Annotated in this window: 73 protein-coding genes; 47 read left to right on the top strand and 26 right to left on the bottom strand. The window is 46.4% G+C overall.

The genetic code is table 11. The features are described from left to right. Window positions 1–205 precede the first annotated feature (205 nt). The gene (gnd, locus tag ACKTSF_RS09960; RefSeq protein ID WP_407889024.1) at window positions 206–1,645 is read right to left on the bottom strand and encodes an NADP-dependent phosphogluconate dehydrogenase; all 1,440 of its coding nucleotides are present in this window, start codon (window positions 1,643–1,645) and stop codon (window positions 206–208) included. 148 nt (window positions 1,646–1,793) lie between these two features. Then, window positions 1,794–2,225: a MarR family winged helix-turn-helix transcriptional regulator gene (locus tag ACKTSF_RS09955; RefSeq protein ID WP_407889022.1), complete on the bottom strand. Its 432-nt coding sequence runs from the start codon at window positions 2,223–2,225 to the stop codon at window positions 1,794–1,796. 81 nt (window positions 2,226–2,306) lie between these two features. On the opposite strand from ACKTSF_RS09955, the gene ACKTSF_RS09950 reads away from it, so the two are divergent. After that, entirely contained in the window at window positions 2,307–2,759 is a 453-nt protein-coding gene (locus ACKTSF_RS09950; protein WP_407889020.1) for a GNAT family N-acetyltransferase, read from the top strand. A gap of 122 nt (window positions 2,760–2,881) precedes the next feature. Here the strand turns inward: ACKTSF_RS09950 and zwf are convergent, their stop codons facing one another. Beyond that, window positions 2,882–4,369: a glucose-6-phosphate dehydrogenase gene (zwf, locus tag ACKTSF_RS09945; protein WP_407889018.1), complete on the bottom strand. Its 1,488-nt coding sequence runs from the start codon at window positions 4,367–4,369 to the stop codon at window positions 2,882–2,884. Window positions 4,370–4,891: 522 nt separating this feature from the next. Between zwf and ACKTSF_RS09940 the strand changes: the two genes are divergently transcribed. From ACKTSF_RS09940 to ACKTSF_RS09920, 5 genes are all read left to right on the top strand, one after another. Continuing rightward, window positions 4,892–5,095, top strand: coding sequence for a hypothetical protein (locus ACKTSF_RS09940; protein ID WP_407889016.1), 204 nt, complete (start codon window positions 4,892–4,894; stop codon window positions 5,093–5,095). Between the two features lie 272 nt (window positions 5,096–5,367). Further along, entirely contained in the window at window positions 5,368–6,879 is a 1,512-nt protein-coding gene (locus ACKTSF_RS09935) for an MFS transporter (RefSeq protein ID WP_407889014.1), read from the top strand. Window positions 6,880–6,911: 32 nt separating this feature from the next. Further along, window positions 6,912–9,566 (top strand): family 78 glycoside hydrolase catalytic domain, encoded by a 2,655-nt coding sequence (locus tag ACKTSF_RS09930; protein ID WP_407889028.1) that lies wholly within the window; start codon window positions 6,912–6,914, stop codon window positions 9,564–9,566. 31 nt (window positions 9,567–9,597) lie between these two features. Then, window positions 9,598–10,923, top strand: coding sequence for an MFS transporter (locus ACKTSF_RS09925; protein WP_407889026.1), 1,326 nt, complete (start codon window positions 9,598–9,600; stop codon window positions 10,921–10,923). Between the two features lie 91 nt (window positions 10,924–11,014). After that, entirely contained in the window at window positions 11,015–11,980 is a 966-nt protein-coding gene (locus ACKTSF_RS09920) for an AraC family transcriptional regulator (RefSeq protein WP_407889012.1), read from the top strand. Between the two features lie 22 nt (window positions 11,981–12,002). On the opposite strand, the gene ACKTSF_RS09915 is transcribed toward ACKTSF_RS09920, so the two are convergent. After that, window positions 12,003–13,250 carry a glycoside hydrolase family 28 protein gene (locus tag ACKTSF_RS09915; RefSeq protein WP_407889010.1) on the bottom strand — a complete coding sequence of 416 codons (1,248 nt, stop codon included), beginning with the start codon at window positions 13,248–13,250 and terminating at the stop codon, window positions 12,003–12,005. Between the two features lie 338 nt (window positions 13,251–13,588). Here ACKTSF_RS09915 and ACKTSF_RS09910 point away from each other — a divergent pair, with 338 nt between their 5' ends. Both ACKTSF_RS09910 and ACKTSF_RS09905 read left to right on the top strand, forming a co-directional pair. Further along, on the top strand, window positions 13,589–14,383 hold the full coding sequence (locus ACKTSF_RS09910) for an Ig-like domain-containing protein (RefSeq protein WP_407889008.1): 795 nt from the start codon (window positions 13,589–13,591) through the stop codon (window positions 14,381–14,383). Between the two features lie 185 nt (window positions 14,384–14,568). Further along, complete coding sequence (locus ACKTSF_RS09905; RefSeq protein WP_407889006.1) at window positions 14,569–15,384, top strand: hypothetical protein; 816 nt, start codon at window positions 14,569–14,571, stop codon at window positions 15,382–15,384. 102 nt (window positions 15,385–15,486) lie between these two features. Here ACKTSF_RS09905 and ACKTSF_RS09900 read toward each other — a convergent pair whose 3' ends face one another. The 3 genes from ACKTSF_RS09900 to ACKTSF_RS09890 form a co-directional block, all read right to left on the bottom strand. Continuing rightward, the gene (locus ACKTSF_RS09900; protein WP_407889004.1) at window positions 15,487–17,388 is read right to left on the bottom strand and encodes a heavy metal translocating P-type ATPase; all 1,902 of its coding nucleotides are present in this window, start codon (window positions 17,386–17,388) and stop codon (window positions 15,487–15,489) included. Between the two features lie 378 nt (window positions 17,389–17,766). Next, window positions 17,767–20,076, bottom strand: coding sequence for a glycoside hydrolase family 31 protein (locus ACKTSF_RS09895; protein WP_407889002.1), 2,310 nt, complete (start codon window positions 20,074–20,076; stop codon window positions 17,767–17,769). Between the two features lie 30 nt (window positions 20,077–20,106). Beyond that, window positions 20,107–21,531 (bottom strand): SLC45 family MFS transporter, encoded by a 1,425-nt coding sequence (locus ACKTSF_RS09890; protein ID WP_407889000.1) that lies wholly within the window; start codon window positions 21,529–21,531, stop codon window positions 20,107–20,109. Window positions 21,532–21,715: 184 nt separating this feature from the next. On the opposite strand from ACKTSF_RS09890, the gene ACKTSF_RS09885 reads away from it, so the two are divergent. Then, entirely contained in the window at window positions 21,716–22,690 is a 975-nt protein-coding gene (locus ACKTSF_RS09885; protein WP_407888998.1) for a LacI family DNA-binding transcriptional regulator, read from the top strand. 298 nt (window positions 22,691–22,988) lie between these two features. Here the strand turns inward: ACKTSF_RS09885 and ACKTSF_RS09880 are convergent, their stop codons facing one another. The 3 genes from ACKTSF_RS09880 to ACKTSF_RS09870 are packed head-to-tail and all read right to left on the bottom strand — an operon-like array spanning window position 22,989 to window position 24,069. Then, window positions 22,989–23,549, bottom strand: a complete 561-nt coding sequence (locus ACKTSF_RS09880) for a Dps family protein (RefSeq protein WP_407888996.1) — start codon at window positions 23,547–23,549, stop codon at window positions 22,989–22,991. 35 nt (window positions 23,550–23,584) lie between these two features. Continuing rightward, on the bottom strand, window positions 23,585–23,812 hold the full coding sequence (locus ACKTSF_RS09875; protein ID WP_020089589.1) for a heavy-metal-associated domain-containing protein: 228 nt from the start codon (window positions 23,810–23,812) through the stop codon (window positions 23,585–23,587). 29 nt (window positions 23,813–23,841) lie between these two features. Further along, entirely contained in the window at window positions 23,842–24,069 is a 228-nt protein-coding gene (locus ACKTSF_RS09870) for a heavy-metal-associated domain-containing protein (RefSeq protein WP_407888994.1), read from the bottom strand. Window positions 24,070–24,305: 236 nt separating this feature from the next. Between ACKTSF_RS09870 and ACKTSF_RS09865 the strand changes: the two genes are divergently transcribed. Together ACKTSF_RS09865 and ACKTSF_RS09860 are read left to right on the top strand one after the other, a co-directional pair. Then, window positions 24,306–25,469 (top strand): MDR family MFS transporter, encoded by a 1,164-nt coding sequence (locus tag ACKTSF_RS09865; RefSeq protein ID WP_407888992.1) that lies wholly within the window; start codon window positions 24,306–24,308, stop codon window positions 25,467–25,469. Window positions 25,470–25,707: 238 nt separating this feature from the next. Beyond that, complete coding sequence (locus ACKTSF_RS09860; RefSeq protein ID WP_407888990.1) at window positions 25,708–26,907, top strand: AAA family ATPase; 1,200 nt, start codon at window positions 25,708–25,710, stop codon at window positions 26,905–26,907. Window positions 26,908–26,955: 48 nt separating this feature from the next. Here ACKTSF_RS09860 and ACKTSF_RS09855 read toward each other — a convergent pair whose 3' ends face one another. Together ACKTSF_RS09855 and nrdI are read right to left on the bottom strand one after the other, a co-directional pair. Next, window positions 26,956–27,708 (bottom strand): nitroreductase family protein, encoded by a 753-nt coding sequence (locus ACKTSF_RS09855; RefSeq protein ID WP_407888988.1) that lies wholly within the window; start codon window positions 27,706–27,708, stop codon window positions 26,956–26,958. After that, window positions 27,701–28,174, bottom strand: coding sequence for a class Ib ribonucleoside-diphosphate reductase assembly flavoprotein NrdI (gene nrdI, locus ACKTSF_RS09850; RefSeq protein ID WP_407888986.1), 474 nt, complete (start codon window positions 28,172–28,174; stop codon window positions 27,701–27,703). The genes ACKTSF_RS09855 and nrdI overlap by 8 nt, the downstream gene beginning before the upstream one ends. 367 nt (window positions 28,175–28,541) lie before the next feature. Between nrdI and ACKTSF_RS09845 the strand changes: the two genes are divergently transcribed. After that, the gene (locus ACKTSF_RS09845; protein WP_407888984.1) at window positions 28,542–30,059 is read left to right on the top strand and encodes an ABC-F family ATP-binding cassette domain-containing protein; all 1,518 of its coding nucleotides are present in this window, start codon (window positions 28,542–28,544) and stop codon (window positions 30,057–30,059) included. A 128-nt stretch (window positions 30,060–30,187) separates the two neighbouring features. Further along, window positions 30,188–31,621 (top strand): DHA2 family efflux MFS transporter permease subunit, encoded by a 1,434-nt coding sequence (locus ACKTSF_RS09840; protein ID WP_407888982.1) that lies wholly within the window; start codon window positions 30,188–30,190, stop codon window positions 31,619–31,621. Between the two features lie 218 nt (window positions 31,622–31,839). On the opposite strand, the gene ACKTSF_RS09835 is transcribed toward ACKTSF_RS09840, so the two are convergent. Beyond that, window positions 31,840–33,174 (bottom strand): MATE family efflux transporter, encoded by a 1,335-nt coding sequence (locus ACKTSF_RS09835; RefSeq protein WP_407888980.1) that lies wholly within the window; start codon window positions 33,172–33,174, stop codon window positions 31,840–31,842. Window positions 33,175–33,321: 147 nt separating this feature from the next. After that, a complete protein-coding gene (locus ACKTSF_RS09830) occupies window positions 33,322–34,245 on the bottom strand; it encodes an AEC family transporter (protein WP_407888978.1) in 924 nt (307 codons plus the stop codon). A 161-nt stretch (window positions 34,246–34,406) separates the two neighbouring features. Between ACKTSF_RS09830 and ACKTSF_RS09825 the strand changes: the two genes are divergently transcribed. Further along, window positions 34,407–34,556 (top strand): hypothetical protein, encoded by a 150-nt coding sequence (locus ACKTSF_RS09825; RefSeq protein WP_407888976.1) that lies wholly within the window; start codon window positions 34,407–34,409, stop codon window positions 34,554–34,556. A gap of 76 nt (window positions 34,557–34,632) precedes the next feature. Here the strand turns inward: ACKTSF_RS09825 and ACKTSF_RS09820 are convergent, their stop codons facing one another. After that, a complete protein-coding gene (locus tag ACKTSF_RS09820; protein WP_407888974.1) occupies window positions 34,633–36,000 on the bottom strand; it encodes a hemolysin family protein in 1,368 nt (455 codons plus the stop codon). A 215-nt stretch (window positions 36,001–36,215) separates the two neighbouring features. On the opposite strand from ACKTSF_RS09820, the gene ACKTSF_RS09815 reads away from it, so the two are divergent. Together ACKTSF_RS09815 and ACKTSF_RS09810 are read left to right on the top strand one after the other, a co-directional pair. Beyond that, window positions 36,216–36,581, top strand: coding sequence for a hypothetical protein (locus tag ACKTSF_RS09815; RefSeq protein WP_395321946.1), 366 nt, complete (start codon window positions 36,216–36,218; stop codon window positions 36,579–36,581). A gap of 404 nt (window positions 36,582–36,985) precedes the next feature. After that, window positions 36,986–37,411 carry an Hsp20/alpha crystallin family protein gene (locus ACKTSF_RS09810; RefSeq protein ID WP_407888972.1) on the top strand — a complete coding sequence of 142 codons (426 nt, stop codon included), beginning with the start codon at window positions 36,986–36,988 and terminating at the stop codon, window positions 37,409–37,411. Between the two features lie 380 nt (window positions 37,412–37,791). Here the strand turns inward: ACKTSF_RS09810 and ACKTSF_RS09805 are convergent, their stop codons facing one another. Further along, window positions 37,792–38,478, bottom strand: coding sequence for a hypothetical protein (locus tag ACKTSF_RS09805; protein WP_407888970.1), 687 nt, complete (start codon window positions 38,476–38,478; stop codon window positions 37,792–37,794). Between the two features lie 259 nt (window positions 38,479–38,737). Here ACKTSF_RS09805 and ACKTSF_RS09800 point away from each other — a divergent pair, with 259 nt between their 5' ends. Next, window positions 38,738–39,046, top strand: a complete 309-nt coding sequence (locus ACKTSF_RS09800; protein ID WP_407888968.1) for a helix-turn-helix domain-containing protein — start codon at window positions 38,738–38,740, stop codon at window positions 39,044–39,046. 306 nt (window positions 39,047–39,352) lie between these two features. On the opposite strand, the gene ACKTSF_RS09795 is transcribed toward ACKTSF_RS09800, so the two are convergent. Continuing rightward, entirely contained in the window at window positions 39,353–40,201 is an 849-nt protein-coding gene (locus ACKTSF_RS09795) for an aldo/keto reductase (protein WP_407888966.1), read from the bottom strand. Between the two features lie 134 nt (window positions 40,202–40,335). Then, entirely contained in the window at window positions 40,336–40,497 is a 162-nt protein-coding gene (locus ACKTSF_RS09790; RefSeq protein WP_407888964.1) for a hypothetical protein, read from the bottom strand. A gap of 171 nt (window positions 40,498–40,668) precedes the next feature. Between ACKTSF_RS09790 and ACKTSF_RS09785 the strand changes: the two genes are divergently transcribed. Together ACKTSF_RS09785 and ACKTSF_RS09780 are read left to right on the top strand one after the other, a co-directional pair. Beyond that, the gene (locus ACKTSF_RS09785; protein ID WP_407888962.1) at window positions 40,669–43,008 is read left to right on the top strand and encodes a cation-translocating P-type ATPase; all 2,340 of its coding nucleotides are present in this window, start codon (window positions 40,669–40,671) and stop codon (window positions 43,006–43,008) included. 215 nt (window positions 43,009–43,223) lie between these two features. Then, window positions 43,224–43,751, top strand: coding sequence for a DUF1836 domain-containing protein (locus ACKTSF_RS09780; RefSeq protein WP_020089570.1), 528 nt, complete (start codon window positions 43,224–43,226; stop codon window positions 43,749–43,751). A gap of 131 nt (window positions 43,752–43,882) precedes the next feature. On the opposite strand, the gene ACKTSF_RS09775 is transcribed toward ACKTSF_RS09780, so the two are convergent. Further along, a complete protein-coding gene (locus ACKTSF_RS09775; RefSeq protein ID WP_407888960.1) occupies window positions 43,883–45,676 on the bottom strand; it encodes a glycerophosphoryl diester phosphodiesterase membrane domain-containing protein in 1,794 nt (597 codons plus the stop codon). A 433-nt stretch (window positions 45,677–46,109) separates the two neighbouring features. On the opposite strand from ACKTSF_RS09775, the gene adhE reads away from it, so the two are divergent. The 6 genes from adhE to ACKTSF_RS09745 all read left to right on the top strand — a co-directional run bounded on the left by adhE (window position 46,110) and on the right by ACKTSF_RS09745 (window position 53,805). Continuing rightward, window positions 46,110–48,728: a bifunctional acetaldehyde-CoA/alcohol dehydrogenase gene (gene adhE, locus ACKTSF_RS09770; RefSeq protein ID WP_407888958.1), complete on the top strand. Its 2,619-nt coding sequence runs from the start codon at window positions 46,110–46,112 to the stop codon at window positions 48,726–48,728. Between the two features lie 192 nt (window positions 48,729–48,920). After that, window positions 48,921–49,391 carry a flavodoxin gene (locus ACKTSF_RS09765; RefSeq protein WP_407888956.1) on the top strand — a complete coding sequence of 157 codons (471 nt, stop codon included), beginning with the start codon at window positions 48,921–48,923 and terminating at the stop codon, window positions 49,389–49,391. Between the two features lie 389 nt (window positions 49,392–49,780). Continuing rightward, window positions 49,781–50,395, top strand: a complete 615-nt coding sequence (apf, locus tag ACKTSF_RS09760) for an aggregation-promoting factor (RefSeq protein ID WP_407888954.1) — start codon at window positions 49,781–49,783, stop codon at window positions 50,393–50,395. A gap of 806 nt (window positions 50,396–51,201) precedes the next feature. After that, entirely contained in the window at window positions 51,202–51,822 is a 621-nt protein-coding gene (apf, locus tag ACKTSF_RS09755) for an aggregation-promoting factor (protein ID WP_407888952.1), read from the top strand. Window positions 51,823–52,051: 229 nt separating this feature from the next. Next, entirely contained in the window at window positions 52,052–52,402 is a 351-nt protein-coding gene (locus ACKTSF_RS09750) for an aggregation-promoting factor C-terminal-like domain-containing protein (protein WP_407888950.1), read from the top strand. Window positions 52,403–52,617: 215 nt separating this feature from the next. Continuing rightward, on the top strand, window positions 52,618–53,805 hold the full coding sequence (locus ACKTSF_RS09745; RefSeq protein ID WP_407888948.1) for an acetate/propionate family kinase: 1,188 nt from the start codon (window positions 52,618–52,620) through the stop codon (window positions 53,803–53,805). Window positions 53,806–54,220: 415 nt separating this feature from the next. Here the strand turns inward: ACKTSF_RS09745 and ACKTSF_RS09740 are convergent, their stop codons facing one another. Further along, complete coding sequence (locus tag ACKTSF_RS09740; protein WP_407888946.1) at window positions 54,221–55,846, bottom strand: ABC transporter permease; 1,626 nt, start codon at window positions 55,844–55,846, stop codon at window positions 54,221–54,223. Window positions 55,847–55,851: 5 nt separating this feature from the next. Beyond that, complete coding sequence (locus tag ACKTSF_RS09735; protein WP_407888945.1) at window positions 55,852–56,751, bottom strand: ABC transporter ATP-binding protein; 900 nt, start codon at window positions 56,749–56,751, stop codon at window positions 55,852–55,854. A gap of 172 nt (window positions 56,752–56,923) precedes the next feature. Between ACKTSF_RS09735 and ACKTSF_RS09730 the strand changes: the two genes are divergently transcribed. The 4 genes from ACKTSF_RS09730 to ACKTSF_RS09715 all read left to right on the top strand — a co-directional run bounded on the left by ACKTSF_RS09730 (window position 56,924) and on the right by ACKTSF_RS09715 (window position 61,188). Beyond that, on the top strand, window positions 56,924–57,562 hold the full coding sequence (locus ACKTSF_RS09730; protein ID WP_407888943.1) for a TetR/AcrR family transcriptional regulator: 639 nt from the start codon (window positions 56,924–56,926) through the stop codon (window positions 57,560–57,562). A gap of 9 nt (window positions 57,563–57,571) precedes the next feature. Continuing rightward, window positions 57,572–58,231: an HD domain-containing protein gene (locus ACKTSF_RS09725; protein ID WP_407888941.1), complete on the top strand. Its 660-nt coding sequence runs from the start codon at window positions 57,572–57,574 to the stop codon at window positions 58,229–58,231. 397 nt (window positions 58,232–58,628) lie between these two features. Beyond that, window positions 58,629–60,257 carry a mannitol dehydrogenase family protein gene (locus ACKTSF_RS09720; protein WP_407888939.1) on the top strand — a complete coding sequence of 543 codons (1,629 nt, stop codon included), beginning with the start codon at window positions 58,629–58,631 and terminating at the stop codon, window positions 60,255–60,257. Window positions 60,258–60,306: 49 nt separating this feature from the next. After that, entirely contained in the window at window positions 60,307–61,188 is an 882-nt protein-coding gene (locus ACKTSF_RS09715; RefSeq protein ID WP_407888937.1) for an aldose 1-epimerase family protein, read from the top strand. On the opposite strand, the gene ACKTSF_RS09710 is transcribed toward ACKTSF_RS09715, so the two are convergent. Next, window positions 61,185–61,856 carry a histidine phosphatase family protein gene (locus tag ACKTSF_RS09710; RefSeq protein ID WP_407888935.1) on the bottom strand — a complete coding sequence of 224 codons (672 nt, stop codon included), beginning with the start codon at window positions 61,854–61,856 and terminating at the stop codon, window positions 61,185–61,187. The genes ACKTSF_RS09715 and ACKTSF_RS09710 overlap by 4 nt on opposite strands. A 106-nt stretch (window positions 61,857–61,962) precedes the next feature. Between ACKTSF_RS09710 and ACKTSF_RS09705 the strand changes: the two genes are divergently transcribed. The 16 genes from ACKTSF_RS09705 (at window position 61,963) to ACKTSF_RS09630 (ending at window position 84,603) form a co-directional block, all read left to right on the top strand. Next, window positions 61,963–62,955 carry a D-isomer specific 2-hydroxyacid dehydrogenase family protein gene (locus tag ACKTSF_RS09705; RefSeq protein ID WP_125700531.1) on the top strand — a complete coding sequence of 331 codons (993 nt, stop codon included), beginning with the start codon at window positions 61,963–61,965 and terminating at the stop codon, window positions 62,953–62,955. A gap of 177 nt (window positions 62,956–63,132) precedes the next feature. After that, entirely contained in the window at window positions 63,133–64,671 is a 1,539-nt protein-coding gene (gene gntK, locus ACKTSF_RS09700; protein WP_407888933.1) for a gluconokinase, read from the top strand. 116 nt (window positions 64,672–64,787) lie between these two features. Next, a complete protein-coding gene (gene gnd / locus ACKTSF_RS09695) occupies window positions 64,788–65,690 on the top strand; it encodes a phosphogluconate dehydrogenase (NAD(+)-dependent, decarboxylating) (RefSeq protein WP_407888931.1) in 903 nt (300 codons plus the stop codon). 532 nt (window positions 65,691–66,222) lie between these two features. Then, window positions 66,223–68,718: a glycoside hydrolase family 31 protein gene (locus ACKTSF_RS09690; protein WP_407888929.1), complete on the top strand. Its 2,496-nt coding sequence runs from the start codon at window positions 66,223–66,225 to the stop codon at window positions 68,716–68,718. Window positions 68,719–68,784: 66 nt separating this feature from the next. Continuing rightward, window positions 68,785–70,182, top strand: a complete 1,398-nt coding sequence (locus tag ACKTSF_RS09685; protein ID WP_407888928.1) for an MFS transporter — start codon at window positions 68,785–68,787, stop codon at window positions 70,180–70,182. 97 nt (window positions 70,183–70,279) lie between these two features. Continuing rightward, complete coding sequence (gene uxaC / locus ACKTSF_RS09680) at window positions 70,280–71,710, top strand: glucuronate isomerase (protein ID WP_407888926.1); 1,431 nt, start codon at window positions 70,280–70,282, stop codon at window positions 71,708–71,710. A 349-nt stretch (window positions 71,711–72,059) separates the two neighbouring features. Further along, complete coding sequence (locus ACKTSF_RS09675; RefSeq protein ID WP_407888924.1) at window positions 72,060–72,779, top strand: MIP/aquaporin family protein; 720 nt, start codon at window positions 72,060–72,062, stop codon at window positions 72,777–72,779. 337 nt (window positions 72,780–73,116) lie between these two features. Further along, window positions 73,117–73,821, top strand: coding sequence for a GntR family transcriptional regulator (locus tag ACKTSF_RS09670; protein ID WP_407888922.1), 705 nt, complete (start codon window positions 73,117–73,119; stop codon window positions 73,819–73,821). A 399-nt stretch (window positions 73,822–74,220) separates the two neighbouring features. Continuing rightward, a complete protein-coding gene (gene kduI, locus ACKTSF_RS09665; RefSeq protein WP_407888920.1) occupies window positions 74,221–75,066 on the top strand; it encodes a 5-dehydro-4-deoxy-D-glucuronate isomerase in 846 nt (281 codons plus the stop codon). Between the two features lie 29 nt (window positions 75,067–75,095). After that, window positions 75,096–76,163 (top strand): mannonate dehydratase, encoded by a 1,068-nt coding sequence (gene uxuA, locus ACKTSF_RS09660; RefSeq protein ID WP_407888918.1) that lies wholly within the window; start codon window positions 75,096–75,098, stop codon window positions 76,161–76,163. A gap of 15 nt (window positions 76,164–76,178) precedes the next feature. Next, window positions 76,179–77,138: a sugar kinase gene (locus ACKTSF_RS09655; protein WP_407888916.1), complete on the top strand. Its 960-nt coding sequence runs from the start codon at window positions 76,179–76,181 to the stop codon at window positions 77,136–77,138. 184 nt (window positions 77,139–77,322) lie between these two features. Then, entirely contained in the window at window positions 77,323–78,330 is a 1,008-nt protein-coding gene (locus ACKTSF_RS09650) for a LacI family DNA-binding transcriptional regulator (protein WP_407888914.1), read from the top strand. Between the two features lie 227 nt (window positions 78,331–78,557). Beyond that, complete coding sequence (locus ACKTSF_RS09645; protein WP_407888912.1) at window positions 78,558–80,042, top strand: glycoside-pentoside-hexuronide (GPH):cation symporter; 1,485 nt, start codon at window positions 78,558–78,560, stop codon at window positions 80,040–80,042. 73 nt (window positions 80,043–80,115) lie between these two features. Then, window positions 80,116–81,699, top strand: coding sequence for a tagaturonate epimerase family protein (locus ACKTSF_RS09640; protein ID WP_407888910.1), 1,584 nt, complete (start codon window positions 80,116–80,118; stop codon window positions 81,697–81,699). A gap of 52 nt (window positions 81,700–81,751) precedes the next feature. Next, a complete protein-coding gene (gene uxaC / locus ACKTSF_RS09635; protein WP_407888908.1) occupies window positions 81,752–83,209 on the top strand; it encodes a glucuronate isomerase in 1,458 nt (485 codons plus the stop codon). Window positions 83,210–83,352: 143 nt separating this feature from the next. Next, window positions 83,353–84,603, top strand: coding sequence for a hypothetical protein (locus ACKTSF_RS09630; RefSeq protein ID WP_407888906.1), 1,251 nt, complete (start codon window positions 83,353–83,355; stop codon window positions 84,601–84,603). A gap of 69 nt (window positions 84,604–84,672) precedes the next feature. Here ACKTSF_RS09630 and ACKTSF_RS09625 read toward each other — a convergent pair whose 3' ends face one another. Next, window positions 84,673–84,852 carry a hypothetical protein gene (locus ACKTSF_RS09625; RefSeq protein ID WP_407888904.1) on the bottom strand — a complete coding sequence of 60 codons (180 nt, stop codon included), beginning with the start codon at window positions 84,850–84,852 and terminating at the stop codon, window positions 84,673–84,675. A gap of 244 nt (window positions 84,853–85,096) precedes the next feature. Here ACKTSF_RS09625 and ACKTSF_RS09620 point away from each other — a divergent pair, with 244 nt between their 5' ends. Continuing rightward, window positions 85,097–86,503 (top strand): MFS transporter, encoded by a 1,407-nt coding sequence (locus tag ACKTSF_RS09620; RefSeq protein ID WP_407888902.1) that lies wholly within the window; start codon window positions 85,097–85,099, stop codon window positions 86,501–86,503. A gap of 29 nt (window positions 86,504–86,532) precedes the next feature. On the opposite strand, the gene ACKTSF_RS09615 is transcribed toward ACKTSF_RS09620, so the two are convergent. From ACKTSF_RS09615 to ybaK, 3 genes are all read right to left on the bottom strand, one after another. After that, window positions 86,533–86,748: a hypothetical protein gene (locus ACKTSF_RS09615; protein ID WP_407888900.1), complete on the bottom strand. Its 216-nt coding sequence runs from the start codon at window positions 86,746–86,748 to the stop codon at window positions 86,533–86,535. 207 nt (window positions 86,749–86,955) lie between these two features. Then, the gene (locus ACKTSF_RS09610; protein WP_407888898.1) at window positions 86,956–87,759 is read right to left on the bottom strand and encodes a hypothetical protein; all 804 of its coding nucleotides are present in this window, start codon (window positions 87,757–87,759) and stop codon (window positions 86,956–86,958) included. A 3-nt stretch (window positions 87,760–87,762) separates the two neighbouring features. After that, complete coding sequence (gene ybaK / locus ACKTSF_RS09605; RefSeq protein WP_407888896.1) at window positions 87,763–88,266, bottom strand: Cys-tRNA(Pro) deacylase; 504 nt, start codon at window positions 88,264–88,266, stop codon at window positions 87,763–87,765. Window positions 88,267–88,417: 151 nt separating this feature from the next. Between ybaK and ACKTSF_RS09600 the strand changes: the two genes are divergently transcribed. Then, on the top strand, window positions 88,418–89,143 hold the full coding sequence (locus ACKTSF_RS09600) for a GntR family transcriptional regulator (RefSeq protein ID WP_407888894.1): 726 nt from the start codon (window positions 88,418–88,420) through the stop codon (window positions 89,141–89,143). Window positions 89,144–89,438: the final 295 nt, after the last annotated feature.

The following is an 89,438-nucleotide window of genomic DNA, read 5'->3' as shown; positions in this document are numbered from 1 at the left end:
GTGGATGGATATAGGTCTGCGACTATATCCCTTTTTTGTACATTTTTTTACATTCTTTGATTATACAAAAATATCCGTTGCCAGTAATCAAATTCATTTGATTACCAACAACAGATATTTTAGAACCCTTTTTCTATGGTGTGAGCGTCCAAGACAAGACAAAAAAGACGCCATAACGGCGTCTTTTTCAATCGGTTTTAATGATTTATTGTTCTTCGTACCATGAGTAATGGAAGTCACCAGGACGGTCACGACGTTCGTAAGTGTGAGCACCGAAGTAGTCCCGTTGTGCTTGTAGCAAGTTAGCTGGCAAGACTTCAGCACGGTAGCTGTCGTAGTAAGTGATAGCAGCTGACAAGCTAGGTACAGGAATACCAGCTTGAACGGCCATAGCGACAACGTCACGCGTTGATTGTTGGTACTTAGCAGCAACTTCTTTGAAGTAGTCATCAAAGAGTAAGTTGGTTAAGTCAGGTTCCTTGTCAAAGGCATCGGTAATCTTTTGCAGGAATTGGGCCCGGATAATGCAACCGGCACGCCAGATTTGTGCTAATTCACCGAACTTCAAGTCCCAGTTGTTCTTTTCAGAAGCAAACCGGAGTTGTTCGAAGCCTTGAGCATAACTCATTAACTTACCAAAGAAGAGGGCTTGGCGAACCTTTTCAACGAATTCAGTTTCGTCGCCGGTGTCAACCTTACCTTGCTTTTCAGCAGGTGCCAAGACTTTAGATGCCTTAACACGTTCGTCTTTAAGCATAGAGATGTAACGTGCGTAAACAGCTTCAGTGATAACTGATTGTGGTACTTGAACGTCTAAGGCGTCTTCAGAACTCCACTTACCAGTACCCTTGTTGTTACCACGGTCCAAGATAGCATCCAAAATGGATAAGTTCTTGTCATCGCCTAAGTCATCCTTACGAGTCAGGATGTCAGCAGTGATTTCAACCAAGTAACTGTCAAGTTCACCCTTGTTCCATTCTTTGAAGATGTCAGCCATCTTGTCAATGGAGATGCCAGCAACGTTACGCATGATGTTGTAGCTTTCATCGATCAGCTCTTCATCACCGTATTCGATACCATTGTGGACCATCTTAACGTAGTGACCAGCACCGTTAGGGCCGATGTAAGATACACATGGCTTGCCGTCTTGGTCAGCTTTAGCGGCAATTTTTTCCAAGATTGGGGCAACTAAGTCGTAAGCTTCCTTTTGGCCACCTGGCATTAAGGAAGGACCTTGTAAGGCACCCAGTTCACCACCGGAAACACCCATACCAATGAAGTTGATACCGGACTTGTCCAGTTCAGCGTTACGAGCCATCGTGTCATGGAAGTTCGTGTTCCCACCATCGATGAGGACATCATGCTTGTCCAACAGAGGAAGCAGTTCGTGAATAACGGCATCAGTTGGCTTACCAGCCTTAACCATCAAAAGAATCCGCCGTGGCGTTTCCAAAGACTTAACGAAGTCTTCCACCGTGTAACTTGGAACTAACTTCTTTTCGCTGTGGTCTTTCATAACTTGTTCCGTCTTGCTGGAGGAACGGTTGTAGATCCCAACCGTGTACCCGCGACTTTCAATGTTCAGGGCTAAGTTCTTGCCCATGACAGCCATACCAACAACACCAATATTAGCTTTTTCTGCCATTAGAAACCTTCCTTTACTTTGTTAAGATTGATTTCGGTTTTACCAACTCCTAGTGTAGCATTGAACAAATTAAAAGGGAACTCATTTGACTGCTTTTTTTCAAAATAATTTACGCTTTTGTAAAAAAATTTCGTTAAGCCGTACGCAACTAGTCTTGAGTCAGCTGATAGTCTCTAACATTAGCCGCAACTTTCCCCAATAATTCCTCGAGAATAAGCTGTTCACCTGCGGAGAGACCGTGAGTCCCAATAGCTAAGATGTGTTGCTCGTAGGCTTCCAGCTCGGGGTAGATGGCGCGGCCCTTGTCTGTGGCAATCAGAGGCCGTAGCTTCTTGTTAGCGGCATCGGATTGTCGGGCCACGTATTGATGCTCAATCAGTTTGCGAACGGTTCTCAGGCAGGTTGAACGGTCTACGTGGAGCTGATCGGCCAGTTCAGTCTGGGTGATACCGGGATTCTCAAAAATCCGCATTAAATAGATGAATTGATTGTTTTGAAGGTCGTCACGCTGAAAAAGTTGGTTCCCAATAATTGAGGTCGACCGGGCGATCAGACCGATACTCCGAAAAGAATTTGCCATATTTTCTCCTTTTTAGTTGCATTTGAAATTAAAATGCGCGATACTGATAGACATATTATAACACGAAGAAAGAATGATTTGATGATTAAATGGCATGTTGGCGTACTTAATGATTTATCCAGCGAAGAACTATATAAAGTTGCATATGAACGTATTAGAACATTTGTGATCGCCCAGGACCGGATTTACCAGGAAATTGATGAAATCGATCCCATTGCCCGCCATGTGTTGGGTTTTCGGGGTGATCGGTTAGTGGCGTACGCGCGAATCTTCAGAGAGAATGGACATGTTACGTTTGGTCGCGTTCTGACGATTCCGGAAGTCAGGGGACAAGGCGTTGGTCGGCAGCTAATCGGTCAGATCGAAGCCGAGATTCAGCGGCACTATGCGGGGGAACTGATTAGCATTGAAGCTCAGATCGACAAGCGCGGTTTCTATGAAAAGTTTGGCTATCACGCGTTAGGTACTGTCTTTAATTTCAACGGCTCTCCTCACATTCGAATGGATAAAACAGCCTTACGAATGGCGGAGTAAAATGTAATTGGCTGTAGGTAGTCCGATGATTGGTGAAATCCTGATAGTCGTGGCCAACAACCGACATAACAACTAAAAACGTCGATCACCCAGTAGTGGGTGGTCGACGTTTTCGTCTAAATTTAGTTGTTTAATCGGTAGACCCATTCACGGTGGTCGCGTTGAATCAATTCTTCAGCGGCGGCAGGTCCCATGGAATGTGGCGTGTAGTTAGGGAATTGTGGTTCTTGTAAGTCCCAAACACGACGGATTTGGTCCACAAACTTCCAAGCGTAGGAAACTTCTGGCCAGCTGGAGAAGTTGGTACCATCACCCTTTAAGACGTCGTGTAACAGACGTTCATAAGGTTCTGGCGTATCCTTAGACTTCTGAGCGTCGACCAAGTAGTCCAATTTGATGGGTTCCGTTGAGAAGCCGGTGTCGTTGGTCTTGGCATTCAGTTGCAGAGAGAAACCAGCGTGTGGTTCAACGAAGATCGTTAAGACGTTGGCAGCCAGTGGGGTATTTTGACTTTGTGGAAAGGCAAAGATATCCACTAATGGCCGCTTGAAGACAACGTCAACCCGGGTGAACTTGTCGGCCAGCATCTTCCCAGTCCGAATGTAGAATGGGGTGCCAGACCAACGGTAGTTGTCGAATAACAACTTTCCGGCAACGAACGTTTCAGTCGTTGAATCGTGAGGAACATTGTCTTCATGACGATAGTCTGCTTGTTCGTTGATTGAACCGTATTGACCACGAACAAAGTTGGTTGCGGCATCGGCGACGTTGTAAACACGCAGGCTCCGTAAGGCCTTAACTTTTTCAGCTCGGATATCAGTATCGGTGAAGGCTACAGGTTGTTCCATAGCTAACAGGGAAACGATTTGCATGATGTGGTTTTGGACCATATCCCGCAGAGCCCCACTGTTGTCATAGTAGGAAGCCCGTTCTTCAACGCCAAGCTTTTCGGATAACGTGACTTGGATGTTGTCGATGTAACGGTTGTTCCACAGAGATTCAACCAAAGTGTTCCCGAAACGCAGCGCTTCGATGTTTTGAATCATTTCCTTACCTAAGTAATGGTCGATTCGGAAGATTTGGTCTTCGTCGAAGGACTTGCTTAAGGCGTCGTTTAATAATTTAGCGGAATCGTAATCCCGACCGAATGGCTTTTCGATGACGAGGCGGTTGAATGCATCGCCGGCATCAGACAGCAAGCCTTGGGTCTTTAAATCTTGGGCAATCGTGCCGAAGAATTGAGGCGCCATGGACAGGTAGAAGATGCGGTTACCCTCTGCCTTGTATTTCTTATCTAACTTGTCCATCAGTTCCTTCAGAACAGCATAGTGAGCCGTGTCAGTAACATCATGGTCTTGGTAGTAGAAATGGGAAACGAAGTCATTTGCTTCCTTAGAGTCCGTCCGGTTACCGCTATCTGCCAAAGACTTCTTGATAGCAGTACGGAACTTATCGTCGTCCATCTTTGCACGGGAAGTCCCGATTACGGCGAAATGGGACCGCAAGTTACCTTTACTATAAAGATTGAAAAGACTTGGATAGAGCTTCCGGTAAGCTAAGTCACCAGTACCACCAAAGAATAAGAATACAGCTTTACGTTCAGTTGCCACGAGATCGTCACTCCTTAAATTTAAAATCGTTATATGAGCAGTGTCTACAAATCAAAAACATTGAAGGTCGCTATCGGTTAGCCACGGGTGGGGGCAACCATCCGGGAATCCGCGAGTTGCCTAGCAAAAAGCATGTCTAGACCACTTCAAAAGTTATTATACGCTTCTTTTTAATGAAACGCGACCTTTTTAAACCAAGAATTTAAAATTTAGACAACCGGTTGCAATGCTATGAAAACAGCGATTACACGATTTCTAGTTTTCATGAAAGCAAAGTAGTTCTTCTTGGAAACTAGTGGAAACGGCGTGAGACATAGAAAACTATGAAATCGCTATCACCCGTAGTTTAACAAAAAAACTCGGTGAAGTAACGTTAGACGAGTTGGATTGTTGAAACTATTTTCATGGAAAATAATTAATTGGCACGGTGACCAAGGAGGACAAGCGCTGGCCAGTATGTTTAGTGACCGACCAATGACTTCTATCTTAGTCGGCTAAGTCCTTCGAGGGCTCAAAGTCAGCTTGGCTAAGGTCGAGGGTCTGGGCGTAAATGTTTTACAGTTTGTGGCCCTAGACTTGATGCCGGGGCCGGGGGATGGGAGAAGTCTATGGGAACGTTTAAATAACCAAGCCAAAACAATCCGGATAGATGAAGTGGCGGACTTCTTAGCAATGATCAGTGGAGGGTTCGTGAGCAGTTGGTCACCAGCACCACGACTGAGTTAGGCTTTTGTGGGTGGAGAGACAGACATTTTGAGCAGGTTAACTGAAACTAGTTAGACGGATATACATATTGGCTGTATCAAATATACAGGTTTATCAAGTGCTTGAAAAAATAAATAAAAGCCCAGTTACCTTGCAGGGCTTCACTTACATTGTGATTGAAGGCTTGAACGTGTAAGCGCTTCATTGACGGCGTTTTTATCGGATTTTATGCTTAACGAGAACTTATGAGTTGGCAGACTTAAGTCGAAAATCTAGAGATAGGAGCTGAAAGAATGGGCAGGAACAAAGTTTATACGCCACGTAAAATTACGGTATGGCGTGGCATAGGTTACGGTATTGTTGATTTTGTCGGCGGTGGCTCGATGACGATCATCGGTGCTTGGATGCTTTTCTTCTACACCTCATATTGTAATTTAACTGCAGTTCAGGGTGCTTCAATTATTGGGGCTGCTCGAGTGGCCGATGCAATCTGCAGTTTATTGATGGGAAGCCTAACGGATAATTTCTACAAGACAAAGTTAGGCAAGCGGTTCGGACGTCGGCACTTCTTCTTGCTGATGGGGTCGCCACTAATGCTGTTGTACATAACGCTTTGGATTGCGGGGATGAATTACTGGTACTACTTTGCAACGTACATGATTTTTGAGGTCATCTCAAGTGCCATGATGATTCCGTACGAAACTTTACCAAACGAAATGACCGATGACTATAACGAGAGAACAAAATTATCTTCTGCTCGGATGTTTATCTCAGCAGGGGCAACATTTTTAGCTACCTTTATTCCGGGCCAGCTGTTTGCCATTCTTGGCCAGAATAGTCCGGTACCGTTCTTAGTAAATGGAACTATGTTTGCGATTATCTTTGTTATCGGTGTTTATGTTTGTTACGCAGTTACTTGGGAAAAACCAGTGACACCTGAAATGGCGGCAGAGCTTGAGAAAGATGCCGTTAACAGAGGGAGTATGGGTCAAAGAATTTGGGGCCTGCTGAAAGACTATGGTTCCACTCTGAAAATTAAGAGTTTCCGGAAGCACTTACTGATTTACTTATTTTCCTTTACGGGAAAGGATACATTCAATACGGTATTTGCCTACTTCTGCATTTATTGTTTAGGATTGTCAGCGACAGTGGCCGCTAACATGTTGTCCCTTTCTCTGATTGGATTGCTCGTAACCATTGTTGCTGGATTTGCCATGGTCAAGTATGGGCCAAAGTTCCTTTATATAACTGGCTACGGATTGATGTTACTGATGCTAATTGCTTATTATGTTTGTTTCCAGCTCCATATCAGCCATCATATTATCCTGATTCTCTTCTTTGTCTCATTGATTTACCAAATCGGGCGCGCCACTCTTGAATTTACGCCATGGAATGTTTTTCCCTTTATTCCAGATTTGGATGAAATTGTGACAAAGCGCCGGCGGGCCGGGATCTTTGCTGCCGTCATGAGCTTCACGCGTAAGTCGACGGTGGCGGTTGCGACGATTGCCGTCGGTTTCATCTTGGATGGGAGTCATTTTGTCAAAAATGCAACATCTGAACCAATAGTTGCTCAGCATGCGATCGCCAACATCCTACTATTTGGTACTGGCGGTTTGATTATTTTGGCATTATTAGTTGCTTTGACCTTCAAGCTAAATAAACAGAGTCACGCCATTGTGTTAGGTGAAATAGATCGTCTACGTAACGGTGGTCGTAAAAAGGATGTGGATCCTAAGGTTGCCGAGACGGTTAAGGATTTGACTGGTGTTGATTACGACAAGGTTTGGCCAGACAATCAATAATTTTAGTGAATAAGTTATGGGAGGAATTGAATTTGACAGTAGCTGTAGATCGGTTACTACAACCGACACATTTAAATGTAAACTTACTTGGTTTTGCGTATAACGTCCGAAAGCATCCGCGATTTAGTTGGTGGGATCATAGCAATCGGCCAGGCAGTATTCAAACGGATTTTGAGGTCGTCGTTTCTAGGAGATTGCATGAACTAGCCGATAAGGATTATTTGTTTGATAGTAAATGGGTGACATCAAGCCAAAACTCAGCAGTGCTAATTCCGGAACTGTCACAGTTTTTAGAGCCAGGCAGATTGTATTATTGGCAGGTACGTATTAAGGACAATTTTGGTCGGACAAGTGACTTCTCTCAGCCAAACAAGTTTATCTGCGTATCGGATAATTTACTTGCGAAGAATCATGGCATCTGGAGTCATAGCCTTAAACAGGATGACCATGAGTTGCCACACATTGGTAACGTGGTATTCATGAGAAGTCCGCAGTTTACCCTCTCCAAATTGGATATCGATACGGCAATCTTAACAGCATTTTCTCGTGGAAATGAACCGGTTTTGACACAGGGATTTGATTTGTATGTCAATGGAACTTCTGTAGGGGTTGGTTCTGCCAGACCGCAAGCAAATTATGAGGGGTCAGATAAAACGGCTGTTTACTACAATAGCTACGACGTCACTGAGTCTTTGAATGATGAAAATGTTATTGCTGTTCTGGCAACCGAGCAAGCAGCACGACGCGCATTTTGGGGACAATTGGAAGTTTATTTAAACAATGGTGAAAAAAAGGTTGCCATGGTATCCGATGAGAACTGGAAAGCTTTAGATGGTAGTAATGCCTTTGGTGATTATGGCGTTCGGATGCGGAGCCTATACTTTGGCATGGTTACCGAAAATGTCGATATGAATTACTATCCACAGAACTGGTCAGTGCTAGATTATAACGATCATGCTTGGTCTAATGCACGGTACAATTCAGAAAAGCTAATTGAAGAGACTGAGACACTGCGCCCTTATCGAAGTGAAAATTCATGTCGAATCATCAAAAATGAGCCAACAAAATCGATGACAAAATTAGGGCCGCAACATTATGTGATTGACTTAGGGAAAGAAATCATTGGCAGTCTGCGTGTGCGGATACACAGTGAGCAGGCGCAACGAATTGATGTGGCAATGGGGGAGCAGTTAGCGGATAACGGTCAGGTTCGGCATCATTTAGCTTGCGGACCGGATTACCTAGAAAGCTGGACTTTAATTGCTGGAAACAATGACTTCGAAACACTTCAAATGAAGAACTTTCGTTATATTGAAATAACCGGATTCGTTGGTGAATTAAAACAAGATGATCTCAAAGGCTGGGCAATTGCACAGCCATTCGATGAAGATGAAGGGTCATTCCATAGCGATAACGTCTTACTTAATCGAGAATATGCGCTTTCAAAGTATACAATCGAGGCCACTAACCAAGATGTTTATGTCGATTCACAGGCCAGGGAAAGAAAGCCTTATGAAGGCGATCTCCTAGTTAATGGAAATACGAGTTACGTTTTGTCCTCACATTATTCTTTGGCCCGACACTCCATTGATTACTTGTTAGATGATCCAACTTGGCCCGAGGATTATAAATTATTTAACGTCGAGATGGCCTGGCAGGACTATCTCTACACTAATGATAAAGAACTTTTGGAGAAGCGGTATGACGTTTTGAAGGAAAAGTTTAAGCGGGGGCAAAATGGCCTGGATAATTTTGATGAAACGGTGGGGCTAGTTACTAATGATGGTCTAATTGATTGGCCGATCCGTGAACGTGATGGATTTGTTGAAGGTAAATATAACACCCCATTTAATGCAATCTATTATGGTGTCTATCAGATTATGAGCCATATTGCCGCTGTTACTGAGCATACAGATGATCGTAAGTTCTACGCAGACCGTGCAGCAATGATTAAGAAGCAAATGATTCATTATCTCTATGATAGTGAGCGGGGCGTTTACTATGATTCGTTAGATGAAAATCTACAAGTTAATCAGCACGCTGCCCATCATTCTTCAGCATACGCACTTTGCTACGGCATGTATGAAGACCAAAAGATGGCAGATGAACTGAGCCAGTTTGTGGCGAATGATGGTAAATTCATTGGCAGCGTTTACTTTATCTACTTTATGCTCAAGGGGTTAATCGATACGGGACACTCAGAAGATGCCCTGAAACTATTGACCAATCCAGATAATCGTAAGGATCAAAAGACCTTTGCGGCAATTCTAGATAATCTTAAAGCGACGATTGCACCAGAAGCCTGGAGTAATTACTACAAGCCCAACTTAACGCTGTCCCACCCTTGGGGAGCTACGCCAGGTTTAACGATTGTTCAAGGCATTATGGGCATTGTGCCTTTGAAGCCAGGTTTCGATTTGTTCCGCTTACGAATTCAGCCAGGACAGTTAAAGCAAATTGCGGTGACAACGCCAAGTTCTAAAGGCATTATCCAAGCTAAATTTAGTGCCGAACAGCAGCAAAGTAAAATTAGTGTAAACGTCCCAATGAACTCAAAAATTCAGATTGAACTGCCTAAGGGTAGCCAATTAATTGCGGTCAATGATGGGGAAGAAGACATTCAGTTAGGACTAGAGAATAGTCATGTTGTCCTACCATCGGGCAATTATGTCATTACTTATAAATAGCTAGTTTAAATCATGGAGGGCTTTAATGATGATGAGAAAATATGGAAGCTACTGGGGACTAACTGCAGCAGCTGGTTTAGGATCAATGCTTGGCTCCGGGATTATTGTGGGACTAGCAAGTACGATTACGGTGTGGCAAGCAGGGCTAAATTTGACGAATAGTCAGGTCGGCATTATCTCCGGGGCTCTGACCTTTGCAATTGCGTTTGGGTCTATCTTCGGAAGTCGATTTGCTGATAAAGTTGGGTTAGTTGGCGTCTTCAACTGGGTTAACTTAGCTTATGCGGTTGGGGCCTTGGTGTGTGTATTCGCTTCAAACTTTATGACTTTGTTATTAGGGACTGTCATCGCAGGGGTAGCTTCAGGAACTGATTTACCCGTCTCCTTAACCATCATTTCACGGGATGCGCCGGATCAAAAGATGGCGTCCCAAATGGTTGCTTCGACTCAGATATTCTGGCAAGTTGGGCAATTCGTTTCAACTGGGGCGGCATTTATTGTTTCTACGATGAGCGTTACTGGTGGTCGGATCGTCTTCGCCATCTTTGCGGCAGTGGCCGGAATTGTATGGTTATGGCGGACGTTATCGGGTACAATTAAAAAGCTCCATACAGCTGCTGCCGAACGTTTAGCAGCTGTGAAGAACGCGGGTGAAGAGAGTAATGCTAACGGTGCTTCAATTATTCGAACCTTGTTCAAGGATCCTAATCACAAGAAGTATCTGTATCTTTTCTCAAGTATTTTAATCTACTATGTATTTTGGAACTTTATTGCCAATACTTGGGGACAGTTTACGACCTTCGTGTTGGTTAAAGCTGGGGCATCTCAGACATTATCGACGGGTATCGGTTTAGGACTTCATATTGCGGCGTTGTTTATCTTGGGGATTTACGTGACGATTGCTGGTTCGGCTAAACGGAATACTTGGTTTGGCATTGGGGTTGTTTGCGCGTTGATTGCTATGGGGGGCTTAGCTATCTTTGGTAGTGATTCGATTGCGATGATTGTTGCCTTCATGTTAATCTGGGGTGTTGGTAGTATGCTTTCAGGTGAGGCTATTTACAAGGTATGGACGCAAGAATCTTTCCCAGCTGAAATTCGAGCAAGCATTCAAGGGTTTATCAATGGTTTCTCCCGGTTCCTTTGTGGGTTGTTAGCCATTGTGACGCCATTACTTGTTTTACCAGGAACCATCAAAACGACAATGTGGGGATTCGTCGGCGTCGTTATTATCTTTGGTTTAGCTGGATTTAGCATGATTCGTGCTGAAAAGAAGTACGGGATGTTAAAAGACGGCGACCAGCAGGATGATAGTAAGCAGACACCTGCTAAGCATTCAGCTCAATCTAACTCATAAAAATGAATAGACGACAAATAACGTCCTATAGGCATAAATTTAATTTATGATTATGGGACGTTTTTGCTAATTCAAAGAGAGGGTTGAGTTTATGCTCGATAATATCTTAAATAGTTTGATGAAGTCAACGAAGATTGAGAAGGAACAACTGAAGAGTTATGAATTTCATAACGACATACCCTTGGCCGCTTACGACAGCCAGTTAACTAAGCGAAAAAACACGTTGGTTTTAAACAATTACTTTTTTAAAAATAAGAACATTTATGTCAGCAAGCATAATCGGTATGCGCCGTATCCTATGCACACGCATACTTTCTTAGAGGTCAACTATATGTTGCGGGGAGAAGCCGATGAGGTCGTTGGCAATAAAGAGATTCATTTAAATCAGGGAGATTTATTACTATTGGATGTCGGGTGCGAACATTCTATCGGATATTTGGGGACTAATGACTTGCTGATCAACATCTTATTCCAAGATAGGACCATTAATATTGATCTGTTGAACAGCCTTCGTAGTAGTCGAAGCGTGCTTTATGAGTTTCTGGTTAATCGAAAGGTTGGTGTTGGAAACCGTGCGTCATACTTATTGTTTCGACAGGAAGACGGCCGCGAAATTCAGGAAACATTGGATAGAATCATTGAGGAATACTACTTACAGCGAGACTATGCCGACACCATTATTAAGGCATATTTGTCGATCCTAATCGCGCAGTTGGTGCGTAATTATGCCGTTGACGTAGATAAGGATTTAACGAAACCGCAGCTTTTAATTACGAAGATCTTGCAGGACATCAACGATAACGATGACACTATCAGTCTCTCTTATGTTGCACAAAAGTATGGCTATAATCGAAATTATTTGAGTAATCTTTTCCGTTCGACGGTGGGCGAAACTTTCTCGGAAGTTTTAACGAAACAAAGAATTATGCACGCGCATACATTGCTATCATCGACGCAAATGCCAGTGAACGAGGTTATTAAGAAAGTTGGCATATCAAATCGGACCTTCTTCTATAAAAAGTATCGAGATTACTATCATAAGGCGCCACGCGAATGAAAAAAAGTAGCGGATTTATAAATTATAAACTCACCAGTAAACTGTTGGGGAAGTGGCCCTGAACATTTCTAAAGGTTAAATCGTTCCCGGCAAGGTTGGTGACCAGTTGTAAAGGTCGTTGGACTTTAGCGGTTCCCTTCCAAGGACGCAAGTCGAAAGTTACCGGTGTTTTGCTGTTCTGGCGTAGCGTGATGTCGACATCTTCAAAGGTAATATCGCGAATGGCTTCTGCGGATTCGGCCGCTACGAGAATCCCGTTCTGTGCGTTGCTGGTAATCCGCTTAAATGACACATTGCGGATGGTCTGACCAGTAAGATCTGTTGCAGCATCACGGGGGAGCAGACTGATGAGGATGGGTTCACCCGAGCCCCACCAGTCCGCGCTATAGGTTTTGGTGTCGATGGTAATGTCTTCAAAGCTAATATTATTTACGCTACCAGGGTCGCGCAACTGAAAGGCTAATCCGCGGTTGGTATCTTTGATGGCCAGGTGGCGAAACTTACAATTTTCAAAATTACCAAAGCTACTACTACCGAATTTCACAGCGGAACTCTGCGTCTTTAAGTCACAATTCTCCACGAGAAGATTGGTACAGTCTCCGTACTGGGCAGTCTCTTCGGTACACTTGGGACAGATAGCATCGTCACCGGTAATGATTTCGCAGTCATGAATGTGCGTATTCTTACTCCGGTCGATGTCAATGCCATCGGTGTTGGGCATCCGGACCTCGTTATGAATGGCAATATGGCTGATCTCCGCGTTGTGGCAGCCAACCAGATGAATTGTCCAGAAGGGGGCGTTTTCCACAGTGATGTGGTCCAACGTGATATTCGTGCAATCTTCCAGGTAAATCGTCATGGGTCGTGGATACTTATAGGATTTCAAATGAACCTCAGTGTGCTGATCGGGGTAAATGAAGGCGTCGTAGTTACCGTCGATGTGACCCTCACCAGTAATAGCAATGTTGCGTTGACCCTTGGCGTAAATCAGCGCCGAGATGGGTGTGTGGTTACGGTTCAGCTCGAAGGAACCGGGACGGTGGGTGTACTTGGTCTCATCGCCGCTAGCCTTGAGAAGGGCATCGGCTTCTAAGTGTAGGGTGACATTGTTCTTTAATTGAAGGCCGTCGATGATGTAGGTACCATTGGGGATGGTTACCGTGCCACCATTATTGGCGGCACAACGGTCGATGGCGGCTTGAATCGTTGCCGTCGCATTGGTGGTGATATCGTCATCATTGGCAATATCGAGAATGTTGATTGTCATCATAAAATTACGCTCCATTTCTGCCGTAGTGCGCAGGCGAAAATAACTGTGATCTGGTGGACCGTATCTGTCGTTTCGTACTCAGCTTAACACAATTTGAAAGCGGTGCCACGTTCGCGGATCAATCTATGCTTAGAGTTGCTATCGCGGGAATTGGTGCCCAATCTGCGGGTAAAGAATGGATAACGGGTTAATTTGTTTTAAGTGTTGTTAAAGAAGGCCTCACCTGATTATAAATTTATCACTAATTGGTAAAAAATCTGTTATACTACTAGGCGGTTAGAAAAATACTTTGTCGACAAAATTTGTCGGTCAATTCAATATAAGGGGTCAGGAAAACAATGAAGAAATTTATGGTTGCGATGACTGGTTTGGTCACTTTATTTACGATTGGTGCCACGGTACCAGCTGTGACGGGTACTGCCACGACGACCGCACATGCCGCAACGCATGTTGGTCCTAGCTTAAGCGTTAAGGCAATTTACAACAATTCCAAGACGATTACGGGGACCGCTACGAAGGGCTCTAAGATCACGGTTAAGAGCACGAAGAATGCCAAGAAGAACTTGGGGAGCGCAACGGCTTCTAAGACGACTGGTAAGTACACGGTGAAGTTGGCCAAGACCTTGAAGAAGAATGCTAACGTCTACGTTTACGCAACTAATCCGAAGACGAAGACGGCTTTCTATCGGATCATCCGGGTTCAAGCCGCTGCAACTAAGACGGCAACGACGACTAAGAAGACAACCACTAAGAAGACGGCTGCCAAGAAGACTACGTCAACCAAGAAGGCTGCTAGCTTCTCAGTTAAGACGCCTACTGGTACTTGGAAGTCCAATACGGCTAACAAGTACTCTCAAAAGATTGTCTTCAGTCAAAAGACTGGTTTCAACCAATACCTTTACAAGAATGGTAAAAAGGTTAAGACTTTAGTTTCTTACGCTAAGTACAGCGTTAAGGCCACGACACCTACGTTCTGGAAGATCACTTACACCCCTAAGGGTTCTAAGACATCTAAGACCTTCTACTTACGTTTCACTTCTGCCAAGACGTTCAAGCTCGTTAACAGCAAGAACCAAGTTGTTGCCGTTAAGGCCGGCGTTGCGCCAGCTGCTAAGTGGACTTTCACGAAGTAAGCCTGTTTCTATAAATTAGTTAATTAAAATCGCCATTTCGTAAATTTTCGAAATGGCGATTTTTGTTCGGTATTTGTGAAGATGGGTGGGCACCTATCGGGAAAATATTTAAAGGTGGCTGCAACCACGACCCTGATTCCGCAGTATAATGATTGTGTACCATATATATCTAGGGGGTAATTAGATTGTTAAATTTTAAAGGGAAACTGACAGCTGGCTTGTTACTGGCCGGTGCTGTCGTCGGCATGGGGATGTTTACAGCATCAACGACGGCTCAAGCGTCAAGTAAGTATTTGACGGGCCAGTATGGGAGCTACGTGCGGGCTAAACGCGACGTGTACGTTGGTATTTCACAGCGGCATGGCAATACATACAAGCCACTTCTTAAGAAGAAGGGGTCCTTGCTATTCGTGACTAGCTCAAGTCAAAAATTTGGGAGCTCGGTGGTGAAGTCATCCTTCACTTCCGGAGCGGTACACTATGATCGGCTCAAGAACCTGGCCTTTACGATGACGGATTCGGTTCCACTGACGAAGGCGAACTTCAAGAAGGTTAGCCTCAAGGCACCGATCCGCGGAACGGTTCTGCGCCAAGGGAATGGATTCAAGGATACCAAGAAGAATGGGTTTGCCTCGCCCATGTTTTACCTGACACTCGATAACTACATTCAGTATTACAATCAGGCCGCAATGAATAAATATGATAATGGTGGTGTCATGTCAGTCAACTATGGCAATAGCATGGAAGTTTACAAACCAACGGCGTCTGCCAAGATGACCAAGACTACGGTTAAAGGCAACACGACGACGGTGCAATATAACAAATACATCAAAGGCTTACCTGGTAAGAAGATCAGTGCGCACACCTACCAGATTAAGATTACCGACCTTAAGACTAAGGGAAGTCAATCCTTCGAGGATGACTATTATGGTGGTACGTGGGATAACTACGCGGTCAATGGAAAGTCCTACTTCTCTGGGATTATTAATGACTTCGGTTAATCTACGTTAGTCGCTGATCGTGATGGTAAACAGCTAATTTTAAAAATCCGATTACCCCAAATTTCTGGGTAATCGGATTTTTGTCGCTTCTATTCAACTGGTTTAATTCGTGACTAATTGCTGAACCGGTTGTTTCGTTGGCTTGCTGACGTGGGGATGGTAACCAATCAACCGCATCGCGTTGAAGATGACAACGAGGATTGAGGCTTCGTGGACGAACATCCCACTGGCCATGTAGATGTAACCGTAGACTAGACCAATCAGTAAGAACAAGACCGTGGCAATGGCAATCGTGATGTTTTCCTTGGTGTTGGCAGAGGTCTTCTTGGCCAAACCAACCGCGTGGTTCAGGGCGGTAAAGCTAGATTGCATCAGGACCACATCCGCCGTTTCGATGGCGACATCGGTCCCACCGCCCATAGCGATACCCACACTAGCGGTAGCTAAGGAAGGACTGTCGTTGATACCATCCCCAACGAAGGCCACCTTGCGACCCATGTCTTGGAATTTCTTGACGAAGGTAACCTTGTCGGCTGGTAACAGGTCGGCGTGAACCTCATCGATACCTAAAGATTCGGCAACGGCTTGGGCGGTGGCTTGGTTGTCACCTGTCAACATAACCAGACGCTTGATGCCTTGGCGTTTCAGCGCAGCGAGTGCGGCGGGAACCTCCGGGCGAACCGTGTCAGCCACACCGAGGATGAAGGCTAAGTGTCCTTGGTAGCCAACCAATACTGTAGATTGGCCGTCATCTTGCATCTCGTGTAAATCAGTTAATTGTGTCTCTGTTAACGTAATTCCGTTGGCTTTCAACAGTGCAGCATTGCCGACGTAGAGGGGAGCGTCATGCCACTGCCCAATCATGCCGCGACCCTTGATGGTTTCGGTAGACATGGCTGAGACTTCGGCTGGCATGTGAGCGGCAAGATGACGCGTAATGGCCGTTGCCAAAGGGTGATCAGAGGTCTGTTCAACCTGAGCAATGGCGCCTAATAAGTCAGAATCGCCAGTGTATTGCTTCATACTGGCAACGTCCATCTTACCCGTTGTTAACGTCCCAGTCTTATCAAAGACGATCGTGTCAATTTTGGCGAGGCTCTCGACCACGTCACCACCCTTGATAAGAATCCCATTCTTGGCGCCGTTACCGATTCCAGCCACGTTGGAGACTGGTGCACCGATAACCAGGGCTCCAGGGCAACCGAGCACGAGGACTGTGATGGCTAACCGGAGATCTTGCGAGAAGACAAAGACCAGGATGGCAATGACTAGAACAGCTGGTGTATAGTACTGTGCAAATTTGTCGATAAACTTTTCAGCAGGTGACTTGGTGTCTTGAGCTTCTTCGACGAGTTCGATAATTTTGGAGAAGGTCGTTTCATCCCCGACTTGGGTGGCTTCAATCTGTAGCGTGCCACTCTCGACCATGGCACCGGAGTAAACACCGTCGCCATTGGCCTTGTTGACGGGCCGAGATTCACCGGTAATTGAGGATTCGTTGACGTAACCAGTGCCACTGACGACCTGACCATCGACGGGGACTTGGCCACCGGCCTTGACGAGGACAATGTTACCTTCCTCCAGGTCATCAACATCAACTTCTTCGGTCTCGCCATCGTCACCGACCAACAGTGCGGTCGTTGGAGCCATTTCGGTCAGGGACTGAATCGCGCCCCGCGTCTTAGCCAATGTCTTTTGTTCCAGGTAGGAACCGAAGAGAAATAGGAACGTTACAATGGCTGATTCTTCAAATTCCCCGATGGCAAACGCCCCGATAACGGCGATACCAACGAGTAACTCAATGCTGAAGACCTTGGCCTTCAGTGCGCTGATGGCTCGCAGGACGATGGGAGCTGCGGCGATCACGGAAGCGATGATCCAGGTGGTGTCGGTGACGTAGGGTACCTTGGTGAACCAGGCGTTGAGGAAGCCGACAATAATCAAGCCGGCGGACCAGAAGGTAATAGGGTTGGTGTGTGCATAGATATAACGTTGAAATGCCATGAGATAACGATCCTTTCTTTGTCTAAGTTATTTAAGGTTTGTGGGTTCCTTGTTTATGTATTCATTATGCCTGGGAGCGGCGGACATTAACTTGATGCGAATCAAGTTGGCCGATTTATTTTAAATAAATTGGAATTGTTCCCTGTGACTGTTAGGAATTGACTACGAATGGTTTTGGTTACAGTCATGGCACTAGGTCGTGAAGCTTACCGTCCGTGAATCAGGTTGACTTGTGAGACACTAAAAATCCTCCGGCAATGTTGTTCGACATTGTCGGAGGATTTTTGTGATTAATAGAATTGAATGGTACCGCTCCCAATAATTTTGGAATTAGCAACTATCTTGAGTTGTAGGCGATGATAATCGCGCGCCTAAGAATTATTTCAACTGGTAACCATCACTAGCGCGGTCATAGGTCAACAGCACGCTGCTGTCTGGTAGATCGACTGTAATCGTTTGATAGGCCGGATCGTAACCGTGGTGCAGCAGCTCAACGGTCACATGGCCATCCTTAACGGTGATCTCGTAGCGGTTGAATTCGCCGTTCTGGTAATTGAAGTCGAGACCGTCATCTTGATAGTGTGTATAGGTGCCAGCGTGACCAAAAAGCTTGAAGGTCATGGCCGTATCGGGCTTTTCACTGATGTGGCTGACTGGCGCCCCCCATGGCAAGATCGTGTCTTGCTTAATAAATAAGGGCAGTTTATCCAGGGGAGCATCGGCGACAATGTCTTGATTACCCGTGTATTCACGGTTGTTCCAGAAGTCAATCCATTTGCCGGCTGGTAAGTAGACGAGCCGTTTGATCTGAGACTTCTGAACAATTGGGGCAACCAGTACATCGTCACCGACCATGTATTCATCGTTTAAGTCGCGGGTCCGCGGGTCATCCTCGTAGTTCAGAACCAGTGGCCGCATGACGGGGAGACCAGTCTGACTTTCCTGCGCGAATAAGTCGTACAAGTAGGGAATGAAACGGTAGCGGAGCTTCAGGTACTTGCGGTAGATCGACAATGTAGGTTCACCGAAAGCCCAGGGTTCTTGTCGCCGAGTTCCCATCGCCGCGTGGTTCCGTAGCAGCGGACTGAAGATAGCGGCTTCGATCCACCGGGTCAGCAGTTCGGCGTTTGTATCGGAAGCAAAGCCCCCAATGTCGGTGCCGACAAAGCTGAAACCGCTCAGCCCCAGGTTGCAGAGCTGGGGAATCATCATTTGAATGTGGGGCCAGATACTCCGGTTATCCCCAGTCCAAACGGTCGAATACTTTTGGGTACCAGCGTAAGCCGCCCGGGTGATGACGTATGGCCGCCGTCCTTGTTGACTCTTCAGGCCTTCATAGGTGGCCTTGGCCATGTTATGGCCGTAAACGTTGTGCATTTTGGCGTGAGTCGACGGGGTATCCTGATCGCTGAAGACCACATCGTCGGGGATGGCACCTTCAAACGTTGCGGGCTCGTTCATATCGATCCAGACCCCACCAACACCGTTGTCCGTTAGAAATTTATTGTTGTTCGCCCACCACTTACGAACTGCTGGCCGACCGAAGTCAGGGAAGGCAGAATCGCCAGGCCAAACTTTGTTGATGTAGACCTTGTTATCTGGTGTCTTCACGAAGTAATTTTGCTTAATACCTTCCGCGTAAGTGTGGTAGTTCGGATCCTGTTTGACGCCGGGATCAATGATTGGAATAACCTTGATGCCGCTTTGTTTGAGTTTGGCCACGAAGGCCTTGGGGTCACCCTCGAATTTGTCTTTGTCCCAGGTGAAGACCCGGTAGCCATCCATGTAGTCCACGTCGAAGTGAATGGCGTCGCAAGGCAGATCATATTTCTTTAAGCCGTCTGCAATAGCTTGGACTTCCGCTTGGCTAGCACTGTAGCCCCAACGTGACTGCTGGTACCCTAGCGTCCATTTCTGAGGCAACGGCACGCGACCGGTGAGGTAAGTATAGTTGGTGACGATGTCTTTCAACGTTTGCCCGCCGATGATGTAGTAGTCCAAGTTACCTTGAACGGCAGAGTAGAAGTAATAGTGGGAATCTTCTTTGCCCATATCGAAGTGGCTCTTGTAGGTGTTGTCGAAGAACAAGCCATAGGGATGACCGTTCTTCAAGCCCAACATGACTGGAATCGACTTGTAGAGGTTGGGAAAGTTTTCGAGCTGGGGAGCGGGGTTATCCACGTTCCAGTTGTCGTATTCAAAGCCCCGCTTGTCGAGGTAACCGGTCTTGTCACCCAAACCATAGAGGTGTTCGTCAGGAGCAAGAGCCTTAACGACTTCGTAGTAGCCCGTGTCGGACTTGACCGTGGCAGTCGTGACGCTGTGACCTTCGGCTTCGACCAGTCGTTGGTGAACCTTGTCGATGCCCTTGTCGAGTAGTTGTCGTTCGCCGCGGTAGTCGGTAACGAGGGCGTTGCCGTTGGCGTCGTAAGCGTCTACGTGGCGATCAGCGTCTAATTTTAACGTTAGGGCGCTAGTCTTCAATTCATAATGATCGCCGGCATCAGTGAGGGTGTAGTCGGTCGGCTGTGTCTTATTGCCTTCGATGGCGTAAGAGTTGTCATTGGTGCCGCGGTTTTCAAAGACCCGGATGATGGCAGGGGTCACGATGGTGAGCTGAAGGGGATGCTGCGGATAATCCAGCGTCACCGTTTGTTTTGTTTGCGTGTATTTTGGTAAAGTTGTCATACGAATTCTCTCCTCAATCAGAAGCTAAGACTATTGTACATCTTCAGACAAATCTTTCTGTGGCTTATCTTGCTTGAGTACGCTGATAGCCAAGACCGCGATCAGCATGGAAATCCCAGCGACTAGCATCATACCGGGCATGGACTTGCCAACCAGACGGAAGACCAAGAAGCTAGCAACGGAGGCAATGATTTGTGGTAAACAGATTGTCCCGTTAAAGATCCCAATGTAGGAACCTTCGTTGGACCCATTTAGTGATGACGTGAAAATGTTGAAGGGTTCAACGTGAACCGTGAAGAAGCCAATCCCAATCAGACAGAATGGTAAGATCAACAGATACTGATTGTGAATGAAGAAGACCCAGATCAAGCCGATAGCGAAGCAGGTAATCCCGAAGCGGTACCAGAACTTTCGCTTGAAGGGGTTGGTGTGAGACAGAATTAGGAAGCCGTAGAGGACGGCAGCCATAGACTGAATGAAGGTTAGAATCCCATACCAGTTACCGGCGGCTTGATAGCCAGCAGATGTGGCATTGGTTGTGTTCCAAACGTTTTGGGCAATAGCACCAGTCGTGTAGGTCCACATGTATTGAATCCCAATCCAAGCGAACATTTGAACGATGGCGACTTCCCACAAAGCCTTAGGGGCTTCCTTGATCAGTTGCCAGATTGACTTGCGATTCTTATGAGATTGCGGATCGATCTGGTGATAGTTGGCGTAAGTCTCAGGATCATATTCCTTAACAGAATGGATGGTGTAAGCAGAAATTCCTAACAGGATGGCAGCCCCAATGTAGAAGGCTAGCCGTACGGATAGGGGAACGACACCCTTTTTAGCGGTGTTGGCGACCCCGAAGTAGGTCAGCACGAAGGGAAGCAAGGTGGCTAACACCCCACCTAGGTTACTGAAGGCTTGTTGCCAAGACCAAGCTTTGTCCTTTTGATTTTCATTGACCATGTCACCGATGATCATCCGGAAGGGTTGCATGCAGACGTTGCTGGAAAGGTCCATCAGCAGAATGGCAATGGCCCCGAACAGTAAGGCAGCGAGTGACGCGTAGCCGAAGCCAAACGACCCGGCGTTAGGCAATAGAATCATGACCAGTGCGGCGATGGGGGCACTGAACAACAGGTACGGCATCCGCCGACCAAAACGTGGTGACCAAGTCCGGTCGGAATATTTTCCGACCAATGGCTGGACGATTAATCCGGCAAGTGGGGGCAGAATGAAGAAGAGTCCTAGGTTTGTCGGGTCGGCCCCAATTGTTTGGAAGATTCGGCTCATCTGTGATGATTGCAGTGAGAAGGCCATGTTGACTCCACAGAAACCAAATGTAATCGCGAATAATGTCTTCAATGGTAAATTCGGCAGAGAATTTGAAATCCGTGCCGATTTCTTAGTGGCAGCTCCAGTCGCGTTAGTGGCTCCAGCTGCGTGCGCTGTTGGTTGATTCATGGTGTGACATCCCCTTGATTAAATTAAAACAATTACCTTTCAACGACTACATCCTATCACTTTGAGTAAACGTTTACAATGCCTATTTGACGGCAAAGTAAACGTTTACGTATTTTTATAGAAAAATAAGTCGATTAAGACTATAATTAGGAAGTATTGTAAACGAAAGCTAGGTGGGGGCGTCATGAAGCCAACTATTAAAGATATCGCAGCGAAATCGGGGGTCTCGATTGCCACGGTATCGCGAGTGCTGGGGAATAAGACCGGCTCGTACAGTAAAAAAACGCAAACTAAAATTTTAAAAGTGGCCAAGGAACTCGGTTATCGGAAGAATTCGGTAGCTGTAGACTTGGTCAAGAAACGCTCCGATGTCATTGCCCTGATTATTAACGCCACGCCAACCAACTTCTCCACGCAGATTATCGACGGTATTCAGCAGCGAGCTGGCGAGCTGGGACAAGGGGTCATCATCCTTTACGCGGGGAATCGGGACAATACGCTCCAACACAAGGCCATCATTACCGCGCTGGAACGGTCTGTCACGGGGATCCTGCTGGCGGCAATTGAACCCGACGATGAGGATCTGACGTTATTGAAGGAGTCACGGATTCCATACTGCTTTGTTTCACTCTACTTGGGTACCCGGGATATTCTTGCCGTCAGTTCGGATAACCGGGACTTGGCTTACCAGGCCACACAGTATCTGATTGACCGGGGCCATACGCGGATTAGCCTAGTTGGGCTTGATGGGTACCATACCGGGAGTCAACGTGAGGCGGGCTATCACGATGCCATGGCGGCTAATCAGTTGTCGGCACCGGCCATCTTACCGGGGGACTATAGCTATGAATCTGGGGTAAAGCTCCTCCAGCAAGTTCGTGAACAGGGCGTCACGGCGGTGATTGCGGCTAGTGATATGGTAGCGGCCGGTCTCCTGACGGCGGCTCAACAACTGGGAATGACGATTCCCGACGACCTCTCCATCATGAGCATTGACGGTACGATTATCTGCCAAATTACGACGCCAGCACTGACGAGCATGACGCAGGACTTTTACCGCATCGGGAGTCAAAGTGTCAATAAAGTTATGGGTCAGCCGGCCGAGGATTTTGTGCCGGTGACCATTACGACGCGGGCGAGCGTAGCCATTCAGAAATAAGAAAATTTTCAAAAAAAATGTTTATGCATAAAAACTGCTAGTTAGCGCTATCATTTGATCACACTAACTGGCAGTTTTTGTAAGGTTGAAATGATTAGCGAGGGTGGCGAACTAATGCTAATAGTGCGCAAATTAAAAGCCGTGAAGTCACCTCGCAGTGTGGCTTCACGGCATTCTAAATGGATTGCATCAAATTAAAGTGGGTGATTAATCCAGGAAAATGGCGCTTTTAAGGACGAAGCTAGTGCCATGGGTCAACAGCTAGTTTGGCCGCAGACAGCAGCACTAAACCCGTACACTAGTCTTCATCATCATCGTCTTCTTCGTCTAGACCATCGCGGGCATCGTTGCCCAGAACGGCCTGGAGCTCACGGATGATGTGGTTGTTGGTGCCGCGTAGCGTGGTCAAGAAGCTGGCCAGTGCGGGACGGTCTTCCTTTTCGGCGAGCTTGATGGCCCGGTCGATGAAGAGGTTGTGAGTATCCGCGTCGTGAACCAGCTCGCTGACTTGTTCTTCGGCAGTCAGATACTTCTTGGCGCCACTTTCCTGGAGCATGTTGTAGTCGTGGAATTCCTTAGTTGTGGTTGAGACGATTTCGCCTTCATCCAGGAGCAATTCACCCAGGGCGTCGAATTGGGTGCGGTAGGTGTTGATGTAGTCACTGAGGAGGGTGCGAACACTCAATGCCAGTGGGCCTTTGACGGACCAACGTACCTGATGGAACTTCACAATGGAGATGTGCAAATTAGCTAGGATATGGTTGGTCATGGCGCCTGCGGTTGGGACGTGGTGGTCGTGTTCCGTTTGGGCTTGTTCAGCAGTGTAGCGGTCTTTAACAGTCATAGTCGTGTTTGTCATAGGGTAAGTTTCCTTTCAAATGTGGGGGGTGGGGACTAGAGCGCTTTTACTTTAGAACTTTGGACGACGTAACCGAGGTCGGTTACCGTGTCTGCGAGGCTTTCGGCAGTTACTTGGCTGTCGTCGAATTCGGCTTTGATCTTGCTGGCGTTGAAGAGAACTTTGACGTTTTCCACGCCGTCCTTCTTACTCAGCGCGCCTTCGATCTTGGTCATGCAAGATGGGCAGGTCAGTGCATCTAACTTCATCGTTACTTTACTCATAATCAAAAACCTCCTGTATTGTAGTTTAACTAAAGTTGCTTAACTTTACTGCTTTGAACGGCGTAGCCCAAGTCGGTGACGACGGTTGCGAGATCTTCGGCGGAAACGGTCGCATCGTCGAATTCGGCTTTGACCTTGCTGGCGTTGAAGAGAACTTTGACGCTTTTCACGCCGTCCTTCTTGCTCAGTGCGCCCTCAATCTTGGTCATGCAAGACGGGCAGGTCAGATCGTCTAATTTCATTGTTACTTTACGCATCATGAACCCCTCCTTTGCTAGGTCGTTTGTCTTGATTACATGACCTAGTATACGGGCAGGTGGGTTGAAAAAACTTGACTCAAATCAAGTTGGCTAATCTTTTTTACAATATACATAAAATGAATAAAATTTAATTTAAAAACTTGTCTTGATAGGCACGATGAGCATTGTGGTTTTCTTTCCCTAGAAAATATGCGACAATGGAAAGCAGAATTCAAACAAGTGAGGTACCTTAAATGTGGAAAAGTAACAAAGAAGTTAGTCTGGTCGGTATCCTTTCGGCGACACTTCTACTTAACGCGGCTGCGGCGTGTATGTGGCCGTTAACAACGGTCTATATGCATAATGAATTACACCAAACGCTGACCTTAGCCGGCATTGCCCTGTTGGGGATGTCGCTATGTATGATTTTAGGAAACTGGTTGGGGGGCTGGCTTTTTGATAACTGGTCACCATTCAAGTCGGCCATCCTGGGGACGCTGTGTTCCTTCATCCCCATGCTAGTCTTGATCTTCTTTCATGGCTGGCCGATCTTCGGTATTATGTTGCTATTTATCGGCTTGGGCGATGGAGTTGTGATGACCGTGGTCAATTCGTTTGCCGCCAATGTCACGACAATCAGCAGTCGTCGAGTATTTAATTACTTATATATCGGTATGAACTTGGGGGTCGTCGTCGGGACGTTGATGGTCGGGTACCTGATGGACCATGGTGTCCAGCTGGTCTTTATCGCCGCTAGTATCTGCTATACGGTGCTCTTGTTGATTATCTTTGCTGATTTCCGGATGAAGATTACTACGACGACGCAGCATCACCAGCAGACGGCGGCTAAGCCTGCGCAATTGAATCTGATTTGGCTGATTGCGGTCATGGTTTTCTGCCTGTACACGAGCTACACGCTGTGGGAAAGTGTGATTTCCGTTCACATGACCAACCTGGGGATTTCGTTCGAACACTACAGTTTGTTGTGGACGCTGAATGGGTTGATGATTGTCTTCGGCCAACCTATCGCGAACCGGTTGGGTGGTTACTTTAAGATGAGCTCCCAGATTGCGGCCGGGTCGTTGATCTTTATTTTGTCCTTCCTGATTCTGGTCTTCGCCAAGACTTACGCAATGTTTGTCCTGACAATGGTGGTCTTGACCATTGGGGAAATGATCGGTTTTCCGGGTATTCCGGCTTGGATCGACAAGCTGGCTGGTGCCAACGATAAAGGTAAATTTCAAGGCATTTATAACATGGCGATTTCCTTTGGACGGGCAATTGGACCGTTGTACGGGGGATTACTGATCGAGTATGGCAGCTATCGGGACCTGTTTGGATCAGTGACGTTGGTGATGTTATTGGCACTGGCAGCGGTTATGGTTCGCAACCGACTGAATCAGGCACGGCTAAAGTAGGACGATTATGATGAGTTGAAACGTTGATTTAAAGGACAACTTATTTGTGAAGTTGTCCTTTTTTAGTCTCACTAAATTTGTTTATAAACTAATGATTGGATACGGCGTTTAAGCTTACTGCAATGGGGTAGATAACGCTTTTATAAACTCTGTAATAGCGGATTTAGCCGTCACAGATGAAAGTCGTTGCTTATCACGTGAACAGGCGTAACATGCTAAGCAAAGGGGAGGCTTTGTCATGTTAATCGACTTCACGTTAGGTAATTTTCGTTCGTTCAAGGATTCTGCCACGCTTTCAATGGAGACGGGAGGTGGTGTACAGCAGTGGGCTCGTGAAAATACGGTACCGATTACATCTGACTTAAGCGTATTGAAGAGTGCGGCCATTTTTGGCGCTAATGGGGCGGGCAAAAGTACCGTGTTATCTGGTTTAGAGCGGATGCGACAGATGGTCGTGGGGCCCACGGAACAGATTACAGATAACTTGCCGTACGAACCTTTTCAATTTGACCGGGAATCCGCGAGCAAACGGACGACGTTCATGGTGAACTTTACCCGCGATGACCAGCAGTATCGCTATGCGTTCAGTTATACGGCGACACAAATCGTGAATGAGGTGCTGAGTGTTGCGGCCGGGGATGACTATGAGGTGTTATTTTCGCGGGAGAAGGAAACGATGACCATGGTACCGGAGGGGTTGTTACCAGTAACCCAACGTGTTCGACCCAATGCGTTGATGCTCTACGCGCTACAGGACTGGAATTATCGGCCGGCAATCTCCGTCTTCGAGTGGTTCAATGATGATCTGATTATTTTAAATGAACATCCTAGCGGGCATACATTAGATAGCGAGTGGGTTCATAGCCAGATGGCCCAATTTCTGAGAGCCGTGGGCAGTGAGGTGGCCGGGATTACGCAACGTAAGGTGGCCGTTCAATTCTTAGATGGGTCTGCGTTTACCAGGCCAGACCTGTATTTGATCTATGAAAAGTATGATGAGGAGGGCGTCGTCATTGGCCGCAAGGAGTTGCCACTGACTAGTGCTTCAATGGGGATGCAGCAGTTAGTTATGCTGGGATTGGCGCTGATTACCGCCCAGCATGCCGAGCACGCACAGACAATTCTGACGGATAACCGACTGGATGCCATTCATCCAGCAGTCTTAGCGGCACTCTTAGCCCTGTTTAATTCGGTGGCAAATACCAGCCAGGTGATCCTAACGACGAATCAACCGGTATTGATGAGCCAACACCTGCGCGTTGATCAAATCTATTTAGCGGAGAAGGACTATCGGGGCGAAAGCCAGTTGGTGTCGCTCTTTGACTTTACAAATGTACCAGCAGAGGGATGGCTGAAGGATTACCTGAGCGGTCGTTTTGGTGCAATGCCAGCGGTTGATCCGAGCGACCTATTAGCGGCGTTTGACCCGAACCTGTAGTGGATCAAAAAAGGACACCCTGCTCATGCAAGACATCCTGACTGAAACTTAACGATGTTGTAAGAATCCCTGATACTCAAGTGCTTGGTTTAATTTTGCGCGTTGTTGCGGATCACGTGCCAATTCGGTTGCCACGTGATGGGTGAAAGATTCTGCAGTAGGATGATCCCCACGCTTTCGGTAGTAGTCCGTGATGACTTGGTTATAGGTAGTTAGGGGCGTGCTGTCGGCAGCCAGCGGTTGATAATCATTGGTAAAATGCATTAACTCTTGAGGAATTCGGGGCTTACGTTCCGGCGTCTCCGCGGGATGTCCCATGGCGAGGCCGAAGACGGGAAAAGTCAATTCTGGCAGATGAAACAGGTCAATCAGTCGGGGAGCGTCATTCAAGACGCTCCCCATGATGGTACTTCCTAAGCCCATGCTTTCACCAGCAACGACCATGGCTTCAACGGCGATACTGGCATCAAAGATACTGGCCAAGAATTTATCTGTGCTGTGCAGGTTAGCAATAGTTGCTGGGGTAGCCGTGACCAATTGTGAGTTGCGGTATTGATCGGCTAGAAACAGGAAGAAATGCCCAGACTTTTCGAGCCAGTGGTGGCCAGTAATGTCACCAAGGGCCGCCAACTTTTGGGGGTCAGTGACACTAATAATACTGTACTGCTGGGAAAAGGTACTGGTCGGGGTGTGTTGTGCGGCGTCAACTAAGGTTGTGATCTCTGCCGTTGTCAATTTTTCCGCGGTGAATTGACGAATGCTACGATGATTCAACAGGGTCGCTAGCGTTGGGTTAGTCATGCCCAATCACTTCTTTCATGCGGGCAACTAAGGCATCGTAAACGCGAGGCTCGTCACGTGGAACACCGCGAAGCTCGTAATTTGCGATAAATGGCGCATCAAATTTTTTGGCGTAGCGTTTAGCAGTGAGACAATACTGTTCGTTAAAGTTACGATTGCCACTGCCGACAACGCCGATTAAGTGCTGTGCGTTGTTGGCGTAAGCGATATATTCGCCCAAGACGTTGGTCATAAGTTCCTTGACGCCATTGTCGATACCATTGCCCCCATCGAGATAGGTGGGGACAAAGCAGAAATAAGGCTGTGTTTCGGCAACAAAATCACTGGCCTCGCTGATTTCGGTAGCCGTGATTTCTGGTGACTCGGCATTTTGAGCGTGTTGCTTAGCGGCGTAGGTCGTTAAATTCTCGACGAAGTTGCGGGTGTTGCCTTCAATAGAGATGAATAGAATACGTAATGGTTGCATAAAAGTTCCCTCCAATTTCGACTGTGCGTTTATCCTTAGTGTACTCGAAATTTGCCGGGAATGCTCTTAAGATTTGAACATCAGGGAGATGAAATTTGGAGACTCCTTGTCAAAGACGCAACGGTGTGCTATTCTATTCGTACTTTAAGAAAGAACGAGGTATTCAGCCGATGCGTAACTAATCACTCTCAAATGTTTGTCAGCTTCACCACCGTTTAGAGGGGTGGAGTGGGCCTGCAATTGGGATTGATGGTTCCGCCGACTGAATTGCTAAATGCAATCAGTGGGTGCCATTTCCGGACGGGAAATGCGGCCACTTTTTTATTTGCCAGCCATTGATCCCTGCTTTCAAAAGGGGGACGACTCTTTGACACAGATTACTTTGAAAAACTTAACGAAAACGATTGCCGGGGAAGTACTATTTAGTGTGGATCAACTGACAGCCCACACCGGTGATCGGATTGGTATCGTGGGGGCTAATGGTACAGGAAAGACAACCTTGGCACGACTCATTGCCGGTATTGATACTGATTTTGAGGGCCAACGGACGGTGACTGATGAGGTCACACTGGTTCCACAGATTGCACCCACACGGGGTCGCTCTGGCGGACAGAGCATGCTGGATCGGGTGCGGGTTGCTTTGGCGCAACGGCCCGCAATTTTAATTTTAGATGAACCATCCGCAAATCTCGATGACGAGCATCAGCAGTGGTTGGCACAACAGCTCCAGCACTTCAATGGCTTATTACTGTTGATCTCGCATGACCGGGACTTGCTAACGACGGTGACGACCCAGATATGGTCGTTGACGGAGCAGACGTATACGCAGTACAACGGTGGTTTTGCCCAGTTTACAGCCTTACGAGAACAGCAACGGCACAATGCATTGGACCGTTATCAGAATGAGCAGCGGGAAAGAAAAGAGTTGCAGCAGGCTGTCCAGGCTCGCCATGAAAAGGCCGACCGGATTCGTAAGGGTAGCCGGAGCATGAGCGCCGCCGAACGTTCGAACTCTAAGAAGATGCGGGAGCAGAATGCTGGCAAGATGGAACGGGGGGCACGGGCCTTACGGGAGCGGGCTGACCGCCAGACAACGGCCGTGAAGCCTCACGAGACGGCGGCACTTAAATTGGTTGCGACCGATCTACCGCCAGTTATGGGGAAGTACCTCATCACCGTAGCGGATCTTCATCTGCAGCGGGGAAAGCACGATTTGCTTCACCACGTCAAGTTGCGGATTCGTCCGGGTGAACGGGTCGCATTGGCTGGGCCGAACGGTAGTGGTAAGTCAACACTGATTACGGCGATTCTGACACACACGCCGGGGACGCGTCTAGCACCCAGTGCCCGCGTGGGGTACTTCCATCAGGATATGACGCAGTTGCCAACTGCTCAAACGGTCTGGCACGTTTTACGGCGAGCGACAGCATTGGATGAGAACCGGACACGGCAGGTGATGGGGGCATTTGGTCTGACAGCGAGTTTCTATGATCGGCTAATTGGTGACCTCAGCGGTGGCGAGCAGGTTAAGCTCCAACTCTTGACGATTCTGGTCAGTGCCAGCAACTTGTTGATTCTGGATGAGCCTACGAATTATCTGGATCTTCCGGCCTTACAAGCACTCGAAGATTTCCTGGTGGGCTATCCCGGAACAGTCTTGTTTGTGGCACATGATCAGACTTTCAGGGAGAAAGTGGCGACGAGAGTTCTAGAATTGACGGATCAGAAGTTGATTGATCCAGAGCAAACGGCACAGGGAACACCTGCAACTGACTTACCACGACTGCAATTTGAATATGATCAACTAATGATGGCGCCGGAGTTGGACACTCGGCGGCTCAAAGAAATACGGGCTCAGATTGCGGCTTTAAGTAGTAAAAACTAATAAATAGCTAAGAAATTTTGGATGAAACCGGTTACCTCTAATTTTTTCATAATTTATGCTTACGAAGACGTTTTTTTTCTGGTAGAGTAATCCATTGTGTTTGAAACGAAAGCGAGTGTGAAAACAAAATGGATTCTGTACAAAGTAGCCAAGAAAACATGGCTAAAAAAGCGCGAGTACAAGTTGCGCACCCAATGCTGGCCATGATGGGGATGCTAATCGGAGGCTTTGTCGGGATGTTTTCCGAAACGTCTCTAAATATTGCATTACCACAGTTAATGGCGCAACTAGGTGTAACGACCGCTACGATTCAGTGGTTGGTCACGGGGTACATGTTAATGGTTGGGATTGTCCTTCCATTATCCAGTATTATTACGAAATGGTTCACAACGCGGCAAGTCATTCTGTTTGCGCTGATTGACTTTATGGTCGGGGCCGTTATTTCTGCGTCCGCACCAGGCTTCGGTGTCTTGTTGTTTGGTCGGATGATTCAGGGGATTGCGACCGGATTGATTTTGCCGCTAATGTTCACTGTTGCTATGCAGATCTTCCCACCTTACAAGTTGGGGGCTGCCATGGGGATGGTCGGACTGGTCATTATGTTTGCACCAGCTGTTGGGCCCACTTTAGCCGGAATCGTGCTGGGAATTGCGTCATGGCGATGGATCTTCTGGTTGTTCGTGCCATTCTTGATTATTGCCTTTATCTTTGCGGTGTCGTCACTGACAAATATCGCTGAAGTCACACGGCCTAAGGTTGATTTCTTATCAATTCTGTTGTCTACTGTTGGTTTCGGTAGCTTAGTGCTCGGCGTCAGCTTAGCCAGTGACCGGGGCTGGGGTTCAGCCGCTGTAATTGGTGCGCTGATTGTTGGATTGGTTGTTTTGGCGTGGTACACTCACCGTCAATTAACGATGGACAAGCCGACCTTGAACTTACGGGCCTTTGCGATTCCTGGATTCCGAATTGGAGCCAGTCTGGTCATGATCAACTTCGGCATTATTTTATCCGCAATGTATCTGCTACCCATGTACATTCAAAAGGGCCTGTTGGTTCCCGTTGCCTTGACAGGAATCATTATGTTCCCTGGTGGTGTCATGAATGCAGTCGTCTCTGCCGTCTCAGGCCGGATGTATGACCGTGTAGGGGCGCAAATGCCAGCTCGTATCGGGTTCATCATCTCGATGGTTGGGGCACTGATGCTGGCCTTTACCAGCACACACAGTGCCATCTGGTATGTCATCTTGGCTCACGTTATCTTGATGATTGGGGCACCACTAGCGATGTCGCCATCACAGACGTACGGGTTGAACGCACTGACTGGGCCAATTGCAGCCGATGGGAGTGCCATCATGAATACCTTGCAACAGATTGTGGGGGCCATTGCTACGGCGATTGCCACCAGCCTGTTGGGTATTGGTCAAGCAGCCTACATGGCTAACGGTGCGAATCACGCCGCTGGAGCATTCGTTAACGGGGCCCACTACGGTTTCTTTTTCACGTTAGCATTGGCTATCGTTGGTTTCTTGTTAGCACTACGGATTCCCAAGGCTGATCGGTAATTTGTTTCATGTGAAACATAAAGTGTCAATAAAAGACCTAGGAAATTTTCCTGGGTCTTTTTCTGTTTATGAATAAATTGGCAAACGGTCACTATTCAAATGCGTTGCGATCACGACGTATGGTCGTTTTGTGAATGAAAGTCAACTTAGCCGGAAGGCCGTTCGACTATGGGTGGCCTTCATGGTAGACGAAATTCTGGCAACTGTAGGCAGTGGGCTTATTCATCCAAGAAATTTTTCCGACGAAAGACCCGAAAGACCATAAAGATACAGTAGGCCAGTGCGAGTCCCCAGGCCAGTGGATTGGCGTAGGCGATGGCGGTGAAGCCAAAACCGGCAATGGACAACCAGCCAGCGGCAGTCCGTCCAATCAACTCGCCCATCCCAGAGAAGATGGCGTAGAAGCTGTGGCCCCAACCCTGTAAGGTATTTCTGAAGATCATCAGAATACCGTGAACTGGGAAGTAACAGCTGATAATAATGATATAGTAGTTGGCTTCGCGGATAATGTCTGGGTGACCCGGACCGATGATGGCGGTCACCAGCGGCGTCTTGGCCAGATTAATAATGATAAAGGCAGCGGCGGAGTAAATCACTTGAATCCAGACCCCATCGATGATCCCACGCTTCATTCGGCCCCGTTGCTTGGCACCAAAATTCTGGGCCTGGTAGGTGGCCATTGCAGCCCCCACGCTTTCCATAGGTAGCGTAAAGAGTTGACGAATCTTCTCGGCAGCGGATTGTGCCGCAATGATACTCGTTCCGAGGAGGTTGATGGCATCCTGCATCACGATTGCACCGATGGCGGAGACGGAGTATTCAAAGCCCATCGGCAGACCAATTAGATTCATCTTCTTAATCCGTTCCCAGTTCAATGCCCAATCCTTGCGGGACAGCCCCAGGTTGAATTTCGGAAAGACAGTCAGATTGAGCAGGCCACCGATGAACTCGCTGATGACGGTGGCGATAGCGGCTCCGGCAATGCCCCAGTGGAAGATCAGGATGAATATCAGATCAAGAACCACGTTGACCACGAGTGAGGCAATTAGAAAATAGAGCGGATGGACGGCATCACCAAAGGATCGGAGTGCGTCCGCCGAGTAGTTAAAGAGAATATTGGCGGGAATTCCCAGAAATGAAATGGCCGTGAAGATAATGGTCAGGTGGAGAATCTGGTTCGGCGTATGTAGAGCGGTCAGTAGTGTTGGCGTCAAGGCCACCATTAGTGGGGTCAGGATCACGGCGAGGCCCAAGCAGAGCCACATGGCATTGGTCAGGTATTGACGAACCGCGGTGTGATTCTCCTCACCCACACTGTGAGAGAGGGGGATACTGAAGCCAATACAGGTTCCCTGAACGAAGCCCATAATCAGAAAGCTTAAGGGATAATAGGCCCCAATCGCAGCCACGGCGTCGACACCAATGAGTCGGCCGACGATGAGCGTATCAATAAAGTTATAGAGCTGTTGAAAGAGGGAGCCGCCAATCAAGGGGAGTGAAAATAGAATGATTTGTTTGACGGGACGGCCTTCGGTTAATTTTAGGGGTGCCATAGTGTTCCTCCTGTTTGTTAGCGGTTTCAATATCAACTAGTATACCAGTTATTAATGGGAAAAGTCATCACGATTCGGGGAACTTTTGAGGTTGTCGATGTGCATATGAAAAAGGGCCGTAATGACCATTATAGTCGTCAACGGACCTCAAAGATTACTTAGTGCAAAGACCACGGGAATCGTGGCAACGCTAAAGATCGTAGAAATACTCATTAAGGTCACGGCTGGACTCGGGTCCCCGTGGGCTTTGAGTGTGAATAACACAACGTTACCGGCAACTGGGCAAGCCGCCATCAGAACCGTCGTGTAGAGAGGAATACCATTGATACCAAAGGCCCGCAGAATGACAATATCGATAACGGGGAATAGCAGGTTTCGACAGAGCAGAGGCCACCAGAGTCGTTGATTCAAAGATGCACGATTGAATTTTACTGCGGCCAGGCTATTGCCAATCACGATCATTGAGAGGGGCGTGTTAATGGAACTCACGTCGGTTACCGCGTGATTGAGAAGACTCGGCAGGTGAAAGCCACTGATGAAGATGGCTAAGCCCACGACAATCGCGAGAATATTAGGATTAAGAAGGATTTGCTGCCAATTGATTGGCGCACCCTTTTCCCGCGGGGTAAACAGTGCGATACCATGCGTCCAGCAAAAAATATTAAAGGCAGCTAGGGAGGCGACGGCAAAGAAGACGCCAGTGCTCCCAAACAGTGCGCTAGCTAGGGGAACACCCATGAAGCCAGCGTTAGAATAGACCGCGCCAAATCGCATGATGCGCTGCAAGTTGGGGTCGGCGACGCGTTTGAAGGCGAGGTTCGTGATCAACACCATGAAGCCATAGGTCAGCAGGATCCCCAGGAGAACCAGGCCAAGGCTCTGTAGCCGACTGGTTGAGAAGTCTTGTTCAAAGGCGTTCACAATCAGACAGGGGGAGACAATATATAGGAGAATATTGGTTAGATCCGTCGCTGTCTGGCCATGCATAAAACCGAGTTTATTGGTCAGCAGGCCGATGCCCATCAACAGAAACATCAGGAGAATTTGCGTCGTTAGTTGGGTCATGTCCATGGCACGGGACTTCCTTTCCGAAAAAACACAACGCTCTATTATGGGAACAGTTGGTGGCGACTGTCAAACTTGTCCGTGATTTCGGCAAGAGCCAGGCTTACAATGGGAGAAGAAAGAGAGGCCGATAGCCCATGCACTTTAATCATAAATTTTATCGCTCTGTGCGTTTTTGGAGTGGACTCGTTGTCATTGGCCTAATGCTGCCCAACGTGATCTCAGTCAGCCTAGTCAGTGTCTTCTGGTGGGTTTCATTGGCCTTAATGGTCGGTGGCGTTGGTTATCTGGTGGCGGGGATGCTGTATCGTAAGTAAAGCGAAGCGAAATACAAATTTGGAGATTATAAAAGAGCCTGGGGAAAATCCCCAGACTCTTTTGGCTTAAGCTTCGTTACTTGTCGTCACTATCGTTAGCCTCGGTCGTGGTAATTTGTTTCTGTGGGGCATTTACCGTGACCTCTAACCAATTGATAAATGAATTCTCGTAATCCAGAACCTTCAAGTCGAAGTTCTTCAGGTGAATGACATCGTTGACCTTAACGTTCGGGTAATTATCAATGATAAATCCGGCCATCGTTACGGTTTCGGTGGTTTCAAAGCCTTTAATATCGGTGTTGAAGTATCGCTCGAAGTCGTAGGTCGTCATCTTACCGTTAACTTGGAAGGTGCCATTAGGCTGCTTGAAGATGTATTGGTCGTTAGCATCGTCGATTTCATCGCGAACGGTTCCGAATAATTCTTCGTAAATATCTTTGTCAGTGATGATTCCGGAAGTTCCGCCGTATTCGTCAACGACGACGACGATTGGGGTCCGCTTCTTGATCATCTGTTGTAAGACTTCAGTGATGGGGGTTGTCTCGGGGGTCGTGGAAATATCACGAATCAATTTATCCACACGTACCGAGGAATCAACCTGTTGTTGGCGAATCAAATCGTAGTTGTAGACGTAGCCGAGAACCTTATCTTTGTCTCCATCGGCAACGACTGGCAGACGACTGAACCGTTCTTGCAGGTAGACATTCAACGCTTCCTTGACGCTCGACGTGATGTCGATGACTTCCAGCTGGGTCCGGTCAATCATAATATCCTTGGCGACCTTATCGTTTAACTCGAAAGCTCGTTGCATGTAGACCAAATCGTTCTTTTCCAGTTGGCCACCTTCCACGGCGCTCCGTGAGAGGTTTAAAATTTCGGCTTGCGAGAAGACTTCATCGCTTTCGTTGGCGACCTTCAGCCCCATCAACCGAACAACGCCAGATGCGCTGGTGTTGAGTAACCAAACAAATGGGTAGAACAGCATATGGCAGTAATGCAACGGCGTCACAATCAACATCAAGACCTTCATTGGCATGTCGATTGAAATGTTCTTAGGGACGATTTCGGTGAAGACCACTTCTAGGTAAGTCAACAGAAGTACCCCGAAAATCACACTAATCGTATGGGTGGTTGCCGTATTGAGGTGCGCTGGCGCCATACCATCTAGCAAGAGGTCAACGAAGAAAGTTTCACCGATCCACCCTAAGATGATTCCGGCAAGTGAGACCCCCACTTGAGTCGTTGATAAATATTCATTTAAATTGGTTACCATTTTCATGGCCCGGTTGAGCTTGGCCGACGGCTTGTCTCGTTCGGCAATTTTTTCCTCTAAAGCACTAGGCCGGGTCTGTACTAAGGCAAATTCACAAGCAACAAAGAAAGCTGCAAAGAAGAAGGTAATTAAAATAATAATTAGGTTCACAACTATCTGACCGCTATCCACACATCATTCCTCATTTCATTAATTCTATCTCTTTATTATAGCGCGTCTGCACGCCTTTTTATAGTGAGTAGATTGAACCAAATTTTACTCTCAAAGCGTTCACCTGGCAACCGAACAACGCAAAAAAATTGGATTAACTTTGAGAAATGAGATACTTAACGTTTTCGCTAAAAAGGACTAGACTGAAATTAGTAACATCAAAGGAGATTTTGATTATGGCAGAAACACCAAAGGACGAAGAAATTGCGCCAACCATTGAAATTCCAACGGCCGACGTCGAAAAGGCGGCAGAATTAATTTTGACGCCAGGTTTTGTGACGAAGAAGGATTTGCCAAAAATGAAGGACTTGGCCTGGGCAACAGCTCTTTCTGAGGCAGTGACGAAGCATTTCTTGGAAAATGACGATGATCATGATCCTTACGTTTACTTTGAACAATTTGACTTTGCTGGTGGGGACATCGATTCCATTCTGTTTAACATGGACGTTGTACCAACTCGAGAAGCGGCCTTGCAAGACTTAGCCGACGCCTTGGGCGAAAAGATTGTTGTGCCTAAGGATAATGACCAAGAAACTTACTAAAAGCTAATCGCGTTGATTGCGGTGAAGCACCTGACAGAGATGTTGGGTGCTTTTTTGACGGTTCTAAAAGCTTTTTAAGAGACTTTTATCAGTCTTTTTATCACCTTTCGACTCTGTCTGGATTACTAAAGGTTTGATTAAGCCTTGATAAAGCATGAGACTCAAAACGTATTTTTTACATTGGTATAAGTATAGAGAGGTTAAATATTCTTTGACCTTTAAACGATATCCTTGATCTTTGAAAACTAAAGAGTTAATCTACCAGAAAATAGAATCCCTTTGCATCAGCAACAACCTGCTTAAGTTAGCACTCAATAAATAGAGTGCTAATTATTTGCTTTTCTGACCAATACTGACTATTATAGAAAATGTAATCAAACAAAGCAGAAAGGGGTTAATTGATTATGGCTAATGATGTAATGAATCGGAACTTTGATTTCTTTGATCCAATGAATTTCTTCAATGAAGTGGGTAACTTGGGTCACGATATGTTTAACGGTGACAGTGATATGAAGACTGATGTTGTGGAACACGACAAAGACTACGTGGTTACCGCTGAATTGCCAGGGTTTAAGAAGGATGATATCCACGTGGATTACCGCGATGAGACGTTGCGGATCTCCGGCAAGTCTGAGGTCAGTCAAGCGACTAAGGACGATGACGGTCGGATCTTGCGACAAGAGCGTCACAGTCAAGACGTTGCCCGCTCTTTCTATTTGCCAAATATCGACTTGAAACAGGTCAAGGCGGGCTTTACCGACGGCGTCTTGACGCTGACCCTGCCAAAGCAAACCGAAGTTGATGACAACCATAAAATCAGTATTGACTAGTCTTTAAAGACGAGTGAAGGCACGTGTTCTGAAGAGATCAGAATACGTGCCTTTTCTTTATGAGCAATAGAATGGATAAGGTAATTTGCGGGTGTTACCATTCAGAAGATTGCATAACAATTTTAATTATTTGACTGTCTACTTGACAAGGAGCCCCGCCTCCCCTGCATATTGGGGGAGACTGGCCATTATTTTTATGGAGAAATGGTCCAATACAGTATTGATAGGGATAGCACTAACAGAGTAAATAACCCAACGTAGGTTGCTTTATCTAAAGTGTGCCGTCGATATTTAATAGCCCAAGATAAAATAAACAGGACAAATGAAATGATACCGAGGATTGTTAAGAAGTACATTTTTACGCTCCTTAGTTGCAAATATTAAAGTTTTTTGATCTTAGTTTGTTTCTGTGAGCTGAGGTAGGAGATTGGGAACTCATCCGTTAATGTAACCCTACAACCGCCTTTAGATGATCCTTTGTTAATCCACTTCTTCATATCCTTCTGAGCATCTCTAAAGTACCCTGATGCCACTGTACCACCAACAGCTCCAACAATTGCTCCGACCCAGCCGCCGATAGCACCACCTCCACCGGCCCCCAATACTGCTGTGCTTCCTGCTGTTTTTCCATAGTATGCCCGTAAATCAGGTAGTGCAGACTTTTTGTAGGCGAAGTCATTCAATCCGCCATTCACCCATTTTTCAGAAAAGGAATGACCTTTGCGTGGTTGCACCTGGAAATCATTATCATCTAAGATATCATAATCTACTTGAGCGCCATCGTATTCATGGACCAACTCAGTGAGCTTTGCTTTTTGCTGTTCTGAGGTAATTAGTGAAGAATGCTCTTCTAATCGTTGCAATTCTGATGTAAGTTGACGCCACTTGGCATTGGTGTGTACTTTAACCTTTTTGCCTTGTAGTCCGATTGGTAATGCAGTCACTTTTGAAGCTTTCACTTGTGTTGGTGCTGTATGGGTCGAAGCAAGGGCATCCGTAACAGGTAAAATTACACCTGATAATGAAAGGGCAGTCATTAAGAGAATTCCGTGTTTTTTGAGGTACATTAGATTTCCACCTTTAAAATAATTTAGACTCAGTACGAACTGATGTCTTAACTAAAGTTAGCTCAGCTAGAATAAGCAGAAAAGTGTCAATTCGTTTACGTAAACTAATTGATTCAATAGGTAACTTGGAGTTTACGTTGTGTCAAATAGGGATTACAGATGGATTGAGAAAACTAACCAAATATTTTGGAAGACAAAGCTCGCTAGAAATGGTAAACTGGTCTAGACAGATTTGTCTTTGTAAAGGGGAAAGTTTTTGATGCAAAATATTGGGGAAAATATTAAAAAAGTACGATTCGAGAAAAAATTGTCGCAGGAACAGATGAGTAAGCAGCTAGGGGTTTCTCGGCAGTCCATTTCTAAATGGGAGAACAACCACGCATATCCAGATATTGAGAAAATTATTAAAATGAGCTTCTTATTTAATGTATCAATTGATAGTTTGGTCCTGGAAAAGAACAATACAGGAGAAGAGAGGTTTAAAACCGTAGATATGCAATCGAATTATATGCGAAGTGTATATCAGAGAATCTTCATTGCTGTGTCGCTGTTTTCATGGGTCCTATAACCCTCAAGGGTCCATAAGATTAACCTACAACTTTTAGACATCGGGCGTGTCAAATATCTTGTGTAAATGAAAGTCCTCTCCCATTAGTTAGCTGTTAATACGTTGATTATAAAGTGTCCCGAATTTGTTTAAATCCTTGATGAGTTCGTCCAAGAACTGAATGACCGTCCACGCAAGGTCTTGGGCTGGAAGACGCCAGCTGAAGTTTTCTTTGAACAAACGTTGCACTTGATTTGACAATTCGTCGTTAAAATAAAAGACTTGATTGGCAGTGAGTTTCACCCGCCATCAGGTCTTTTCTAGCGATTAGTATTGTTTACCCGTTTCATAGACGATTTCCGGTTCATTCCCGGTCCGTTGGTATTTGTTCAGCAGGTCGATTGTGGACATTTCGTCTTCCCCCAACGTGAAGTCAAAGACCTTCGTGTTTTCGGCAATTCGTTCTGGGTGTTGGGATTTTGGAATTGGTAAGATGCCGTGTTGGAGTTCCCAACGCAGAATGACCTGGGCGACAGATTTATCGTGGTGCTTGCCGATTTTGGCAATCATCGGATCACCCAAGACGGCACGCCGACCCAAAGGACTCCATGCTTCTGTCACGATATTGTGTTGCTTATTGTAATCCAACAGGGCCAATTGGTTTAAGTAGGGGTGATATTCCACTTGGTCAACGACAGGCATTTCCTTAGCCTTAGTTGCCAATAGGTCCAAATGTGCTGCGGTGTAGTTGGAGACCCCGATGGACTTGACCTTACCATCCGCCTTTAATTGTTCGAAGGCACGCCACGTGTCGAAGAAATGTTCACGAACGGGCCAGTGAATCAATAATAAGTCCAGGTAATCCATTTGCAGTCGTTTCAAAGAACCTTCCACGGACCGCAATGTTTGGTCGTAGCCTTGAACTTCCTCAGCAACTTTACTCGTCAGGTACAGTTCCTGACGCGGAATCTCGAGCCGTTGTAGTGTTTCACCCAGGATATCTTCGTTACGGTAAAGCATCGCCGTGTCAAACAACCGATAGCCATCATCCCACGCGGTCTTGATGGTGGTATCCATGCTTGCTTGGTCGCTGATGAGGTAGGTACCGAAACCAAAGCCGGGGATTTCATGGCCATCGGCGAGTTTGATGGTATCTGCAATGTTGGTAAGTGTCATTATTTTTCCTCCTTAGCATTAAGTGCGCTGGCTGAGCCGATAAAGGCCGCCTCTAAAACGGTCCGATTCGGAAGACAACGTCTAAATACGGTTATAAATAATATGTTAAGCCAATTTAGTGTCATTGGCAACGCTTACTTTTTCGTCTTGAATTGGTCGTAGAGGTTAATGGCTGCCTCCGTCAACATGCCGAACGTCATTAGCCACATAGCCAACATCTCTTGATGGGCCAGCATACAACCGAGTAAAATAATGTAGAGGATAAATAAAATAACTGCCGATGATTTATGATTCATGGTAATTCCTCCCTCGTATAATTGGGTTCATCTCCATTTAACCACTCTTGACGGTTCCTGTTAACAGCTAGCGATTCGCTTAAGAATCCGAAAAAAGCAACAGATTAGTCGGTATGAAAGCGCATTATCGAGTACAATATGGGTAATGAATCGGTAAAGGAGGACGTCTAAATGACGGAACGTTACCTGCCACCACTCGACCAAGGTTTAACTGCGGCCGAAGTGAAACAACGGGTGGCAGAGGGGTTAAAGAATGACCCATTACCACCGTTAACGCGGAGTGTAAAACAAATATTTAGGGATAATTTATTGACCCTATTTAACTTAATCAATATTCTGTTGGGCGGCCTCGTTCTGTTTACGGGTAGCTATAAAAATTTACTGTTTTTAGGTGTGGTTATTTTTAATACTGGGATTGGAATTTTCCAAGAAGTTCGCTCAAAGCGGCAGGTGGATAAACTAGCCCTACTTTCGGAAGCCCAAATCAGTGTCTTGCGAGATGGCGAGCTCACGGCCATGCATCAGGATAAGATCGTCCAGGATGACTTACTCGCGATTGGTCGCGGAGATCAGCTTCCGGTTGACGGGTTAGTCCGTGAAACGGCCGGCATTGAGGTTGATGAATCCCAGATTACCGGGGAATCCACGCCAATCATTAAGAATACAAATGATCAGCTGGTCTCTGGGAGTGTCATTCTTGGTGGGAAAGCCGTCGTGCAAGCAACCAAGGTTGGAAGTGGGAGCTTCGTCAAGCAACTGGCTCACTCCGCTAAGCAAAAGCGTCGTTCTGCCAGCCAGCTGCTGATTATTATTAATCGGATTATTAAGGTGTTGACCTTTGCCATTATTCCGCTGGGAGCCGGGTTATTTATTTCCGCGTTGATGCGGGGACAGGACCAAAACCGTGCCATTCTGGGGACGGTTGCTTCGATGGTTGGGATGATTCCAGAAGGGTTAGTCCTGTTGACGTCAGTTGCTTTGGCTGCGGGGGCCTTTACCCTGGGGCGCCGGCACGTGCTAGTTCGAGAATTACCCGCTATTGAGGCGTTGGCTCGCGTTGACGTCTTGTGTTTGGATAAGACGGGCACTATCACTAATGGTCAATTGGAATTGGAAAAGGTCGAAGCCGTTGGAAATCAGTCAACGGATGAACTGGGTGAGATATTGGCGCAACTCGTTGCCGCAACGGGTGATGATAACGAAACGGCGACGGCGATTAAGAATGCCCTGGGAACGCCAACCGTCACTTCGCCGGAGGTCTTACCATTTTCGTCTGGACGTAAATGGAGTGGTGCGCAACTAGCCACTGGTGCTTATGTCATGGGTGCCCCGGAATTTATTTTTGAAACGGTACCAGCTGATGTGAAGCAGCGGATTCAAGCACTCGCTGCACAAGGTTATCGGGTCCTGTTATTGGCCAAGGTTGGGGCGTTAACGGCGCCAAAGCCCACCGCACCGGAAGCAATCGGGCTGATTCTGATTACCGATGAATTGCGGCCGCGAGCCAAGGATACCTTTAGCTTTTTCGCCAATCAAGATGTGGCGTTGAAGGTGATCTCTGGAGATAACCCGGTGACGGTCGCTAGTATTGCTGGTCGAGCTGGAATTGCCGGCGCCGATCAGTTAGTTGATATGAGTCAGGTTGGGGAAGCGCCCAACTATGACCGGTTGGTTGCCGACTATAACGTCTTCGGTCGGGTCACCCCGCAACAGAAACAGGGGTTGATCAAGGCCTATCAAACGGCTGGGCATACCGTGGCCATGACTGGAGATGGTGTTAACGACCTATTGGCACTGCGCCAGTCCGATTGTAGTATTGCGATGGCCTCGGGAAGTGAGGCAACGAAGAGTCTGGCGGATTTCGTGCTGGTCGACTCCAATTTTGATGCGATGATCAACGTCCTGAATGAAGGACGCCGAGTCATCAATAACATCGAGCGGGTGGCCTCGCTCTACCTGATCAAGACCATGTATTCCGTGGTGCTCACGCTGATTTTTATCTTCATGAGCCGGAGTTATCCGTTTGAACCGATTCAATTAACACCGATCTCATCGTTGATGGTCGGGATTCCAACGTTCTTCCTGGCTCTACAGCCGAACTACGCCCGGATTGCTGGCCGTTTTATGAAGCAAGTTATGGAGATTGCTGCACCGGCTGCAGTCTGTGTCGTGGGTTATATTCTCGTCATTCTGGCGTTAGGAACGCAGTTTGGTCTGAGTTTCGCCACGACCTCCACGCTGAGTGTCTTGATGACGGGGTTGATCAGCTTAAACGCCTTGATCATGGTCGCCCGGCCGTTGAATCGGTTCAAAATTGGCTTGATTATTCTTATGGCGGGACTCTTCGCCGCAGTCTTCTTGTTGTTTGGCCCGATATTCTCGTTGGTCAGTCTCCTCAACTGGAAACTTGCGTTGATCTACTTACCGCTGATGATCAGCGTGTACCCAGTCTTCATTGTGGTTCAAGAGGGCTTGGGTAAACGCATACTGAGCCGGATTCGGTGGCGATAAAGTCTAAGAGATTTAAAATTTGCAGTTAGCCTAATCAAATAGGCTAACTGCAATTTTGATTAGGCTATGGTGGGCAAGTGCTGTGCAATCTGATGTGAAGCTGGCCTTGTTTCGTTCTAACGCCAGTTGAAATAATTTAATCTAGTTATATCTAGTCATTAAAACTAGGTAATATGTTATAATGAAAGCAAGAAATGGAAGGGCAGGGAAGAAATATGGCTGATTATAATCAATATACCCGTTGGGAGAACCAGATGCACAAGGCAAAGTTGCCACGATGGGATGATTTACCAAAGTTTGACCTCTACATGGACCAGGTGACCGCCTTGATCAACGATATTCTGGGGCCGTTGGGTATCGATACTATCACACCGGCGATGATTAACAATTACGTGAAGCATCACGTGATCTTAGCACCCGTCAAGAAGAAGTATCAGACGATGCAGTTGACGGATATCCTGATGATCAGCCTGCTCAAGCCCATGTTCCAAACAGATACGGTGCGCTCCGGGATTGACCAGATCACGGCCGGAGACTACCCCAAGCAAGCTTATGACAACTTTATTGGCCAACTGGAAGATCGTTTGCACCATTTAGGTGAGGAGCAGGTTCAGCCAGCTGCCAAGGACTTAAACGAAAAGTTGATGCAGGTTGCAGTTGATGCCGTGGTGGCGCGTTTGCAGTCAGAAAAGCTGCTGCACTTGATTAAGCGTCCGCTCCGGAAGATCGAAAAAAGTAAATAGGTATAGTGTCTCTTTGTGGTGTATTAGCTGTGAAGAACCTAATTGCAATTTTAAATAAGAGGCCCCTGCTACTTTCAAAACTTGAAAGTAGCAGGGGCCTCTTATTTCCGCCACGGGGTTATTCTCAAATCCTACTGTGTCTGTGTCTCCAACGTTAAATCGTTCATAAACGTTAACAAAAGGTTGGCATAGCTTGGACGATCTGTGTTGTCCTTAATTTCCTGTTGAATCAAGTGAAGATTGTTGGTGATGACGCCATTAACCCCGATAAACATCATTTGATCCATACTGGTAATATCATCAATATCCCAAGCGTAGACTTTCTTATGTTGTTGATCGGCCTGCTCAATGAAGGAGTCGTTGAGCGTCGTTTCCTCCATGGTGTAGGCGTTGGCCCGTGTCTGGGGGAAGGTGAGGTTATACGGCATGATATAGCTGACGAAGAGGGCAGGATGTTCCTTCTTCAGCCGGTTCATAATGGTATAGCTCAACGTATGAACCTGTTCATGATTGGTGAGAATACGGTCACCAAATTGGCGGTAGAATCGTTCGGGCAAGTCCTTGGTATCGGCGCCCCCCGTTTTAATTTCAATTAGCAATTTTTGATGGTGCTTAATCGCCGTGTTGAGGTAGTTGTTGAAGCTCGGAATCTTGGCCTGATAGCCGTTCTCAGTGATTGTGACAGCAGTCAACTGTTTGAGAGTCATGGATGAGACTTTACGGTTTAAACCAGCCAGATTTTTCAGGTTGGCGTCGTGCATAACGACAAACTGGTGATCCTTCGTCATCCGAATATCCATTTCAACGTAGTCTGGTCGTTCCTTACTAGTCTTAACCATGGCCGGAATCGTATTCTGAACGCCGTTACCGTTGTCGACGCCTCGGTGAGCAATCGTCAGGGGTTTACTCATGGCCAGTCCGTTTAGATAGATCAAGTTGAAGCCAACTAGCGCGGCGCTAATGATCGTTAAACCACTGATGATCAATAGGCGGGTTCGTAGCCGTGTCTTGGCGGGTTCGCGGAAGCTAAACAGGACGGATGGTGAGGGTTGATGGGTATCGTGACTGCTGAGAATCACCATCATGAAGACCACGGTGGCGTAGCAGACGATGAACTCCGTAATGACCTCCATTAAAAAGAGATTTATGGTGGCAGTGATCAAGGCAATCCCGGTCTTATCGAAGAGAACTTGGCCTAGGTAGAGTGTGCCGTAGATGATGGCGACGGTGACGCTGACGATGATCAGGGTCACAATGATTTTGAGAAAGTAGTTCCAGAAATGGCCACGGGTGCGTTGCCAACTTAGACGAATAGCATAACGACTGTGATAGTGGTCAATCATCATCAGGGGGAGGACAGCGATCAAACGAATCCCTAGGTAGGCGGCGCCCACGTAGAAGATCCCCAGCAGTATCGCAAAAAAGGTGTTGTCCATGAGGTAGCTGATGATGAATGCTGGAATCTTGGCTTTGTTCAGTAATGGCGTAGTGAAGAGTTCACTCCCAAAGGGCATGATTACAATGAAGTAGCCAATAAAGAAGAGAAACGTACTAGGCGATGCGCCGGCAATACTGCGAATAGTGTCACCCAAGACGCCCAGCATGGTTTGGGGCCGCCCGTGGCGGATATTGGTAATTCCCAAGAGTAGGTAGGCAAATTGCCAATAGATCAAGGTGATAATGGCCAGTAAAATGACGATCAATCCCAGAATGGCTAGCGGGTGGTGAATTAGTAGGGATCCGATATTGGTATAGGAAATGTAGGGAACGTGCTGCCAGCGCATCAGAGCAGCGGTCAACCAGGTGAAGATCGGCACTGCAATATAGCTGACGACCAGGTTGGTCAGAAAGACCAGCGTCACGTAACTCCCCCAGTGGTGGAAGAAGTGGCTGTTCGCGTCACGCCAGAAAGCAAAAGGTCGCATAGAAATCACGCTTTCGAATTTATTTACGGATCGCAACCGGCTGGCGTGACACGCTTTCACCGTGCCAAGTGGTCGAGCTGCAGATTTTTCATGTCTTAACTGTAGCATAATCGGTGCACCACCGGTATGGAAACTGCCCAGTTGGCGGAAAAAACTTGGCAAACGCAAGGATTTAGGGTCACAGTCGATAGGGTTATGAAAGAAAAATGGCTGGTTGTGATTTAAAATACATCTAAAAAATTTCTGAAAAAGTTTTTAATTATATGTATGCGCTTACATTCTTTATCGCTGTAAGCCTTGCTGACGGCGGGTTTGTTTGTCAGTCCAATTAGTTGTGATTTTTTTAACATAAACCTCTTGCGGAATTTGAAAAAGGTGATATGATTTAACTCGTGAAGAACTTAACAAGATGTTTTCAAATGGAGGCATAACAATGTTAAAAGACGTGAAAGAAAATCCAAAAGTAAAAAAAGAAGAAAATACGGAAACCGTTGACCAAATGGTCGACCGGTTGACGGCTAAAGCCCACGACGCCCTGTGCGCTATGGATGATTTTACCCAAGAAAAGGTTGACCACATCGTTCACCAAATGGCGATTGCTGGTTTGGACCATCATATGGAATTAGCCAAGGCGGCCTTTGAAGAAACCGGCCGTGGTGTGATGGAAGACAAGGCCGTTAAGAATATGTTTGCGACTGAAGAAATCTGGCACTCCATCAAGAACGACAAGACGGTCGGTATTATCAAGGATGACCGTGAACGCCAACTGATTACGGTTGCTGAACCACTGGGGATCTTAGCTGGGGTAACACCTGTGACTAACCCAACTTCAACGGCCATGTTCAAGTCATTGATTGCCGTTAAGACGCGGAACCCAATCATCTTTGCCTTCCACCCACAAGCACAGAAATCTTCCGTGATGGCAGCTAAAGTTGTCCGCGACGCTGCGATCGCTGCTGGTGCGCCCGAGGGTGTCATTCAGTGGATCGACAAGCCTAGTCTGGAAGCAACGACGGCCTTGATGAACCACCCGATGGTTGCCAGTGTCTTGGCTACCGGTGGCCCGGGCATGGTTAAGGCCGCTTACTCAACTGGGAAGCCAGCCTTAGGGGTTGGTCCCGGTAATGGTCCAGCTTACATCGAAAAGACGGCGAACATCAAGCGTTCCGTGTACGACATCGTCCTTTCCAAGACGTTTGATAACGGGATGGTCTGTGCTTCTGAAAACAGTGCCGTTATTGATCAAGAAATCTATGACACTGTTAAGAAGGAAATGGAAGATCGTGGCGTCTTCTTCATTAAGAAGGGTGACGAAAAAGCTTTAGCCGACGCTATGTTCCGGCCAGAGGGTGGGGTCAAAGGTCCTATCGCAGGGATGTCCGCACAGAAGATTGCTGAGATTGCCGGGATCAAGATTCCATCTACGGCAAAGGTCCTGGCTGCTGAATTAAAGGGTGTTGGCCCTAAGTTCCCACTTTCACAAGAAAAATTGTCCCCAGTACTTTCTGTTTACAAAGCTAAAAATCATGAAGATGCGTTCAGACTTTGTGATGAACTTCTCCATTTCGGTGGTTTAGGTCATACGGCCGGCATTCACACAATGGATGACGACTTGGCTACTGAATTTGGAATTAAGATGAAGGCTAGCCGGGTGCTGGTCAATACACCATCCGCTATCGGTGGTATTGGGAACCTCTACAACGAAATGATTCCTTCATTGACATTGGGAACCGGGTCATGGGGTAAGAACTCCGTATCCCATAACGTTTCCTCGTTTGACCTGTTGAACATCAAAACGATTGCAAAGCGGCGAAATAATATGCAGTGGATTAAATTACCTCGAGTTTACTTTGAAAAGACGTCTGTCCGTTACCTCGACGATATGCCTGGCATCAAGCGGGTCTTCCTGGTAACTAGCCCATCGATGGTTGAACTGGGTTATATTGATACCGTCTTAAACGAACTGAAGCGCCAACCAGGTGGTATCGAATACTCCCTGTTCTCCGACGTCGAACCAGATCCAACGACGGACACGGTTGAACGTGGGGTCGCTCAGATGCGGACATTTAAGCCAGATACGATCATCGCCTTAGGTGGTGGATCGCCAATCGATGCCGCTAAAAATATGTGGTTATTCTACGAAGATCCTAATGCGAGTTTCTTCGGTGCTAAGCAGAAGTTCTTGGACATTCGGAAGCGGACTTATAAGTTCCACAAGCCACACAAGGCGCAGTTCGTGGCAATTCCAACGACCTCTGGGACTGGTTCAGAAGTGACGCCATTCTCCGTCATCACTGATTCCAAAACGCACGTGAAATACCCACTGGCTGATTACGCATTGACGCCTGATGTAGCGATCGTGGATTCACAATTTATCCAAACGGTTCCAAAGAAGACGGTGGCATACTCTGGACTGGACGTGTTAACGCACGCTATTGAATCCTACGTTTCCGCAATGGCTTCTGATTACACGCGGCCATGGTCACTGCAAGCTATCAAGTTAGTCATGGATAATCTGACCAACTCCTACAATGGTGATGTGACGGCCCGTGAAGAAATGCATAACGCGTCGACACTTGCCGGAATGGCTTTTGCTAACGCCTTCCTCGGTGTTGACCACTCGATTGCCCACAAGTTAGGTGGGGAATTCGGCTTACCCCATGGTTTGGCTATTGCCATCACCTTGCCACACGTTATTCGCTACAACTTCAAGGAACCAACGAAGCTAGCTATGTGGCCGAAGTACGAATACTTCCGTGCCGATGAAGATTACGCCCAAATTGCGCGTTACCTGGGCTTGCCAGGAAACACCAAGGAAGAACTGAAGGAAGCCTTAGTCAAGAAGGTTATCGACTTGGCTCACTCAGTTGGCGTTACCTTGAGCTTGAAGGCTAATGGTGTGGACAAGGCCCACTTCGATAAGGTCGTGGATCACTTAGCAGAATTGGCTTTCGGTGATCAATGCACGACTGCTAACCCAAAGGAACCATTAGTTTCTGAATTGAAGCAAATCATGATCGACGAATACGACGGTAAGAATGTCGAGAAATAAGGATTAACCGGGAACAGTCACTCTGAATGGGGTGGCTGTTTTTGTCATGCCTAAAGGAAGGCTAAGGATCAACATGCCGAAGATTCGCGTTCAAATAAACACGTTTCTACTATAATATAGGAATAATCATTACCGTTAGTCAGTGAACAGCGTTATGCTTAGGGTGTCAACTTAATCTGAGGAGGAATCATTATGCCACAAATAAAAACAGCAGTTGTGTATTTCTCTGTATCAGGACGAACGCAGACGGCCGCCGAGACCGTGGGACGGTACCTGCAGCTAACCCCGTTTCGGTTGAAAGCTACTGATCCGTATCCCACGACAGGCTTCCAGCAGTTAGTCGCGCGGACCGACGCCGAAAATGAGCAGCGTAAATTACCTGATTTTGACCCCGTCGATGTGAGTCAGATTGAGACGCTTTATCTGGGTTTCCCAACCTGGTACCATCAGCCACCACGGATTATTCAGAACTTTCTGACGACCACCCAACTGGCTGGTAAGACGGTAATTCCGTTTGTGACAAGCGCTAGCAGCCGTGTAAACGAGAGCTTGCCATTCATGCAGAAGTGGGCGGAAGCTGGGGACTTCACGATTCAAGACAGCTTTACGGCGAATACGCCAGATGAGATTGCAACCGGCTTGAAGGATGATTTTCCCTTATAAATAGAAATTAAAGGTTGCGGTAGGTTTTGCTGAAGTAGATAATTTCAGCAGGATTTGCCGTTTTTTTGGTCTCAATATTTGGCGGAAATGCCGAAAATTTTCAAAAACATTCGGGAAAACAGCATATTTTCATCGAATTATCATTAAATATGATAAAAAAACACGATTTTTCAGTGCAAAACGCACACTAAATTGGCTCTCGTTTCGCCTAAAATGGGTAAAAATTGGCTAATTAAAGCGTTTTATATGACGACACCATTACAAATATTACGAAATGTCACAATGTAATATTTTTCTTAACCTCCGCGTAATCTAACATCAATTTGAATGTAATACCCATCGGTTATTCTAATATCCGTTAAGCAAACAAAGGAGGACATTCATTTCTTATGAATATCAAAAAAGCTTTAGTTACTACTTTAGGAACGGCCGCTATTGTCGGTGCCGGTTTCTTCGCTACTACTGAAACGGCTAACGCCGATACTGTTACGGTCAAGCAGGGGGATTCTGTTTGGTCATTAGCTAACACGTACAAGACGTCCGTTAACGCCATTGAAAAGGCCAACGGCCTTGCTAACAGCAGCTTGATCTACGTTGGTCAAACGCTGAACGTGCCTACGAGCACGACGACGTCAACGACTGCTGCTAACGTTGCTAGCCAAAACTACAGCAACAACGCTTCTACACAAACTAGTCAATCCACGACTAGCCAAGCAACCACCTCTACTGCTAACCAAGCTTCTACTAGCAGCAACACGTCTGCTTCTACTGGTGTTTCTGGCTCCGAAGCCAGTGCCAAGGCTTGGATCGCAGGCAAGGAATCCGGTGGTTCATACTCGGCTCGTAACGGCCAATACGTAGGTAAGTACCAATTGAGTTCTTCCTACCTGAATGGTGATTACTCAGCTGCCAACCAAGAAAAGGTGGCTAACTCTTACGTTGCCTCCCGTTACGGTTCATGGTCTGCTGCGCAATCATTCTGGCAAGCAAACGGCTGGTACTAAAACTCAGCTAATCTAATCGTTTAAATCAAGTGAGTCTCCACGGATGCAGGTCCGTGGAGGCTTTTTGTGTTTCTAAACTGAGGGTTGCAAGATCCCAAATACTCATTATGACTGTTGGCACAACGATACGGCGACTAAGATTGAGCAACGTCGTCCAGTCATCGCCTTACCGGCTGGCAGATGTGGGCTGGAACGAGGCGAACGCAGCTTGAAGCCTCGAAAGCACTGAGTCTCCAGGTTTGGTTTCTACAAAGCCAGCGGGGAAATTCCCCCTAGCTAAGTAGAATGACGCGCCTGAGCCCATATCTGCCGACTGCTCGGCTACCATAGTTGGTCTGAGAAAAGCGGGGGTGTCGTTGAGGCAAACTATTTGGTTGTTACCTAGGTTGAAAAGAAACCGAATGAATTTAAATTGTGGCGTTCGCTGGTGTGAGAAAATATCGTCGGTTTGGGATCATAAAGGAATACGTCATTGGGGACACAGACCGTGATTTCCACAAATTGCGGAAGTTTTTTCCAAATAAAATGACATTTCTAGTTTTTTTGAGGATTTATAGCTGAATTTTTCCCGCAGATAATTCGCGATTTTGGTTAAAACCGTCACATCCCAGCAAAGAAACACTCGAAAACCGGCTTAATGTTTCGGTGTCGTTAATCATGTTACAGTTTGTCATTTAACCACGTTTTTCTTAACGCGGGTGTAACTCGGGAACAATAGCGGTGTAACCTCCACAGGTTATGATAGGTCTCGTTAAGTAATTGATAGACAACCGCTTCACTTAAATCAAAGGAGGACATTCATTTCTATGAATATCAAAAAAGCTTTAGTTACTACTTTAGGTACTGCCGCAGTCTTAGGTGCAGGTTTATTCGCAGGCACCACTTCCGCTAACGCCGACGTCCGGGTAACGGTGAAGTCGGGAGACACTGTCGCAAAGATCGCTAACCAATACAGTTCAAGTGTTTCTTCAATTGAAAAAGCAAACAGTTTAAAGAACGTCAACTTAATTTACGTGGGTGAATCCTTAGTGGTTCCTGGCTCAACGACGTCAACGGCTTCAACGGCCACGACTAGTCAAGCAACGACGCCAAGCACGTCAACGACGAGTGCCACGACTGGTACTAACAACTACAGTAGTACGTCTACTGCGTCTACTGGGACGACCAGCTCAGCTTCAACGAGCACGACGAGTTCTTCAACGTCTGACTCCTCTTCAGCTAAGGCCTGGATTGCGAACAAGGAATCTGGTGGCTCATACACGGCATCTAACGGGAACTACTACGGTAAGTACCAATTAAGCAAGTCCTACCTGAATGGTGATTACTCTGCCGCTAACCAAGAAAAGGTTGCGAACAGCTACGTTTCGTCCCGTTATGGGTCATGGGCAGCTGCAAAGGCCTTCTGGCAAGCAAACGGCTGGTACTAAGCCACACGTCACTAAATTTAGTCAGTTAAGTAACCAAAATAAGAAACGACGGTAAAACCTGAGAGGGTGGACCGTCGTTTTTGTGTCTCCAAAAGCGAGTAAATTAGGGATTTTCACTCCAGTCCGCTAAAAATGGGGTTGGCTGTTACTGTTTCGTAACATTCGGACAACTTTCCTGTAACTTAATAACGTTATGCTATTCTTAACAAATTCGCTAGGAGGGACCACTTTGAAGCTTAAGTCATTGTTTATGGTTATGTTAATGGTTGTTTCAATGGTTCTCCCTAGTGTTGCCTCAGTTGCTAGCACGACCACTACGGCAGAAGCTAGTGTAAAGTACGTTTGTACCCTGTCTAAGAGCGAGAAGAAGGCCAAGTCCTGGATCGCCAACAAGGAATCCGGCGGTAACTATCGTGCCAGCAACGGCCGGTATTATGGAAAGTACCAATTGACCCGCTCATACTTGAAGGGTGATTACAGTAAGGCCAACCAAGAAAAGACGGCTGATCGTTACGCACACAGCCGCTATGGCACGTGGGCGCAGGCCAAACGCCACTGGTTATCCTGTGGCTGGTTCTAATTAAATCGTATATATATGATGAAGGTTGTTTGACCAGTAGTGGTTAAACAACCTTTTTTGTTGGCGATGAGGTCAAAGTAAACGTAGTCGATCGAAAGTGATGCGCGGAACGGCTAACGACTAAGTGAAAGTTGTGCAGCGTTTCGGTTGTAAACGATTACAGGGTTCGCTAAACTGTGAGTTATAAGATAGAAATCACGCTTGGGAGGCGGCTCATGGCAAAAGTACTGGCAATTAATGCGGGAAGTTCCACGCTTAAATGGAAATTATTTTCGATGCCCGAGGAGCAAGTCATTGCTTCGGGGATGGTTGACCGATTAAATTTACCGGGTTCAGTGTTCAAGGTAAAACTAGCTAATGGTGAAAAATTCATGGAAACGCAGGACAATATTACCAATAAGTTGGCCGCAGCAATGGTATTAACCCGCTTGAAATCATACGGGATCCTGTCTCACCTGAGCGAGATTACCGGCGTGGGTCACCGGATTGTTGCTGGTGGTGAGCTTTTTAAGGATTCTGCAGTGATCACGCCCACCGTGTTGCGGCAAATCAAAGCACTCAAGGATTATGCACCGCTGCATAACCCAATACAGGCTTACTATATTGAAGTTTTTACGCAGCTACTGCCGAGGGCTCAACAGGTTGCTGTTTTTGACACTTCGCTGTATGCGCAGATGCCAGCAGTGAATTATATGTACAGCATTCCCTATGTCTACTATGAAAAATTTGGTGCGCGAAAGTATGGTGCTCACGGGACCAGTCACCGCTACGTGGCAATGCGAACGGCGGAGTTATTAGACAAACCATTGGCCGACTTGAAGCTGATCACGCTTCATTTGGGCTCTGGTTCGTCTATCACGGCGTTTGATCATGGTAAAGCTCTGGATACGTCGATGGGCTTTACCCCGCTCGCAGGCGTCATGATGGGGACGCGTTCGGGCGATATTGATGCCTCACTGGTGGCTTTCTTAGCCGAGAAGCTGCAGAAGACGATGCCGGAAATGATTACGATTTTGAACAATAAATCTGGTCTGTTGGGCATATCAGAACTGTCGCCGGATCAACGTGATTTGGAACAAACGCAGGCTGACCGACCGAAGTCCAAACTAGCTCTCGATATGTTCGTGAATCGCGTCGTTCAGTACGTGGGGAGCTATATTGCTGAGCTGGGTGGTATAGACGCAATTGTCTTTACTGCCGGGTCAGGTGAAAATGGTATTGAGATGCGGCAAGCTATTGCAGATAAACTGAGCTACTTTGGTATTATGATTGATCCAACTAAGAATGATTGTCGAGGCAGGGAACGCCTTGTTAGCCCTGATGGAAGTCCAGTTCAGGTCCTCGTTGTCCCAACGAATGAAGAACTTATGATTGTTCGTGATGTCGTACGGTTAACGACTTAAGGAAGGAAAGTCCGCGTAACGGCGGGCTTTTTTGTATTGGGTGATTCTCGGTGTCGAGGTTATGGGTCAATACAATGGTGGTTGCCTAAGGCATTGATTCATCTCGGAATTGAAATACCGACTTTTCTCAACTGACACCACTTATAGATTCAGCATAACTGATCGTCAATGAAAACACGACAACAAATTTGTTATTCTGTTTGGAGGCTTAGATGATAATCCTCCAAACATAAATGGCATGAAAACACCGTAATAGACAACAAGTATTATAATGCTTAGATATAAATAATATTATGAATTATTAACCCTTGCTATCAGCCGTGAAATCCCGTATGCTTGGTCTACTAAAAAGTAATCAAAACAAAAACGGCATCCACTAATAAGGATTCCGCTTGAAAGTACTGAATTGAAAAAACTAACTCATATGCAGGTCACGCCGGCGGTAACCCCACCAGCCGAACAGGATGAGAACGACGCTGAGTACCAACATCCAGCTGAAGTTAGCCCACTCAACCTGATGAAGGGGAACTTTATTCATCCAGCCGAGAGGGGATAGGTGCTGTGCCCACTTTGGGAGTTTAAGCATCCCCCCCATATAGATTGCAATGAAGCCCAGCCCCAAGTACAACCAGTTCAGGGAACGAATCCGTGGCCACCACCCAATGATGACCGCAGCAATGCCGATAAAGACCAAGATTGCCGGTAACTGTCCCCAGATGGACTGCCAGAATTCAAATAGTGTCAGCCCGTCTTTGGGATGATCAAGGGTCGCATTTCCGACGAATATCAGGCTACTAATGGCACCAACAAAGGTGACGAGACTACTCAGAAGACCAGTAAGCAGATAGCTAAAGAATAGTCGGGCTCTTGAGAGTGGTCGAGCATATAGGGATTCTAACCAACCGTTTGTTTCATCACTGTAGAGCTTGTAAATGAGTTGAATGCCAGGAATAGCGGCCATCGCTGCCATTAAAACGACTAATGTTGATGTGAAATTGACCAGCATGGCGTGATTGGCTTCGTGAAGGACGCTAGCACCAAAGACTTGCTGCATTGTCGGATTGGTCTTTAGCATGTCGCCAATCGTATTAAAAATACTGCCATAAGTCATGCCAAGAATGGCAATACCGATAATCCAGCCAATAATGACATTATGTTCGCGGCGCCACAGTAACGAGGCGGGACCACGAAGAAAGTCGGACGCTGTACGCCGCCCTGGTCGTGTAGCTAAGGCACCAGCATTAAGATCGCGATGCAGATTGATACTTGCGGCAAGACCAAAAAGTAAGACAGCTGTTGCAAGTGAAAGGATAATGGGGAGCCAGTTAAGGTGATCGTAAGGCGAAATCTTTTCGACCCAACCCAGCGGTGACCACCAGGTATAGTCGGAATTCTGGACGTCAGTTATCATTCGCACGATGTAGGCTAGGCCAAATAAGCTATAGGTCAGTCCTGTGGCACTAGCAGAATGATCGGCGAGCTGTGCAGCGACCAGACTCAGAAAGCCGAAGACAAGACTGATGGTGGCTAGTCCGAGACTCACAGCCCAGTTTCCCGCGGTTGTCACCCCTTGCATGCCAGAAAAGCCTAACCCAATGCCGTAGATGATGGCAACACTACCATTGACGATAACCAGTTCCAAGGCTGCCGCACTCAGCGGCGCAAGTTGCCCGACAGCTCGCGATCGAACCAACTCGGTGATACCTTGATCCTCTTCGCCCCGGGTGGCATGAATACCAAGCATGATGTTCATGATAATTTGGGCAATCGCCATGAAAATGACCATTTCCGTGGAAAAGATCTGGGCGGTCGATGGACTATTTGTAAAATCGAATGCACCTAACAAGGCTACCATGGCAGGACTTTTCAAGGTACCCATAATTGCTGCAATTTCATGTTGGGTGCCAAAAATATCGGTAAATTTGTAAGCGACCCCGACCATAAGGCCAGCGAGGATTAGAATCCAAATGAGGATTTTAAAGCGATCGCGTCTGAGGGCAAGTCCGGTTAAACGACCGGTGCGGGCAAAACGAGATGTCATGTCCCTCACTCCTTTTCTGTCGTGTAGTAGTGCATGAAGAGATCTTCTAGCGTTGGTGGGGTACTCTGCAGGGCCATGACGTGATGATCTGTTAATGCCGTCATAACATCCGGCAGGGACTGTGCTTCGACCGAGAATTGCCACTCGTTAGGATGTTGTCCGGCTTCGACGTTGTGAACGCCGGCAAGTTGGGTTAAATCGAGCGGCGTCTTGAGTGTCACATTGATGACTGTTCGCGTCAGATGGCGCATCTCAGCGAGGCTGCCCGTTTCAATGATCGTGCCCTCTCGGATGATAGCAATGCGGTCACACATCCGTTCAACTTCTGAAAGGATGTGGCTGGATAGGAGAACGGCCTTACCTTGTTGTTTTAAGTTGAGAACGGCCAATTGAAATTGACGTTCGTTCAAGGGGTCGAGGCCGGACGTGGGTTCATCGAAAATATAGAAGTCTGCGTCTTGGGAAAAGGCGGCAATCAGTGCAACCTTTTGTCGATTCCCCTTGGAGTATGTTCGGGCCTTCTTGGTCGGGTCCAAACCAAATTGCTTGATCAGGTCATCAGTTCGCGTAGAATGCTGAGTACCATTCATCTTCAGTAGGAGATCAATAATTTCTCCACCAGTGAGATTAGGCCAAAGGTAAACGTCTCCGGGGACGTAAGCTAACCGGCGATGAATGGCAACACTATTTGACCATACATCTTGACCGAAAATAGTGGCGTTTCCGCCAGTTGCACGGATGAGGCCGAGTAAGACCCGAATTGTAGTTGATTTACCGGCACCGTTTGGCCCGATAAAGCCAAAGACTTCTCCGGCGTGAACGTTGAAAGTAATATTTTTTAGAGCCTCAAAGTGGCCGAATCTTTTTTGAAGATGATTAATTTGTAAGACTGGTTCTGTCGTCATATAAATCCCTCCTCACAGTTTCTAAATCGCTATTATCGTAAGCCCCCACCAACTGGAAGTCAATAGAAAGGTGAACTATTTTTACTGAATAGTTCATCAAAATTAAAAACTCTTTTGAATTGGGATATGATAGAATTAACAGCAGTAATTGGTCTAAAAGGGTGGTGGAAATGTGGCGACGAATCAGCAACGACGAAAACAGCAGCGTCAGAATATTTTAGCAGCGGCAACTAAGCTGTTTATGCGGGATGGTTTCAAAGATACGCGTATTAAGGACGTAGCAGCGGCGGCGAGCGTGTCGCAGGTAACGCTATACAAATATTTTGATAGCAAATTGGCCCTAGGCCATCAGATTGTTCTGGATTTGATTGAAGAAGGCTATGCTGATTATCAGAAAATGGTTGATGATCATTCTCGGTCATTTCGAGAATTGATTGAGCTGATGATTACGACCAAGACAACGTATGCCCGCGGGATAAATAACGACTTTTATCAATTCGTAGCGGATGATATGCGGGGCGAATTCGGCAATGATGAGGCACATCAGGTTTACGATGACGGTAAGAAGCGATTTTGGGATAGTGTCATTGCCCGTGGTCGGGCGGCTGGATTCATTGCGCCAACGCTTTCTGATGAGGCATTAATGATGTATCTGGACATGTACGTTCAGTATTTTAGTTCGCCCACCAGTCACCCCACATTTGGTGACGCCATTGACTATAAGAAGTATGCGGATCAGCTCATGCATTTATTCTTCTACGGTTTTATTGGTGCGCCACCCGCAAATGATGATGAATCCACAAAGGAGTAATAAACTGATATGACAGAATTAGCAATTTTGAATGCGGTAAAAAAGTTTTCTCAAGCTAAAATGGGTGATGATGAGACCGGTCACGGTTTCGATCACATCCAGCGGGTCGTGGGACTAGCGGATAGATTGGTACAACACTATCCCGAAGCCAATCGTGTGGTCACGGTGACGGCAGCCTACCTCCACGATGTCATTGATGAAAAGTTGGTCACCGATACGGTTCAAGCTAGTCAAGAGGTACGGGACTTTTTGAAGCAGCAGGGATTTACGGTCGATCAAATTGCTATGATTTTTCTGATTATGGATAACATGTCTTACCATAAAACGTTAGATGGTACAGCTAAACCGTTGCCAATCGAAGGACAAATTGTTCAGGATGCGGATCGACTGGATGCTATCGGCGCGATCGGCATTTCCCGAGCCATTTATTTTGGGGGGCACTTTGGCGAAAAAATTTATGACCCGGCCGTCAAACCGCGAACTGAGATGACCCATGCCGAATACCGTAACCTAAATAATGAAACGATCGTTAATCATTTCTATGAGAAGCTGCTCACACTGAAGGATCTGATGAATACATCGGCTGCTAAAGAGGTAGCTGAGCATCGACAACAGGTAATGGTAGACTTTTTAGCAGAGTATAAAGCGGAATGGAACGCGGAGGCATAGGCTTTCGCGTTTTTATTTGTCGGGAAGTCAAAGTTAGGGATTTAAAGATTCTGTGGCAAGTGATATACTATGACTGTACGCAATGTTCACGTTAACATTTCGATGTTTATTGACTTGGTAGCGCTAACTTGAATGGTGTACGTAACTAATGTACTAGATATTTTCGTGCCAAAGAAATATTTTCGAGACGTAAACTTTACAATTTTTCTTGGAGGCGCGGTTTGATAAGGTTAAGCCCGCTTTGGCTAAATTGAAATAGTTGACAATTCCTGAGAATATTGTATTATGAAATCGGTTACACTGTCATACTAGTATATTAGTTAGACAGCACTGATGGGTTCGACCATTAGTTGAATTTGACAGTTCGAGACTTTGACAAATGAAAGGGCGGTTTCAGATGGTTAAATTAACGGATGATTACTTAAACAACAAGGCGGCTTTTGCGGCGGCCGGAATTACGGTTCCTACTTATGATCAAGATAAATTACGGACGGCAACAAACGAACACCCACGTTGGGTTCACTTTGGTGGAGGTAACTTGTTCCGGGCATTCCATGCAGCCATTGCGAACACTTTAATTGAAAAAGGCGAATTGGATTCTGGTGTTATCGTCGCTGATACCTACGATGACTCAGTTGTCGATGGTGTCTACAAGCCATTCAACGACCGGATCTTGCGGGTGATTACTAAGGCTGATGGTAACTTTGACAAGGAATTATTTGCCTCAGTTACTGAATCATTGTTCGCTACGCCAGCTCGTGAATCTGACTGGAAGCGGATGCAAGAAATCTTCAAGACACCTTCACTGCAAGTGGTTTCCTTCTCTATTACTGAAAAGGGCTACAACTTGAAGACGGTCGCCGGTGACTTGAACGATATCACCAAGGCTGACTTGGCCGCTGGTCCAGCAGCACCTAAGGGGAACATGGCTGGCTTAGTTGCCTTACTGTTAGGTCGTTTCCAAAACGGCGCAACGCCATTGACACTGATGAGTACTGATAACTTCTCCAACAACGGGGATAAGTTAAAGGACAGTGTCTTGACGATTGCCAAGGGCTGGAAAGAAAATGGTTTCGTTGGGCAAGACTTCTTAGACTACTTACAAGACAGCAAGAAGATTAGCTTCCCACTTTCCATGATCGACCGGATCACGCCTAACCCATCTGAAACGGTTAGTGCTAAGTTGAAGGACTCTGGCTTCGATGACTTTAAGATCATCCACACGCCAAAGCACACCAACATTGCACCATTCACTAATACTGAAGAAGTTCACTACTTGGTTGTTGAAGACAGCTTCCCTAATGGGCGGCCAAAGTTTGAAGACGCTGGTGTGATCTTAACTGACCGCAAGACGGTTGGCGAAGCTGACGAAATGAAGGTTACGACCTGCCTGAACCCACTGCACACGTCCTTGGCTATCTTTGGTAGTGTTCTGCAATTCAAGTCAATCTCTGACGAATTACAAAACAAGGACTTGGTCGGTGTGATCAAGCAAATCGGTTACGTTGAAGGCTTACCAGTTGTTACGGATCCTAAGGTTATCAACCCTAAGGAATTTATCGACCAATTGGTTACGAAACGTTTGCCTAACCCTTACATTCCAGATACACCACAACGGATCGCTACTGATACGTCACAGAAGATTCCAGTTCGTTACGGGGTAACGATTAAGCAATACGTTGACCGCGACGGCTTCGATCCTTCGACCTTGGAATTCATTCCATTGACGATTGCCGGCTGGTTCCGTTACCTGATGGCTGTCAACGATGAAGGTGAAGCCTTCGAACCAAGTCCAGATCCTATGATGGATGACTTGAAGAAGTACGTTGGCGATATCAAGTTAGGCGAACCTACTGATGTTCACGCCCACTTGAAGGATGTCTTAAACAACACGTCCATCTTTGGTCAAGATCTTTACGCCGTTGGTTTGGGTGAAAAAGTTGAAAACTACTTCAGCCAAATGATTGCTGGTAAGGGTGCTATCGTTAAGACTATCGAAGACGCTTTAGCAAAGCACGCTAAATAATCGTTAATTAATGATCGCCACACATAGAATACATGAGGAGTGAATTTTTATGATCACCATTCAAAACAGTCGCTTTCGGGTTGCGATTAATGAAGTTGGAGCCGAGTTAACCCATTTTGTAGATCAGACTACAGGTCGTGATTTAATGTGGAACAACGATCTCTGGCCAAAGCATGCGCCGGTTCTATTCCCGGCAATTGGTCGTTCAAACGAAGACAGCTACTTGATTGATGGCAAGAAGTTCGAAATGCCTCAACATGGATTCGTTAGTGGCTTGACTTTCGCCGTTCTGAACCAGACTGACTCGGCTGTGACCCTGTCAGCGCGGGCAACCGACGAAACGAAAAAAATGTATCCCTATGATTTCGAATTACAAGTCACCTTCAGCTTAACAGCCGATGGCTTACACTTGAAGTTCGACGTCAAGAACCATGACTCAAAGGATCTTTCCTTCTCACTAGGGTCTCACCCAGCATTCAATGTGCCATTCGCAGATGGCGAGAAATTTACGGACTACCAAATTGCGTTAACGCCAGCACCAAAAGACTTAACCAACTTTGAGATCGTAAAAACGCCAAATCCATTCCGGAGTGGTAAGAGTTTACCGTTCAAGAATGAAAATGGCGTGATTGATCTGACCTATCCCATGTTTGATGCTGGTTTGATCATCTTGAATGCACCGGGCTTGGAACACGTGACGCTACAGTCTAAGGTCAGCGGTCAATCCATTACTTTGGATGTCCAAGACTTTGACTACGTGACAATCTGGACCAAGGAAGGTGCCAATGCACCATTCCTATGTGTTGAACCATTCAATGGTTTGCCAGATGTTTCAGGGGACTTGCGTGAGCTGAAGAGTAAGGAAGGTAACCATCACGTGGCTGCTGGTGAAACAGCCACCATGGCGTACACTATGCATATCAAGGCTTAATTGACGCGATTGTAGGCGGTGATTTTGCCGGTGAAACCGGTAGTCGTTTCCTGTGCCACTAGGGTGGTAATACCACCATTGGCCGGGTAATTTCCGAGAGCGTCGAAGTCCGGACCATACCGCAGCACCAGCGAGCGAATCAAGGTGCCGTGGGTCACTACGAGGAGGCGGTCGCTGTCGTGAGCTTCAGTGAGTAGCTCCTGAATCCCGCGGTCGACCCGGCTACTGAACGTGGCACCGTCTTCGGAAAGATGACGAGGGTCCGCGGCGTGCATGGCGTCTCGGGCGGCGTCAAACGAGTATTTCTGGATGATTTCGGCTTGGGTCTTGCAGTCTAGCTGCTGATCCTTACCGACTGCAATCCAGGCTTGGTGAAAGTCCAGGCCTTCGTAAGAACCAAAGAACACTTCACGAAAATCTTCGTGTTGTTCGGGTTCCGCCTGAAGAAAGTGATTTGGCTGAATAATATGTTTAGCCGTATCAATGGCACGTTTGAGGTCGGATGAATGGTAGCTTTGATACTTGGTGTCTTGCAACAATTGGCCGACTTGATCGGCAGTTGCGATGCCGTTTGCCGTGAGCGGTGAATCAGCCCAGCCTTGGAGTTTATCCATGGTGTTGAAGATGGTTTGGCCGTGGCGAACGAAGTCAATAGTGATGGTTTTCATAAAAAATTAGCCTCCTAGCAGATGTCTAATCAACATTATACGCATGTTTGGAAGCTACAGGTGTAAGATTGAATTTGAATTTAATTATTTTGGAGGTTTTTGGAAAATGGCACAATATAAAATTGCGGTGGTTAACTCAAGTAGTTTTGGACAAGTCTTCAAGGAACACTGGCAACAAATCGAAGAGATCGGTGAAGTTAAGCGTTTCATGCTGCCAACTGACATCGATGGTAAGTCATTAGCTAAGGAACTCGATGGCTACAACATTATCATCGCTTCCGTTACGCCAATGTTTAACAAGGAATTCTTCGACAACAAGGACGAAACCTTATTGATCTCCCGTCACGGTATTGGTTTCAACAACGTTGATATCAAAGCTGCTAAGGAACACGGCACTAAGGTTGCTATCGTGCCTCAATTGGTTGAACGTGACTCCGTTGCCGAAAATGAATTGGCTAACTTGATGACCTTGGTTCGTCGGACGGTTCAATCCGCAGAACGCGAACGTGATGACCGTTACGAAGACCGTGCTGAATTCATGGGTAATGAATTATCTGGCAAGACCTTCGGGGTTATTGGCTGTGGGAACATTGGTAGCCGTGTCGCTGAATTATTCAGTGTCTTTGGTGGTCCAATCCTGGTTAACGATCCAGATCCTAAGGCCCCAGCTGGCTGGTTGAAGAGCCACAACGTTGAACGCGTTGACTTGGATACGCTGTTGGAAAAGGCTGACTACATTTCATTGAATGCTTCCTTGAACGATGGGAACTACCATTTGATCGATGCTAAGAAGATCGCCAAGATGAAGAAGGGTGTTTACCTGTGCAACAACGCGCGTGGTGCCCTCATCGACGAAACGGCCCTCTTAGACGGGATCAAGTCTGGTAAAGTTGCTGGATACGCTGCCGATGCTGTTGAAGTTGAACCAGTTCGGGCAACCTCACCATTACTGCAAAACGACCGCGTATTATTGACGCCACATACCTCCGCTTACACCTACGAATGCCTTCATGGCATGGGTGAAAAGTGTGTTAGCGATGTGAAGAACATTGTCGCCAACAAGCCGTTGGTTCGTGAATTAACGAGTACTTTAGCCTAGTAAACAGGCGGAACGGGACCATGTGCTGCTAATCAGAGGGCACGTGGCCCTGTTTATATCCTGAAGTTATACACTATGTGCTGGTTAGTGGTTGTTTCTCTGAAGCTGGACGCCATCAGGCATACGAAAATATTGTGAAATCCAAAAATCGCCAAAATAAAAGGAAGTTGAAAAATTATGGATTATTTAATCGGAATTGACGTTGGTACCACGAGTACCAAGGCCGTACTGTACAACACTGACGGGGAAATCTTTGGCTATGCCAACAAGCTTTACCCCTTGATTCAAGATAACCCCGACATGGCGGAAGAAGACCCAGACGTTATCTTTGACGCCTCCGTTGAAGCCTTGAAGGAAGTTACGGCCAAGGCCGATCCTAAGGAAGGCAAGATCTTAGGGGTCTCCTGGTCAACGCAACAACACAGTTTGGTGGGGATGGACGCTGATTACAAGCCAACGACGCGGGCTATTACATGGGCCGACAATCGTTCTGAAAAGGTTGCTTCACGGATGGCTGACGACGGCAGTGGACTGGAACTTTACAAGCGGACTGGTCTGCCAACCCATCCAATGGGTGTCGTTTACAAGTTGCTCTGGATCAAGGAACAACACCCAGATACCTACAAGAAGACGCAGTACTGGGTTGGCTTGAAGGAATACTTACTGTACCGGTACTTTGGCCAACTCAAGGAAGAAACCAACATGGCTTCTACTACGGGTCTCTTCAACATCCACACGATGGACTGGGACGAAGAATCCATGAAGTTAACGGGAATTACTCGCGATCAATTGCCAGAACTTGTTGATACCACCTACCAAATGAAGGGTCTGCACCCAGAAATTGCCAAGAAGATTGGTTTTTCTGCTGACACGCCATTTATTATGGGTGGAACTGACGGTGCGCTCTCTGAAATTGGTTTAGGGGCCATTAACAAGGGCGAGGTGGCCGTTACCATCGGTACCTCTGGCGCTGTCCGGACTTTCGTTGACAAGCCACAAATCGATCCTAAAGGCCGGATTTACTGCTACCCCGTTATGCAGGGTAAGTGGATCATTGGTGGTCCAGTGAACAACGGTGGGATCGTCTTCCGTTGGGTTCGTGATAACCTCTTTGCCCCTGAAAAAGAACAGGCCAAAAAGGAAGGTAAGGATCCATACGACTTACTGACTGAAATTGCTAGCAAGGTACCAGCCGGTTCCGATGGTCTGATCTTCCATCCATTCTTGGGTGGCGAACGGGCCCCAATCTGGGACGGTAACGCACGGGCTTCTTACTTCGGTTTGACCCGTCAACACAACCGTTCACACATGGTTCGGTCCGCACTGGAAGGGATTGTTTACAACCTCTACACTGTTGAATTAGCTTTGAAAGAAGCTATGGAACCAACGGCTATCTTGGCTGCTGGGGGCTTTGCCCGCTCACCACTATGGCGTCAAATGTTGGCCGACATCTTCGAAGAGCCTGTGACGATTCCAGAAGCCTTCGAAAGTGGTTGCTTGGGTGCCATGGTTATTGCACAGATTAGTTTAGGCTTGGCCGACGACCTGTCAGTTGTTAAGAAGTTTATCGGGAAGATGAACACTTACGAACCAAACCCAGAAACTTTCGAAAATTATCGTGAAATCATGCCAATCTACATTCGCTTGGGTCGGAAGTTACAGACTGAGTACAACAGTATCGCAGAATATCAACGAAAACGCGCACCAAAGGAATAAATTGTTAGTTTTGATGATTTATTTACAAAAACTGCTTGAAATTTGTAAAGTTTTTTCATATAATAAGAGTCGTTAACTGATATATTACTTTTTTCAAGCAGAGAGGAACTTATACCATGAAGATTGGATTAGTTGGATTAGGTAAGATGGGTAGCAACTTAGCTCAAAATATGATGGACAACGGTCACGAAGTTGTTGGATTTGATTTGAACAAGGATTTTGTTAAAGAAGTTGCTGGATACGGCGCAGAAGCAGCTACGTCACTGGAAGACTTGCTTAGCAAGCTGCCTTCTCCTAAGATTGTTTGGTTGATGTTGCCAGCTGGCAAGCCAACTGAATCAACTGTTGCAACGTTAACTGAGGTATTAAGTGCTGGCGACTACATCGTTGATGGTGGGAACTCTTTCTGGCAGAACTCTGCTGAAGATGCCAAGAAGGCTGAAGCCAAGGGCGTTAACTTCTTCGATTGTGGGACGTCTGGTGGCCAATCAGGTGCCCGTCATGATGGGAACTTTATGATTGGTGGTACGAGCGCCGCAGCCTTTGAAACGTTGAAACCAATCTTCGAAGGCATCGCCCAAGAGAATGGTTACCTGTATACCGGCGCTGCTGGTTCAGGTCATTACTTGAAGATGGTGCACAATGGTATTGAATATGGGATGATGGAAGCTATCGGTGAAGGGTTCGATGTCCTGGAACACAGTGACTTCGACTACGATAACGAGGCCGTTGCCCAACTCTGGAACTCCGGTTCTGTCGTTCGTTCATGGCTCATGGAATTGGCTCAAGAAGCCTTCTCTAAGGATGCCAACCTTGAAGAAATTCGGGGAACGATGCACAGTTCTGGTGAAGGTAAGTGGACGTTACAAGAAGCCCTCAACCAAGAAGTTCCTGTTCCAGTTATTAGTTTAGCGCTGATGATGCGTTACCGTTCAATGGAAAACGATACCTTTACGGGTAAAGTTGTTTCAGCTCTGCGGAATGGTTTTGGTGGCCACGCGGTCGACAAGATCGAATAAGTCTAAATTTTAAATGGTGAAAACCGAAAGCTCAGGATGAAAAGTTCTGAGCTTTTTTTGTAGTGGTCTAGGACATTTGTAGGTGGGCACAAGGCGGTGGATAGCAGGATATGGCGATAGGAGTCTGTGAGAATTATGAAGTGGTAAAGAAACGGTAAAACTGGTATTTAAGTCTAGAGAATTGCAACTAATTAGTTTCATATTTTTTGGTATATTAAACTAATATGAGGCATAAAAGTCCATGTAGAGGTCATGTTTTTACACAAATTCAGGTTCTAAATTAATTTATTTTTCTAAAATAATTAATTATCATTATTAAAGTAATGCTGATGTATCGGGGGTTTGGACTGATGAGTATCGGTAGTTTTAGACAGGAACTGCAAACATCCGTTGACAGCGCTTTCACTAACTAGTAAGATATGGGTGTTGGCAGAACTGATATATTACTATTTCAATTGTTAGGTCCCATCACTGAGAGTTGTAGCGGTATATCGGACACAAGACAGCTTTTTTTGGACAAGGAGTGAGATTAATGAAGTTAAGCAGCAAGATTCAATCCGTGGAAAATTGCGGCGACTATTTGGCCATCAAGACCAATGGCGCTCAGTTCCAAGTTTACCTGCTGGATAACGATATTATCCGGATGCGGGGGACTTTCAAGGATGAATTTGCTCCAGAAGCGTCATATGCTCTAGTCAAGACTGCGTGGGCAGATAAGACGGATGAATTAATGGCGGGTGAACGACAACGAGTTAAGCCGTTACCGCTCGATCTTAAGGAAGACGCAGACAGCTACTCGGTCTCGACGGCGAATTTAACCTTAAAGATCAACCGGAATCCGTTCGGGTTTGAAGTCATCGATAAGGCAGGCAATGTTTTACATAAAGATTTGCCTAAGCGTTCCTTCCTTCAAGATGACTTGGGCCGGTCGTACCATTACAGTACGATGGGTGACCATAACTTCTTCTACGGATTTGGTGAAAAATCCGGGGAACTCAATAAGTTTAAGCGTCGGATGCGGATGCACAACACGGATTCACTAGGGTGGAATGCCGCTAAATCCGATCCCCTCTACAAAATGATTCCGTTCTATATCGATTTCGATAGTGAAATGGATATGGCCTCAGGGCTCTATTACAACAATTCTAATGATTCCACGTTCGATATGGACAGTGAGCACAGTAACTACTGGCACCGTTATAGCTATTTTGAATGTGACGGTGGCGATCTGGATGTCTTCTTCATTGCTGGACCAACCATTAAAGACGTGGTCAAGCACTACACGGATTTAACTGGGAAGACAGCGATGATGCCGAAAGCTTCGCTGGGTTACATGGGTTCAACCATGTACTACACGGAGTTGGACAAGGATGCTGACCAAGCCATCTTAGACTTTGTCGACACCTGCAAGAAGAACGATATTCCTTGTGACGGATTCTTCATGTCATCCGGTTATACGACTGGTGACGATGGCAAGCGTTACGTCTTCAACTGGAATAAGGACCGGTTCCCGGATCCCCAAGACTTTGTGGATAAGCTGAAGGAAAAGGGTGTTCTGCTGGCACCAAATATTAAGCCAGGTATGCTGGTCACCCATCCATTAGCCAAGGACTTTGCCGACGCGGATGCTTACATTAAGACACCGGATGGCAAGGCCGACCAAGAAGACCAATACTGGGGTGGCGCGGCGCACTTCGTTGACTTCACCAGTGAAAAAGGTCGAGCAACGTGGTCGAAATTTATGACGAAACAACTGTTATCGTTGGGAATCACGAGTATCTGGAACGATAACAACGAATATGAAATTAATGAAACCAACGCCAAAGTTGACGCAGATGGTATGCACGCGACCATTGGTGAAGTGAAACCAATCATGCCAACGATGATGGCTAAGACGGCCCAAAAAGCAATTGCCGATTACGATCCCAATGTGCGACCATACCTGATCAACCGGGCTGGGTTTGCTGGGATTCAACGGTATGCGCAGACCTGGGCCGGTGATAACCGGACGAGTTGGACCAATGTGAAATACAACATTCCAACAATCTTAGGGATGGGACTCTCCGGGGTTGCTAACCAGGGTTGTGATATTGGTGGCTTTGATGGTCCAGCGCCGGAACCAGAACTCTTCGTCCGGTGGGTCCAAAATGGGATCTTCCAGCCACGGTTCTCGATCCACTCGTCTAATGATGACAATACGGTCACGGAACCTTGGATGTACCCAAGCTACACCAAGTACATCCGTGATGCCATTCAGTTGCGTTACCAATTGATCCCTTACTTCTACTCACTGTTGCATGAAGCTTCAGTGTCAGGGGCACCGATCATGCGGCCACTGGTTTACGAATTCCAAAATGATCCAAAGACTTTCGAAGAAAGCTTTGAGTTCATGCTGGGGTCATCATTATTGGTAGCAAACGTGGTTGATAAGGGTCAAACGACCAAGGAAGTATACCTACCAAAGGGTGCCGATTGGTATGATTTAACGACTTATCACTACTACAATGGGGGTCAAACCGTCGAAGTTCCCGTCGATCTGGGGAGTATTCCAATGTTCTTGCGGACCGGGAGTATTATTCCCGAAAGCAAGGGCCTCATGAATATTCACAATGATACGGTAGAGAACTTGGACGTCTTAGTTGAGCCAACAACGGCGAGCGACTTCCAGTTGTATGAAGACGATGGGAAGACGATGAGCTACAAGCAAGGAGCCTTCTTGACAACTGACATTTCAGTGAAGCCAAGTAAGCACCAAACGTTAATTAACTTGCATAAGCAAGGAACTTACGATTCCAAGCTGAAGAGTTACACGTTCCGCGTGTGTTGCCCAGACATCGCCCCATTAACGATTGAACTTCAAGGCAAACCGTTGGCGCAATTCCTCAAGTTTGACAAGTTCAATGCTGCCACTGAAGGCTGGTTCTTCGATGGCGAAAAGCGTCAAGTTATCATTAAATTTAATAATGTAAGCGATTCAGACATTGAGCTGAGCATTGAGTCTAGTGTTAAGGACTTAATCTCAATCTAATAATTTGCTAAATTTGCGGAATCTCACTTTAAAAATTATCTAGGCGTTTCGCCGGAGGTTGGAAAAATGGATACACAAAAAACAAGTATTGATCGTTCAAAGCCGTTTGGTTGGGCTGACCGTTTTGGTTATGCTCTTGGGGATGTTGGGAACAACTTCTCATTCGCTGTTGTGAATACCTTCTTGATGATCTTCTACACCAACGTGTTGGGATTGTCAGGGGTGACCGTGGGACTCTTGTTCCTGATTGCCCGGTTTATTGATGCCATTGCTGATATCACTGTTGGTCGGTTGGTCGATAGTAGTAAGCTCCATAAGAGTGGTCGATTCATTCCGTGGATTGCCCGCTTCAAGTACCCGCTACTCATCGCGACCATCTTGGTTTTTGTGCCATTCGTTAAAGATTTGGCGTTTCCAATCAAGATAACTTATGTCTTTATCACTTACTTACTCTGGGGAATTTTCTATTCCACAGTTAACATCCCATACGGCTCTATGGCGTCTGCGTTAAGCGATTCGCCTAACGACAAGACTTCTCTGTCCACGTGGCGGAGTTTGGGGTCTGCGACTGGGAGTGCCATCGTCAGTTTCGTTGTGCCAATCTTCATGTACGTCGGTGCTTCGCAGAGAATTGACGGCGTGCGTTTCTGGTTAGTGGCCTCTGTCATGGCTATCTTAGGGTTCGGTTGTTATATCTTGACCAGTAAGCTGCCAACAGAACGTGTCCGGACCCAACGGAGCGAGTCGGTTCCTCTGGGAACGGTCATGAAGGATATGTTTACGGACCGTGCGCTAGTTATCCTGGTCGTCTTAGATATCATTCTGGTGATCAATCAGAACCTGTCTGGGACCAACATTTCTTACTTGTTTAACGACTATTTCAAGAACAGTAGTGCCATGTCAATCGCGTTGATTTTTAACTTTGCGACGGTACTGTTGCTGGCACCATTCGCCCAATACTTTACGAAGAAGTTTGGTCGTAAGGAAGTCACAGTGGTCTCCCTGTTCTTTGCTAGTATCGTGTACGGTGCCTTGGTCTTTATCCACACCAGCAGTGCTATGGTTTACTTAGTCTTCCTGTTCTTCGGAAGCTTAGGGGCAGCGATGTTTAATCTGATGGTCTGGGCCTTCATCACCGACGTTATCGATAACCAGCAAGTGACAACCGGGATTCGTGAAGACGGGACGATCTATGGGGTCAATTCCTTCGCACGGAAAGTCGCGCAAGCCTTAGGTGGAAGCTTTGGAGCCTTCATGTTGACCATGATCGGTTATGTATCCTCCACGTCTGGTGGGGCCGAACAATCCCAACAAGTGATTGACCGTATCTACTACTTGGCTTCTGGAATTCCAGCCGTCTGCTGTGGACTGGCCGCAATTGTCATGCTGTTCTTCTATCCATTGAATAAGAAACGGGTTGAAGCCAACGCCGCGATTTTACGGGAAAAGAATGCTAAGAACTAAGATTTGAATTTTCAATATTTCTCAATGACTACAAGAGAACAATTGTAATCAGAAGTAATCACCAATAATTTTTACAAAATTAAAGGAGACTTTTGAAATGGCTTTATTGAACGAAGACTTTTTACTCACGAGTGAACCAGCTAAGAAATTATTCCACGAACATGCAGAAAAGATGCCAATCATTGACTATCATTGTCATCTAGACCCAAAGGATATCTACGAGAACAAAAACTATCCTAACATCACACGGATCTGGCTGAACGATGGTAATGCCGGCGACCACTATAAGTGGCGTTTGGAACGGGCCAACGGTGTTCCCGAAGAACTGATCACTGGTGACGGTGACGAATACCAAAAGTTCTTGGCTTGGGCTAAGACGATCGACCGGGCGATTGGGAACCCACTCTACGAATGGACCCACTTGGAACTGAAGCGTTTCTTCGGCATCGACGAAGTCTTCAACGAAAAGAGTGCCCCAGCCATCTGGAAGAAGGCCAACGCCTTACTCCAAACTGATGACTTCAAGCCACGGAGCTTGATCAAAAACGCTAATGTTAAGGTTGTCTGCACGACGGATGACCCGGCTTCTGACCTGCACTATCACAAGCTGTTAAAGGCCGAAGAAAAGGAAAATGGTTTCAAAGTCTTACCAGCAATGCGGCCAGATAACTTGGTTCGAATCAATCAAGGTAATTACGGCGAATACATGGACAAGCTGAGTGACGTTTCTGGCGTCCAAATCAGCGACTTGGCTTCCTTGACCAAGGCCCTCGAACAACGCTTTACTTTCTTTGCCTCAATGGGTGGTAGCCTGTCTGACCACGGCCTGAACACATACCACTACGCCGAAGCAACTGATGACGAATTCAATGCTATCATGGCCAAGGCGCGCAAAGACAATTCACAACTGACTGACGACGAAATCAACAAGTACCAAACGAAGTTGCTGAAGGTCCTGATGCGCTTGAACCAAAAGTTTGGCTGGACGATGCAATACCACATGAACGTGCTGCGTAATGCCAACGGCCCAATGTTCCGTAAGTTAGGTGCCGACACAGGCTGGGACTCCATGGGGTCACAACCAGGCATTGCTGGCGAAATGATGAAATTGATGAGTGCGATGTCCGAAGAAGATAGTATTCCTAAGACCATTCTCTACTCCACGAATCCTAATGACTGGATGGAATTGGCTACCGGGATGCAAAGCTTCCAGGGCGATGGCGTTCAGAAATTACAATTAGGCTGTGCATGGTGGTTTAACGATACCCGTGATGGGATGCATGACCAACTGAACATCTTGGCACAACAAAGCCTGCTACCAAATTTCGTAGGGATGCTGACCGATTCTCGGAGTTTCCTTTCCTACACGCGTCATGAATACTTCCGTCGGGTACTCTGCAACCTGATCGGCGAATGGGTCACGACTGGTCAAGTTCCAGAAGACTACGATTACTTGGGTAAGATTGTTGAAGATATTTCTTACAACAACGCTCACGACTACTTTGGTTTCTTCGATAAGAAGGACTAGAGCCCAACTGAATAAAACGAGATTGCTTGAACGTGGTGCAACTTCCTTTTGGGGAGGCGCACCACGTTTTTTGTTTTCAGGAAATGTTGAAGCAATGAAAATAAATGCCGAACAATGAAAAAATAGTTCGGCATTTACAACTTATAATCCAGGTGTTAGCTTAATTAATGACTAATTTTAGAATAATTTTCAAATTATAGGTTGAAACAATGAAAATGTTGCTGAAAGCGGGCTGCAATAGGGGTATGATATTAATGCTGCTGTTTTCTGAGCGTTGACCGCATTGGGGATGAACGTGAACATTTTCGGCAGGATAAAAAAGAAAATATTATTAGTGAGGTATGAATTCATGCATTATTCTTTATTCGTTCGGTGTATGGCCGAATTGATTGGGACAGCCGTCATGGTTGCCCTAGGTAACGGTTCGGTTGCCAACGTTGAGTTGAAGGGCACCAAGGGGTATCATGGTGGCTGGATTTTAATTGGTTTTGGGTATGGTATCGGGGTGATGATCCCAGCCCTGATGTTTGCTACGATTTCGGGAGCACAGATCAACCCAGCTATGACGGTTGCCATGGCGGTGACTGGGAGCTTCCCTTGGCAAGAGGTTGTGCCCTATATCTTGGCGCAGACGGTAGGGGCGATCATTGGCCAGTTGGTCATTGTCTTGGCCTATAAGCCGTACTACGACCGAACGACGGACACGGAGGCCATCTTGGGAACGTTCTCCACCATCGATGCCGCTAATAGCCAATTGAATGGGTTTATTAACGAATTTGTGGGAACGTTCCTACTCGTGTTGGGAGCTGTTAGTATGACGGTCGACAAGATTGACCCCCGGGCTGATTTCATTGGGCTAGGTTTCTTGGTCATGTGTTTGGTCATTTCCTTCGGGGGACCAACCGGGCCAGCGCTGAATCCTGCCAGAGATATTGGGCCACGGCTACTCCATGCCGTTTGGCCATTTCCACATAAAGGCAGCTCTCAGTTTAACTATAGTTGGGTACCGATCGTTGCGCCAACTGCCGGAGCGATTGCCGCTGCAGCATTGTATAAACAAGTGTTTTAATTGCATAAATACTTAAAAATGAGTGCCTTCATGCAGAATTTGGAGGCACTTTTTTGATGGCCTTTTGTCAGTATTGCGCAAAAGTAATTGAATTGTTTAGTAGTCCTCAACTAATTTAGAGAAGTAAACTGAAACATTAATATGTTAGTAAAATCGACTAAATTAAATATTTTTTACTAAATGTATAATAAAATGAAAGCGCATTATATAGGTAAGTTAATCGTTTTACCTAATGATTTTGGCAAAAACGGCGCTTAAAAATCAAGAGAAATACGCGTGAACCTGTGTTAAACTAATATACAAGTAAATGAGAGGCAACCAAGGAGGTGTAGTTGAGATGCAACAAATGACGAAGAATATGCGGAATGAGGCGTACTCTGAGCTTCGCTATCGGATTATGCATAATAAGTTTATTCCTGGTCAGAAGATCTCTGAGAAGACGATTTCTGAGGAACTGGGAATTGGTCGGACGCCGGTGCGGGAAGCCATTATTCGAATCGAACGGGATGGTCTGATCGATGTAATTCCGCAGAGCGGGACCTATATTTCTCAGATCGACATGGAAAAGGCTAAGGATGCCCGGTTTGTACGGCAGAACGTTGAAGTTGAAATCATGCTGGAAGCTACAGCAAAGATGACAGACGCGGCGTATCGGGAACAGAAAGTAAACTTGCGTGAACAGGCGGTTGCGATTCAGAAGGAGGATCCGGATACCTTCTTTTATCTCGATGAGGCCTTTCATCGTCGATTTTATACGATTGCTGATCGTGATAATATTTGGGATTGGTTACAGACGGTTAACATGCAACTGAACCGGTTCCGGTGGATTCGGCTGAAGGTCAATGGCCTGAATTGGCAGACAATTTTGCAGCAGCACGAAAGTCTATTGGATGTTGTGTATCGGCGGGATCTGGAGGATGTGCGGTTCCAAACAACGGCCCATTTGCGGCTGATGCTACAGGAACGCAAGTACTTGCTGGATAAGTTTCCCGGGTACTTTATGAACGTTAGTCCGAGTGATAAAACGGACCTGGATATTTAAATTATAGAATCGTCGGTGTTGGTGAGGGTGTTCATCAGTAGTCCGGCGTTTTTTAGTCCAGTGAGGGAAGAACGAGACTGGCAAAATGAGACGAAATTCATTATAATGAACACGTTAACATTTATTGATGAATACGCTTTCAACTCAATGACCGTGTACATTACATAAACGTGATGACTAAAGGCTTTGTGGGCCTTTCATGGCGGCTCATTTTTTAATTCAAACGTGAAAGTTATTACAAGCCTGCCACGATTAGGCTTGGTAGCCGTCTAAGCCGGTGATACATGAAGGGGAATTTTCCTCAGCATGTGCTAAACTGGTAGCTGGGAACGCAAGACATACAGAGTGAGAGAAATGGGTTCATTAGTGGGTTAATAAATTACATATGGAGGTAATACCATGGCATTCAACATGACTACGCAGTACGCACACAGTCCTGAGGATATTGATCATTACAATACGGACCAGATGCGCGAGCAATTCTTAATGGAAAAAATTTTCAGTCCGGACGATATTTTACTGACGTACACCTACAACGATCGGATGATCTTTGGTGGAGTAACGCCGGTGCATGCACCGCTTGAAATCAAGCTGGACAAGGAACTTGGCGTGAAGTTCTTCCTGGAACGCCGTGAATTAGGCTTTATTAATATTGGCGGTGCCGGAACAGTTACAATCGATGGTGACGAGAGTGCGATTGCACCACACGACGGTTTTTACATCGGTATGGGAACGCAGCACGTGGTCTTCGATTCCATTGACCCAGACAACCCTGCTAAGTTCTACGTCGTTTCAACGCCGGCCCACAAGACTTATCCGAATAAGAAGCTGGTCTACAAGGATGCAATTGCCATGCCTAAGGGTGATCAGGAACATATGAATAAACGAGTCATTCACAAGTATATTGATGCATCGACCATGCAGACGTGTCAACTGCAGATGGGCTACACCGTCTTAGAGCCTGGAAATTCTTGGAATACCATGCCAGCTCACACTCACGCACGACGGATGGAAACCTATCTGTACTGCGAATTTGGTGCCGCTGATACCCGGGTTTCTCACTTTATGGGAACCCCAGAAAACACCAAGCATATCTGGATGAAGCAGGACCAGGCTGTTGTGAACCCAAGTTACTCCATCCACTGTGGTGTTGGGACAACGAACTACGCTTTCATCTGGGCAATGTGTGGTGAAAATCAGACCTACGATGACATGGATCAAGTTGCCATGGACGATCTGCGTTAATTACCGCAATTAAAAGGAGAGACTAAGAGATGGAAATGGGATTTCGCTGGTACGGCCCTGATGAGGACGCCGTTAAGCTCCAAGATATTCGGCAGATTCCGGGGGCTAAACAGGTCGTCGGAGCACTCTTTGACGTGCCGGCCGGTGAAGTATGGCCACTGGTTAAGATCAAGGCTTTGAAGGCTCAGATTGAAGCTGCTGGGCTAAAATTTACGATTGTCGAGTCCGTTAATATTCACGATGACATTAAGATTGGGTTGCCAACACGGGATCGGTACATTGAAAATTACCAACAAACCATTCGAAACCTTGCACAAGTGGGGGTTAAGACGATTTGCTACAACTTTATGCCAATCTTTGATTGGATCCGGACCGACCTGCATTTCAAGCTGGCTGACGGTTCTAAGGCGTTGGCGTTTCAAGAACGTTATACGGCAGAGGATCCACAAGCCTTGATTCAGCAGATTCAGCAGGGCGACAATGGTTTTAGCTTACCCGGTTGGGAACCTGAACGGCTGGCAAAGGTTCAGCAACTCTTCAAGGCCTATGCGGATGTTGATGCGTCCCGTCTGGCAGCCAATCTCAAATACTTTCTGGATGCGATTCTTCCTGTTTGCGAGGAATACCACATCCAGATGGCCATCCATCCCGATGATCCACCAATGCCGTTATTCGGTTTGCCACGAATCTTCAAGAATGCCGCCGATATGCGGGCGATTGTGGCAATGAACCCATCGTTGGCGAATGGCTTTACAATCTGTACGGGCAGTCTTGGCGAGAACCCGGATAACGATATTCCAGCGATTATTCGCGAGTTCGTTGTGCAGGGCCGCGTGCCATTTGTCCACGCCCGGAACATTAAATTTTCTGGGCATGGTCGAGATTTCCGTGAGGCAGCCCATCTCTCCAGCGAAGGTTCGCTAGATATGTATGAAATTATGAAAGCTCTTCATGATACTGGGTTTGATGGCGTTATTCGCCCTGACCACGGCCGGGATATCTGGGGTGAGGCTGGACGACCAGGGTACGGTCTCTATGACCGCGCACTGGGACTGACGTATCTGAACGGTCTGTGGGAAGCGATCAGCAAATCCTAAGAGGAAGGTGACGAGATGGGAGAGATCCTAACGATTGGAGAACCAATGGTGGTTTTCGAAGCGCAAGAGAGTGATGTTGACCTAGCTAAAGCACAAAAATTTCAAAAATTTTCTGCTGGAGCAGAGCTCAACGTTGCCATTGGAATGGCCCGTCTCGGGCACCCAGTTGACTACGTTTCGGCGGTCGGCGATGACCCGTTTGGTGTGTATTTACGACACGTCTTGCGGACCGATGGTGTGGCTGATGCAGCACTACTAACGAAGCCGGGATTACCCACGGGCTTTTACCTGAAGCAACGTGTTAGCCATGGCGATCCCGCCGTAGCATACTTTCGGCAGGGGTCGGCAGCGGCTAATTACCAGCCGGAGGATCTACAGACGGTGAGTTTGACTGGTGTTCGCTTTGCCCATCTTTCTGGGATTTTTGCGGCCCTGTCGCCGAACTGTTTGGCGGCTTATCGACAGTTGAATGCCGATTTGGTGTATAACCGTATTCCAGTGACGTTTGATCCTAATCTGCGGCCAACGCTATGGGATTCCCGAGCTGAAATGGTGCGAGTGACCAATGATTTGGCACGTTACGGGACGATTGTGATGCCCGGGCTCAGTGAAGGTCGAACGTTGACCGGCAAACAGGATCCTGAAGAGATTGCTGACTTTTACCTGCAACGTGGCATCACGACAAAGGCCGTGGTTGTCAAACTGGGGTCGGCAGGGGCATTTGCCAAGCTAGCGGACGGCCGGAAATTTTCAGTTCCCGGTTTTACCGTACCACGGGTGATTGATACTGTGGGAGCGGGGGATGGTTTTGCGGTTGGCTTGATTTCTGGCTTACTGGAAGGTCAACTGCTTCCAGACGCGCTGCAACGCGCTAATGTCATTGGCGCCTTGGCTGTTCAGAGCCCGGGAGACAACGATGGTTACCCAACCAGACCACAGCTAGACCAATTTTATGAGGATCATAGATTAGTATAAATTAAGAAAAATCGTCGGCCAAAACAATGTATTTGGCTGGCGGTTTTGTTATAGTAGGTTTAGCAGGCAGTCTAGATAGATAACGTTAACACCTTAGAAAGTCGCAAGGCGTACTTAAGTTAGCCCGTTTAACTGCAAAAATAGCGAGTCGAGCAATTGATGATCGTAACAGGAGGCAACTATATTGGAAGAAGTAACGATTTTGACGATTGCTAAGCGTGCTAACGTCTCACACACCACGGTTTCTCGTGCGTTGAACGATAGTCCCTTAGTCAAAGAGGAAACGAAACGGAAGATTCGCAAGATTGCGGACGACTTGGGCTACGTGCCAAATATTAATGCTAAGGGGCTTGTTGAAAAACGCTCTTTCATCATCGGCATTTTCTTTTCAGAACTGGATACGGGGACCTCGCCGAGTTTCTTAGTAGACGTTATCAATCGGTCAAAGGAAGCTCTACCAGAGGGATATTCGATCTCTATTGACAGTATCGAAGCTCTCGATGGAACGAGTGCAGTGAGTCGCCATCAGTACGATGGGGCTATTGTGGTCAGTCAAAGTGTCAATGATGATGCGTTTATCAATATGATGATCGAACGGGGATTGCCCGTAGTTATTCTGAACCGAAAGATTGCTCGGGAGGATGTGTCGAACTTTACGACCGACGATTACTTGGGTGCACGAAAGTTAATGGAATATGCCGTTCGGATGGGACACCAGAAGTTTGGTTTGATTAAGGGGGCCAGTGACTTCGTCTCGACACATGACCGGCAACAGGCCTTTATAGACGTTACAGCAGCCAGCAATGCGGTTGTAAAGCCGGAATGGGTCCAACAGGGAACCTACCTGCCAGATAGCGGCTATGAGGCCATGCGCAATATTCTCGGGGCAATTGAGACACCGACCTGTGTCTTCGCTTCTAACGACGATATGGCAGCCGGTGCTGTCCGGGCTTGCCAAGATTTAGGGTACTCAGTTCCCGATGACGTATCGATTATTGGATATGATGATATGAGTTATGCGAAATATTTAGTTCCGCGCTTGACGACGGTACGTAAACCAACCGATGATATCGTTCAAGAAGGAATCGATGCTTTGACAAAATTATTGGATGGATCTATGACGGATCCAATAAAAAAAGTGATTGTCCCAACGTTGATAGTACGGGATTCTGTGAAGGATTTAAGAAAATAATCCTTTTTTTATTAAAAAAATTGTTAACGTGTGCATGACTTTGTGATAGTATAGACATTGTTAAAGGAAAGCGCTTACTAGTACATAGCTTAAGCATTGACGTTTAACAAATAATTCAGAAGTCAGTGAGCAGTAGCGAAGGCACGCGGATAATTGTGTTAACGTGTGTATCAAAATTGTAAGCGATTTCTCTTAATGGTTCATAGTAGATTCAAGGAGGTGCTCGAATGAGTGAAGAGGCAGCAACAAGTCCAAAACCCGCTGTAAAAGATGGGGAAATGATGAATGACTCGTCTAAGCGGATTCCTACCCGTGAAAAAATTGCTTATGGGTTTGGGGACTTTGGTAACGGCTTCATGTTTGACCTTGGGCAGGCGTACCTGACTAAGTTCTGGATCGATGCTTGTGGTATCGGTGCCGGAGCTGTCGCTGGGATTTTCGCCTTCACCAAGATTTTCGATGCGTTTATGGATCCTATCGCCGGTTCAGTAATTGATAACCGGAAGAATGTCGGTAAACGTGGTAAGTTCCGTCCAGTCATGATGATTTCAGCCATCATTTTAGGGATTATGACCGTCGTAACATTTACGATGCCATCTGGTCTTACTGGGGTCCAAAAGATTATCTACGCATACGCTGCATACATGATCTGGGGCCTGGTTTATTCATTTACCAATGACCCGTACGGTTCTTTAGCTTCTGTCATGTCTCGGAATTCGCAAGACCGGAGCTTCATGGCGACTTCTCGTCAAGTTGGTTCTGTCGGTGCGCAATTCATCGCCGGGGTTGCATTTATTCCTTTGATGGGATTGATTTCTAACGGTAACACTGGTGTCAAAGAAGAACACGGTTACTTCTGGGCAGCCGCAGTCTTCGCTGTTATCGGGATCTGTATGTTTGCCGTATGTTACTTAGGGACTAAGGAAAACGTTAAGGTCCACCGTGCTACTGGTGAAGCAGCTAAAAAGGAAGGTTTCAAAGATTACATCAAAGTTATCTTCAAGAACGGTCCTTTAGGTGCCTTGATTCTGATGACCTTGTTCACCATTTCTGCCATGAACACGAACAACCAAATGATGGTGTTCTACGCACAATATAACTTAGGTAACATCGGTTTTCAGCCAATCATCAACGCTGTTATGATGGGTTGCTCAATCGTCGGGGTCTTCATGATTCCTACGTTAACTAAGCACTTTGGTCAAAAGCGTACCGCAATGTGGAGCTTCGTCGTTGGTGCTATAGCCAACCTGTTGAACTACTTCCTGCCTTCTAACGTAATTACATTCGTTGTCTTAGTTACCATTGGTTACACGGCTTTAGCTATTCCTAACGGGATTACTTGGGCCATGGTTTCCAACGCTATCGACTTCGGTGAATGGCGTTCAGGTGTCCGTAAAGAAGCTATTACATACGCTGCATTTAACTTCTCACGGAAGATTGCACAATCACTGGCCGCTTTAGTCAGTGCCGGTGTCTTGGCCTTAACTGGTTACGTTGCTAACGCAACGCAAAGTGCCAGTGCCTTAAATGGTATCAAGGCTGCTATGACGTTATATCCTGGACTTTGCTTAATCATTGCTGCTGTTGTAATCGGTTTCTTATACAAACTGGATGACAAACGTTTCGGTGAAATTGCCGATGACCTTGACCATGGTCGTTGGGAAGGCGGCAAGATCGGTGAAAGCAAAGCTACCGACAAGGATAAGCGCTAATCGTCATACTAAATAATTTGGGATCACGGTTTTTAAAAACTTTATCAAACTACATTTATGGAGGGTTATATCAATGGACTTACAAAAGTTAGTTTCAGATGTCTATGAGATTATCGCTGCCCAAGGCAACTACGACAGCTTATCAGATAAAGAAGTTTATGCACCTTCAATTCAAGTGGATCGCCGCAACGTCTACTTCATCTTGCATGAAACCGTCAACAAGCAAACTGCCAAGACTTTGGTTGTTTACGAAGATCGCGACGACGCCAAGGACTTTGACGCCAAGGAAAGCATTGATGACGCAAATAAAACATTAATCACTGGTGATTTGAACGAAGCCAACTGGCGGACACTTGCTAAGCGTTTTGCTTGGATCAAACCAACATCACGTCATGGCTACAAGTACACCTTTGGGTTAGGTGACCGTTTAGGCAACGCTTCTAACGCTCACTTACGTTTGTTCAAAGGCCGGGGCATTGTACCAGTCTTAGCACAACAATCAATTCGTGAATTACTATTGATGAACCGTACTGAAACCGATGTCTTATTGGATGCCGGCTGGGCTGTCTTTGAAGAAGGTTATACTGATGGCTGGGTTGACGATGGTGACCACGTTAAGAATCCTCATGAAGTTGACTACGCCGTTAAGGCCGGTTGCACCATGATTACTTTGGATGCTACTGAAAAGATTCATAACGAAGTTGCTAAGTTCTCTGACGAAGAATTGGACACTAAGTTCAACGCTTTGGATGACGAATTAGTAGAACGCTTCAACAAGACTTACTTGGACAAGACGTTCCAAATCAGTGACGATGCTTCTGTTCACTTCTCCAAGCGTGACGTTGAAGAATCAGTTCTGATCTTCTTCGGTGCCGTTAAGTACGCTATCTTCATCTACCACAAGTTCATCGTACCTTACAACTTGGACTTCGAAATTTCTATGGATGAAACGATTGTTCCTACGACGCCTGCAAACCACTACTTCTTTGCTAATGAGTTACATCGCGAAGGCATCACTCCTGAAACCATTGCTCCTAAGTTCTATGGTGAATTCCAGAAGGCTATTGACTACATTGGTGATGTAAAGCGCTTCGAACGTGAATACGTTGTACATGAAGCTATTGCTGAAAAGTTTGGCTACAAGTTGAGTATTCACTCAGGTTCCGACAAGCTTTCTGTATACGAAATCATTGGCCGGATCTCCAAGCAACATGGCTGGCACGTTAAGACCGCTGGGACTAACTGGTTGGAAGCTCTCCGTGTTATCGCCCATGTCGATCCTAAGTTCATGGTTCAACTTTACAAGTTTGCTTACGAAAACTTGGATGATGTTGCATCATTCTACGTATTCAACGCCCAAACCGATGGAACTGCTCCAAAGCCAGAAACGATCAACGAATCCAACGTTATGAGTTTGCTTGATGGTGATGACTCACGGCAAGTTCTTCACACGATGTATGGTTCACTCTTGAACGCTCAAAAGAGCTACAAGTACGTATACCGTGACAAGTTCTTCAAGATTTTGAAGGAAAACCAAGACCTTTATGACAAGTACCTGAACATTCACATTTCAGAACATCTCGACTTACTCCAAGGTTTGGCTAAGTCCAAGGCTGAAGTTCAAGCTAAGTACGAACCAAAAATCAACGAAGACTAATCTAAGTTAAATTGCTTAGTTAGCACTAACTCTCAAAAGGAGGAATATCCTGATGGCTTTATTGGACGACAATTTCTTACTCGGCAACGACATGGCCAAGAGACTTTTCAATGACTATGCCAAGGGTATGCCAATCATCGATTTCCATTGTCACTTGAACCCAAAGGAAATCTATGAAAACAAGAACTACCCTAACATTACGCGGATTTGGTTAAACGAAGGCGTTTACGGTGACCACTACAAGTGGCGTCAAGAACGGACTAACGGGGTTCCTGAAGAATTAATTACCGGTGACGGCGATGAATATCAGAAATTCTTAGCCTGGGCTGAAACGATTGAAAGCGCTTTGGGGAACCCACTCTACGAATGGACTCACCTGGAACTCAAGCGTTTCTTCCACATCGATGAAGTATTGAGCCGGAAGACCGCACCAGATATTTGGAAGAAAGCTAATGCTGAACTCCAAACTGATGCTTTCAAACCACGGAATTTAATCAAGAACTCCAACGTTAAGGCTGTCTGCACCACCGATGACCCAGCTTCTGACTTGCACTACCACAAATTGTTGAAGGAAACTGAAGCTGAAAACGGCTTCCGTACCTTACCAGCTATGCGGCCTGACAAGTTGATCCAAGTTGATCGTGATGGCTTCGCTGCCTACTTAAAGGAATTGGGTGACATCTCTGGTGTTAAGATCACTTCATTCAAGACGATGATCGATGCTGTTAAGCAACGGTTTGAATTCTTTAGTGAAATGGGTGGCCGTTTATCTGACCATTCCCTGTTGACCTACCACTTCATCGAAGCTTCAGACAGCGAGCTGAATGCTATCTTTGACAAAGGTGTTAACAACGAAGAATTGTCAGCTAAGGAAGTTGACCAATACTTGACCGCCTTATTGGAAAACTTAATGAAGTTGAACAAGGAATTTGATTGGACCATGCAGTTCCATATCAACTCTATCCGTGACCTTAACCGGCCAATGTTCGACAAATTAGGTGCTGATACCGGTTACGATGCCGTTGGGACACAACCTGATATCGCTGACCAAATTGCTAAACTCTACACTAAGATGCAGATCACTCATGATATTCCAAAGACGATCTTCTACTCTTTGAATGACAATGACTGGATGCAATTGGCTACGATGATGGGTGCCTTCCAAGAGGGTGGCAAACAACGCTTACAACTTGGTGCCGGCTGGTGGTTCAACGATACTGCCGAAGGTATGAACGAACAATTGCGGGTCTTTGCCGAAGAAAGTCTGTTGCCTAACTTTGTTGGGATGCTGACTGACTCACGGAGCTTCCTGTCATACCCACGTCATGAATACTTCCGTCGTGTTCTCTGCAACTTCTATGGGAACTTGGCAGAACAAGGTCGGGTACCGGATGACGAAGAGATGTTGGGCAAGATCGTACAAAACATTTGCTACAACAATGCATACAACTTCTTCCAGTTCTTCCCAGACAAGACGCCTGATGAGATTTTCGGTAAATTAACCGTTTAATAACTAGGCGAATGAAAGAGTCTCGCATGAACTTCCGTATGGAAGTTCTGCGGGGCTTTTTGTTTCTAAGATTTCTTGTGTAAGTTGTCATGGTCGCCTAAAATAAAAGTAAGTATCTGATTTTACGAGAGGACTCTGAGATTATGAATGAAAATCCGTTAAACATTCTGCACACGATTGGTTTTGATCAACTCTATCCAATGATTCGTTGTCAGTTGAAGTTTGAAACACCGATCGATATTGACCGGCTCATTAAGGCCGTCAATATAACGGCAAAGGTCGTTCCAGAACTATTTTGTCGCTATGAAATGCGTGACAATAGCTGGCAACCAGCGGTTAAGGACGCTAGTGAAGTTGTCGAAACAGTTGCTGTTGATGCGGACGTTGATGCAACACCAGACTGGGAGAAAAATGCACAAATCCGGTTTGCTATTCAGGATGATGGTCGTGGGAATAAAGTGACGATCACCATGAGTCATATCTTGACCGACGGCAGCGGATTTAAGCAGTACCTCTACCTACTCAGCGATTGCTATAACCGTGGTGCTGAGGCCATCACAGGCGTCGAAAACGTGGTCAAACTGGATTGGTTGGAAAACTTGTTGAAATCACACCCTGCTGCCGCTAAGCATGGTGACGTGGACCATCCAGCAAAACCATTGGCCTTGCCCCAGTTAACGAATGAAGCGGGTGAACAGCCACGACACAATGTCAGTGGCTGGCGGTTAACGCCAGATCTGACGAAGACGTTGATTCAGGCCACCCATAGCCAGGGGGTCACGGTCAATGATGTCTGTCTGACAACCTTTGGTAAGGCGGTTCAAGCCTATGATCTTGGCGGGGATGAGCTGGCGATTCCATGTCCAACTGATATGCGGCAAAAGATCAGCAAGGAACACGCCGCGCTTCGAATTGCTAACCACACGGCACGATTTAATCCAGCGATTCACTCACCACAAGATGAACCGATTACGATGGCCGTGGCTAAGATGCATGGCGAAATGCAACGGCTAAAGGATCACGATCAGTTCTTAGACTCGGTACGCTCTCTGATGGCTCAGTACAAGTCAGAGCCGATTGCTAAGTTACAACAGATTGTGGAGGACAATTATCATGTTCGGGCAATTGCCTTCACAAACTTTGGTATCGTTGATGATTCGCGGTTGGTTTTCGAGGATGCGCCGTTAACGGACTGCCTAATGACGGGGTCATTCCGCTATGCGCCAATGTTTCAGGTGGCTTGCAGCACATTCAAAGGGCAACTGAATCTTGGATTTAACATGATTGGGACGACTGATGAGGTCCAAGTTGGTCGCGTCGTTATTCATGATATGGTGTCACGAATCAAAGACTTTATCGCTGAAGCTGCGATTGGCGCCACGGTTATTGAATAATTTGTAAAAAGGGCGGTAAAAGAAAAGCTCTCCCGAAAACTTCGGGGGAGCTTTTTCATAAAAACCGAACTACTTAAGTGGTTCAGTTTGCTTTTGGATTAATTGTTGGTAAGCACCCGTTAAGGTTTGGTGCGTTGCAACACCATCAGGGTTTGACGTGGTAGAAGCGATGGCTTGGGTAGCGAAGACGCCTGAACCGAAGACAGCAACGGCAGCGACGACAGTTAAAACTCGATTGAATACATGCATTATATAAGTACCTCTTTCTTTTTCTCTTCTCTTTTGTTCACGTGAACATATTATAATTTTCTGAAAGCTACGTCAAGGGGTGAAACCTAATGTAATGGTTTTCATTGAAAACTTTTATATTTTTTTGTCAAAGAGCGCGTATAAAGGGGTTCTGTAACCGATTTAATGGCATTTTACCCATGAAAATAATTTTGAAAGTGAGTATGATAGAAGATAAGAAGTTATACGAAAGTGAGATGTTTGAATGACGCAGATACAAAATGACCCGGATAAAATTTCCCGGCAGAACTTAATTGCCATTTTCGCGGTCGCCATGATGGCCTTCCTAGGAATATTAGTGGAGACTTCCATGAATGTTACGTTTCCAACACTGATGGCGACAATGCACGTTTCATTGAGTACGGTTCAGTGGATTACGACAGGATATTTGCTGACGGTGGCGTTACTGATGATTACGTCAGCTTTTCTGAAGCAACGTTTTACGAATCGACAACTCTTTGTGGCCGGAGCGTCACTTTTTATTCTGGGGGACTTGATCTGTGCGTTGGCACCGGTTTTTCCAGTGTTATTGTTTGGGCGGTTGGTTCAGGCTGGTTGTGCCGGCTTAGCTATTCCGTTGATGTTTAACGTTGTTTTGGAAAGTGTGCCACGCTCTCGTCTTGGCTTTTACATGGGTATGGCTGGTTTGATCCTGATGATTGCCCCGGCTAGTGGGCCAACCTTTGGGGGGATTATGGCGTCGCTAGGTGATTGGCGCTTAATCTTCTGGTCGACCTTACCGTTAGAAGCAATTATTTTACTTTTAGGTTTTGGTGTGATGAAGCAATTCTCGCCGGTTAAAAAGGTTTCATTTGTTTGGGGCCAATTTGCCCTCCTGGCGGTAGCATTTGTGAGCTTTACGATGGGCCTGAACAGTCTGACGACGGCGGGGTGGTTGAGTTGGCAGTTTTTGGGTGGCTTAATTCTGGCTGCCTTAACGCTTACCGGATATATTATGGTGTCTAAGCATAGTGAAAATCAGCTGTTAAAGCTCGAAATTTTTCGAAATCCGGTCTTTACGTTTAGCTTCATGGCTTACGTGATTCTGCAGTTCTGCAATATCGGTATTAACTTTGCCTTGCCAAACTATGCGCAAATCGTGGTCGGCGCAAGTTCACTTTTCGGTGGGCTGATGTTGTTGCCAGGGAGCCTAGTAACAGCGCTCTTGCAACCGTGGTTCGGTCATCTGCTGGATGAGCATGGTGCGCGCTTGCCAATTCTGTTGGGCAGTAGCTTGTTTTTTGTTGCTGCGCTGTGCTTTACTGTCATTGGTCAACGGCTAACGGTCATTATTATTGCCGCACTGTACGTAATCTTCAGTATCGGCCGTTCAATGGCGTTTGGAAATACCATGACTAACGGCTTGAAGGAAGTTGACTTTAGTCAGCGTGCTGATGCCAACGCCATCTATAATACGGGTCAACAGTTCGCAGGGTCCGTTGGGACGACGATTCTGGCTGCCTTGATGTCATCGGTTAAGGTGCATGGCATGTCTTACGCTCAGGAGACAGCAATTGGGAGTCGGTTAGCATTTGGCCTGATTTTATCGTTGAGCGTGATTAACTTTGGTCTTTACTTTATCGTATTCCATTATCAGAAGACTGATAAATAGTGGGTTTCGTCGATATTGACGGAACCTTTTTATTTGGGATGGTTCAACTGTGACAGAACTGGCGAGAGGGCCCCAGCAGACCAAAGATAATTAAGCGCCAGCAATTGTTCGTAGCGCCGCTTGCTGAGAATGATTACACTCTGATGAGGATGGATCGTGACTTCCAACGTATGATTGGTTTGGATGACCTGAGTGAAGAGGCGCTTAGGATCGGTATGGAGCTGCGTAAACGGGTAAGTTTTCATTAATTTCCTCCAGGCTGAGAGTGGCACGACTTAAGCAGTAAATGTAGTATAGCAGGTCTGCTGGAGAATGGATAGAACGAATGTTCGTATAATAATTTTGATGGCGGGTTAATCCGGATGACCACTGTCTAAGGCACGATTTAAATAAATATTTCAATGAAAAAGTCAGCACCCAACGGAAAGTTAGGTGCTGACAAACGTGATCAGCTAATGTTCCTTGATTTGAAAAGCTAGCCGGACGACTAGGTTCGTCAGTAGAGAGATAAGGAGTGCGTATCCCAAAATTAAGGCTAACAGAATCACAGCCGCGGTAATCACACGCAAGTAGCCAGTGGCAATGTTGCCCATGGTTAGGAGCACCGTTAAAGCAACGATAACGATGATAAAACCAATCAGGCCAATCCGAGAATTGGCAAAGTCGGCTGCGCTGAGGTCAAAGCCACCGATACTGATATTGAGGGACAGCAAAATCATAATGATCCAGCGAATCCACGGATAATTATCGCCACCCAAGGCTGAGACAAAGCCACTCCAATCGAGATGAAATGGATCTACAACCAGCGCTAACATGCCGTTGAAGAGACTGGGCACCAAGAGAGCAGTCAGTGCCAGCAGAACCAGGGCGCATCCAAAAATTGGTGCAACACCAATAAATAAGTTTCCGGTTGTCTGATACCAATTACGCTGATTCCAGGTGTGATTGACATAACCTAAGGTCAAATCTGGCGTGCCATCCTCCCTTATTCGATCGGGGTGAGGTCGTTTGAGCAAGCGAACCTGTGCGATACGATGACCAAAGAGAATCGCTGTCAGAAGATGACTGAACTCGTGGAGAAAAATACCGATAAATCCTAAGTAGAGTTCACTATTCAAGCCGAGGCCATTTGCCAAGTATTTCTTGGTATCACGATTCAGGTAGGTCAGTAGAGTCACAAAAATAAAGGGAATAACCAAAAGGTCCAAACCCACGATACCGAGATTTTTAAAAATCAGGGTGAGGTTAGTATTCATCGTCTACTCCAGCAGGTCGGTGAAGGTACCGTGGACCAAGTTAGCCAGGTCCGTAGCATCTAATTCAACTGAGCGACCGATTTGCCCGGAAGAAACAAGAATTGTTCCCTGTTCCTTGGCAGTGTTGTCAAAGTAAATAGGAAAGTGATTCTTTTCCCAGATTCCAACTGGTGTGTTGGCCCCATGCTCGTAACCAGTGGTCTTCACCAAATCTTTGAGAGGAACCATATCAACTTTTTTATTGCCCGAGACTTTTGCCAATTTCTTCTCATTCAGATGTTCATCGATAGGCAAAACACCAACGACGGGGCCGGTCGTTGGACCGCTTAACACCAGTGTTTTATAGATGTGATGCTCATCAACATCTGCGTGATCAACGTCCATTTGGGCAACATCGCCTTGAACGTGAGTTGCAAATTCAAATTGTTTGTAGGCGACTTTGTTCTTATCTAAAATTTGTTCAACAAGAGTTTTGTGAAGCCGCTTGTCTTTCTTTTTCTTAGCCATTTAACTCACCTTTCACTATCAAAATTAATAATTGGACCGCACTTTAAAAATAAATGGAACGGTTGTTTCCTGATAAAAGCAGACACCGCCGCCAAAACCTGTTATACTCTATCACAGTAGAAGTCAAGTTGAAGAGTTATGAGGAGATATCATGGCAGATTTAGTTTATCGACAGGTAATGCGGGATTTAAAACAACGCATCCATCAAAATGAATTTCCCAATAAGCGGCTGCCAGATGAACGGAGCTTGAGCGAAGCGTACGGGGTTAGTCGCAGCTCAGTTAAGCGGGCCCTCAGTGTGCTCGCCAACCAGGGGATTATTTTTAAAAAGCGTGGTTCAGGAACCTTTATTAACCCATTATATATGAAAAACCAATCAATTTTTCAATATGAGGGCTCAAATTTAGGAATTACTGACAGTATGAAGTCGGCAGGGACGACGCCGGGCATTCGTTTGCTCAAATTTGACGTTATTCCAGCCAGTAAGGAAATCCAACAGGATCTTTTCTTGGCCGACGGCGACTTTGTTTACGAGATTAAGCGGCTACGCTTGTTTGAGGATAAACCCTTTATGATTGAAACGGGCTATATTCCCATTAAAATCGCACCGAACTTATCGCAGAAGACCGTTGCTGATTCTATTTTTAACTATCTGGAATCACAGGGCAAGGTCGTGACCAAGTCCTTTATGTCCATCCGGACCCAGCCTTCAACGGTGGATGATCAGAAGCTCTTGCATCTGAAACCGGTTGAACCCGTGGGTATCATGGAAGGTGTCTTTTTCCTGGATGATGGGACACCGTTTGAAGTTTCTAATATGCGGTTGCACTATCAATATTTGAACTATAACACCTTTGTTTCTCTAGATGAAGAATAAAGAACTTTAGATGACGCCTGTCGTGGGGGTCATTTTTTTAAAGACGATTAATCTGAAAACACGAACAATACTGCCGCCATTGCTTATGTTTCCATAATTTACACCACTAAAATCCGTAAAAGCTGAGATGACTTTCGGGTATTTGAAACATGAAAATCAGCTTTGTATCGGTTCTAAAATATCTGTTGTTGGTAATCAAATGAATTTGATTACTGGCAACGGATATTTTTGTATAATCAAAGAATGTAAAAAAATGTACAAAAAAGGGATATAGTCGCAGACCTATATCCATCCA

Origin of the sequence: Levilactobacillus muriae (genome assembly GCF_045862015.1) — a bacterium.
Lineage (GTDB): Bacteria > Bacillota > Bacilli > Lactobacillales > Lactobacillaceae > Levilactobacillus > Levilactobacillus muriae.
This window is presented reverse-complemented; position numbering and strand designations above follow the sequence as displayed.

What these genes read in the sequence shown, in the direction of transcription:
- gnd (WP_407889024.1), bottom strand. Translation starts at nt 1,645, where the DNA reads ATGGCAGAAAAAGCTAATATTGGTGTTGTTGGTATGGCTGTCATGGGC.
- ACKTSF_RS09955 (WP_407889022.1), bottom strand. Translation starts at nt 2,225, where the DNA reads ATGGCAAATTCTTTTCGGAGTATCGGTCTGATCGCCCGGTCGACCTCA.
- ACKTSF_RS09950 (WP_407889020.1), top strand. Translation starts at nt 2,307, where the DNA reads ATGATTAAATGGCATGTTGGCGTACTTAATGATTTATCCAGCGAAGAA.
- ACKTSF_RS09935 (WP_407889014.1), top strand. Translation starts at nt 5,368, where the DNA reads ATGGGCAGGAACAAAGTTTATACGCCACGTAAAATTACGGTATGGCGT.
- ACKTSF_RS09925 (WP_407889026.1), top strand. Translation starts at nt 9,598, where the DNA reads ATGAGAAAATATGGAAGCTACTGGGGACTAACTGCAGCAGCTGGTTTA.
- ACKTSF_RS09920 (WP_407889012.1), top strand. Translation starts at nt 11,015, where the DNA reads ATGCTCGATAATATCTTAAATAGTTTGATGAAGTCAACGAAGATTGAG.
- ACKTSF_RS09915 (WP_407889010.1), bottom strand. Translation starts at nt 13,250, where the DNA reads ATGATGACAATCAACATTCTCGATATTGCCAATGATGACGATATCACC.
- ACKTSF_RS09910 (WP_407889008.1), top strand. Translation starts at nt 13,589, where the DNA reads ATGAAGAAATTTATGGTTGCGATGACTGGTTTGGTCACTTTATTTACG.
- ACKTSF_RS09900 (WP_407889004.1), bottom strand. Translation starts at nt 17,388, where the DNA reads ATGGCATTTCAACGTTATATCTATGCACACACCAACCCTATTACCTTC.
- ACKTSF_RS09895 (WP_407889002.1), bottom strand. Translation starts at nt 20,076, where the DNA reads ATGACAACTTTACCAAAATACACGCAAACAAAACAAACGGTGACGCTG.
- ACKTSF_RS09890 (WP_407889000.1), bottom strand. Translation starts at nt 21,531, where the DNA reads ATGAATCAACCAACAGCGCACGCAGCTGGAGCCACTAACGCGACTGGA.
- ACKTSF_RS09885 (WP_407888998.1), top strand. Translation starts at nt 21,716, where the DNA reads ATGAAGCCAACTATTAAAGATATCGCAGCGAAATCGGGGGTCTCGATT.
- ACKTSF_RS09880 (WP_407888996.1), bottom strand. Translation starts at nt 23,549, where the DNA reads ATGACAAACACGACTATGACTGTTAAAGACCGCTACACTGCTGAACAA.
- ACKTSF_RS09875 (WP_020089589.1), bottom strand. Translation starts at nt 23,812, where the DNA reads ATGAGTAAAGTAACGATGAAGTTAGATGCACTGACCTGCCCATCTTGC.
- ACKTSF_RS09870 (WP_407888994.1), bottom strand. Translation starts at nt 24,069, where the DNA reads ATGCGTAAAGTAACAATGAAATTAGACGATCTGACCTGCCCGTCTTGC.
- ACKTSF_RS09865 (WP_407888992.1), top strand. Translation starts at nt 24,306, where the DNA reads ATGTGGAAAAGTAACAAAGAAGTTAGTCTGGTCGGTATCCTTTCGGCG.
- ACKTSF_RS09860 (WP_407888990.1), top strand. Translation starts at nt 25,708, where the DNA reads ATGTTAATCGACTTCACGTTAGGTAATTTTCGTTCGTTCAAGGATTCT.
- ACKTSF_RS09855 (WP_407888988.1), bottom strand. Translation starts at nt 27,708, where the DNA reads ATGACTAACCCAACGCTAGCGACCCTGTTGAATCATCGTAGCATTCGT.
- nrdI (WP_407888986.1), bottom strand. Translation starts at nt 28,174, where the DNA reads ATGCAACCATTACGTATTCTATTCATCTCTATTGAAGGCAACACCCGC.
- ACKTSF_RS09840 (WP_407888982.1), top strand. Translation starts at nt 30,188, where the DNA reads ATGGATTCTGTACAAAGTAGCCAAGAAAACATGGCTAAAAAAGCGCGA.
- ACKTSF_RS09835 (WP_407888980.1), bottom strand. Translation starts at nt 33,174, where the DNA reads ATGGCACCCCTAAAATTAACCGAAGGCCGTCCCGTCAAACAAATCATT.
- ACKTSF_RS09830 (WP_407888978.1), bottom strand. Translation starts at nt 34,245, where the DNA reads ATGGACATGACCCAACTAACGACGCAAATTCTCCTGATGTTTCTGTTG.
- ACKTSF_RS09815 (WP_395321946.1), top strand. Translation starts at nt 36,216, where the DNA reads ATGGCAGAAACACCAAAGGACGAAGAAATTGCGCCAACCATTGAAATT.
- ACKTSF_RS09810 (WP_407888972.1), top strand. Translation starts at nt 36,986, where the DNA reads ATGGCTAATGATGTAATGAATCGGAACTTTGATTTCTTTGATCCAATG.
- ACKTSF_RS09805 (WP_407888970.1), bottom strand. Translation starts at nt 38,478, where the DNA reads ATGTACCTCAAAAAACACGGAATTCTCTTAATGACTGCCCTTTCATTA.
- ACKTSF_RS09800 (WP_407888968.1), top strand. Translation starts at nt 38,738, where the DNA reads ATGCAAAATATTGGGGAAAATATTAAAAAAGTACGATTCGAGAAAAAA.
- ACKTSF_RS09795 (WP_407888966.1), bottom strand. Translation starts at nt 40,201, where the DNA reads ATGACACTTACCAACATTGCAGATACCATCAAACTCGCCGATGGCCAT.
- ACKTSF_RS09790 (WP_407888964.1), bottom strand. Translation starts at nt 40,497, where the DNA reads ATGAATCATAAATCATCGGCAGTTATTTTATTTATCCTCTACATTATT.
- ACKTSF_RS09785 (WP_407888962.1), top strand. Translation starts at nt 40,669, where the DNA reads ATGACGGAACGTTACCTGCCACCACTCGACCAAGGTTTAACTGCGGCC.
- ACKTSF_RS09780 (WP_020089570.1), top strand. Translation starts at nt 43,224, where the DNA reads ATGGCTGATTATAATCAATATACCCGTTGGGAGAACCAGATGCACAAG.
- ACKTSF_RS09775 (WP_407888960.1), bottom strand. Translation starts at nt 45,676, where the DNA reads ATGCGACCTTTTGCTTTCTGGCGTGACGCGAACAGCCACTTCTTCCAC.
- adhE (WP_407888958.1), top strand. Translation starts at nt 46,110, where the DNA reads ATGTTAAAAGACGTGAAAGAAAATCCAAAAGTAAAAAAAGAAGAAAAT.
- ACKTSF_RS09765 (WP_407888956.1), top strand. Translation starts at nt 48,921, where the DNA reads ATGCCACAAATAAAAACAGCAGTTGTGTATTTCTCTGTATCAGGACGA.
- apf (WP_407888954.1), top strand. Translation starts at nt 49,781, where the DNA reads ATGAATATCAAAAAAGCTTTAGTTACTACTTTAGGAACGGCCGCTATT.
- apf (WP_407888952.1), top strand. Translation starts at nt 51,202, where the DNA reads ATGAATATCAAAAAAGCTTTAGTTACTACTTTAGGTACTGCCGCAGTC.
- ACKTSF_RS09745 (WP_407888948.1), top strand. Translation starts at nt 52,618, where the DNA reads ATGGCAAAAGTACTGGCAATTAATGCGGGAAGTTCCACGCTTAAATGG.
- ACKTSF_RS09740 (WP_407888946.1), bottom strand. Translation starts at nt 55,846, where the DNA reads ATGACATCTCGTTTTGCCCGCACCGGTCGTTTAACCGGACTTGCCCTC.
- ACKTSF_RS09735 (WP_407888945.1), bottom strand. Translation starts at nt 56,751, where the DNA reads ATGACGACAGAACCAGTCTTACAAATTAATCATCTTCAAAAAAGATTC.
- ACKTSF_RS09725 (WP_407888941.1), top strand. Translation starts at nt 57,572, where the DNA reads ATGACAGAATTAGCAATTTTGAATGCGGTAAAAAAGTTTTCTCAAGCT.
- ACKTSF_RS09720 (WP_407888939.1), top strand. Translation starts at nt 58,629, where the DNA reads ATGGTTAAATTAACGGATGATTACTTAAACAACAAGGCGGCTTTTGCG.
- ACKTSF_RS09715 (WP_407888937.1), top strand. Translation starts at nt 60,307, where the DNA reads ATGATCACCATTCAAAACAGTCGCTTTCGGGTTGCGATTAATGAAGTT.
- ACKTSF_RS09710 (WP_407888935.1), bottom strand. Translation starts at nt 61,856, where the DNA reads ATGAAAACCATCACTATTGACTTCGTTCGCCACGGCCAAACCATCTTC.
- ACKTSF_RS09705 (WP_125700531.1), top strand. Translation starts at nt 61,963, where the DNA reads ATGGCACAATATAAAATTGCGGTGGTTAACTCAAGTAGTTTTGGACAA.
- gntK (WP_407888933.1), top strand. Translation starts at nt 63,133, where the DNA reads ATGGATTATTTAATCGGAATTGACGTTGGTACCACGAGTACCAAGGCC.
- gnd (WP_407888931.1), top strand. Translation starts at nt 64,788, where the DNA reads ATGAAGATTGGATTAGTTGGATTAGGTAAGATGGGTAGCAACTTAGCT.
- ACKTSF_RS09690 (WP_407888929.1), top strand. Translation starts at nt 66,223, where the DNA reads ATGAAGTTAAGCAGCAAGATTCAATCCGTGGAAAATTGCGGCGACTAT.
- ACKTSF_RS09685 (WP_407888928.1), top strand. Translation starts at nt 68,785, where the DNA reads ATGGATACACAAAAAACAAGTATTGATCGTTCAAAGCCGTTTGGTTGG.
- uxaC (WP_407888926.1), top strand. Translation starts at nt 70,280, where the DNA reads ATGGCTTTATTGAACGAAGACTTTTTACTCACGAGTGAACCAGCTAAG.
- ACKTSF_RS09675 (WP_407888924.1), top strand. Translation starts at nt 72,060, where the DNA reads ATGCATTATTCTTTATTCGTTCGGTGTATGGCCGAATTGATTGGGACA.
- ACKTSF_RS09670 (WP_407888922.1), top strand. Translation starts at nt 73,117, where the DNA reads ATGCAACAAATGACGAAGAATATGCGGAATGAGGCGTACTCTGAGCTT.
- kduI (WP_407888920.1), top strand. Translation starts at nt 74,221, where the DNA reads ATGGCATTCAACATGACTACGCAGTACGCACACAGTCCTGAGGATATT.
- uxuA (WP_407888918.1), top strand. Translation starts at nt 75,096, where the DNA reads ATGGAAATGGGATTTCGCTGGTACGGCCCTGATGAGGACGCCGTTAAG.
- ACKTSF_RS09655 (WP_407888916.1), top strand. Translation starts at nt 76,179, where the DNA reads ATGGGAGAGATCCTAACGATTGGAGAACCAATGGTGGTTTTCGAAGCG.
- ACKTSF_RS09645 (WP_407888912.1), top strand. Translation starts at nt 78,558, where the DNA reads ATGAGTGAAGAGGCAGCAACAAGTCCAAAACCCGCTGTAAAAGATGGG.
- ACKTSF_RS09640 (WP_407888910.1), top strand. Translation starts at nt 80,116, where the DNA reads ATGGACTTACAAAAGTTAGTTTCAGATGTCTATGAGATTATCGCTGCC.
- uxaC (WP_407888908.1), top strand. Translation starts at nt 81,752, where the DNA reads ATGGCTTTATTGGACGACAATTTCTTACTCGGCAACGACATGGCCAAG.
- ACKTSF_RS09630 (WP_407888906.1), top strand. Translation starts at nt 83,353, where the DNA reads ATGAATGAAAATCCGTTAAACATTCTGCACACGATTGGTTTTGATCAA.
- ACKTSF_RS09625 (WP_407888904.1), bottom strand. Translation starts at nt 84,852, where the DNA reads ATGCATGTATTCAATCGAGTTTTAACTGTCGTCGCTGCCGTTGCTGTC.
- ACKTSF_RS09620 (WP_407888902.1), top strand. Translation starts at nt 85,097, where the DNA reads ATGACGCAGATACAAAATGACCCGGATAAAATTTCCCGGCAGAACTTA.
- ACKTSF_RS09615 (WP_407888900.1), bottom strand. Translation starts at nt 86,748, where the DNA reads ATGAAAACTTACCCGTTTACGCAGCTCCATACCGATCCTAAGCGCCTC.
- ACKTSF_RS09610 (WP_407888898.1), bottom strand. Translation starts at nt 87,759, where the DNA reads ATGAATACTAACCTCACCCTGATTTTTAAAAATCTCGGTATCGTGGGT.
- ybaK (WP_407888896.1), bottom strand. Translation starts at nt 88,266, where the DNA reads ATGGCTAAGAAAAAGAAAGACAAGCGGCTTCACAAAACTCTTGTTGAA.
- ACKTSF_RS09600 (WP_407888894.1), top strand. Translation starts at nt 88,418, where the DNA reads ATGGCAGATTTAGTTTATCGACAGGTAATGCGGGATTTAAAACAACGC.